General features: G+C 46.3%; 113 protein-coding genes (2 of these 113 cut by a window edge). 75 read left to right on the forward strand and 38 right to left on the reverse strand.

Annotated features, from left to right (window positions below; all coding sequences use genetic code 11):
• From ubiH to gcvP, 5 genes are all read left to right on the forward strand, one after another.
• Positions 1 to 167 carry the 3' end of a 2-octaprenyl-6-methoxyphenyl hydroxylase gene (gene ubiH / locus QL234_RS22115; protein WP_281559940.1) on the forward strand. The gene continues 1,063 nt to the left of window position 1, outside the view, so the window shows 167 of its 1,230 coding nt (coding positions 1,064–1,230); its start codon lies off the left edge, out of view; the stop codon is at positions 165 to 167.
• A gap of 70 nt (positions 168 to 237) precedes the next feature.
• Positions 238 to 1,464: an FAD-dependent monooxygenase gene (locus QL234_RS22120; protein WP_281559941.1), complete on the forward strand. Its 1,227-nt coding sequence runs from the start codon at positions 238 to 240 to the stop codon at positions 1,462 to 1,464.
• A 415-nt stretch (positions 1,465 to 1,879) separates the two neighbouring features.
• A complete protein-coding gene (gene gcvT, locus QL234_RS22125) occupies positions 1,880 to 2,962 on the forward strand; it encodes a glycine cleavage system aminomethyltransferase GcvT (RefSeq protein ID WP_281559942.1) in 1,083 nt (360 codons plus the stop codon).
• 144 nt (positions 2,963 to 3,106) lie between these two features.
• Positions 3,107 to 3,496, forward strand: coding sequence for a glycine cleavage system protein GcvH (gene gcvH / locus QL234_RS22130; protein ID WP_281559943.1), 390 nt, complete (start codon positions 3,107 to 3,109; stop codon positions 3,494 to 3,496).
• Between the two features lie 92 nt (positions 3,497 to 3,588).
• Positions 3,589 to 6,477, forward strand: coding sequence for an aminomethyl-transferring glycine dehydrogenase (gcvP, locus tag QL234_RS22135; protein WP_281559944.1), 2,889 nt, complete (start codon positions 3,589 to 3,591; stop codon positions 6,475 to 6,477).
• A gap of 81 nt (positions 6,478 to 6,558) precedes the next feature.
• Here gcvP and QL234_RS22140 read toward each other — a convergent pair whose 3' ends face one another.
• Positions 6,559 to 7,527 (reverse strand): integron integrase, encoded by a 969-nt coding sequence (locus QL234_RS22140; RefSeq protein ID WP_281559945.1) that lies wholly within the window; start codon positions 7,525 to 7,527, stop codon positions 6,559 to 6,561.
• Between the two features lie 247 nt (positions 7,528 to 7,774).
• Here QL234_RS22140 and QL234_RS22145 point away from each other — a divergent pair, with 247 nt between their 5' ends.
• The 19 genes from QL234_RS22145 (at position 7,775) to QL234_RS22235 (ending at position 20,603) form a co-directional block, all read left to right on the forward strand.
• The gene (locus QL234_RS22145; protein WP_281559946.1) at positions 7,775 to 8,254 is read left to right on the forward strand and encodes a hypothetical protein; all 480 of its coding nucleotides are present in this window, start codon (positions 7,775 to 7,777) and stop codon (positions 8,252 to 8,254) included.
• A 91-nt stretch (positions 8,255 to 8,345) separates the two neighbouring features.
• Complete coding sequence (locus QL234_RS22150) at positions 8,346 to 8,627, forward strand: hypothetical protein (protein ID WP_281559947.1); 282 nt, start codon at positions 8,346 to 8,348, stop codon at positions 8,625 to 8,627.
• A gap of 71 nt (positions 8,628 to 8,698) precedes the next feature.
• Positions 8,699 to 9,067 (forward strand): hypothetical protein, encoded by a 369-nt coding sequence (locus QL234_RS22155; RefSeq protein WP_281559948.1) that lies wholly within the window; start codon positions 8,699 to 8,701, stop codon positions 9,065 to 9,067.
• A 369-nt stretch (positions 9,068 to 9,436) separates the two neighbouring features.
• Positions 9,437 to 9,748, forward strand: coding sequence for a hypothetical protein (locus QL234_RS22160; protein WP_281559949.1), 312 nt, complete (start codon positions 9,437 to 9,439; stop codon positions 9,746 to 9,748).
• A 118-nt stretch (positions 9,749 to 9,866) separates the two neighbouring features.
• Positions 9,867 to 10,868 carry a YncE family protein gene (locus tag QL234_RS22165; protein WP_281559950.1) on the forward strand — a complete coding sequence of 334 codons (1,002 nt, stop codon included), beginning with the start codon at positions 9,867 to 9,869 and terminating at the stop codon, positions 10,866 to 10,868.
• Positions 10,869 to 10,910: 42 nt separating this feature from the next.
• The gene (locus QL234_RS22170) at positions 10,911 to 11,528 is read left to right on the forward strand and encodes a hypothetical protein (RefSeq protein ID WP_281559951.1); all 618 of its coding nucleotides are present in this window, start codon (positions 10,911 to 10,913) and stop codon (positions 11,526 to 11,528) included.
• A 93-nt stretch (positions 11,529 to 11,621) separates the two neighbouring features.
• Entirely contained in the window at positions 11,622 to 11,900 is a 279-nt protein-coding gene (locus QL234_RS22175; protein WP_281559952.1) for a hypothetical protein, read from the forward strand.
• 418 nt (positions 11,901 to 12,318) lie between these two features.
• Complete coding sequence (locus QL234_RS22180; RefSeq protein WP_281559953.1) at positions 12,319 to 12,735, forward strand: hypothetical protein; 417 nt, start codon at positions 12,319 to 12,321, stop codon at positions 12,733 to 12,735.
• Positions 12,736 to 13,150: 415 nt separating this feature from the next.
• A complete protein-coding gene (locus QL234_RS22185; RefSeq protein WP_281559954.1) occupies positions 13,151 to 13,396 on the forward strand; it encodes a Rho-binding antiterminator in 246 nt (81 codons plus the stop codon).
• Between the two features lie 97 nt (positions 13,397 to 13,493).
• Positions 13,494 to 13,949 (forward strand): hypothetical protein, encoded by a 456-nt coding sequence (locus tag QL234_RS22190; protein ID WP_281559955.1) that lies wholly within the window; start codon positions 13,494 to 13,496, stop codon positions 13,947 to 13,949.
• A gap of 111 nt (positions 13,950 to 14,060) precedes the next feature.
• Complete coding sequence (locus tag QL234_RS22195) at positions 14,061 to 14,375, forward strand: hypothetical protein (protein ID WP_281559956.1); 315 nt, start codon at positions 14,061 to 14,063, stop codon at positions 14,373 to 14,375.
• 83 nt (positions 14,376 to 14,458) lie between these two features.
• Complete coding sequence (locus QL234_RS22200; RefSeq protein WP_281559957.1) at positions 14,459 to 14,866, forward strand: hypothetical protein; 408 nt, start codon at positions 14,459 to 14,461, stop codon at positions 14,864 to 14,866.
• A 431-nt stretch (positions 14,867 to 15,297) separates the two neighbouring features.
• Positions 15,298 to 15,585, forward strand: coding sequence for a hypothetical protein (locus QL234_RS22205; protein WP_281559958.1), 288 nt, complete (start codon positions 15,298 to 15,300; stop codon positions 15,583 to 15,585).
• Positions 15,586 to 16,152: 567 nt separating this feature from the next.
• Positions 16,153 to 16,815, forward strand: a complete 663-nt coding sequence (locus tag QL234_RS22210; protein ID WP_281559959.1) for a hypothetical protein — start codon at positions 16,153 to 16,155, stop codon at positions 16,813 to 16,815.
• An 81-nt stretch (positions 16,816 to 16,896) separates the two neighbouring features.
• A complete protein-coding gene (locus tag QL234_RS22215) occupies positions 16,897 to 17,370 on the forward strand; it encodes an N-acetyltransferase (RefSeq protein WP_281559960.1) in 474 nt (157 codons plus the stop codon).
• Positions 17,371 to 17,453: 83 nt separating this feature from the next.
• Positions 17,454 to 17,777, forward strand: coding sequence for a hypothetical protein (locus tag QL234_RS22220; protein WP_281559961.1), 324 nt, complete (start codon positions 17,454 to 17,456; stop codon positions 17,775 to 17,777).
• 778 nt (positions 17,778 to 18,555) lie between these two features.
• Positions 18,556 to 18,921, forward strand: coding sequence for a hypothetical protein (locus tag QL234_RS22225; protein ID WP_281559962.1), 366 nt, complete (start codon positions 18,556 to 18,558; stop codon positions 18,919 to 18,921).
• A gap of 110 nt (positions 18,922 to 19,031) precedes the next feature.
• On the forward strand, positions 19,032 to 19,667 hold the full coding sequence (locus QL234_RS22230) for a GNAT family N-acetyltransferase (protein ID WP_281559963.1): 636 nt from the start codon (positions 19,032 to 19,034) through the stop codon (positions 19,665 to 19,667).
• A gap of 123 nt (positions 19,668 to 19,790) precedes the next feature.
• Entirely contained in the window at positions 19,791 to 20,603 is an 813-nt protein-coding gene (locus QL234_RS22235) for a mechanosensitive ion channel domain-containing protein (RefSeq protein ID WP_281559964.1), read from the forward strand.
• A gap of 370 nt (positions 20,604 to 20,973) precedes the next feature.
• Here the strand turns inward: QL234_RS22235 and QL234_RS22240 are convergent, their stop codons facing one another.
• Positions 20,974 to 21,471: a hypothetical protein gene (locus QL234_RS22240; protein ID WP_281559965.1), complete on the reverse strand. Its 498-nt coding sequence runs from the start codon at positions 21,469 to 21,471 to the stop codon at positions 20,974 to 20,976.
• A 631-nt stretch (positions 21,472 to 22,102) separates the two neighbouring features.
• On the opposite strand from QL234_RS22240, the gene QL234_RS22245 reads away from it, so the two are divergent.
• Positions 22,103 to 22,282, forward strand: coding sequence for a hypothetical protein (locus QL234_RS22245; RefSeq protein WP_281559966.1), 180 nt, complete (start codon positions 22,103 to 22,105; stop codon positions 22,280 to 22,282).
• 129 nt (positions 22,283 to 22,411) lie between these two features.
• A complete protein-coding gene (locus QL234_RS22250) occupies positions 22,412 to 23,776 on the forward strand; it encodes an MBL fold metallo-hydrolase (protein WP_281559967.1) in 1,365 nt (454 codons plus the stop codon).
• 231 nt (positions 23,777 to 24,007) lie between these two features.
• Here QL234_RS22250 and QL234_RS22255 read toward each other — a convergent pair whose 3' ends face one another.
• The 3 genes from QL234_RS22255 to QL234_RS22265 form a co-directional block, all read right to left on the reverse strand.
• Entirely contained in the window at positions 24,008 to 24,193 is a 186-nt protein-coding gene (locus tag QL234_RS22255) for a hypothetical protein (protein ID WP_281559968.1), read from the reverse strand.
• Positions 24,190 to 24,393 carry a hypothetical protein gene (locus QL234_RS22260; protein WP_281559969.1) on the reverse strand — a complete coding sequence of 68 codons (204 nt, stop codon included), beginning with the start codon at positions 24,391 to 24,393 and terminating at the stop codon, positions 24,190 to 24,192. The genes QL234_RS22255 and QL234_RS22260 overlap by 4 nt, the downstream gene beginning before the upstream one ends.
• A 400-nt stretch (positions 24,394 to 24,793) precedes the next feature.
• The gene (locus tag QL234_RS22265) at positions 24,794 to 24,955 is read right to left on the reverse strand and encodes a ribbon-helix-helix protein, CopG family (protein WP_281559970.1); all 162 of its coding nucleotides are present in this window, start codon (positions 24,953 to 24,955) and stop codon (positions 24,794 to 24,796) included.
• Between the two features lie 330 nt (positions 24,956 to 25,285).
• On the opposite strand from QL234_RS22265, the gene QL234_RS22270 reads away from it, so the two are divergent.
• From QL234_RS22270 to QL234_RS22280, 3 genes are all read left to right on the forward strand, one after another.
• The gene (locus QL234_RS22270) at positions 25,286 to 25,660 is read left to right on the forward strand and encodes a helix-turn-helix transcriptional regulator (protein WP_281559971.1); all 375 of its coding nucleotides are present in this window, start codon (positions 25,286 to 25,288) and stop codon (positions 25,658 to 25,660) included.
• The gene (locus QL234_RS22275; protein WP_281559972.1) at positions 25,638 to 25,793 is read left to right on the forward strand and encodes a hypothetical protein; all 156 of its coding nucleotides are present in this window, start codon (positions 25,638 to 25,640) and stop codon (positions 25,791 to 25,793) included. Before QL234_RS22270 ends, QL234_RS22275 begins: the two co-directional genes overlap by 23 nt.
• Positions 25,794 to 25,882: 89 nt before the next feature.
• Positions 25,883 to 26,503, forward strand: coding sequence for a hypothetical protein (locus tag QL234_RS22280; RefSeq protein WP_281559973.1), 621 nt, complete (start codon positions 25,883 to 25,885; stop codon positions 26,501 to 26,503).
• A 167-nt stretch (positions 26,504 to 26,670) separates the two neighbouring features.
• Here QL234_RS22280 and QL234_RS22285 read toward each other — a convergent pair whose 3' ends face one another.
• Positions 26,671 to 27,744: a type 1 glutamine amidotransferase domain-containing protein gene (locus QL234_RS22285; RefSeq protein WP_281559974.1), complete on the reverse strand. Its 1,074-nt coding sequence runs from the start codon at positions 27,742 to 27,744 to the stop codon at positions 26,671 to 26,673.
• Between the two features lie 220 nt (positions 27,745 to 27,964).
• Between QL234_RS22285 and QL234_RS22290 the strand changes: the two genes are divergently transcribed.
• The 7 genes from QL234_RS22290 (at position 27,965) to QL234_RS22320 (ending at position 33,299) form a co-directional block, all read left to right on the forward strand.
• Positions 27,965 to 28,696: a LamG domain-containing protein gene (locus QL234_RS22290; RefSeq protein ID WP_281559975.1), complete on the forward strand. Its 732-nt coding sequence runs from the start codon at positions 27,965 to 27,967 to the stop codon at positions 28,694 to 28,696.
• Between the two features lie 153 nt (positions 28,697 to 28,849).
• Positions 28,850 to 29,587, forward strand: a complete 738-nt coding sequence (locus QL234_RS22295; protein WP_281559976.1) for a hypothetical protein — start codon at positions 28,850 to 28,852, stop codon at positions 29,585 to 29,587.
• A gap of 186 nt (positions 29,588 to 29,773) precedes the next feature.
• Positions 29,774 to 30,214, forward strand: coding sequence for a hypothetical protein (locus QL234_RS22300; protein ID WP_281559977.1), 441 nt, complete (start codon positions 29,774 to 29,776; stop codon positions 30,212 to 30,214).
• A 200-nt stretch (positions 30,215 to 30,414) separates the two neighbouring features.
• Complete coding sequence (locus QL234_RS22305) at positions 30,415 to 30,882, forward strand: helix-turn-helix transcriptional regulator (protein WP_281559978.1); 468 nt, start codon at positions 30,415 to 30,417, stop codon at positions 30,880 to 30,882.
• 427 nt (positions 30,883 to 31,309) lie between these two features.
• The gene (locus QL234_RS22310) at positions 31,310 to 32,101 is read left to right on the forward strand and encodes a hypothetical protein (protein ID WP_281559979.1); all 792 of its coding nucleotides are present in this window, start codon (positions 31,310 to 31,312) and stop codon (positions 32,099 to 32,101) included.
• A 185-nt stretch (positions 32,102 to 32,286) separates the two neighbouring features.
• Positions 32,287 to 32,766, forward strand: coding sequence for a GNAT family N-acetyltransferase (locus tag QL234_RS22315; protein ID WP_281559980.1), 480 nt, complete (start codon positions 32,287 to 32,289; stop codon positions 32,764 to 32,766).
• A gap of 68 nt (positions 32,767 to 32,834) precedes the next feature.
• Positions 32,835 to 33,299, forward strand: coding sequence for an N-acetyltransferase (locus QL234_RS22320; protein ID WP_281559981.1), 465 nt, complete (start codon positions 32,835 to 32,837; stop codon positions 33,297 to 33,299).
• Positions 33,300 to 33,388: 89 nt separating this feature from the next.
• Here QL234_RS22320 and QL234_RS22325 read toward each other — a convergent pair whose 3' ends face one another.
• Both QL234_RS22325 and QL234_RS22330 read right to left on the reverse strand, forming a co-directional pair.
• Positions 33,389 to 34,378 (reverse strand): GGDEF domain-containing protein, encoded by a 990-nt coding sequence (locus QL234_RS22325; protein WP_281559982.1) that lies wholly within the window; start codon positions 34,376 to 34,378, stop codon positions 33,389 to 33,391.
• Positions 34,379 to 34,697: 319 nt separating this feature from the next.
• A complete protein-coding gene (locus tag QL234_RS22330) occupies positions 34,698 to 35,171 on the reverse strand; it encodes a CYTH domain-containing protein (RefSeq protein WP_281559983.1) in 474 nt (157 codons plus the stop codon).
• Between the two features lie 177 nt (positions 35,172 to 35,348).
• Between QL234_RS22330 and QL234_RS22335 the strand changes: the two genes are divergently transcribed.
• From QL234_RS22335 to QL234_RS22385, 11 genes are all read left to right on the forward strand, one after another.
• Entirely contained in the window at positions 35,349 to 39,479 is a 4,131-nt protein-coding gene (locus QL234_RS22335; RefSeq protein ID WP_281559984.1) for a hypothetical protein, read from the forward strand.
• Between the two features lie 255 nt (positions 39,480 to 39,734).
• Positions 39,735 to 41,681: a S41 family peptidase gene (locus QL234_RS22340; protein WP_281559985.1), complete on the forward strand. Its 1,947-nt coding sequence runs from the start codon at positions 39,735 to 39,737 to the stop codon at positions 41,679 to 41,681.
• 38 nt (positions 41,682 to 41,719) lie between these two features.
• Positions 41,720 to 44,419, forward strand: a complete 2,700-nt coding sequence (locus QL234_RS22345; protein WP_281559986.1) for an ATP-binding protein — start codon at positions 41,720 to 41,722, stop codon at positions 44,417 to 44,419.
• 13 nt (positions 44,420 to 44,432) lie between these two features.
• Positions 44,433 to 45,134: a penicillin-insensitive murein endopeptidase gene (locus QL234_RS22350; protein WP_281559987.1), complete on the forward strand. Its 702-nt coding sequence runs from the start codon at positions 44,433 to 44,435 to the stop codon at positions 45,132 to 45,134.
• Between the two features lie 287 nt (positions 45,135 to 45,421).
• Positions 45,422 to 46,630 carry an MFS transporter gene (locus QL234_RS22355; RefSeq protein ID WP_281559988.1) on the forward strand — a complete coding sequence of 403 codons (1,209 nt, stop codon included), beginning with the start codon at positions 45,422 to 45,424 and terminating at the stop codon, positions 46,628 to 46,630.
• A gap of 7 nt (positions 46,631 to 46,637) precedes the next feature.
• Entirely contained in the window at positions 46,638 to 49,652 is a 3,015-nt protein-coding gene (locus QL234_RS22360; RefSeq protein WP_281559989.1) for a DUF3857 domain-containing protein, read from the forward strand.
• Positions 49,652 to 50,794: a saccharopine dehydrogenase NADP-binding domain-containing protein gene (locus QL234_RS22365; protein ID WP_281559990.1), complete on the forward strand. Its 1,143-nt coding sequence runs from the start codon at positions 49,652 to 49,654 to the stop codon at positions 50,792 to 50,794. Before QL234_RS22360 ends, QL234_RS22365 begins: the two co-directional genes overlap by 1 nt.
• A gap of 1 nt (position 50,795) precedes the next feature.
• On the forward strand, positions 50,796 to 51,272 hold the full coding sequence (locus QL234_RS22370; RefSeq protein WP_281560135.1) for a DUF2269 domain-containing protein: 477 nt from the start codon (positions 50,796 to 50,798) through the stop codon (positions 51,270 to 51,272).
• A gap of 22 nt (positions 51,273 to 51,294) precedes the next feature.
• A complete protein-coding gene (locus tag QL234_RS22375) occupies positions 51,295 to 51,681 on the forward strand; it encodes a DoxX-like family protein (protein WP_281559991.1) in 387 nt (128 codons plus the stop codon).
• A gap of 234 nt (positions 51,682 to 51,915) precedes the next feature.
• On the forward strand, positions 51,916 to 53,754 hold the full coding sequence (locus tag QL234_RS22380) for a hypothetical protein (protein ID WP_281559992.1): 1,839 nt from the start codon (positions 51,916 to 51,918) through the stop codon (positions 53,752 to 53,754).
• Positions 53,755 to 53,959: 205 nt separating this feature from the next.
• Positions 53,960 to 54,181, forward strand: coding sequence for a hypothetical protein (locus tag QL234_RS22385; protein WP_281559993.1), 222 nt, complete (start codon positions 53,960 to 53,962; stop codon positions 54,179 to 54,181).
• A gap of 146 nt (positions 54,182 to 54,327) precedes the next feature.
• Here QL234_RS22385 and prfH read toward each other — a convergent pair whose 3' ends face one another.
• Both prfH and QL234_RS22395 read right to left on the reverse strand, forming a co-directional pair.
• On the reverse strand, positions 54,328 to 54,945 hold the full coding sequence (gene prfH / locus QL234_RS22390; protein WP_281559994.1) for a peptide chain release factor H: 618 nt from the start codon (positions 54,943 to 54,945) through the stop codon (positions 54,328 to 54,330).
• Entirely contained in the window at positions 54,945 to 56,093 is a 1,149-nt protein-coding gene (locus QL234_RS22395) for an RNA ligase RtcB family protein (RefSeq protein WP_281559995.1), read from the reverse strand. Before QL234_RS22395 ends, prfH begins: the two co-directional genes overlap by 1 nt.
• A 425-nt stretch (positions 56,094 to 56,518) precedes the next feature.
• Here QL234_RS22395 and QL234_RS22400 point away from each other — a divergent pair, with 425 nt between their 5' ends.
• From QL234_RS22400 to QL234_RS22410, 3 genes are all read left to right on the forward strand, one after another.
• Positions 56,519 to 57,265, forward strand: a complete 747-nt coding sequence (locus QL234_RS22400; RefSeq protein WP_281559996.1) for a transporter substrate-binding domain-containing protein — start codon at positions 56,519 to 56,521, stop codon at positions 57,263 to 57,265.
• 122 nt (positions 57,266 to 57,387) lie between these two features.
• Entirely contained in the window at positions 57,388 to 57,582 is a 195-nt protein-coding gene (locus QL234_RS22405; RefSeq protein WP_281559997.1) for a YwbE family protein, read from the forward strand.
• A 179-nt stretch (positions 57,583 to 57,761) separates the two neighbouring features.
• The gene (locus tag QL234_RS22410) at positions 57,762 to 58,493 is read left to right on the forward strand and encodes a transporter substrate-binding domain-containing protein (RefSeq protein ID WP_281559998.1); all 732 of its coding nucleotides are present in this window, start codon (positions 57,762 to 57,764) and stop codon (positions 58,491 to 58,493) included.
• 80 nt (positions 58,494 to 58,573) lie between these two features.
• Here QL234_RS22410 and QL234_RS22415 read toward each other — a convergent pair whose 3' ends face one another.
• Complete coding sequence (locus QL234_RS22415) at positions 58,574 to 59,092, reverse strand: type VI secretion system tube protein Hcp (RefSeq protein ID WP_281559999.1); 519 nt, start codon at positions 59,090 to 59,092, stop codon at positions 58,574 to 58,576.
• Between the two features lie 248 nt (positions 59,093 to 59,340).
• Positions 59,341 to 62,238 carry an insulinase family protein gene (locus QL234_RS22420; protein ID WP_281560000.1) on the reverse strand — a complete coding sequence of 966 codons (2,898 nt, stop codon included), beginning with the start codon at positions 62,236 to 62,238 and terminating at the stop codon, positions 59,341 to 59,343.
• Between the two features lie 296 nt (positions 62,239 to 62,534).
• On the opposite strand from QL234_RS22420, the gene QL234_RS22425 reads away from it, so the two are divergent.
• Positions 62,535 to 63,824 carry an ectonucleotide pyrophosphatase/phosphodiesterase gene (locus tag QL234_RS22425; protein ID WP_281560001.1) on the forward strand — a complete coding sequence of 430 codons (1,290 nt, stop codon included), beginning with the start codon at positions 62,535 to 62,537 and terminating at the stop codon, positions 63,822 to 63,824.
• 63 nt (positions 63,825 to 63,887) lie between these two features.
• On the opposite strand, the gene QL234_RS22430 is transcribed toward QL234_RS22425, so the two are convergent.
• Entirely contained in the window at positions 63,888 to 64,997 is a 1,110-nt protein-coding gene (locus QL234_RS22430; protein ID WP_281560002.1) for an NADH:flavin oxidoreductase, read from the reverse strand.
• 115 nt (positions 64,998 to 65,112) lie between these two features.
• Between QL234_RS22430 and QL234_RS22435 the strand changes: the two genes are divergently transcribed.
• Entirely contained in the window at positions 65,113 to 66,012 is a 900-nt protein-coding gene (locus QL234_RS22435; protein WP_281560003.1) for a LysR family transcriptional regulator, read from the forward strand.
• On the opposite strand, the gene QL234_RS22440 is transcribed toward QL234_RS22435, so the two are convergent.
• From QL234_RS22440 to QL234_RS22450, 3 genes are all read right to left on the reverse strand, one after another.
• Positions 66,009 to 67,703 carry a methyl-accepting chemotaxis protein gene (locus tag QL234_RS22440; RefSeq protein ID WP_281560004.1) on the reverse strand — a complete coding sequence of 565 codons (1,695 nt, stop codon included), beginning with the start codon at positions 67,701 to 67,703 and terminating at the stop codon, positions 66,009 to 66,011. The genes QL234_RS22435 and QL234_RS22440 overlap by 4 nt on opposite strands.
• Positions 67,704 to 67,853: 150 nt before the next feature.
• The gene (locus tag QL234_RS22445) at positions 67,854 to 68,546 is read right to left on the reverse strand and encodes a DUF6064 family protein (RefSeq protein ID WP_281560005.1); all 693 of its coding nucleotides are present in this window, start codon (positions 68,544 to 68,546) and stop codon (positions 67,854 to 67,856) included.
• Positions 68,546 to 69,499 (reverse strand): aldo/keto reductase, encoded by a 954-nt coding sequence (locus QL234_RS22450; RefSeq protein ID WP_281560006.1) that lies wholly within the window; start codon positions 69,497 to 69,499, stop codon positions 68,546 to 68,548. Before QL234_RS22450 ends, QL234_RS22445 begins: the two co-directional genes overlap by 1 nt.
• Before the next feature lie 310 nt (positions 69,500 to 69,809).
• Between QL234_RS22450 and QL234_RS22455 the strand changes: the two genes are divergently transcribed.
• The gene (locus tag QL234_RS22455) at positions 69,810 to 70,397 is read left to right on the forward strand and encodes a hypothetical protein (RefSeq protein WP_281560007.1); all 588 of its coding nucleotides are present in this window, start codon (positions 69,810 to 69,812) and stop codon (positions 70,395 to 70,397) included.
• A gap of 90 nt (positions 70,398 to 70,487) precedes the next feature.
• Positions 70,488 to 71,114: a hypothetical protein gene (locus tag QL234_RS22460; RefSeq protein WP_281560008.1), complete on the forward strand. Its 627-nt coding sequence runs from the start codon at positions 70,488 to 70,490 to the stop codon at positions 71,112 to 71,114.
• Here QL234_RS22460 and QL234_RS22465 read toward each other — a convergent pair.
• From QL234_RS22465 to QL234_RS22490, 6 genes are all read right to left on the reverse strand, one after another.
• Positions 71,091 to 72,047: a metallophosphoesterase gene (locus QL234_RS22465; protein WP_281560009.1), complete on the reverse strand. Its 957-nt coding sequence runs from the start codon at positions 72,045 to 72,047 to the stop codon at positions 71,091 to 71,093. The two genes, QL234_RS22460 and QL234_RS22465, sit on opposite strands and share 24 nt — an antisense overlap.
• A 59-nt stretch (positions 72,048 to 72,106) precedes the next feature.
• On the reverse strand, positions 72,107 to 72,949 hold the full coding sequence (locus tag QL234_RS22470) for a DUF6279 family lipoprotein (protein WP_281560010.1): 843 nt from the start codon (positions 72,947 to 72,949) through the stop codon (positions 72,107 to 72,109).
• Between the two features lie 163 nt (positions 72,950 to 73,112).
• Entirely contained in the window at positions 73,113 to 73,907 is a 795-nt protein-coding gene (locus QL234_RS22475; protein ID WP_281560011.1) for a sporulation protein, read from the reverse strand.
• A 167-nt stretch (positions 73,908 to 74,074) separates the two neighbouring features.
• Complete coding sequence (locus QL234_RS22480; protein WP_281560012.1) at positions 74,075 to 74,752, reverse strand: hypothetical protein; 678 nt, start codon at positions 74,750 to 74,752, stop codon at positions 74,075 to 74,077.
• Positions 74,753 to 74,911: 159 nt separating this feature from the next.
• Positions 74,912 to 75,490 carry a TetR/AcrR family transcriptional regulator gene (locus QL234_RS22485; protein ID WP_281560013.1) on the reverse strand — a complete coding sequence of 193 codons (579 nt, stop codon included), beginning with the start codon at positions 75,488 to 75,490 and terminating at the stop codon, positions 74,912 to 74,914.
• 107 nt (positions 75,491 to 75,597) lie between these two features.
• On the reverse strand, positions 75,598 to 77,361 hold the full coding sequence (locus tag QL234_RS22490) for a methyl-accepting chemotaxis protein (protein ID WP_281560014.1): 1,764 nt from the start codon (positions 77,359 to 77,361) through the stop codon (positions 75,598 to 75,600).
• A 271-nt stretch (positions 77,362 to 77,632) separates the two neighbouring features.
• On the opposite strand from QL234_RS22490, the gene QL234_RS22495 reads away from it, so the two are divergent.
• The 3 genes from QL234_RS22495 (at position 77,633) to QL234_RS22505 (ending at position 79,372) form a co-directional block, all read left to right on the forward strand.
• Complete coding sequence (locus tag QL234_RS22495) at positions 77,633 to 77,803, forward strand: DUF3545 family protein (RefSeq protein WP_084692641.1); 171 nt, start codon at positions 77,633 to 77,635, stop codon at positions 77,801 to 77,803.
• Positions 77,804 to 78,076: 273 nt separating this feature from the next.
• Complete coding sequence (locus tag QL234_RS22500; RefSeq protein ID WP_281560015.1) at positions 78,077 to 78,706, forward strand: sulfotransferase; 630 nt, start codon at positions 78,077 to 78,079, stop codon at positions 78,704 to 78,706.
• Between the two features lie 93 nt (positions 78,707 to 78,799).
• Positions 78,800 to 79,372, forward strand: coding sequence for a tRNA-(ms[2]io[6]A)-hydroxylase (locus tag QL234_RS22505; RefSeq protein WP_281560016.1), 573 nt, complete (start codon positions 78,800 to 78,802; stop codon positions 79,370 to 79,372).
• A 72-nt stretch (positions 79,373 to 79,444) separates the two neighbouring features.
• Here the strand turns inward: QL234_RS22505 and QL234_RS22510 are convergent, their stop codons facing one another.
• The 3 genes from QL234_RS22510 to QL234_RS22520 form a co-directional block, all read right to left on the reverse strand.
• A complete protein-coding gene (locus tag QL234_RS22510; RefSeq protein WP_281560017.1) occupies positions 79,445 to 79,606 on the reverse strand; it encodes a hypothetical protein in 162 nt (53 codons plus the stop codon).
• 136 nt (positions 79,607 to 79,742) lie between these two features.
• Entirely contained in the window at positions 79,743 to 80,483 is a 741-nt protein-coding gene (locus tag QL234_RS22515) for a hypothetical protein (RefSeq protein ID WP_281560018.1), read from the reverse strand.
• A gap of 206 nt (positions 80,484 to 80,689) precedes the next feature.
• On the reverse strand, positions 80,690 to 83,068 hold the full coding sequence (locus tag QL234_RS22520; protein ID WP_281560019.1) for a TonB-dependent receptor: 2,379 nt from the start codon (positions 83,066 to 83,068) through the stop codon (positions 80,690 to 80,692).
• A gap of 173 nt (positions 83,069 to 83,241) precedes the next feature.
• On the opposite strand from QL234_RS22520, the gene QL234_RS22525 reads away from it, so the two are divergent.
• The 3 genes from QL234_RS22525 to QL234_RS22535 are packed head-to-tail and all read left to right on the forward strand — an operon-like array spanning position 83,242 to position 85,188.
• A complete protein-coding gene (locus QL234_RS22525; protein ID WP_281560020.1) occupies positions 83,242 to 83,568 on the forward strand; it encodes a hypothetical protein in 327 nt (108 codons plus the stop codon).
• Complete coding sequence (locus QL234_RS22530) at positions 83,565 to 84,041, forward strand: transporter substrate-binding domain-containing protein (RefSeq protein ID WP_281560021.1); 477 nt, start codon at positions 83,565 to 83,567, stop codon at positions 84,039 to 84,041. The genes QL234_RS22525 and QL234_RS22530 overlap by 4 nt, the downstream gene beginning before the upstream one ends.
• A 55-nt stretch (positions 84,042 to 84,096) precedes the next feature.
• Positions 84,097 to 85,188, forward strand: a complete 1,092-nt coding sequence (locus tag QL234_RS22535) for a DUF3524 domain-containing protein (RefSeq protein ID WP_281560022.1) — start codon at positions 84,097 to 84,099, stop codon at positions 85,186 to 85,188.
• Here the strand turns inward: QL234_RS22535 and QL234_RS22540 are convergent.
• From QL234_RS22540 to QL234_RS22555, 4 genes are all read right to left on the reverse strand, one after another.
• On the reverse strand, positions 85,185 to 85,601 hold the full coding sequence (locus tag QL234_RS22540; protein WP_281560023.1) for a VOC family protein: 417 nt from the start codon (positions 85,599 to 85,601) through the stop codon (positions 85,185 to 85,187). The two genes, QL234_RS22535 and QL234_RS22540, sit on opposite strands and share 4 nt — an antisense overlap.
• 51 nt (positions 85,602 to 85,652) lie before the next feature.
• Entirely contained in the window at positions 85,653 to 86,309 is a 657-nt protein-coding gene (locus QL234_RS22545; protein ID WP_281560024.1) for an NAD(P)H-dependent oxidoreductase, read from the reverse strand.
• A 206-nt stretch (positions 86,310 to 86,515) separates the two neighbouring features.
• Complete coding sequence (locus QL234_RS22550) at positions 86,516 to 87,058, reverse strand: hypothetical protein (protein ID WP_281560025.1); 543 nt, start codon at positions 87,056 to 87,058, stop codon at positions 86,516 to 86,518.
• A gap of 87 nt (positions 87,059 to 87,145) precedes the next feature.
• Entirely contained in the window at positions 87,146 to 88,225 is a 1,080-nt protein-coding gene (locus tag QL234_RS22555) for a M35 family metallo-endopeptidase (protein ID WP_281560026.1), read from the reverse strand.
• A gap of 218 nt (positions 88,226 to 88,443) precedes the next feature.
• Between QL234_RS22555 and QL234_RS22560 the strand changes: the two genes are divergently transcribed.
• Positions 88,444 to 89,391, forward strand: a complete 948-nt coding sequence (locus QL234_RS22560; protein ID WP_281560027.1) for a DUF808 domain-containing protein — start codon at positions 88,444 to 88,446, stop codon at positions 89,389 to 89,391.
• A gap of 116 nt (positions 89,392 to 89,507) precedes the next feature.
• Here QL234_RS22560 and QL234_RS22565 read toward each other — a convergent pair whose 3' ends face one another.
• Both QL234_RS22565 and QL234_RS22570 read right to left on the reverse strand, forming a co-directional pair.
• A complete protein-coding gene (locus QL234_RS22565) occupies positions 89,508 to 89,801 on the reverse strand; it encodes a hypothetical protein (protein ID WP_044832102.1) in 294 nt (97 codons plus the stop codon).
• Between the two features lie 176 nt (positions 89,802 to 89,977).
• A complete protein-coding gene (locus tag QL234_RS22570) occupies positions 89,978 to 91,465 on the reverse strand; it encodes an alkaline phosphatase D family protein (protein WP_281560028.1) in 1,488 nt (495 codons plus the stop codon).
• A 248-nt stretch (positions 91,466 to 91,713) separates the two neighbouring features.
• Here QL234_RS22570 and QL234_RS22575 point away from each other — a divergent pair, with 248 nt between their 5' ends.
• The 3 genes from QL234_RS22575 (at position 91,714) to QL234_RS22585 (ending at position 96,175) form a co-directional block, all read left to right on the forward strand.
• Positions 91,714 to 92,658 carry a GGDEF domain-containing protein gene (locus QL234_RS22575; RefSeq protein ID WP_281560029.1) on the forward strand — a complete coding sequence of 315 codons (945 nt, stop codon included), beginning with the start codon at positions 91,714 to 91,716 and terminating at the stop codon, positions 92,656 to 92,658.
• A 696-nt stretch (positions 92,659 to 93,354) separates the two neighbouring features.
• A complete protein-coding gene (locus QL234_RS22580) occupies positions 93,355 to 95,745 on the forward strand; it encodes a hypothetical protein (RefSeq protein ID WP_281560030.1) in 2,391 nt (796 codons plus the stop codon).
• A gap of 208 nt (positions 95,746 to 95,953) precedes the next feature.
• On the forward strand, positions 95,954 to 96,175 hold the full coding sequence (locus QL234_RS22585; protein ID WP_281560031.1) for a hypothetical protein: 222 nt from the start codon (positions 95,954 to 95,956) through the stop codon (positions 96,173 to 96,175).
• Between the two features lie 329 nt (positions 96,176 to 96,504).
• Here the strand turns inward: QL234_RS22585 and QL234_RS22590 are convergent, their stop codons facing one another.
• Positions 96,505 to 98,475, reverse strand: a complete 1,971-nt coding sequence (locus QL234_RS22590; protein WP_281560032.1) for a methyl-accepting chemotaxis protein — start codon at positions 98,473 to 98,475, stop codon at positions 96,505 to 96,507.
• Positions 98,476 to 98,896: 421 nt separating this feature from the next.
• The gene (locus QL234_RS22595; RefSeq protein ID WP_281560033.1) at positions 98,897 to 99,451 is read right to left on the reverse strand and encodes an NUDIX hydrolase; all 555 of its coding nucleotides are present in this window, start codon (positions 99,449 to 99,451) and stop codon (positions 98,897 to 98,899) included.
• Between the two features lie 200 nt (positions 99,452 to 99,651).
• Here QL234_RS22595 and QL234_RS22600 point away from each other — a divergent pair, with 200 nt between their 5' ends.
• Positions 99,652 to 100,497 carry an HDOD domain-containing protein gene (locus tag QL234_RS22600; RefSeq protein WP_281560034.1) on the forward strand — a complete coding sequence of 282 codons (846 nt, stop codon included), beginning with the start codon at positions 99,652 to 99,654 and terminating at the stop codon, positions 100,495 to 100,497.
• 8 nt (positions 100,498 to 100,505) lie between these two features.
• Here the strand turns inward: QL234_RS22600 and QL234_RS22605 are convergent, their stop codons facing one another.
• The 3 genes from QL234_RS22605 to QL234_RS22615 all read right to left on the reverse strand — a co-directional run bounded on the left by QL234_RS22605 (position 100,506) and on the right by QL234_RS22615 (position 104,012).
• The gene (locus QL234_RS22605) at positions 100,506 to 101,012 is read right to left on the reverse strand and encodes a YgjP-like metallopeptidase domain-containing protein (protein WP_281560136.1); all 507 of its coding nucleotides are present in this window, start codon (positions 101,010 to 101,012) and stop codon (positions 100,506 to 100,508) included.
• 99 nt (positions 101,013 to 101,111) lie between these two features.
• Positions 101,112 to 102,341 (reverse strand): retropepsin-like aspartic protease, encoded by a 1,230-nt coding sequence (locus QL234_RS22610; protein WP_281560035.1) that lies wholly within the window; start codon positions 102,339 to 102,341, stop codon positions 101,112 to 101,114.
• A gap of 231 nt (positions 102,342 to 102,572) precedes the next feature.
• Complete coding sequence (locus QL234_RS22615) at positions 102,573 to 104,012, reverse strand: hypothetical protein (protein WP_281560036.1); 1,440 nt, start codon at positions 104,010 to 104,012, stop codon at positions 102,573 to 102,575.
• A 391-nt stretch (positions 104,013 to 104,403) separates the two neighbouring features.
• Here QL234_RS22615 and QL234_RS22620 point away from each other — a divergent pair, with 391 nt between their 5' ends.
• The 5 genes from QL234_RS22620 (at position 104,404) to QL234_RS22640 (ending at position 108,784) form a co-directional block, all read left to right on the forward strand.
• Positions 104,404 to 104,535: a hypothetical protein gene (locus QL234_RS22620; protein WP_281560037.1), complete on the forward strand. Its 132-nt coding sequence runs from the start codon at positions 104,404 to 104,406 to the stop codon at positions 104,533 to 104,535.
• An 80-nt stretch (positions 104,536 to 104,615) separates the two neighbouring features.
• The gene (locus QL234_RS22625; protein ID WP_281560038.1) at positions 104,616 to 105,509 is read left to right on the forward strand and encodes a mechanosensitive ion channel family protein; all 894 of its coding nucleotides are present in this window, start codon (positions 104,616 to 104,618) and stop codon (positions 105,507 to 105,509) included.
• A 110-nt stretch (positions 105,510 to 105,619) separates the two neighbouring features.
• Positions 105,620 to 106,912 carry a GGDEF domain-containing protein gene (locus tag QL234_RS22630; RefSeq protein ID WP_281560039.1) on the forward strand — a complete coding sequence of 431 codons (1,293 nt, stop codon included), beginning with the start codon at positions 105,620 to 105,622 and terminating at the stop codon, positions 106,910 to 106,912.
• A 154-nt stretch (positions 106,913 to 107,066) separates the two neighbouring features.
• Positions 107,067 to 107,888: a hypothetical protein gene (locus QL234_RS22635; RefSeq protein WP_281560040.1), complete on the forward strand. Its 822-nt coding sequence runs from the start codon at positions 107,067 to 107,069 to the stop codon at positions 107,886 to 107,888.
• On the forward strand, positions 107,885 to 108,784 hold the full coding sequence (locus QL234_RS22640) for an ABC transporter ATP-binding protein (RefSeq protein ID WP_281560041.1): 900 nt from the start codon (positions 107,885 to 107,887) through the stop codon (positions 108,782 to 108,784). Before QL234_RS22635 ends, QL234_RS22640 begins: the two co-directional genes overlap by 4 nt.
• Positions 108,785 to 108,865: 81 nt before the next feature.
• Here the strand turns inward: QL234_RS22640 and QL234_RS22645 are convergent, their stop codons facing one another.
• Positions 108,866 to 109,114 (reverse strand): hypothetical protein, encoded by a 249-nt coding sequence (locus QL234_RS22645; RefSeq protein ID WP_152646558.1) that lies wholly within the window; start codon positions 109,112 to 109,114, stop codon positions 108,866 to 108,868.
• Positions 109,115 to 109,308: 194 nt separating this feature from the next.
• On the opposite strand from QL234_RS22645, the gene QL234_RS22650 reads away from it, so the two are divergent.
• Positions 109,309 to 109,911: a DJ-1/PfpI family protein gene (locus tag QL234_RS22650; RefSeq protein ID WP_348650729.1), complete on the forward strand. Its 603-nt coding sequence runs from the start codon at positions 109,309 to 109,311 to the stop codon at positions 109,909 to 109,911.
• A 221-nt stretch (positions 109,912 to 110,132) separates the two neighbouring features.
• A complete protein-coding gene (locus QL234_RS22655; protein WP_281560042.1) occupies positions 110,133 to 111,335 on the forward strand; it encodes a multidrug effflux MFS transporter in 1,203 nt (400 codons plus the stop codon).
• On the opposite strand, the gene QL234_RS22660 is transcribed toward QL234_RS22655, so the two are convergent.
• Positions 111,332 to 112,114, reverse strand: a complete 783-nt coding sequence (locus QL234_RS22660) for a helix-turn-helix transcriptional regulator (protein ID WP_281560043.1) — start codon at positions 112,112 to 112,114, stop codon at positions 111,332 to 111,334. The genes QL234_RS22655 and QL234_RS22660 overlap by 4 nt on opposite strands.
• A gap of 98 nt (positions 112,115 to 112,212) precedes the next feature.
• Here QL234_RS22660 and QL234_RS22665 point away from each other — a divergent pair, with 98 nt between their 5' ends.
• The 3 genes from QL234_RS22665 to QL234_RS22675 all read left to right on the forward strand — a co-directional run.
• Positions 112,213 to 113,058, forward strand: a complete 846-nt coding sequence (locus QL234_RS22665; protein WP_281560044.1) for a sulfite exporter TauE/SafE family protein — start codon at positions 112,213 to 112,215, stop codon at positions 113,056 to 113,058.
• Positions 113,059 to 113,406: 348 nt separating this feature from the next.
• Positions 113,407 to 114,852 (forward strand): hypothetical protein, encoded by a 1,446-nt coding sequence (locus QL234_RS22670; protein ID WP_281560045.1) that lies wholly within the window; start codon positions 113,407 to 113,409, stop codon positions 114,850 to 114,852.
• Between the two features lie 173 nt (positions 114,853 to 115,025).
• Positions 115,026 to 115,343: the 5' portion of an ABC transporter substrate-binding protein gene (locus QL234_RS22675; RefSeq protein ID WP_281560046.1), read on the forward strand. 285 nt of this gene lie beyond the right edge of the window; 318 of the gene's 603 nt are visible here — the first part of the coding sequence; the start codon lies at positions 115,026 to 115,028; the stop codon falls past the right edge of the window.

A 115,343-nucleotide genomic window follows, 5' to 3' on the forward strand; every position in this document is an offset into this window, starting at 1 on the left:
AAAGGGCGGCGGATCAGCAGCAAGTGATCACCTTAACCGACTCTTTAGTGACGCTTTTCTCCAACCGCTTGCCGCCGTTAGTGGCGGGGCGCAATATCGGCCTTAAGGTATTAAATTATCTGTCGCCGCTGAAAAATGCCTTTGTGCAAAAGACCATGGGTTATTAATAAAACCCTTTATTGGCTGATAAAGCGCTGACAATAAAGGGCTTACAACAAAAAGTTTAGAGCAATAAGCATGCAAAAATTTGATGTACTTATCGTCGGGGGCGGCATGGTCGGCCTGACACTGGCATTGGCTATTCGCAAGCAAAGTGATTTAACAGTCGCCCTTGCCGATACCCAGGCATTGACAGAGTTAACCGACCAGCCAGAAATCCGGGTGAGCGCCATTAACGCTGCCAGCCAGCAAATTTTTACCCGCTTAAATGTCTGGGATGATATTGTCGGGCAAAGGTCCCAGCCTTATCATCATATGCATATCTGGGATAAGGCCGGTTATGGCAAGCTTGATTTTAACCTTGATGATGTCAGCGGCAGCAGCAAACCGGATCAGCTGGGCTGGATCATCGAAAACAAGGTGATCCGCAATGCCCTGTGGCATAAAGCCCAGATGGATGAAGGCATCAGCTTTTTTACCGATGAAGCCATTGCCAGCATCGGGGTCGGGGAAAGTGAAGTTTTTGCCAGTTTCGGTTCAAGTATGCCGATCACTGCCAGGTTGCTGGTGGGAGCCGATGGCGCTAATTCCTGGGTGCGCAAGCAAATCAATATGCCGATCACCTTTCGTGATTACGACCACCATGCCCTGGTGGCAACGGTGAGCTGTGAGCAGGGGCATCAGGATACCGCCTGGCAGGTTTTTCTGCCCACCGGCCCTTTGGCTTTCCTGCCCCTTTATCAGCAAAATCTATGCTCCATTGTCTGGTCGACTTCCCCCGAGGAAGCACAACGGCTGCGCGGCCTGGATAAAGTAGCCTTTGGCAAAGAAATTACCGCAGCCACCGATGGCAAGTTGGGCCGGGTAAACCTGGAAAGCGAACTGGGCTGTTATCCGCTGATGATGCGCCTGGCACAGGATTTTGTGAAAGATAAAGTGGTATTAATCGGTGATGCCGCCCACACCATACATCCGCTGGCCGGGCAGGGGGTCAACCTGGGATTGCTTGATGCCGCAGCATTAGCGCAAACCCTCACCGGGCAATTGGCAGCGGAGCAGCCAAGTCTGGATAACATCAGTAATGAAATACTGTTAAAGCAGTTTGCCCGCTGGCGTAAATCCGAAGCGGCGGAAATGATCGCGGCGATGGAGGCGATCAAGCAGCTGTTTACCCCGCAACAGGAAGTGAGCAAGCTTATTCGCGGTATCGGCATGTCTTTGCTGGATAACTTTTCCCCGGCGAAAAAGCAGTTGATCCGCCAGGCGCTGGGTTATAAAGGTAAGTTGCCCGAACTGGCTAAATAAGCCGGGTAAAGTAGATGTCAGGACCGGTTTTATTGCTTTAAAAACCGGTTTGTTTTTTCTGAAAGGATCTGGCAGCAGCTTCCCTTAAAAACGAAAACCTGTGTCTGCTTAGACACAGGTTTTTTTGTTGATGCTGATCCCACAAAAACCGTCATTTATGACAGGAAATTTCCCTGTAGAATATTCTCCGGTATCGATAATTCACGCCTGCTGAAATTGAACTATATTTTTAAAATGTACCTCTTTGAAAATATAATTTGGTATTATTCAAATAGTCGGTTTTTTATTTGAAAATTGTGGTTTTGTCTGTTGAATCACCAGTTACTCACCGCTATAATCCATGCCAACTTTGTAATTTTTCAGTTTTAATCCTAGCTTTTATCAGGATCAAAAACTCATCACCAGGTGAAACGCAATGACGAATAAAACCGTATTACATGCAAAACACGTAGCCGCCGGCGCGAAAATGGTTGATTTTCACGGCTGGGACATGCCGATTAACTATGGCTCGCAGATAGAAGAGCACCATGCCGTGCGTCAGGATGCCGGTATGTTTGATGTCTCCCACATGACTATCGTGGATATCAAAGGCAGCGGCGTGAAGGCGTTTTTGCGTTATTTACTGGCCAATGATGTTGAAAAACTCAATGTCAGCGGTAAAGCGTTATACACCGGCATGTTAAACCATGAAGGTGGCGTGATTGATGATTTAATTGTTTATTTCCTGGCAGATGATTTTTACCGCTTAGTGGTAAACTCCGCCACCCGTGAAAAAGATCTGGCCTGGATGAGCGAACAGTCGGCTGACTTTGACGTTACCATCACCGAGCGTCCTGAGTATGGCATGATTGCGGTACAAGGCCCTCAGGCAAAAGCTAAAGTGGCCACCATTCTTGACGCCGAGCAAACCGCTGCCGTTGACGGTATGAAGCCGTTTTTTGGCGTGCAGGCGGGTGAGTTATTTGTTGCCACCACAGGTTATACCGGTGAAAGCGGTTATGAAATTGTTGTTCCTGAAACCATGGCAGAAGATTTATGGCAGCAATTAACCGACGCCGGTGTGCAGCCTTGTGGTTTAGGCGCACGTGATACCCTGCGTTTGGAAGCGGGCATGAATCTTTATGGCCTGGACATGGACGAAAGCGTATCGCCGCTGGCAGCCAACATGGCCTGGACCATCAGCTGGGAGCCAAGCGATCGTGACTTTATCGGCCGTAAAGCCCTTGAAGCGCAAAAAGCCGCCGGTGACCAACACAAACTGGTTGGCCTGGTACTTGAAGAAAAAGGCGTACTGCGCAGCGGTTTAAAAGTGATGGTTAACGGTGAAGAAGGGGTGATCACCTCAGGTACTTTCTCGCCGACCTTAGGTCACAGTATTGCCATGGCCCGGGTACCGCGCTCTATCGGCGAAACCTGCGAAGTAGAAATGCGTAAAAAACTGGTAACGGTACAGGTTATCAAGCCAAGTTTTGTTCGCAATGGCAAAAAAGTTTTCTAAACTCTATTTAAACCAAATTGATAGTGTTTAATAATTAGCCCTGCTGTTTGTAATAGGCATAATATCAAGCCATTGCAGCAGGGATAATCGGGTCCGGTTTCAAACAAAATTAACTAGCAAAGATAATAAATTAGGAACAAAAAGATGAGCAACATTCCTTCAGAACTAAAATATGCAACATCGCACGAATGGGTACGTAACGAAGGTGACGGTACGGTAACTATCGGTATTACCGAGCACGCACAAGAATTGTTAGGTGATATGGTCTTTGTTGAGTTGCCTGAAGTGGGTGAAAGCATCAGCACGGGTGACGATGTTGCCGTGGCTGAGTCGGTAAAAGCTGCTTCTGACATTTACGCGCCGATTTCTGGTGAAGTAGTTGAAGTGAATGAAGATTTAGAAGATTCACCTGAGCTGGTCAACTCAGACGCTTTTGGTGACGGCTGGATGTTTAAGGTTAAGCTTGACGATGAGTCAGAGCTGAACGACTTACTTGACGCCGAAGGTTACGCAAACTCCATCGACGAAGATTAATTCTTTGTTGTTAACTTAATTTCAAGCCCCGCACTGATCTTTGATGTCCGGGGCTTATTTTTTTACTGCTTGAAGTATAGGATTTGTTGTTTATGACTACCCAATCCCTGTCCCAGCTGGAACAAACACAAGATTTTATTCGCCGCCATATCGGACCCGATAGCGAGCAAACCCAAGTAATGCTTAATGAAATGGGCGCCGAGTCGGTTGATGCCCTGATTGATGAAATTGTTCCCCAAAGCATACGTTTATCAGGCTTGCCTGCCATCGAAGAAAGCAAAACCGAAGTACAGGCACTGGCAGACTTAAAAGCCGTGGCAGCATTAAACCAGGTAAATACCAGCTATATAGGTTTAGGTTATTACGGTACTTTGACCCCTAACGTGATTTTACGTAACGTGCTGGAAAACCCGGGCTGGTATACCGCTTATACCCCTTATCAGCCGGAAATTGCCCAGGGCCGATTGGAGTCGTTATTAAACTATCAGCAAATGTGTCTGGACCTGACCGGATTGGATTTAGCAAGTGCTTCCTTACTGGATGAAGCCACCGCCGCCGCCGAAGCCATGGCGCTGGCCAAGCGGGTGTCGAAAAACAAAAAATCTAACCTGTTCTTTATTTCAAGCGATGTTTACCCGCAAACCATAGACGTAGTGAAAACCCGTGCCGATATGTTCGGTTTTGACGTGGTGGTTGCACCTGCGGATGACGTAGTAAATCACGACGTATTTGGTGCTTTATTGCAATACCCGAGTGCCAGCGGTGAAGTAAAAGACATCAGCGATCTGATTGCCAAGGTACATGAGAAAAAAGGTATCGTAGCCGTTGCCGCCGACATCATGAGCTTAGTACTGCTTAAAGCGCCGGGTGAACTGGGCGCAGATGCCGTTATTGGTTCAACCCAGCGTTTTGGTGTGCCTATGGGCTACGGCGGACCACATGCCGCCTTCTTCACTACCTCAGACAAATACAAGCGTTCACTGCCGGGCCGTATTATCGGTGTTTCTAAAGATACCCGCGGCAATGCCGCACTGCGTATGGCAATGCAAACCCGCGAGCAGCACATCCGCCGCGAAAAAGCCAATTCCAACATTTGTACTGCGCAAGTATTACTAGCCAACATGGCGGCTTTCTACGCGGTATATCACGGCCCTAAAGGCTTAAAAGTGATTGCCGAGCGTATTCACCGCTTCGCCGATATCCTGGCAACAGGTGTTAGCAGCAAAGGTTTAACGCCGCTGCACAGCACTTACTTTGATACTGTTACTTTTGATTTAGGCGCAGACAAAGACGCTGTTGTTAAGCGTGCCCTGGAAAACCAGGTTAACCTGCGCACCGATGTTGACGGTCAGGTAAGCATCTCTATTGATGAAACCACCACCCGTGAAGACATCAACACCTTATTCGATATTTTATTGGGTGAAGGCCACGGTTTAGATGTTGCCGCATTAGACAGCGAGATTATCGCCAACGGCAGCCAGTCAATCCCGGCGTCATTAGTACGTGAGTCGGCGATACTGACCCATCCTGTGTTTAACAGCTACCACTCGGAAACCGAGATGTTACGTTACATCAAAAAGCTGGAAAACAAGGATTTGGCCCTGAACCATTCGATGATTTCACTGGGCTCCTGTACCATGAAATTAAATGCCACCGCGCAGATGATCCCGGTTTCCTGGCCTGAATTTGCCAATATGCACCCGTTTGCCCCGAAAGATCAGGCACAGGGCTATAAGCAGATGATCGACGAGCTGGGCGACTGGCTGGTAGAGCTAACCGGTTACGACAATATTTCCATGCAGCCTAACTCGGGCGCGCAAGGGGAATACGCCGGTTTGGTAGCGATTGCCAAATATCACGAAAGCCGCGGCGAAGGACACAGAAACATCTGTTTGATCCCGTCGTCTGCCCACGGCACCAACCCGGCTTCAGCGCAAATGGTTGGCATGAAAGTGGTTGTGGTAGACTGCGACAAGCAAGGTAACGTCGATATGGACGACCTGCGCGCCAAAGCGAGTGAAATGGCGGACAGCCTGTCTTGTATCATGATCACTTACCCGTCTACCCACGGGGTATATGAAACCACGATTGCCGAAATTTGTGATGTGATTCACGAGCACGGCGGCCAGGTATACCTTGACGGCGCCAATATGAATGCCCAGGTAGGTTTAACCTCTCCGGGTTTTATCGGCGCAGATGTATCGCACCTTAACCTGCACAAAACCTTCGCTATTCCTCACGGTGGCGGCGGACCGGGTATGGGACCTATTGGTGTTAAGAAACACCTTGCCCCCTTCTTACCGGATCATGCCCTGGTTAATGTGGATGAAAGCACCCAAGGCAATGGCGCGGTTTCTGCGGCTCCTTACGGTAGTGCCGGTATTTTATGTATCTCTTACCTGTACATTGCTTTATTAGGCAAGCAAGGGGTAACAGACTCGACTAAGTATGCCATTACCAATGCTAACTATCTGGCCCACAAGTTAAGCCAGCATTACCCGATTTTATATACCGGGGCCAATGGGCGGGTGGCGCACGAATGTATCGTAGACCTTCGTCCGATCAAAGAAGCTTCCGGCATTACCGAAATGGATGTTGCCAAGCGTTTGATGGATTACGGTTTTCATGCGCCGACTATGTCGTTCCCGGTTGCCGGTACCTTGATGATAGAGCCGACAGAGTCAGAAGCTAAACCTGAGCTGGACCGTTTTATTGAAGCCATGACCTGCATCCGCGATGAAATTCGCAAGGTAGAAGCCGGTGAGTGGACGCTGGAAGACAACCCGCTGCACAATGCGCCGCATACTTTAGCCGATATCACCGATACCTGGGAGCGTGGTTATTCCGTTGCCCAGGCGGTATTCCCGGTACCGGCTGCTGCGGCAAATAAGTTCTGGCCGACGGTTAACCGCATCGATGACGTGTTTGGTGACCGTAACCTGATTTGTTCTTGTCCTGCGGTTGAGACTTATAAAGATTAATGTAAATTGATTTTTGTTGAGAAAAGCGAGCTTTGGCTCGCTTTTCTGTTTTTGAAAGATAAGTTATCTGTGCTGTTATATTCACAAGTCACTCAATGGACTGCGTACACCATTGGCTCCGGCCTGGATCACATGGGTATAAATTTGCGTGGTACGGATATCGACATGCCCCAATTGTTCCTGTACGGTGCGGATATCACAGCCACGCTGCAATAAATGAGTAGCAAAACTGTGGCGAAGAGTGTGGCAGCTTACACTTTTATGAATACCGGCCCTCTTGGCTGCTCTTTTAACGGCTCTTTGCAATGATCTTTCGTCAATGTGATGACGCCTGGTTACGTTATTGGCATGAGGATCCCGACTCAACCGGGAAGAAGGAAATAGATAATGCCAGCCAAATTCCTTTGCTGCAGTGGGATATTTTTTTGCCAGAGCATGAGGTAACCACACTCCTTGATAGTCTTTATTTTTTATATCCAGCTCATAAAACTGTTTGCACACGGTGAGCTGCTGTTTTAGCGGTTCTACCAACTCCTTGGCTAAAGTGACCCTTCGGTTTTTATTGCTTTTACTTTGCCATACCAGAAGGCACAGATAGTCGAAATCAATATCTTGAATGCGCATTCTTAAGGTTTCCATTAACCTCAGACCGCTGCCGTACATGAGTTTGGTCATCAGTGAATACTGGGCGGTTACAGCATTTAATAAGGCAGTTACTTCCTCCGGGATGAGTACCGTTGGCAGTTTTGCCTGGCGTGATGATTTATTAAAATCAAGATTCAATGATAACGGTGCCTGGATAATTTCTTTATACAGAAACACCAGTGCGTTTAGGGCTATTGCCTGGGTACCAGGAGCAACATTACTGTGTGATGACAGGTAAGTTAAAAAATATTCTACCTCTTGATTCCCTAACTCTGACGGGTGCTTTTTATTGTGAAAAAGGATATATTTTTTTATCCAATAAATATATGTTTCAATGGTTCGTTTGGCATATCTACGCGTAATCATGAATTCGCTGATGTAGGTGAGAAATAGGGATTGTGGCATTTGAATTTACTTAGTATTAGTGCTGTATGTTTATACAGTTTAGGTGCTATTTATAAAAATGCTTTGTTAGACGGAGAAAAGTCGTATTTCACTTATTTCTCTAATATTCGAAATAAGAGTGAAGAAATTGAATTAATGGGGTAACCTGTTTATTTTACATTTTATTAAATTCAGTAAAGACGACAAAGTGTCGTGTTTAATTACGACATTTTGTCGTCTGTTAAGCTGTTAGGTAACTCAATAAAGTATGCAATCACCTTTAGACAAAGTTGGCTCTTTTTATGTTTTTTTAGAGGCAATTCATTATGACGTAAATGAAGAGTCTTTATGGATTGAAGTTTCCTGTGCAAAACTAGCTGATGAAGTTTATCGTGCAAAACCTAAATCAGGTGATGAGACGGAAGATAGAATCGAAAAAGTATTGGATGGGTGCCGGGAGATAATTACTGACGAAAACAGTCCTCGCTATAGGATCAGTTTTGAGCATGTTTTCTACCACCAAGTTTGTGAAGAGTTTGATTATGATATGTCAAAAGAAAAATGCGATGATAATGGAGTTGTTGGAATCATCGAAGATTCATCACTATTGGCACATTTAAAAAATGATACTGAAGTATTTTGGCATTGTGAAAGATCCAAAATGTACGTAGTAGCAACATCAAGCAAATGGTTAAGAGTAGTAAGTTCAGAGCCTCCTGAAATAACGTTGGTGGAAAGCGTTACCTAACAAGCGCAATCACGCGGAGCAATTTTCCGCTGCGCTTCAAATTGCCCGGTGTTGCGGGCGTTAGTTTTCCTATCACATGGAGAGTGTTATTTTGGCTGAATATTTTGATAATAGAGAAGAAGAGTACCTTAACTGGGTAAATACACATCAAGATACTGGTTATGTTGTAAATGTAGATGATCCTCAAAAATTTAAAAACTACCCAATGGTTCATTTGGCGAAACATAAATTAATATGGGGCCCAAGTAGAACTAACTATACGACAGGTAGATATAAGAAATATTGCTCTACGGATCTAAAAGAATTAGAGTCGTGGTCACTCACGATTCATAAAAAAGAGCTAACTTTCTGTAAGGCTTGTTTTAATAAATAATGGAGTCAAAAACTAACAAATTAAGCCAGCGGATTCGTAAACTCACCGCTGCTTCAGGCGTTAACTGTACTATGAAAAATTCTACTTATATTCCAAATTACATCCCAAAGTCAGAGCGAATAATTAATTTTATCTGGGGCATTTGTTTAGTGATATATGCTATCTATGGTTACTTCATGGGGGAGTTATATATGCCTGGACGAAGAGGGACTGAGGGAACCACATTCACTGGCGATAACTTGGTTATGATAATTGTAGCTATGTTTTTGGGGGCTCTGAATCTCTTTATTACTATTGTCGATCATTATGATAAACGAGATAATGAAAAAAATTACAAGTTCATTAGTCGAATTATAATGTTTTTCTCGATATCATTGATTTTAGGTGCTTTTTATGAAGGTTTTTTCCCTAGTATAACTGTCACGGTTATTCAATCATAAAACACAGTTAACAAGCGCAATCAAGCGGAGCAATTTTCCGCTGCGCTCCAAATTGCCCGGTGTTGCGGGCGTTAGTAGGCCACCACTAGTCAAGCTGAATTATTGTAAAAATAGCTGTGTAGAAAGCGGGCTGGTGGTTGGTACTTAGCTCAATATTCACGGTTTGGTGGGTAGTGGTGGTAGGTGCAAATAGCATCTTCCGTATATCCCCCAAACCATTATTTAAACAGTTAGTGTGGTGCAAATAACCAGCAACCACTAACAAGTAAAATCACCCGACAAAATACAGCTGGCCGTTCCGTCCAGCCGCATTTTTCAGGTGTTTTAAGCGTTATGTGTTTCTCTAGCTTTGGTGCTTGCAATTAGTATATGGATAGCATTGTCTTTATTTTAATTAGTGCAGTTGGGCTTTGCTTAGCAACTTTCCCATGCATGGGGCTTTTATATATTCCAAATTTATTCTTCAGCCCTAAATGGTATGTTCCTTTTATCTGGTTAGGAGGATTATCAATGCTATTAGCCATGCTTACAGCTATTGTAATCAATCTGGAACTAGAAGCCGGTGTGTTCTCTGTAGGCATATTTTTGATAGCTGTATCATGTGTATGGGCATTTATTATTCTACCTATTTTCTTTATATATAAATGGGTTACTATAAGGGGGAGGTGTTCAAACACATAACAAATTAAACCAGCGGATTCGCTACGCTCTCCGCTGTTCAAAGCGTTATAAAGAAAATGGAGTGTGCAGTTTCACTCCCTAATTGAAGTAACTTAACTTTCAAGATAGGAGAAATGAAATGTCAAAACTATTATTTTCAACTGACACTGATTCGGGGACTATTACGGTTCTAGATCCGACGGCCTCAATGAAAACCGTTTGTAAAATCGCTGTAGGAAACGGACCACGAGGGCCAGTCAAATTTACAACAACTGGAAGGGGGTTTGTGGCAAACCACGCTGGAAATACCCTTTCAGAAATAGATGCGTATTCGCTTCGAGAATTATCAAGAATAAAAGTCGGAAATGCGCCTATTGGCGTGGCCATAGTTCCTGGTGATAGATATGCTCTTACTTCTTGCTCAGGCGACAATAATATCGCCGTTATCGATCTTGATAGCCGAGAAGTCGTTCATAGTTTAGTTACCGGTAGAGAACCCAGACATATGGATATTACTCCATGTGGAAAATATGCATATGCCGCTGTATCAGGAGGAGACTATATTTCAAAAATAAATGTCGAGGCGCTAAGTCAAAATAATAAAAAAAATATATCCGATACCGTCAGAGAGGAAAAGCGAATTTTTCTAGGTGAAGGTACAATGCCTTATAGTTTCGCAATAAATTCAACTGGCGAATATGGTTTGGCTGCAAACAATCAGACGGAGTATGTGTCCATCGTCGATCTTAAGAACGACAAGGTTTTTAAAGAAGTTAAAGTAGGAAACAAAGGAGCTAGGGGAAGCGTTTTTTCTCCAGATGGAGACAAAGTATTTGTAACGATTGAGGATATAAACGAAATTCTCGCTATAGATGTTTCAACTGGAAATATAGATAATAGGTTCCCAGTGGGGCCAGGGCCTAGAGGGATTATTCTGGATGAGCAAACAAATACATTGTTTGCTTCGGCTTTCGCTAGGAATAAAGCCGTTTCTACATCGGCAATAACGAAGCCTAACAGTGTTTCAATAGTTGAGTTAGGTTCTGTGACTACCCTCAAGGCACTAAGTAGCGCAACACCAAGCTTTAAGGAAGTTAGTGTTGGTGCTGGGCCATGTAGCGTTAATATTTTCACGAGATAAAAAGGGAGGTGCCAGAAGGTGATGCCTTCTGGCCAAATTCCAATGAAATTTGAACAACTTTATGATTGGTCGCTGGTTCCAGAAAAACATAAGTTTGATTCGAACAATGAACTCTTAACCAAAAAGGTATACGAAGAGAATTTTAGATGGTTAAGAAATGACAGAACCCCAGCTCTTTGCCCATCTTATAGAAAGGCTTTTGAGTTAGGCTGGATAGTGAGAAGTCCTGTGGACATAGTATTGTGTCCTATACAAGAAATTCAACTTGCGAATAGTGAAGACAAAGCCGAAATCATGTCTCTATGTAATTTTGATTCAATTTGGACTAGAGATTCGAATGCGTTTGGCATTCGAACAGACATGAACTTTGCAGCTTACGAATTTAATGATGCAGGAAAATGGGAGTCTATGTTTATTGTAAACGGACACTCTTCGCTTGAATGGAGGCTCGGTTTTAAATGTGTACCAGATAAAGAGGAATCTATTTTAGTAATTGAGGAATTTGGAACACAGCCAATTGGCATAATACCAGGGCTTTTAAGTATGAAACATGTAACCTCAAAAACCGGTATGTCTGTTGCGATCAAGCCTCTAGAGCAACGTAAAATATCTAGAGGGGATATCATTGCTCGGCTAATTCCTGTGGCAAATGCTTTATAACAAGGCCATCAAAAATCGCGCACTTCGTGCGCTGGACTCGCAACAAGTTGCTTGCCTTTTATGGCGGCGTTATAAGCCTTCGGTGAGGATATCGTGGAGTTAAACAAAACTTACGAAAATGTGGTTGTAGATGAGTTCAACGTTAAGCGTGAGAATGATACTTTTACAGTGACATTCGAATTTATTTCTGAGAAAAATCCTACCAAAGTTACATTAAAAGGAATCCGAGTAGCTGATAACTTATGTGAATTGTTGGAAGCTGAAAGGCTATGGATTGAAGAATGCGATAATGGGCAACTTGAATTTGGCCGTTTTACGCTAGGTATTTCGCATGAATCGTATACAGAAGTTACGTTTGATGAATTGGGGTAATGTAGCTTATAACAAGGGCCTCAAACATCGCGCACTACGTGCGCTGGACTCGCAACAAGTTGCTCGCCGTTTAGGCCTGCGTTATGTGTTTCACTAGCATGGAGTAATTGTCATTATCCCTCGTAGCTATATTAATTCTAGTGAATGTAAGCGTTGTCGTCTCCAGTTCAACGATAGGGAGCCTCATTGCCCTCATTGTTCAGGCCTTTCTGACTTGGAAGCCATGAAATTGAAAAGTGAATTCCAAAAGAATGTATTACAACTAAATGAAGGTTTAGGTAAAAATTTTTCACTGTTGTTTATACTAATTATCTTTTTGATGTTATTGTTATTTTTTGTATAAAAACACATAACAAATAAAGCCAGCGGAATCGCTACGCTCTCCGCTGCTTCAGGCGTTATGTGGTAAGGAGAGTGCGTGGATTTCAAAATTGATTATACAAGATATTCAAATGAGGAACTTAGGGATGCACTTGCTCATATTGATAAAGATAAATATCCTGAACGAGCCAAAGAGAAACGAAGTACTATTCAAGTAAAAAGAGCGGAGAAAATAAAAAAGGAAAAGTACCATGCTGAAATGGGTAACTTGGTAATTGTGGTATTTTTGATTTTTACAGGTTTGTTTGCCTTGATTACTGGGTACTTTGATTGGTACGACGGAGTATCAACTGGACGAAACGGAACTCTTTTAAGAGCCGATGATTATGAAAAGTTTGATTCTTTAATACGTCTTAGAGTTTTAGTGGGTTTTGCTTGTTTAAGTGGTGCTGCTTATAAAATACTTAATAAAAGTGGGTTACTACATAACAAAAGCAGTAAATGTGACCGCTAAAGCGGCACTTTCTGCAAGCGTTATTCGGCCACCGCTAATTCATATTTAATATTTTGGAAATAGCATTATTCCCTAACTCAGTTTGGTGCGTGATTCCGGTGGGTTTTCGCCGAAACGGTTAGGTGTTCCCGCTAATAGACTTTCCTCTTTCTTTTTCACAAGCGCTAAAGGTGGTAAAGTCATTAGCTTGTTCTGGCCGTGGTGCTAGGCTCAAAATTCACTGCTTGGTGCGTAGCGGTGGTGGGTGTCTTTGGCATCTTCCCTTCACGCCTCAAGCTATTTTTAACGTTGTTGGTTCTGCGGTTACAGCAAGCAACCAATAACAAATGGCATCACCAGAAAAATTAGTCGCTGCGCGCCAAATTTTCTGTCGTGCCAAGCGTTATGTGGCTAAAGCTTCTAGATGGAGAATGTAATGATTTCCTGTGATCAGCATGATTACATAGAAATAGTGTGTACGTTCCAATACCCTATTAAATTGACGATGAAGACTGGTATCGTAGTTGAGTGTATTGCTCTTGATACTAAGTTGAATGAAAATAGAGACGAGTGTATTAAAGTCGATCTTAATGGGGCTGAGAGACTGTTTATTTTAGACAATATCTCAGTATTGGAAGTTTGTGTTGATAACCCACACTTCCATACCGTTTCTTTTAACTAGGTTGCAGCACATAACAAGAAAATTAACTACGCGCCTTTGGCGCCGGACGCTCGTACCTCGCGCCGGTTATTTGGGCGTTATACACCACAGGAAACTCATGCGCACTTTAATATTATTTCTAATCTTTTTTAGTTTTAGCGCCTTAGCATCAGAGCCAGAAAAGAATAATGGACAACCTCTTTATCACGTTCACACGCCAGAAGGCGGAGTAAAAAAGCAGAGTGGTCCTATAAAAGTCGTTAATGTTCAACTTTTAACCCACGAAAGCATTCTAGAAAAAAACATCAAAACCGAAGATCTCGTAGAATTTATGAAAAGCCTCGAGCAAGCAGTTAAAAGCAGTTATTTACAAAATGAAAAAGGTGAATTACTAGTTAAAATACAGCTTGTTAAAGATTCTGAGTTCGGGTTTAGGTTTCAAACCCGTGGAGACTTAACAAATGCATTCTTACAACGCGTATCTGACAATATCGTAAAGTTAAAAAACTTAACTCCTCTAAATGATAGTGTGTCTTTCCAAGTTCATTATACTATTGGTGTAAGTGGTGTATAACAAGGCCATTAAGTCGGATTCGTAACAGTTTGCCCGGTTCCGCTTCGCTACACATTTTGGCAAACTGTCACTCACCGCTTATGGCGTCGTTAGTTTTCAAAAAAGGTTTCGATGCATCATCACTCATTTAACAAAATCGATTGGCCGTTTAGCTGCCCTGAAAACATGGGCTGCATAACTACCAAGCAAGTAATAGAAAAAGGCTTTCCAATTCTAGCGGTGCTTCACGATGAAGAAGGTACTTGGCAAGTGCTTTGTGATACGACAGAAGACCCTGATGATGGGAAAGTTATTTGTTTAGGTTGTTTGTTCGAAAAGTTCCCGATTATAGGTCAATTTGCGAGTTTAGAACCTGGATATGAAGCGTATAGAAAATCAGAAGACGAAGAATGGGTCATTGAAAAAACAGAGTATGATGGTCAATGAAAACTAACAAGTTTCACCAGTTTGCACTTTCGGTGCCGGACGCTCGTACCTCGCGCCGTTGTGAAAAGCGTTAGTTGTACATCATGAACCTAGAACAGTTCAAATTATCAAAGGATGAGCGAGCATTATTGATCGAAATGACTGACTTCGGAGTGCCTCTCTATGAAGTTCTGAGTGTCGTGCGTTTAACATATTCAGATAGTGCTAACAGCGAGCAGCTAGATATTGCAAAAAACTTGGTCCTAGCTGTAGTAAAGAAAGGCTTGGTAAGCCTTTGTAAGCTCACTCTTGAGAATACTAGAGATAATATCTATGAGGTTAGTGACTCTACGTCAATGCCTGTAGAGGATGTTAAAAAGCATATGTCTCAGCTAGTTAATTGGGAGCAAAGCTCTGATTCATTTGATAGTACAATCACCTATGAATTAGCTCCAACTGAGCTAGGTGAAAAGGCTTTGGATGAAATATTCAATATCAAGCAAGACAACTAACAAGCAAAATCACTCGGAGCAATTTTCCGTTGCTTCGCAACTACAAATCGCCCGGTGTTTCGGGCGTTAGTTTACTCATAAAATTTTGTTGCGAGGTCCACTAATGACAATTTTGATTTTGATGATCATTGTCTTTTTGTTGTATGGGTATTACAAATTAAAGTTTAAGAATTTCTCTTCCAACATAGAACTTATTCTCCTAACACCCTTGTATTTCTTGATTTTTCTTGTGTTTGAGACGTATTTATTTAGTGATGAAGGGAATACCTTATTCGGAATTTTAGGTATAGTAGTGTTGTTTACCACACTCTATTTGTCCTTATTGCAAAGAAAATAGAGCGTAAACTAACAAGGTAATGTTATCGGAATTTTATTACTGGGTGTTCCGCCAAAAATGCAATAAAATCAGCAAATTAAGGCGTTAGGCGATTATGGGCACTGAGATATTATCAATCTTTATATTTGCACCAATGGTATTGGGTGTAGTTGATATGATAAAGATAATACGAAACAAAAATAGGCTTAAACACCTAATTTTGCTTATTATCGGATTCAGTACAATAGGATATATGGCGTATTCATCTTATGCCGGAGGCTGGAATCCGATGCAAGGTGTAGTTATCGGTAGCTTTTTTTATATTCCTGGTTATTTAGTTCTTTATTGCGGCTTAACGTATTATTTTAATAAAACGGCAAGCAGTAGAGAAGAAATCACCTAACAAGCGCATATTTCGGAAAAATTTCCGCTGCGCTCCAATTTTCCGCAAATGCGGGCGCTAAGCTGTTAAGCGACCCCTTTGACCTCATGGAGACCTGATGGAGAATTGCCCGCTCTGCGGAAAAAAAGCGTCTATAGAGTTACCCGAATGGAGCGGTGGTAGGTTCTCGATTGAGTGCGCTGATTGCGGTGGATTTTCTACCAACCAGATCGTTATCACAGAACTCGAGCGACTTAGAAAAGAGGGAAGCTCAAGGATAGGTGAGATTCAGTACACAATTGATATCGCAGATCATCGTTGGTACTTAAACTGGTCGCAGAGATTACAGGCTATTTTCTTTGAGCTTGAGACGCCGCGAGTACTGACGAAGCGTGACAAAAAGGGCCTTAGTAAGGATGCTCGTAGAGGTCGGAGCAACCCTACTGGAAAAATATTTCGTATACAGAGTGGCGGCGATGCTGAGGACGCTTAACAAGTTTAGCCAGAGCGACAATTATGTCGTCGCTTGAAAAACAGCAACAAAAAAATTGCGCCTGCTAAAGGCGTTAGATTATCTAAGGAGTAGTGGTGAGGTTAATTTATATTTTTGTTCTACTGACAAGTTCTTTGAGTGTATTTGCTAGCAATGAGAAGGAAGTATATGTTGAGTTTATGAATAAATGCTTCTATCACGGGAAAAGTATTTGCGAAAAAAATATATTAGGTGAGTCTAAATTGAAAAAACAATTTTTAGCCTATTCTGAGTTCATCTTTTTATCAAAGAAGTTAAATAAAATCCTAGAAGAACAATACAGCAGAGATTTTGTAAAAGAATTATCAAGAAACTTAGCTTTTAATCCCTCTAAACCTGATGGAAGTGACCTAAAATTCGAACGTGTTAATCAAAATGAAATAAGGGGGAAATTCAACGGAGTTGATGATGTTTACCTGGTTCGAAAAGGCGATAACTGGTTACTAGATGCAAGTAAATCAAACCTACTAAACTATATTAATTTTGAAGGCGAGGAAACGGATATTTTGTATTTTTTTGTTGGTTTGTATAAATCGATCCTTAATAGAATTGTAAATGAAAAACCAAATAGAAAAAGCATTGTTTTGCAAAGATCTGTAGCTATTGCATCTTACTTTCCTGATAACTTTCCTGATTTAAAACAGGTTAAAGAGATTGCTGGAATGTCTGGGTTTACACTGGAACAAATAAAGAACAATTACATTGAGCATGGGCGATAATCTAACAAGTCACTGCACACAGAAATTTTACTCGCTACGCTCCCAAAATTCTGGTGAGTGAGGCGTTAGAAGTATCCAGAAATGAGCAATATTGAATACTTGACTTTTGAGCAAGTTGATCCAAAAAATTTGATGGACATTGTAAACGAGGATTCTTTGCGGGCACATCTGATTCATCATCCTTACTTCGATATCACGAGTATTCAAACTTGGATCGAAGATAAGATTGAAACTGACGCATTGCGGGGTTGTAGAATTCGTGTCGTTTCTATAGATGGTGCGCTAGCCGGCTGGTGCGGAATTCAGCCGGATGAAAATGGCTTTGAAATAGCTATTGTTATTTCCCAAAAATTTTGGGGGGCTGGCATACCCATTTTTAAAACTCTCCAGTGTTGGGCTGGCGAGCTCGGACATAAAGAAGTGCTGTTTCATCTATTAGACACTAGGCGCGAATATAAGGCGCTGGCTAAGATGGCTACCAAAGTCTGTCGCACTCAACTTTTAGGTCGCAGTTTTACCACTTACTATTTTTCGGTAGGCCAACAAAATGCGTAATATTTCTAACAAGTTAAAGCAGTTCGCAGCTAAAGCTGCCGGGCTCACCACGTTCACCGCTGTTTAAGGCGTTAGTGCTCAATATGAACCTGATACTTAAGTGGAAAATTTGGAGGATTGAATCCGCCCTCAAACACCTTGTAAGAATTGAGGGCTTTAAACCAGTGATTTGGTCTTTTGGTGCGTATTACATTGACCCAAAGCACCTTGTTTTTGTTGTAGGTGTGCCGACCGATGAGGCCGAGGAAAACTTAAAATCTAACAGTTCTTTTATTGCGTCAATGAAAAATCTGCTTGCTAAATTTAATTGGCCAACTCAGGCAAGATCAGCAGTAGTATTTGATATTGAATCTCAAGAAACTGTAGATAGAGAAAATAATAGAAGTTGGTGGTACCACTACAAATAGCATTAACAACTAAAGGCAGCTGATTCTGACTTCCCTTGCTTTAACGGACACTAAAATTTAACTAAAGATGAGGTGTACGTAAAACCAGATGGCCAATTTATGAGTATTCCGCGAGAAACCAGTAACGCAAAACCAATCCCCCGCCAGTATCCGTTTTGGAAAATATGCTGGCTATTCTGCGTACCTATTGCGGTCGTCTACCAGGCAGTTTGGGGGGCGTATTTTAAATATGCCCCTGAGCAAATTTGGCTTGATGGCACGTCACAGCAAATAATTGCAGGCAAGTTGGCCAGTGAGCTGGTACTTTACTCAGCTATGCTCTGGTTTCTACTGGCTTTTACTGCAGCCAAATATCAAGTGAGCAAATTGGTAACTTGCACGGTAATAGCGGGGATTATAGGTTATACGGCAGTGGGCCTATTCAATGGGCTTGCCTTGCTATAAGCATCATACGCATAATAATGTGCACCAATACACGCTTGCTCCAGCCGTTAAGTGACAAGGGGGAATTCAATGACACAAAATTGGAGAAGTCCATATAGAATCAGGACATTGCTTAGGAGTCGTCTTCCCTGGTTTGTTATTGATTTAGGTATTGCAGATAAAGGTACTGATTGTGAGGCCGAAGGAGGTTCGCATGAGTGGTATAATGTCGATAATAAAATCAGCGCATGCTACCACTGTAAAGTGGAAAAGGAAGGTCAATTATGGAAGTAAATCACTTAACAAGTGAGCTTGCGGGTTCGTAAGCTCCCAGTTGCTCCAAATAAGTAAGGTAATGAATGCGTTAAAAGGAGTTATTATTGCAGCAATATCCAGCCTGTTAACAGCAATATTGTTTGCATATCTATTTCGCTTTCCTATCCCCATGGTCGGTCATATTGGTCCTTTAGGGGAAGTTAGTACTTATGGGACTAGTATGATTGATGTCGTTAAGTCCGTTGCCATCGCATGGGGATTTTACGGCATGCTTGGTGGTTTTATCATTCTATTTTTGTGCGGCGCTATCACTGGTGCGCTAATTGGCCGCAAATATTCCCAAACAAACAACAAAAATATCATGATTGTCCTGTGGTCAATCATGATAAGCACAATACCCGTTTTTGTTTTATCAATCCTGGATTACATCATTGGCCCGTGGTAAAGGTATAACATGAGAATTCAGCTAATTGGACAAAGCATGGTGCCACTTTGTTTGTTCAGTCAGCTGATTTACACGTTATTACGAGAGGGGTCATGTTGCCTGGTGACAATATGGCTAAACTCGTCGCCAGTGCGCAGGGAGTTGTTAAAATGGATATTCAATTTCAGAAAGGCTGGGATATAGCACAAGCTCATTCAGTTGCCTTGCTTTATGAAGAGGCATTTGGAGTAAAGTTTAGCAGTGCGATACCCGACAGGTTAAAACGGGTTGAGGTTATCGCTAAAAGTTTTGTCCCTGAGTTTTCTTTTGCTGCGATAAATAAAAACGGAGTTGTCGGTTTAGCCGGGTTTCAAGTATTGTCCGGCTCACTCACCGGAGGTATTGGCGCAACACAGTTAATCAATGACCTTGGCTTTTGGAAAGGAATCTGGGCCTGCATGATTTTCAGCCTGTTTGAACGAAAACCAAGTGCCCGGGAGCTGGTGATGGATGGGATTGCGGTTAATGCAGAGTTCAGAGGACAAGGCATAGGCTCAGAATTACTTGATCACATCATAAATTACGCATCAGAAAATGGCTTTGAGTCGGTAAGGCTGGATGTTATTGATAGTAATCCCAGGGCAAAAAAGCTATATGAGTCAAAAGGGTTTGTGGCAATAAAGAGTGAATACTTCCCTTATTTGAAACGGCTGATTGGTTTTTCGGGCTCAACGACTATGGTGCTGCCGATCAAAAGCTGTGGCTAATAAGTTCATTGATAAATATAAACAACAACTAGTTGTTGTGCGTTTCATCCGCTATTCTTTTTATGATGCAAAGCGCTAACTCACTGAACTTACATTGATTCTCAACTACAGAGGCCACTAACTATGCCAGAACTCATGGATAAATATATGCCGGTTTTAATCGACGGGGCGATAAACGTATTACTTGCTGCCTTGATTTTAATTGTCGGGCTTATGATCGCCAGCAAAGTAAACACCCTTATCTGTAAAACCGGCGAGAAATACGAGAACCTGGATGATACGCTGTTTCGTTTTTTAGGTAGCCTGGGCAAGTATATTATTCTTGCCTTTGTGATCATTGCCGTGCTTAATCGCTTTGGCGTACAAACGGCATCTATTGTGGCTTTGTTGGGTGCTGCCGGGTTAGCGGTGGGGCTGGCGCTTCAGGGCACATTAACCAATTTAGCCGCGGGTGTAATGTTACTGTTATTTCGGCCGTATAAGGTGGGTGACTTTATCGAGGCTGCTGGTCGCTTTGGTAATGTCACGGAAATAGATTTATTCACCACTATTTTGCAAACATTTGACAACCAACAAATTATTATCCCCAACAGTCAAATTTGGGGTAATCAGATCATCAACCATTCCCACCATAACGTGCGTGGTGTCGACATGCACTTTGGCGTGGCGTATAAAGAAAATACTGATGCCGTTCGGGAGGTAATTGACAGTGTTCTGGAAAGTCATCCCCACATTCTGAAAGACCCGGCGCCTTTTGTTGAAGTGGAAACCCTGAATGACAGCTCGGTCGATTTCTTGGTGCGTCCTTTTTGTATGGGGGAAAACTATTTCGATATTCTCTATTCTGTTCCGGAAGCGATAAAAAAGGCGCTTGATGAAAAGGGCATTGAAATTCCCTTTCCCCATAGAAAGTTGATTATTGAAAAAGAAAGTTAATATGGCAGGGCAGCGGGCACAAAAGTTCTAACTTTTTGGTCCGCTGTTATTCGCTTTCATTTCCCCGTCATCTACTTAAGTTAAAACATAGATGGCTTCACCAGTTTCTGAGTCTTGCCCCGCGGTTAGTACTATTATTTCTCCTGAATTTAGCAAGTTCAGCAGTAATTAACTTTTATCTTCTGTAATAAGTCCTTTTTTTCTTCATCAGGCAGAGTATCCAACAACTCAAGTAGGCATGACATTATCCTTAACTCTTGCCTTTCAAAATTAGCCTTTTGGGCGGGACACTTCACCTTTATCAGTTTCAGAACAACACTGTCATGTGCTCCATTTAACCCCATAATAGCTGTAATTGTCGGGCTATATATCATGTGTTGTCCTCTGGCGTGTAATTTAAAAACTCAAAGAAAGATGGGTCACCCGCTCTGTTCCTATTAGCTAATCTCTTCAGGACGGTTTTTGTCCATAACCATCGGGGCGACCATACATATTCCAGCTCCCCGTCAACTTCAAGTTCCCGGCTGATGTATTTGAGTTCATGTAATATGCTCTCTATTTCTATCTCCGGATCACTGAAAAAATAACGCAGCTCTGACCAGCGAAAGACAGGGTAATCGGCAATAAAATATAACAATGCGGTTTTTAGCTCTGCATCGTAACGGTCTAACTTAAACTCATAGAGTACAAGGGCGCGCGCCTCTACCAGGTGATATACGTTAATACCGGATGAACGGGTGATACCCGCCTTGCTGATTATCTGCTCTATGCAAGGAACCGATATAGCGTCACTGTCCGTCACACTGCTTTTTACTACCCTTACCAGTGCACTGGTTAAGTCCTTTTCCTTGAATGCTGCACCTTGCATTACTTTCCTGCCGGTATGTCTGGTTATTAGATGTCGGCATTGTATTGATACAAATTAAATTAATCTTGGCATTAATCAGAAAGTGCTAATGCCAAGGAATATTTCCCGGACAATAGTAGTGACGATCGCATTGTGATGTTTGTCTTTTAGTTTCTGGCGTTGATAACGACTACATCGCCGTAGTTATGCCTGGCAGGTAATATCAACCATTTTTTCTTAGACCTTCCTGGTGTGGTTTCATTTTGTAGAGACATTGGCCTTGTACCTCTAATTACAAAGGTTAGGAGTATAAAGCTATAGGTTTATCGCGAGTGGTGTTGGCTGTAATTTTAGCTAGCTGCTGTGTGTTTGAGCAGCTATTATTTTCTTATTATGAAGTTTGAGGTGTATGAAACAAAGCTTACATAAAGGCATTGAGTATGCGTACGCCGATAAAGTTTTATGTAAAATTGCCAGCTGACCTATTCTGCCCCAGAGTTTACGCTGTCTAGAGATTTGACTGATGGTTAATTTAGAGGACATTACACAATAAGAGCGCTTGCCGACATGCCTGTTATTATGTGGAAGAAAAAGCTCGCTGAATGGGCCGATGTACACGCTATCCATATCAATCAATATAACAAGGTAAAAAATGATGTTTAGTGTAATGGAGCTTAGAGTGATAAGAACATCTGTTAAAAAAACAATGGAAGAGTTGATAAAACGTAAAGGTATTCTAGATCCTGAATTTGATGATGCTGTTGAAATTACTAATGATCTTATGATGTATCAAAATATCATTGAAAAAATAAATGACAGGGAAGAGGTTTAGCTCTAAAAAAAGATGGCACTGGAAGTAAACTCATCACAGCTTTAAGCGCAGGTGCATAGCCTACTCGCTCAGATATTCAGTTGCCGCTGCCCTTACCAGAATTGATGAATTAGAAGAAGGAAGAAATCTATGTCTCAATTTATTTACGGGAATAAACCTGAAACCGTTATTCGAGCTTCTGCACGTTCACGTGCCCGCCGAGTGAACCATGTCCTCCTCGGTTCAATATTGAAGGTTGTTAGCACTGAAGGCGATTGGCTGGAAGTGGATTCCCTGGGCAAAGGGGATTCTGGATGGGTGCATAAAGATGATGTCAGAAGCACTCCTATTCTCAAGACCTTCTTTGTCGATGTGGGACAGGGAGATGGTGCCATCGTCGAATCGCCGGAAGGCATCATGTTGGTTGATGGTGGTCCGAATTCCAACTTATTTAAATTCATGAAGCGCCGTTACCGCCGCATTCTAAGATCGGGCCAGCAACTCGAAATTAAGGCCATGGTGGTCAGCCACCCTGACTATGATCACTACAACGGCCTGACCGCTATATTGAAAGACTCCCGGTTTAAAGTCGGCACGATCTATCATAACGGCATCATTCGTTATGATGACGACAATTTGCCATCGGGCACGAAATTCGACCTTGGTAAACTACGGCGTAAGAATGTCAACGGCATAAGCAGGCCCGTTCTTACGGAAACGTTCGACACTTTGAGTCAGGCAAAAACACTCGTTGATGGCGGTCACTTGGCGCCAGCTTTCCGAAGATTCTGGCAAGCTGCCCTTGACGCAAAGCAAGATGGGCGCCTTGGTAAGGCGAAAAGGATAACTATCAGGGACGAGAATCTTCCTGGATATGCACAAGATGACGATGACAAGCTCTTTGTCTCGGTGCTGGGGCCGTTACCTACCAAGATGTCAGGGAGTGTGGAGTATGTTGCGTTTCCAGATGCCCATGATATCGCCGATGCTGATCCGAGACCGAGCTCTTCACACACTCGAAACGGACATTCGATCGTCCTGAAGCTTAAATACGGCAAACATACTATTCTCCTTGGCGGCGATTTGAATATTCCTGCTCAACAGCATCTGATGGAGCATTATGGCAGCGACAACCCTTTTCGAGTGGACGTTGCCAAGGCCTGTCATCATGGTTCGTCAGATTTTCACGTTGAATTCCTGAAAAAGATATTGCCTCAAGTAAACGTCTTCTCATCAGGAGATAACAAGTCTTTCGATCATCCCATGGCCGATGCAGTCGGCGCTGTCGCTCGTCACACCAGAGGCTCTCATCCACTTCTATTCTCAACAGAACTCGCGCGAGCCACTTCAGCGAGCAAAACCCATTATGGCCTGATTAACCTGCGTAGCAACGGAGACGTTCTGGTAATGGCACAGATGAAAGAGCAGCACAAAAACAAGGCGGATATTTGGGATTCCTTTACGGTTCCCTGGCCGGGAAAGTTTGCGAAAGAAATTAAGGAGTCCGAATCCTGAATTTTTGTCAGAGGCGTGTAAATGATAAAGATGAGGCACTTCTGGATACCCATAGAGTGACGCCCTGTAGCTGGTATGTCTAGGAGCTGTGCACAATTGATGGATGTCCTGAAATAATCTTATTTCCCCAGAGAAAGTTGATTATTGAAAAAGAAAGTGAATAAAACAAAGCAGCGGACATTAAAAACTTAGATTTTGATGCCCGCTTATTTTCATCTTGTGATGAGTCTTTTAGCTTTTTCCTGCCTGGTGCCGGTTGCTTTCCCGGGGAGGTAAAAGTTTACGGGCTGTCAGAGCTTCGGTGATCAGAGTGCGGGCAACCCAGGCAACGCTTCTGTCATCAGCTTGGGCTAAAGCATGGATTGTTTCACCTGTCTCTGTATCTAGCCTCACGGTTATTACCATTATTTTTTTCATGCTGACAGCCTATGTATGCTGTTAGCCAAGCCTGTCGGCTCATCTTTGTGCCCATTGCTATTGCGGTCAAAGTTAATCGGGCCACTGTAGGTGGTTGTTAACGGCTGGTGGCAGGGGAGCTTAAGATGTTCTTTTGTAAAAAGAATTGTTGAAAAAACTTTAGCCGAGTTTAACTCTGGCATATCATTATATTTAGCCATGATGGATAGTCTCTTTATCTATTTTGGTTAGCTATCTCTGGGTGCTTCTACACTCAGGGGTAGCGCTTGTTGTTGCTTCATGAATAAATCTCTGCGTTTTTAAGGCCTCTTTTGGTAAAAATATCCTCATCAATTTATAGTAGAAAAAGCTGGATAAATCCACAGGAAAAAGGCTTTTTTAAGGCTAAAAACCATCTGTTGTTAAGTTTCTTAACCTTATGATATTTATGGTTTAATTTTGGCTTTGTAAAGGCGGTGACTTGCCGTGCCGGTATTGGCTTTTGGGTATAAAAACAGATCAGAGCCGGCAATCTTGAGTGCATAAATGTTGCCGGCAAATCGGTGAGTATATACATCAGATCACCGGGTACTTAAGTCTTTGAGTGACGATAATGACCGGCTATTTCTCCGGGGGCTTTAACAATTTCCGGGCTTGCAGGGCTTCCCTTAAGAGTCTGCGGGCCATCCAGGCAATGCTTCTTTCATCTTCCTCGGCTAATAAGCGGATAGCTTCATATACTTCTGATTCAACCCTGACTGTTAATACGAGTACTTTTTTCATGCTTATTATTGGCTACTTCACTGTAAAAGATATTTAAAAATTTCAGGCATCCGCTGATGTATGCCGGTTGCTGCATACATTGAATATTTTTGTTTTTTCGTTCAATACATACTTTGAAATCATTGATTTCGTGTCTTTATTTTTATTTTCGCCATAAAGTTAGCGCCGAGTTAGGGGGAATGAGCAAGGAGGGTTTATATCCGGACAGCTTGCTTGTTTTACCAGATTGACAGGGATATAGGCAATGAAAATTTCACCCGCTATTCGTGTCGGACGAAGATTGCACCGGATAACAAAAGACGGAATAAGGTAAAAAGATTAGGGATTGAGATGTTTGTAAGATTTATCACCGGAGACGATTTAAGGCGGGCACGTTTATCCGTTAATTTCTCGACCAAAGAGATGGCCCGTAAGCTTGGGGTTAACCGGATAACGCTGGAAAATTGGGAGAATGAAATAAGTCAGCCAAAAATCAACCAGGCCTTGGAATTCCTGACTTATGCACGCTTGAATGTACAGCCGTTGCTACAACAGCTTGAGGCGCTAAAAGAGTTGTTCGACAGCTGCCAGGACGGCGATAGCAATAAGCCGAATCTTTACCGGGCTTCCAAAAAGAAGAACCACCTGCAACAGGCAAAACCATTAACTGACGACACAATAACTAAGGAGCTAAACCATGCTAATGAAAACATTGACTGCAGCTGAACTTGTCCGGGTAACCGGCGCAAGCTCGGGACAAAAAGGGGATGATCCCAAAATACAGAGCACGCCGCTGCAACCGGCCGGGGCTGTACCGGGAAAGGCTTTAAGCCAGAGCAATCAGGAACTTGCCCCTTAAGTAATCACTTTGACAGCCCGAATGCCTTAAGCGGTTAAGCGGGGCAAGGGCTGTCAGGGAACACAGGGAAATTAAAGGAACAGGAATAAATGTTTAAATTTGCAGTTATTATCATCGGTGTTTGTTATGCCATCTTCAGTAAAAATCACCAGCATGTCTATATCATGATGGATGTTTCCTTGCTGCTGATAATGCTGATGAACCGGCATAATATTAACGTGGTACATTTATGCGCGGCACTGTTGGCGGTTTATCTGGGGGAAATGCTGGTATTTGAATACTTTATTGATACCACCAGCGACACCCTGAGCGCCATGTGGGTGAATGCCATTATCTTTTCGGTGCATTTGCTGGTGGACGTGCTGCTGTTCTTTTTGGTGGTATTCAGGGCTCCTGTTACCCGCTGCCTTTTGGCGGCGCGGGATCAGCCTTATGATCATATCTTCATTTATAATGCCGAGTTTGCCCTCAGCAGTTTATTTGTGGTGTTTATGGCGGTAGATTTGCTGGCGCTGGTGGAAAATTTTATTCGTCATCTGGACGAGTTAGGTTTCAGCGGGGAAAGCGCACGGTTTTTTAGCGGCTGGAACTGGCTATATCATCAATATGAAAATATTAAGTTTGTCCTGCTGGGCATGACTTTTTTACTGATATGGATGATGACCTATCCCATCGGGCAGGATGAGTATCAAAAGGCTCCGTTGAATTAAATAATTTAAAGAGCTAACAGAAGGGGGAGTAGTCTCTTCCGCTTAATTCGGCAATGATGAAATAAACGGGGAGCGTCTTAGCAGGCCTTCGCGAAGAAGCCAAAGCACAGGGCAAGCATGTTGCTCCTGTGCTTGTAACATTAGACCAGCCTGAGTTTGTATAAGCGTTAATTCAACAGCTTCAGTTGGTTGGCCAGGCTTAACAGGTCAATGCCTTTACCGATATCGAACTGCATAAATGCCAGTATACTGTGCATCACAATAAGCAGACGTTGATAAACGTGTGGCTGTTGTTTCAGTTCATTCACTGCCGCATCAAAGCCGTTTGCATCATAGGTCATTAACAGTTCAATAGCATGCTCTTCAGGGGTACGTGCTCTGGTTTTAGGCTGGTAGCCCAGTTCAGCGACAACTTTTTCAGCAAGCCCCCATACAGACCAGGGGTTTTGCCCTGTGATCAGTTTGCCGTCTTGGGTGACTTTTTCTAAATAGGTGGTGCCTGCCTGAAATTCAGCGCCTTGTTCAATCAATTTATCTTCAAGCAGGAAGGGAAAAATTTCTTTCGCATCGGGAATTAACAACAATTCTTCATCGTTGGTAAAGCCGCTGACTTTTTTGTTGGCAAGCAGCATTTCACCATTGTCCAATTCAACGTTAACCAGCGCTGCGGGGCCGTGACATACTGCACTGACTACTTTGTTGTTTTGGTACAGGGTTTTGGCAATCTCCTGCACATGGGGGTTGTCCGGGAAATCAAACATAGTGCCTTTTCCGCCGACAAAATATACCGCTTCGTAATCGTTCGGGTTCACGTCTGCCAGGGGGATAGAATTTGCCACTTTTTGTTGGATAGCGTCGTCATTTAAAAAAGCATAATCATACGCGCCCATGTCTTCGCCATCGATAACTACCGGCGGTTTACCGCCTTTTGGACTGGCAATATCGACGTCAAAGCCGTTGGCAATAAACACCCAATAGGCACGGGCCAGTTCGGTATGTTCATAGCCGGTATCTTTGTCTTCCCCCATTTTTTCGGTACTGGTCACTACCGCTAAGATTTTGCCTCTGTTTGCTGGGATATTTTCGGTAACGTAGGGTAAGTCGCTTACTTGTGTGGTTTTTAATGCCACAAAGTGGGCTTTTTCGGGTAATAAACTTTTTACCCAAGACTTGGCGCCAAATGTTAAGCCTGCTCCAAGGGTGACTAAGGCTACTAAGGTAACTGTTATTTTCTTAAACATGAGCATGATTCCTTTTATTTCGTTGAAGCAAGAATAAAAAACCGTCTGTGAAATGAATGTGAAACGCTGCGCCCAGGGAAGAATAAGAAGTAAAAATTGATAGCCGTCAAAGGCGGGGGATATTTCTTTATTGGTCTCGTTTTGATCGTTGAGTTCAGCTAGTAAGGCTGTTTTGCTTTTGATATAAAGGTAAAGCTTTCATAAATAAAAGGAAATTATTATGTATAAAAAGTTGTTGAGCCCTGTTGTTGTCTTGGCGCTGGCTTCGCCTTGCGCTTTTGCCGAAGTTGAATTGCTGGCGCATTTTGAACTAAATGGTAATGCCCTAGACTCAAGCGGTAATGTAGCCGACGGGCAAATTTTCGGTAATGTTACTGCTGTGCCGGACAGGTGCGATAATCCGAACGGTGCCATGTATTTTGACGGCAATAGCAGTTATATCAAAGTGACGGACGGCACCTTCTTAACGCCGCGAAAAGCCGCAACCGTGTGTTTGCGGGCAAATGTATTGGAGCCCTACAGAATTAATAAAGGTCATGTTTTAGTGTCAAAATATAAGTCGGATTCAAGTTATCAAACAGGCTTTACTATTTTGGTCGACAATGCTGACAATTTAAGAATGTGGTCTAAGGGGAAAAACTTAACCGAACTGAGCGATTTTCCTGATATGTTAGACTTTAATGATTACGGCAACTGGAATCACTTTTGTTTAGTCGACGATAATACCAATATCACCACTTATGTGAATGGTTACCCGTATGATGTTAAAACCTCTCCGGATGGTGTTTATGCCGACACATCTATTCCCCTGCTTATCGGCGCTTCCCATAACGGTAACGGCCAGCCGTCAAGTCACTCTTTTGCCACGGCGTATATTGATGATGTCAGAATCTATGCCGACCCGCTTACGAGTAATCAGGTGAAAAACATAGCGTTTGAAGCTTGTCCTTAACCTGAAAATATAAGCGCTGGGGGGATTTGCAACAAGCTGCCTGCCGTTTAGCTCTTATATTAACGCTGGTGAAATAATTGCTTTATTTCACATCGATTTCACATCAATCACACTACCCTTAACCTTCTTTTAAATGAAGTTAAGGGGAGTGCTATGTCTCAAAAATATGGCTGGATTTTAGCTGGCATTGGTTGTTTTATTAATGTCCACGCGGCAGAAAACCAGTTAGCAGCGCCAACAGCAATCGAACAAGAAATTATTCAAGCTATTAACGATATAGCCGAAGCGCCTCGTAAAGAGTGGGCGGTAAAAATATCGCACTTTGAGAATGAAGAGGGCGATATTACCAGTAGCATAGAGCGTTACACCCCTAACGAAGACACAAGTAAGCAATGGACCTTATTACGTATTAACGAACAAATACCGAGCAAAAAACAGCTTAAAAAATTTGCCAAAAAGAAACAGCAAGATGCTGAAGATAAAGCGAAAGGTCAAAGTTACAGCATTAACCTGAAAACGTTAATTAAGCAAGAAAGCCTTCAACTGTTGAATGAGAACAGCAGCCATGCCCGGCTAGGTTTTCAGGTGCATATGGAAAAGCTGGGAGACGACGCTGAAGGAAAGTTGGCAGGCAGCTTGTCGTATAGCAAGCAGCACCAATATATTGAAACAATAACCATAGTCAACAACGCTGAATTTTCGCCTGTGTTCAGTGCCACTATTTCAGAGTTAATGCTTTCGCTTAATTTTATTAAGCTTAATGAGGCGGTATTGCCGCAGCTGATTGAAATGCGTATGAAAGGTAGCTTTGCCTTTTTTACCGAAATAGATGAAGTGTCTACAACAACCTATTCCGATTATCAGCATACTGGCAAGCTACTGAGCGAGTAGGAAAAACCTTAATATTTTGTAGCATATTAAGGTTTAGCTTGGTGCCATCTTGCGGTGTAATGTATTAATCTTTCTGTTAAGTTAGTTGTGTATGAAGTAGATGGAATACCACGCAGTTTACTTCATTATCAGTTAGAGCCACATGGCAAAATATTCAGCATTATAAAAATAAATAAAGGATGTTTAATGAAATTCTTATCAGTATTATTTTTCGGTCTCTTTACTGCGCTTGTTAATGCAAGTGAAGTTTCGGGGTTGTCTTCTGACGATCTGAAAGCGCGTGTTACCTTTATCAATGAGTTACAAAATAAGATATTGATGAAAGGTTCGCTTGTTAAAGATATTGATGCACTTTTTAGCAATTTCACTGATGATTTTACTTATGTACACGAAATATATGGCGGCACCTACTCCAGAGAGCATCTTTACAATAACTACGTAAAGTTTTTAAAAGCTGGAAATTATCAACGTACTGCAGACAGGTACCGCATCGTATCAATGATTGCCGGACATAATGCGATATCGATCGAGAGGGAGCAAACTTATGAAGGGGTTACCTCTAACCATTTAACTGTATTTGAGTTTAAAGGCAAACAAGTATCTAAAATTATTGAGTATTGGAAATAATAAACTAAAGCGCTAACAAGCTATTCGAAAGGGGTCTGCTTACTGCCGCGATCCTTGCTTAGGCAAAAACTGCGCTGGTGCTTGAATGGCCGAATAAAGCTGTAAATCCCTGACTGTCGGGTGAATGTCGTGTTAAATTCGTACCTGACACTAGGTAAATTAAGGAATACTTGTGATTCTTAAGTGCAGAGGAAAGTTTAATGATTCTTAAAGAATTACGTATCAGCCGCCACCTTTCGCAAGAACAGTTAGCGCAAATGTCCGGCTTGAATGTTAGAACCATTCAGCGAATTGAAAGCGGGAAAAATGCCAGTTTAGAGTCTCTCAAATGTCTTGCTTCTGCACTTAATGTTGAGGTATCAACCCTGAGTCAGGAGAAATTTGTGATAAATAAAAATTCAGAGCATTGGAAAAACTTACCCCTTTGGTTGAAAGTCTGGTTTGCTTTCAACTTTCTCCAGTTTCGCTCCAGGAGGGAAACGGCGGTTCGAATTGAAGTCATCTCGCATGTTAGCGGTTTTGTTTTTTGCTGTTTGGGCCTTGTCAGTGAAGCTGCGCTTGTTGGCGGTTTAATGATGCTTACGACCGGCTATTTGTTTCACTTGCTGAAATGGCAGGGGGATAAGTACAGTATTTGGTTTGAAGCTGAGCCGGCCAAGGGTAGCTGATAACTGGCAATTGAGGATTGCCGCTTTGACGCCAAACGGTGACGGCAACCCTCAAAGTGCTCTGGGGCTATGCCAATAGTGCTTTTATTTTAAATTAGATCTCTGTTCAACCCGGTGACACGCCACCGGCGATAAAATACGACTCAATTCTTGCTGATCTTTTATTTTGGCAACCCTTCCATGTCGATTGGATTAACTTGGTTATAACCTGTAAACCCCTGCGTTAAAAATTGCTCTGCCTGTTCTTTGCCGGATGTCCGGTATTTCTTTGCATGAATGCTTCCCGCATAAAAACAGCTAAGTCATGAAAACCTGGTGAGATAAAAGCTGCGCCGGCTGCACCATCATTAATAAACATTGCTATAGGAGACGATAAAAAAAACTGTATGGATGCCCTAATACGCTTCGTACCATCAGGAGAACGACTATGCCAAATCAACCTAAGAAACCAGCTCCTAAGGGGGCTAAACGCAACCCCGCAAAATTTACCAATCCCGCCGCGAATATCGGCATGGATGCCGGGGAATTCGACCTGCAACTTGCACTGGACAAATACTCTACCGCTGCTGTGCAGTTGGAGGCGGTTTCATCACTTATGGACAAGTTTTTCCTCAGTCAGATCATGATTTTGCCGACACCGCATGAAGACCCGGCAGTCACAGAAGAAACCCACCAGTTGTTTAATGACGCCATGGAAAGGTTGATCGGCTGGGGCCGGCAACTGGGGGAATACATCCAGCGCGATGTCGGGAAAAATCCGCTAAACGATGAAGCCAAGGTGGAGGCCCTCAGGGTTAAAAACTTTCTCGATGTTTTTGCCGAAACCGCAGGCGAGCTGGCACGGGATATCCTGGAGCCCGACAACGCTGCCGGTGTCGAACAAGGAGCCATTCGCGCCCCCTTTGTCCATTTTCCACCGGTTGGCCACCACCATGAGCATTCCTTTAGCAATGCGGTGGAGTGTGGCGGATGTGCCGTGGTGATCAAGGAGTTTCGCGGTCTTAAACTTTATCGGGTGAAGAAAATTATCACCCGGGTCATTGAGCCATGGACCAGCCGTCAACGCATTATTAACAAGGAAGTTTGGGTGCTTGAATGGCGGCATGCCCAGTATATCAAGACCATCACCGTTAAGTGTTGCTGTGAGCACCCGGTTACCGAGGTTACTCATACAGAAGTTGTTGATAAAGGGCTGAGTTGCTTCTGGAGAAATTATTAATAGACAGCTCAATGTAATGTTTTATCACATGTAAAAAGATTAAGTCGGTTTACCTGTAGATCGGCTTTTTCTTGGTGCCGAGGACAATTGTTATTTCTTTTCCTTATCTGATTAATTAACATGAATCGCTTTATTGTTATTAGGGTCTCTCGGAGGGGGCATTGGATATATTCAAGACTAGCAGATTGACCATCAGAGAAGTATCAAGCAGCGATCTTGATAAATTATCACCCATACTATCTGACGAAGCCACAATGAAATATACCGCAACCGGGGCACAGACTCATGAACAAATGATAGCGTTTGTTGAAAATTGTGCTCGCCAATACCGAGAGCAGGGGTTTGGTCATTGGGCTATTTTTATTAGCGAAACAAATGAATTGGTTGGGCTCTGTGGTCTGAACCGTCACCAGATTGATGGCGAAGAATATATGCATGTGAATTATCGCCTGGGCAGCCAATATCAGGGAAAAGGCTTGGCGACGGAAACGGTAAAGGGGGTGATGGATTATTGTGCAAACTCATTAAAACTTAACCATTTATCGGCAATCATCGAACCTTCCAATACCAGTTCGATTAAGGTTATCGAGCGTTTGGGTTTTAAATTTAGAAAACAAACCAGGTTTAAAAACTTAAATGTGAATATTTACCAGGTAAGTATGTGATTTGAGCCCTGATAAAAGCATAAAGCGTAATTTTACAGGCTTAATACCTTTTCAAAAGCGGCAATAAGATGCCCGATTTACTCTATATCAATGCCAATATGAACCTGAGATTTGAAGTCGCGACAGTGGCGCATAAAAAATTTTTCTGGGAGCATTATATTACTGCCATGCAGCCGCATATTGAGAAAATATGGGGGTGGGATTTATCCTGGCAGCAAAATGATTTCGACAACAGGTGGTCATCTTGTGTCAATCACTTGCTCGTTTTAGATGACACTGTTGTAGGTTATATTCAAAGCCAAGACTTACCCGATAACCAGTACATTATGATGCTTATTATCGTGCCCGAATACCGCAATAAAGGGATTGGGCAAGAGGTACTGAGCGCATTACGCTCTGATTGTCGAAAACCTTATATTCGTTTAAGGGTATTTGAAAGCAATACCCAGGCATTGAAGTTTTATTGTGCTCATGGCTATGAACTGGTTGAAAGGGAAGCGTCATTTTATCTCTTACAACAAGCCGTTAGTTAAGCAGCTATGACATTCATGTCGTTTTTCGGCGGTTATACTCTCTTGCATGACCACAGGGCTTTCAGGTATAGGTAACTCTTGGCGTCCATTCAAACCGCCGGGTTTGTCCTTACCTGATCCCGGCCGTTTTCTTTGGCTTGATAAAGTGCACTATCTGCCCGGGCAATAATTTCATCAATACAGTTATCGGTTCTGGTAAATACACCTATGCCTATGCTGACGGTAAATTTACATGCACTTTCCTGGGTATCCACGTGCAGTTCGCGGCATTGGCTATTGATGCGCTGCGCCGATGTCCGTGCCTGTTCCAGGCTGCTGTCGGGTAAAAAGAGAATAAACTCTTCGCCGCCGTAACGGCCGACACTGTCAATATTGCGAATGTTGGCGGTCAGGCAGCGGGAAAAGTATTTGATGACTTCATCGCCGGTGGCGTGGCCAAAGTTGTCGTTGATCTTTTTAAAATGATCTATGTCCAGCATCATCACGGCAAAAGTGCCGCCGTTACGTTTAACCCGGTTAAACTCGGTTTCCATAATTTCAAAGATATGACGGCGGTTAGCGATATTGGTAAGGGGATCGGTATGGGCCAGGGCTTCCAGTTGTGTCTTTAAGTTCTCGGCATTGGTGGCAAAATAGAAAAACATGATGAAAATAATGGTGGATGTTACACATAGATTCAGGGTGAAGAATAAGATGCTCAGCCCGTAAGTGTCGATACTGTCCGCCAGGAAAATGTTGGAATCTATGATGCCGCCGGCAATAATCAACGCCAGGTAAAAGATAAACCAGCGCAGGGTGGTAAAGCGGTTTTGAAAGGTAAAACCGACCAGGATCGATAATATCGACCAGATGATCACCGCACCGCTGGGAATAAAACCGCCCAGGGATATTTGAAACAAAAACGGCAGCAATACGCTGATGGCCATCTGAATGATACGTACTATTTCAAACTTTTTTGAAAAATAGAGGTAGGTAAAATTAACGATAGTGATCAGGGTGTAGCCGTAGGGGATCAGCGACTGCCAGGTTAACCCGGAAAAAAATGACAGGGTGCCCCAGATAAAGCCCCCCAATCCCATCAGTGCCCCGGTGTAAATTAAAAATCCATGCCCAACTTTTTCCCTTTCTGTATTTCCGGGAACATTTCCTATGGTTCCCAATTTTTGGAGATAATTGCGTATAGATTTTATCGGCATCAGCACCTCTAATAGCTTACCGGATCACTAACAGGAACTGTGTAGCAACATAAAACCGCAGATTTGCGGGTGAGATTTTTATTTGTTTTTTTTGTGTTTATATCATTACTAATTTGCGGGTTATTATACCCGCAAAAGTCCGTTGTGGGGAAATGGCTTTATTATTTCGGGCCAATAGCATGTAACTTGTTTAAAGCATTCATTATTCCCAGCTGCTGTAGGGGCGGCGCATCAATACCGAGTTATAATATCGGGTCTGGCCGGTGACTTCTTCTGCCAGCCAAAGGGGTTTGTCGAAGCTTTCGTGCTCATGTGTTAATTCAATTTCGGCAACCACCAGCCCCTGGTTTTCCCCGTAAAATTCATCCACCTCAAAGGTATGTTTTCCTTGGGGAACCAGATAGCGGGTTTTGTCGATCACGCCGGGTTCACACAGGGCGAGTAAAGCTTTGGCCTCATCAAGGGGGATTTCTTTTTCCCATTCATAACGGCTGGCACCGGACTCGCTGCTTAAGCCTTTGACGGTTAAATAACCCTGATTGCCTTTGGTGCGCACCCGCACCGTGCGCTCAGGCGCTGAATTTAAATATCCCTGGGTGATACGGACTTTTTCACTGGCATCGCTTTTATATTGCTCATTGTTGACTAAAAACTTTCTTTCGATTTCTATTGCCATTATTGGGCCACCTGGAAAGGATAAAACAGACATTATACGGGGGATTTTACCAATACCAAGCTCAAAGCTGGGCAGGCGAAATGACCTTGATATAAAGTATTTGATTTATAAGAAATATTGAAGGAAAAACAGTAGGAACTAGGTTAAGCTTAGGAAAAAAATAACAGGGGCAGCCAAGTGAACAGAGCTTTTAACTTTCGCGCTATTTCTTCATTGTTTTTCTTATGTTTTATGTTGCTTACCGGCATATCTTCACTGTCGGCCAATGACACCATTCCCGAGTCTTTATCTCCCTGGGGGCCCTGGGTATTAAAAGGCAGTGAAGCCTTAACATGTCCCTTTATTAACCGCTCCGATTTTACCGGTTTAGACAACCATGTTTGCGCCTGGCCGGGCGCCTTAACCCTGGATGCCGGTGAGCAAGAAGCCGGTTTCGAGCAGAGCTGGCAGGTACTGAGCAAAAGCCTGGTGCCTTTACCCGGCGATGATGAAAACTGGCCGTTAAAGGTGACGGTAAACGATAAAAAGCTCCCTGTGATTAAACATAAAGGCAGGCCGGCGATTGAGCTGGAGCCGGGGAATTATTTGATCAAAGGACAGTTTAACTGGCAGCAGCTGCCGGAAAGTCTGGCCGTTCCCGGGTTATATGCCCAGGTAGCGTTAACGGTAAATGCTCAGGATGTGGCTTTTCCCCGGTTGGAAAATAATGAACTATGGCTGAGGCAGCTGGATATCCGCCAGGAAAAACAAGACAGTTTGGATATTAGCGTGGCGCGCCGCATCACCGACGGTGCCTATATCAAGCTGGAAACTTATATCAGTATCCAGGTTTCCGGCAAAATGCGCGAGGTGAAATTAGGTAAAGTACTGCCGGAAGGCTTCGAACTTACCGGCATTCGCAGCAAAGCCGCCGCTTTCTTGGATGCCCAGGGAATACTGCATGCCAAATTACAGCCCGGCAGCTGGGAGATTTTGGTTGACGGTTATGCCCGGCCTGAGTTGTTAACCTGGCAAAAGCCGGAGCAAAATTTTGAATTAAGCCCGGGGCACAGCTATTACTGGCCAAAAGGTGAAATTTGGGTGTTTCAGGGGCAGGAGAACTTGCGGCTGGGCAAACTCACCGGAGCGCAAATGGTCGATACCCGCCAGGGCATTATGCCGCAGTCCTGGTATGAGTTACCCGGTTACCTGATGCAAAACGGCGATGTCCTCAGTTACGAAGTTCAGCACCGGGGTAAACCGCTGCATTTAGAAAACCGGTTGAATTTAACCCGTCAGTTATGGCTGGCTTTTGACAATGCCAGTTATAACTTTAGCGATCAGATCACAGGTTACATGATCACCGACTGGCGTTTGAGCATGCCGGGTCCTTTTCTGCTGGAATCGGCGGAAGATCAGGACGGCCCGGTATTGATCACCACCCGCCAGGCAGGAGAGCGGGGGGTAGAGAACCGTTATCCCCGGGTAGACATTCAGGGGCGGGGCAGCACCCAAGCCAAGGGGCAGTTGGCCGTGACCGGCTGGGACAGTGATTTTGAGCAGGTTGATTTAACCTTGAACCTGCCGCCGTCAAACCTGCTGTTTGCGGTTTTTGGCGCCGATTATGTGTCATCGAGCTGGTGGAGCAACTGGTCTATCTGGGCGAGTTTTATCTTGCTGCTGTCGGCGATTCTTGCTGCCCGGCTGGTTAACATCAGCGCCGGTATTACCACCGCCTTGATGCTGCTGGCCATCTACCAGGAGGCTCATGCGCCGGTGATCGCCATTATCAATTTATTGCTGGCGCTGGCGATAAAAAAATATCAGCCGTTTGAGCGCCTGCAATCCCTGGTGAAAACCTATTGGGCTTTGAGCGTGGCGCTTATTGCCGGCACCTTGTTATTTTTCTGTGCCGTTCAGTTGCGTATTGTGCTGCACCCCCAGCTGGATCCGGGCAATACTGCCGGCAGAATAATGAAGGTAGAGCAAAGCTTGGTACTCGAACACGAGCTGGCGGAGCAAAAACAAGCGGATGACGGAAGAAAATATAAAGCAATGCGACGCCCGCAGGAGCCGATGCAAGCGGAAATGCTGGATATGGCTGATGTGGAGAGAATGTCGGTCACCGCCGGTAAGGTCAAATCAGCGGATTTATTGATGGAAAGATACCAATCGGATGCCCTGATGCAGGCGGGATCCGGCATCCCCAACTGGCAATGGCGTCGCCATCAGATCAACTGGAACAGTCCGGTGGCGAAAGAGCAGGTTTTTGACCTGATAGTGTTATCGAAAAACCAGTACCGCTTGCTGAAAGTTTTTGGCGTCGTGCTGAGTTTGCTGTGGTTATACCTGGTGCTAAAAGATGTTGTCCGTATCAAACCCGGGAGTTTGCAGCCAAAAGCCGCCGCCGCTTTGCTGGCCTTTTTTATGTTGACCCCCGGCTATTCACCCGAGCTGGCAGCACAGGCGTTTCCTGATCAGGCATTGCTGGCTCAGCTAAAAGCCCGCCTCAGTGAAGCACCGTTATGCGCCCCCCATTGTGCCGTGATCAGCCGCTTGCAGGTAGATGCGCAAGCTAAGGCGCTGACACTGCAACTGACAGTTGATGCCGGTGCTAACACGGCATTGGCTTTGCCGCGTTCGGAGTTTTGGCGACCGCAAACCGCTAAGGTGAACGGCAAAACGGTTACGGCCTTGATTAAACGCCAGGGCTGGATTTATCTGCCGGTGCAGCAGGGGATCACCAATATCCGTTTGAGCGGCCAGCTGGCGCCGGTAGAAGTATTCCAGCTGGAGTTTAAAGAGAAGGCACAAAGGGTTGAATTGTTACCTTCATCCGACTGGGAAATTGTCGGTACTCAGGGCAGCCGCTTAAGCGCCAATACTCTGGAGTTTCTTGCCAGGGCGCCGGTAGCATCAGGAGCGGAGCAAACTTCGTCGCGTTACAGCAAGCAGCCGCTGGTGAATGTTATCCGGGAAATCTCCCTGGATAAGGTCTGGCGTGTCAGTACCCGTGTTGAGCGTATTGCCCCGAGCCAGGGGTCAATTACCGTTTGGGTGCCGACCCTGCCGGGAGAACATATCAGCAGCGATGATATTGTGCTTGATAATCAAAGCGGTGAAAGCCGGGTACAGGTGAGCATAGCCTCCGGACAGCAGGACTTTGGCTGGCATTCTATTTTACAGCAGCAGGAAAACATCAGCTTTAATGCCCGCAGCAATAACCGGGTGATAGAGCAGTGGCTGGTGATGGCCAGCCCGTCATGGCATACGGAGTTTTCCGGCTTACCGGTGATTTTACAGGATCAGGATAATGACGATTATTTTCGCTATGCCTTCTACCCTTATGCCGGTGAAACCTTAAGCCTGAGCACGACACGCCCGGAGGCGGTCGCCGGTGATGTGCTGGCCATTGACAGGGTAGAGTACAATATCGACCAGGGCAGCCGCACTGCAACACTGAATTTGACCTTTGATTACCGCAGCACCCGCGGCGGCGAGCATGTGTTAACGTTGCCGGAAAATTACCAGCTAAAAGAAATCAGCAGCGACGGCAAAATCATGAATCTGCAGGGAGAAGGGGGCAAGCTCACCCTGCCGGTTTTCCCCGGTAAGCACAGGGTGAATATACGGATGCGCTCGGCAAGTGAAGAAACTTTCATGATGTCCTCGCCCGCCATTAACCTCAATGCCCCGGTGAGCAATATCTCAACCAAGATGAACCTAACCTCGGAGCGTTGGGTATTGTGGGCAAAAGGTCCGTTGCTCGGGCCTGCGGTGCTTTATTGGGGGGAGCTGGTGGTGTTTTTGCTGCTGGCGCTATTGCTCTCCCGGGTGAAGTTTTCCCCGTTAACCACCATCAGCTGGTTAGTGCTGGGTTTTGGTTTAAGTTTGAATAACTGGGGCGTGCTGATGCTTATTGCTTTCTGGTTTGCTTCCCTGACGGCAAGTACCTACCGGCCTAAGGCTATGGGGCGGTTATTTTTTAATGTCTCACAGTTGGGGTTATATGGCTTGTCTGTAATAGCGCTGCTCTCCCTGGTGGCGGTTGTGCCTATGAGTTTATTGGGCACACCGGATATGGGCATTAGCGGCAACTACTCTTACGGCAATTATTTATCCTGGTTTGCCGATAAAAGTAACGGGGTATTGCCTGAAGTGTCGGTGATGAGTATTTCCACCTTGTTCTACAAGGGCATTATGCTCGGCTGGGTGATCTGGTTGAGTTTCGCCATCGTCGGCTGGGTGAAATGGGCCTGGAAAATGCTGGGCAGCCAGGGGTATTGGCGCAGTAAAATCAGCAAAGAGCTGATAGAGACAAAGAAATAAAGAAGACTTTATTTCTAATAGCAACCGGGCTTAAAGAGCCCGCTTGCTATCTTGTTTTTCCTTTTAGATCTTGGGGCATTATTATTCATCTCCGGTAGATAAATTTGTTAATATGCGTTTTGCTCAAAACCTGTTGGCTATATCAATGATGATCCTCCGCCGGTAATATGGCAGCGCCAGTTTTCAAGAGTATAAAGAAACGGGTGATATTGTTGTTAAAATAAGCATTGTTAAAAGGGATGCCGTTAGCTTATTTTGCTGTTTTTAATAAGTAGTGGAAATTTAAAAGTGAAATTGAATAAAGTTGTTAATCTTGTCTTTCTGACGGTGCTGGGTAGTCAGTTAATGAGTTGCAAAAGTACAGCTGTTAGTGAAAGAGTTAACAGTGAGCCGAAAAATAAGCCAACCCATGTCGTTAAGCAAGTAAATAAAAAGGTGCCAAGGTTACAGTTGAATGAGTTGCCTGAAAGTCCTTTTAATAGCGGGTACTATTATACTTCTATCGGCCGTATTTATACTTTATTCGATCGAATGCTTTATCAGGCAGTCGCTTTTGATGATAGCTATTCCGAACGGGTTTTTGAAAAACTCCTTGATGCTGTTGATCCTGCCAGGGAACATTTTAGCCGGCAGTTTATTGATGGTTTATCTTCCTATAAGCACAGTTTTGATGACATGATCCAGTCCCGGGATTTATCTGGGGCGCATCAGCTAATCGAGGTATTGTTTAATGAAGTTGATACCCGGTTAAAGCAGGAAATTTCTGCGCTAAGTACCACAGCCCTGCCGGAACCGGCCGCTGATACTTATAAAAGAGTAAATTTATCTGAGCGGTTAGCGAGCCGTGAAGTGCTGGATGCGCATTGGAAGAAACGTGTCCGCAGCGATATCAATAACTTGTTGTTATCCGGGCTGGAGAAAGCGCAAGCGATTGAGGTATTAACGCAGAGATATTCGGCGCTTCAACAAGATTATCTGCAATTAACGGTAAATGAAAAGTATACATTATTAATGAATGCTTACGCCCGTGGCATAGATCCTAATGCCGCCTATTATCCTGGTGTTGACGATGAGACACTCGATAAATTACAGGAGGACTCCGAAGATGTATACGGCAGATATTTCTGGGATCAGGTACTCAAGGATGATAATGGCAATGTGGTTGTCAGGCATCTTGTCCCGCAAACACCCGGTGTAAAAAACCAGTTAAATGGTGGGGATGCCTTGGTTGGCATGATAGATGAGCAGCAAAACTACATTGATTTTTTACCCTTAACGGTGAAAGACGTTTCACAATTACTTCAAAGTAAAGCCGGTAAGGGGATTACGTTAAAAGTCTTCAGGCCTGAAGGAGCCGGTATCAGGGTTCTCGATATCACTATTGCCGAACAGCAAACTGCCTATGAGCTGTTAAAGGTTCAATCGGGTATTCAAACTGCTGCAAATAGCCAATCTAAAATTGGCGTTATCAAAATACCATTATTTTATAATGACTTAACTGAAGATGTGCTAACAGAGCTAAAAAAAATCACCGCGCAAGATATCTCAGGGTTAATCATTGATCTGCGTAATAACGGCGGCGGCTCTTTATATGAGCCGGCCAAGCTGGCGGGATTATTTATTAACAAAGGACCTGTTGTCCAGGTTCGAGATGGCAGTAATAAGATTTCCCTGAAAGAAATTAAAAAAGGCAGTGTTCGTTATCTTGGGCCTTTGACTGTATTAGTAAACGGTTATAGCGCCGGTGCCAGTGAAATATTCGCGGCTGCTATTCAGGATTATGGCCGGGGGATCATACTGGGGGAGCAGACACACGGTTATGGAACGGTTCAACAGCACAGATCTATCGGTAGAGTCTATGATTCATATGATCAACCTATGGGGAGTTTGAAGTTCACCATTGCGAAATTTTATCGGATAAACGGGGATAGCACACAACATACAGGGGTTGTTCCGGATATCCCTCTAAAAGGCATTGCTGTTGAATATGACAGGGAGCAGGACAAGGACTTTGCACTGCCTTGGGATGCAATTGCCGGCAGTAACTATCAGTCATTGCATCAGGTTTATCGTCCGAAAGCGAAAATTGAAGATATAAAAGATGATATGCCCGAGCTGGCAACTCATAAAAAACTTGATGCGCAAGCCTTATTTGACATGGCGTTAAAAGTAACGGCTGCATATGCTAAAAATTTGCAATAGCGTAATCCTGGGATATTAAAAGAGGAAAGGGAGTTTAAATGAAGCTAACGAACGAACTTTCCTATTACCGGGACTGCTACAAAGAAGACAGTGCCGATCTAAATCTTTGGAATCTGTCTAAGCTGAAAAAAGAAGATTGCCTGCTACTGAGTGGACAAGATGATCTCGGCTCGGGGTTCCTGCCCAGGCTGCCAGTCCCTGAAGAATTTGCCGCTCAAATGCAAAAGCGGGTTGAGCTCTACCGGCGGGAGCGTGTGTTACTTTATGCCAGCTTTATGCTCGTGGGCAAGCTGGAGGTTAAAGGCCAGTTAATGCCTGTAGTCTCCCCTTTGTTATTTAATGAAGCCGAAATTGAACAGGAAAACGGTAATTATTATTTCTCGGTGAATAATGATGTGCCGGAGGTCAATGAATCCTTAACCCAGCTGTTGATGCCGGAAACGAACGGTAGGCCGGATCTTGATAGCGAAGCTGAGCTGCAATCCCCGTCCTTGTGGACATCATGGTTAAAAGCCAGTCCGTTAGCGTTGAATTTACTGGAGCTGTTGGAATTTCCTCTATTAAGTCACGCTGACGAGATCAAAAAAGCATTAAGACGGAAAACGCCGAGTTTATTGCCTGCTTCAATGCTGGTTTTTGTTGAGCGTGCTAGCGGTAGCCGTGGCGTATTGCATGAAATGGATGAGATAATCGCATCAGAGCAGGTTTCTCCGCCCTTATCTGCTTTATTTGCTTCGGCTGGCAAGGGAGCTGACATCCAGCTTGTTAATAAAAACCTGAAATATGATTATTTGCCGGGGTTGTTGTCGATACCACAAAAACAGGTGATTGACATTGCCGCCAATGCCAGTTTGGGTTGTACCTCAGGCCCGCCAGGTACAGGGAAAAGCTATACCATAGCGGCGATAGCGGCAGAGCATATGGCCAGGGGGGAATCGGTACTGATAGTGGCCAACAATGACGCCGCTCTGGATGTGATTGCCGATAAACTTGATAACAACTTTGCCTTAGGTGATGTGTCGATCCGCGCCGGACAAAAAGCCTTCCTCAAACAGCTTAAAAACTATATTGCCGATTTGCTCGCTGGATATTTTGATGTTGAACAAGCTGTCGACCCTAAGCAAGATGAAGCGCAGTTAAAGCGGCTGAATAACCGGCTAGCGGGCTTGGAAAAGCGTTTTGTTAAATTTTGTCAAAAAGCTATCGTCCGGGGTCAAAGGTTGCATGCTTTGGAGCAAGGCAACCGGCTTTGGCTCAAGCGCCTGTATCTGGGACTGGCAAACGGGGGAATACGCCAGTTGGCAAAACAGTGGCATGCCTTAAATGAAATCAATCGTGAACATGTTAACAGGGAGTCTCTGGCGAGTAGCTATTTAACTTCCCTGAAAAAGAATAACCTGAAGCTTTTGATTGAAACACAACGTAAGTCACTGCAGGCTTTTAATAAGGCGATCAGAAGCCGAACTTCAAAGCGGCAGTTCGAGCTTTTTGATGAAATTGAATATGCAGCACTGCTGTCCGCTTTTCCGGTATGGCTGGTGAGTTTAAACAGTCTTTACCGGGTACTGCCGTTAAAGGCGCAAATGTTCGACCTGGTGATTATAGATGAAGCAACTCAATGCAATATCACCAGCTCTCTGCCGGCCTTATACCGCAGCAAAAGAGCCATGGTGGTAGGCGATAGTAAACAATTAAGGCATTACTCTTTTCTGGCGAAAAACAAAGAAGCAGCCTTATTGAAAAGTCATCAGCTTAATCATAGCGCTCCCGGGGTGGTCAGTTACCGGGAAAATTCAATTTTAGATCTCACCTTAGCGACACTGGAAAGTAACAAGCAGCTGGCTTTTCTTGACGAGCATTTTCGCAGTAAACCTGAGCTGATCCATTTTAGTAATATCAGCTTTTACCAGAATAAATTAAAGATCATGCAGCACAGGCCCTGCACCAGCAGCGGCCACCTGGAGCTTGAACGGACGCAGGGCAGGCGGGATAAATCCGGGGTTAATCATCTTGAAGCTGAAAAGGTCATTGCTGCTATTCGTCGTCAAATCGCCGAAGATGCCGTTGCCGGTATGGCACACAGCGTAGGTGTGGTATCGCCTTTCAGACATCAGGCAGAATATATTGCCAAAGAGATAGTAGGACAATTTAGCGAGTCGGAAATAGACAGACATAAGCTCAGATCGGCTACGCCTTTTGGTTTTCAGGGAGAAGAAAGGGATATAATGCTGATTTCGTTCTCGCTTGATAATGACTCGAAACGGGCAGCGGTTTACCTTAATAAGGCTGATGTCTTTAACGTCACTATTACCCGGGCCCGGCAGCGGCAAGTATTGTTTCTGTCTATGGATGAAAACCAGCTTCCCGAAAGTAACTTGTTAAGACGTTATTTGCATAACATGACTGATTTTGAAGCCAGGCATTCACTTTCCAGTAGAATAGATAAATTCCAGCAAAGTGTGATCCGGGAATTAAATGACCATGACATTCAGACTTGGCCGGGTTACAGCCTGGCGGGAACGGAAGTTGATGTTTTATGCCGTTACCAGGGACAATATCTGGCCCTTGATCTTATTGGTTACCCCGGTCCCTGGGCCGATTATTTTGAGTTAACCAGTTATAAGTTATTTAAACGTGCCGGCATTGAAGTGCTGCCGTTAAGTTATGGCTTATGGGTGCTGGATAAAGCATTATGTATTGAAACTGTCACTAAAAAATTTGGCATTAGTAAGTCTTAAAAAGGACGTTTTTTTGAAAATTTTTTTATGCCTGCTTGCTGTTCTGTCATTGTCGGCTAAAGCACAAACGAGTGTTTGCTATGGCACCACCTCAAATGGCCGCATAGAAAATGCCGTTAAACTACCGGGGGAAGGGGACAACTTTGTCGGTTATAGCACAATTGCCAGTCTTATCGGACGTACTTATGTTCATTCACAGGTAAAGGATATTATTATCCAGGCTTACCGGCAGTTGGAAACAGAACAGGCGGGCAAAGTTTATAAGTATGCGGAAACCGGTTGGGCACAAGGTGGCCGCTTTAAACCCCATAAAACTCATCAAAATGGCTTATCTGTGGACTTTATGACACCGGTTATTGAGGCTGATGGTAAATCTGTCCATTTACCTACCCATCCTTTTAATAAGTTTGGCTACGATATTGAGTTTGATGCTAACGGTAAATATGAAGCGTTAACGATTGATTACCTTGCCCTGGCCGCCCATATTGTCGCCCTGCATAAAGCCGCCAAAGCTCAGGGCGTGGATTTATGGCGGGTAATATTTGATCCTAAATTACAGCCGAATCTTTTTAATACCCGTTATGGCGATTATCTTAAAAAGCATGTGCAGTTCTCCAGGAAAGCTTCCTGGGTCAGGCATGACGAGCACTATCATGTTGATTTCGCCATCCCTTGTGTTCATAGCGAAACTAAGAATAATGGGGTTATTAAGTGAAAACTTCGATCTTTCTCGTTTGGGTTAACCCTGTCAATATACGGTAAACTTTTAAATTGACCGCGTTTAGCGCGCAAAGCAGCACTTTTAGGCAACTAGATACTGCCCGCTAGTTGATGACCGGGAATTATTTTTCAGCGTAAAAGCGGTTATCTGTGATGAGTGCGTACATTCGTTAAGAACTCAAGAATTATTCTGCCAGATGTTGTAGTATGCGCGGTTCTTGAATTAACTTACCTTATGGAAGCTCAGTGAACACTCCCACCGAAACATCAAGATCCGCATTAATGCCAATCTTAGCTGCAAACACCTTGGAAAGAATGGCCTATTATGGTTTCCGCGCGATAATCGTGTTATTTCTTATTGATCAGAGTACGGGGGGATTTGGCTGGTCAACACAAGATACCCTGGCTTTTTACGGCACTTTCACTGCTTATATTTATCTGTCAATTTTCTTGGGTGGCTTCTGTGCTGATTTTGTTCTTGGTGCCTATAAAACAACCTTGCTTGGTGGCCTGTTGTTGATATTGGGATATGCGGGTTTTTATTTCACCAATGAAGCATACCTGAACCTTGCCATAGGTTTTATTATTGTCGGTTGCGGTTTATTTAAACCTAATATACCCGTGATGATCACCCATCAATTCAGGAAAACACCGGAACGTTTTGATAGTGCCTTTACCGGGCAATACCTGGGGCTTAATTTGGGGGCAGCCATGAGCGGCGTAATGATCGGGTATATGGCGGAAACGTTTGGCTGGCGCTGGGCCTTTTTACTGTGTGCTGTTATTGTCTTGATGGCCATTGCGGTAATGGTAAGCCAAAGGTTGCTATTTGCTCCAACGACTATGCGGGCTAATATATTCAGTGAGAATAAAGGCTCGTTACTGGCCGGCCTTGGTGTTGTTTTCTTGGGGTCAGTGTTGGCGACAATCTTCTGGGCCTTATTTGAATTGGGCAGTTCCGAGTTTTATGGGCACTATGCGTCACAAATGAAGAGCATAAACGCTCTTGTTAACCCGGTGACTGTGGTGTTTACCTGTGTAGTGACTATTTTCCTCTGGAGATATGTTCGCATCAGCTCCTGGTATAAGGTTGCCTGTAGTTTTTTCTTGTTTGCTTTAGGCTGGCTGGTGTTTACACAGAAAAGTGAGTTACCTTTGGCCATAGAAGAGGTCTTGCTTGTTGTAATGGTGATACATGCTGTTGCCGAAGTCTTGTTCTCTGCTATTTTCCTGTCTCTGATCGCCCGCTATGGTTATCTCGCTTTTATCAGTAGCAGTTTTGCGATTTTTTATTTTGCGAATTCGATGGCCAATTACTTTAGCGGTCAACTCAGCCAAACCCGGCTTGATCTTCAGCTTTTTGTCTGGCTGTCGCTGTCAATAGGCGCGTTACTTTTGTTTATTCCTTTGTTGGCTTATATACGAAACGCTTTGGCCATGTCGCGGGAAAAGCAAATAACCACATCCTCTGCTGCAGCTGTAAACGAATAGGTAGAATATGTTTAAACAAAAAGAAAAATTTTTGAATAACTGGCGTAAACTCCTTTGTTACTTTTTGAGTTTAGTGGCTTTTTTTCTCTTATTGCCCGGAGTTAAAAGCAGTCATGCTAATGATATTGAAGATATTCATATCGCGCCGGTACCCGGCTGGGTTAAGATTCGCTCTTTTGAGGCGCTGGCGACTATTCCGGTTGATGAGATCACCAATGGCATTTATTACCGTTTGCTTGATAATCAAATTCAGGTCTTGGGCAACGGCCAGCAAGCCCGCTATAACAGGTATGTGGAAACGGTTGTTAATCAAAAGGGGGTTGAAAGCAATTCACAAATTAACCTGAGTTATGATCCCAGCTATCAGAAATTGGTGGTTAATTCGTTATTTATTTTACGAGACGGTAAACGCCTGGACAGGTTGCCCAGTGCAAAAATCTCCATCTTTAACCGCGAGCAGGAGCTGGAACAGCAAATCTATAATGGCTCGATGACCTTGAATATACTCCTTGATGATCTGCGTGAAGGGGATACCCTGGATTACAGCTTTACCCGTTACGGCTCTAACCCGGTTTATCAAAACAGATTTTCGGGTGCTAGAACATTGAACTGGTCTGTGCCTGTTCATGATCAATATTTGAGAATACTATGGGGGAAAGCTCAGCCGCTCTATATTAACACCCGCAATATTAACCCTGAGGTTCAGCAGAGAAAACTTGGTGAATTTACCGAATACCAAGTGCATATGCATAATGAGCAGACCCTTGACTCATCAAGTGAAGCACCTGGCTGGTATGATCCTTATGGGGTTATCTATTTTAGTGAAAGTCGCTCTTGGGAAGATGTAGTTGATTGGGCGCTGCCACTTTATGCATCAAAGGGAATACACCCGACGATTAAAGCACTGGCTGATGAGATAAAGCAGCAAAGCGAAAATAAAGCTGAGCAAATAGCGGCGGCATTAAAGTATACCCAGGGGAAAATTAGGTACGTAGGGTTGGAAATGGGGCTTAATTCACATTTACCTACACCGGCCCATGAAACCCTGGCGCTCAGGTATGGTGACTGTAAAGACAAAGCCGTGTTGTTTATCGCTATTTTACGTGCCCTGGATATTGCGGCACATCCGGCGTTGGTGGATACCGAAGAAACTAAGTTATTAGCCGAAAAACCGCCGGCGGAAAACCGCTTTAATCATGTGATTGTTACCTTAGTATTTGAAGGGCTGCGATTGTGGCTGGATCCAACACTCCGTTATCAGGAAGGGCCTTTAAATAGCCTGTATCAGCCGGATTATGGCTATGCGCTTATTTTAGAAGAGGGGCAGAAAGCACTTACTTCAATGAAGCAGGAGAAACACAACTCTTATAGCCATATCCGGGAAAAATATATTATTCCCGAAGATAGCAACAAAGCCGTGAAATATACCGTAGCTACCGATTACCTTGGCGACATGGCGCAGCAAAAATATAGCCAAATCGAGCGGGACGGTAAAAAGAAACTTTCCCAGGATTATGAAAATTACTATCAGGGTTTTTATCCCAAGTTGACGGCATTATCTGAAGTGGAAATACAAACAGATAAAACCACCGGTATACTCAGCATTGATGAACAATACAGCATAGAAGATTTTTGGAACAAAGGGAAAAAAGGCCTGGAAGTGAACTTTTATCCGCAAGATATCCGTAATGAGGTTTTTAAACCGGAGCAGCTTAAAAGAAATGCGCCATTAAGTTTTGTTTACCCTAATAATATTAATCATCAGCTGGTTTTGGCATTTGAGGAAGATGGCTGGGATTTTACCAATGAAGAGCTGGTTGAAGATAATGCCTTTTTCTTTTTTAAGCGCTCTGTTGATTTTAAAGATAATACCCTGACCGTAAATTTTGAGTTCAGTGCGAAAACGGATCATATCCCGCCGGAACAAGTTGAAAACTATATGGCGGCCCGGAAAGAGCTCAGGCAACGTGCTTATTACGGTATAGTAAAATATGCCAAAGATGAGCAAGCAGATGAAACAAGTGCTGATGAAGAGAATGAACTGTCTTGGTTCTCGATTATTACTTTGGTATATCTTGGCGGTATTGTTTTTATTCTGATCAGCTGGCGTTTAGAGTCTGGAAAACGCCCTATGTTTGCTACGAGTCACTTTTACCCGATTTCATTAACCAAGTTTTTGTTGTTATCTATGATGACGTTCGGTATTTACAGCAGTTACTGGATGTATCGAAACTGGAAATTTATTCAGCGAAAAGATAATGAAGCTATGATGCCGATAGCCAGGGGATTGTTTTCTGCTTTTTGGTTTTACCCGTTATTTAACGCGCTTAAACAAGATAGTGAGTCAAGGTTCAAAGAAAATAAGGTACTGCCGTCGTTTTTAGCCGCTCTCATAGCCATAACCTACTTTGTTATCTCTTTGCTGCTGAGTAATTTGGAGCATATTGCTGTCAGCATTTTGTATTTTATGTTGCCTTTATTGTTTACTCCTTTTGTTCTTTATATCAATAAGGTGAATAGCGAAGATCGCGAGGGTTATGAATACAACTCGAAATGGCACTTCAGGAGTATTGTCAGCATTGCATTATTTTTGCCTTTATGGGTGATCACATTGGCGGAAGAAAGCCATTTAACACCCAGCTCGTCTGTAGTGACCGAAGACGGCATTATGAGCCGGGACATGAACTTTTTGTATCGTCAAAAAATACTGCCCATGAATGAAAAAATTAACTATTTTTATAGCGACGCTTTATTCAGTATCCGTGATGACGGTAATGGTTTTACCGATCAGCGGGTTTTTTCTTATTGGCTGGACGAGAGTGATAAATTGCAAAAGGAGATTGTTACCTTTGATCAAATCAAGGATATTGAAGTGAAATATGCCAAAGATGAGTTATCCAATACCATAATCACCATTACCCGGCTGGATGATTCCAATTTTATGCTATTTGTGGCGGCGGAGGAGAAAGGAGATCGTTTGTTTGTCGATGAATTAAAAGCCCTATGGAAACGTCAGAGCTAATGGCTGAAATATCGAATGTCGTACTGGTATTGGGTGGCTACGGCAATTTCGGTAAAAGGATCGTTGAAAACCTGACAGATATTGAGCATATCACGATATTAGTGGCCGGCAGGAGCCTGGTGAAAGCGCAGTCTTTGGTAGATGAGTTAACACCTGTTGCCAGGGGGAAACTTAAGCCCTGTGTTATTGACATTACAGCTGATGATATGGAGTCCAGGTTAAAGTCAGTGGCCCCTGATATGGTTATCCATACCGGCGGTCCGTTTCAGGGGCAGGACCACAGGGTACCGCAAATGTGTGCCTGGGTCGGTGCCCATTATATCGACCTGGCGGATGACCGGCGTTTTGTCTGTGATATCACCGGGCTTGATGCTTTGGCTAAAGAGCAGCAAGTCTTGCTGGTAAGTGGCGCCAGTTCGGTGCCCGGTTTATCTTCTGCGGTGATTGACCATTACTGCCAGCAGTTTTCTGTGATTAATAACATAGATATCGCCATTGCCCCCGGCAATAAAGCCGAGCGGGGCGAAGCCACGGTTAAGGGGATTTTATCGTATACCGGGCATGCCTTTTCTGTGTATAAAAACGGGCAGTGGCAAGATGCCTTTGGCTGGATGGAGCCGAGAAAAAAAGACTTTGGCGATATTATCGGTAAACGCTGGCTCGCAAATGTTGATGTGCCGGATTTGGAGTTATTTCCATCACGTTACCGGGTAACAGACAGTGTCCGTTTTCAGGCCGGACTGGAGTTGCCTTTTTTGCATTTGTCTATGGTCGCTATGGCGTATCTGGCTAAAAAAGGCTGGGTAAAGAACTGGTCGCCGTTGTCTAAGCCCATCGTTAAAGCGAGCAATGTCTTTATGCCATTTGGCAGCGATAACGGCGTGATGCAGGTGTTGATCAGTGGTTTAGATAGGCAAAAGCAGCGTAAAACCATTAAATGGTCCTTATATGCTCCCGGCGGCATAGGCCCTTATATTCCGACTCTTGCTGCTATTATTCTGGCGCGAAAATTATTGCTGGAACAAACCGCAGCAGACCCTGTGTTCGGTGCAACCCCTTGTACCGGTTTATTTTCCCTGAGCGACTTTACCCCGTATTTTGATAAACTCGGTATCTATCAAAAGGAAGAAGCTTTTGGTTAGTATGTTAGACAGCTATTTATTGTTGAAACTCATTCATATTCTGGCGGCCGTGGTGGTGACGGGGACCGGTGCGGGCATAGCCTTTTTTATGTTTATGGCCAATCGCAGCAATAATGTGCAGGCGATATCGGTTACCACGCAGCATGTGGTGCTGGCCGACTGGTTGTTTACCTTGCCGGCGGTGCTTATCCAGCTTGTCAGCGGTATTTTACTGATGAGCAGGCAAGGGTATTCTTTTTCCTCTCCCTGGTTTTATACGGTGATTACCCTGTTTATGGTTATCGGGTTGTGCTGGTTGCCGGTCTTGCGCATCCAGTACCGGCTTAGGGCCCTGGCCAGGCAGGCGGCAGGGGAGAATAAGCTATCGCCGAAATTTAAAAGCCTGATGAAGGTTTGGACTTTGCTCGGCGTACCTGCTTTTGCCGCCATCTTGGTGATTTTTTATCTTATGGTGTTCAAGCCGCTGTCGCTGGTTTAATTTTGTTAGAGGAAGTGCAGAGATGATCAAGGCAATCAGCCAGGAGCGGTTAATGCTGGCGGCAAAAGTTTCGCTGGCTCTCTTGTGGATATTCACCGGGTTAACCTCTTTGTTTTTCTCGCCGCAAACCGGCTATCAGGTATTGGCGCAAGGGGGCATTACCGGGCTTGGTGCGGATATCGCGGTGTATGCCGGTGCCTTGCTTGATATTGTTATTGGCCTGTGGCTGTTAACCGGTATTAAGTCTTATCTGTGCTGTCTGGTGCAATTGGCGGTGATCCTGGTTTATTCGATATTACTAAGTGTTATCGATGCCAGTTTCTGGTTGCACCCTTTTGGTCCGCTGACGAAAAACCTGCCGGTAATGGTGCTGATCCTTATGGTGATGAACGGCGAAAATAAGCCATAAAATCATTTTCAAGTACTTCTTTCCTTTGAGTCCGGGCAAAACTTGCACTCTAAAAACATTAATGTGAGTATTTATTTTTCAAAATGTTTACAGGATGTTAACTCTTTCTGTTTCAGCTTTAGCACGCCGGGTTTAGGGTTTGGATTTTCATTACCATTACCAAAAAAGCTTATGCTGTCGCTTAAGGCTTATCTGAAACAGGATAAATAACTCAAAGATTCAAGGAAGTAAGTGATGAAAAATAAGTTGATGCAAAAAGCCGGCTTGTCGGCCACTATGGCGTTAGCATGCGTTTTTAGTCAGGCTGGGCAGGCAGGCACCGTGGTTGCTCCGGTAGAGGTAAAAGCACAAAGTGGCGTGATAACCGAGCGCAATGTACCGCGAAATGCTGCGGGGGTAAGGTTATTGGACTTAACCAAGCCGACGCATTTTAATTTGGTGAAATCCCGTTTATCCCGGGGCAATATTGGCGCTGAACAATATCCCTGGTTGCACAAGGCTTTGGATGAGCAAAGTGCTCAACACCCCCTTGAAGCGGGCTTTTTCGGGCAACAAGCTCAAACACCGCAGTTGGATATTGCGGGTCCAAACCATACTATTTGGCCTATGAATGTCGCTGTTGATAAGGCAGACAATCAGGCTTATCTGGTGGTGAAGGCGATAAACCCGGTTGCAGGTAAAGGCGAGCAAATTTATTTCGATTTAATGCTCACCGATGAAAATGGCAAACTGCTTGCTCCGGTTGAGAGCCGTTTGCAGTTTGACCCAAGCGAAAACAATGCCTTGATCGCGAAGGTTTCGCTGGCACAATTAAAGTCTCAGTATCCGCAGCTGGATATGGTTTATGCCAGTTCATGGGCGGCTGTTCAGGCTGGCGACGGCACCGTAACTTCGGCGCTAAAACTCAGTCAATATCCTTTTTCCTGGCAGCATATCGAACAGCAATATGCAGATATTGGCGGCAACAAAAAACAAAGAAAAGAGCCGGAAAAGCTGTTTGAGCAAAATACTACTTCTATCAGCAGTTACAATCTCACTCATCAATATAACAGTCTGGCGCCGGTTGACAGCAATGGCGATGATGTGATCAAGGTGTGTTTAACCAGCGCGGATGCCGATTGTGATTATGCCGCAGATTCGCCTCCCGGTTATGTTGCCGATGTACATATTCCTTTTAAGGGGCAAATGATTGTTCCCCATGAAGTTACCAGGATTTATGCCTCAGATTTAGCTCCCGGGCAAATGCCTTCCGGGATTGACGAGCAAACAGGGATTTACCTGCAGGAAGGCAGTTATAACGGAGCGCTCAAACAAAGCTATAAGACATTGGATAACCAGGACAAAACTTTCTCTGATTATCTTGTTTTTGATGTCGACTATGTTAACAAGCAAACGATTATTAGCTGGGATATTCCAAGAGACGAAGGCCGCTTTGGCAATGCCCTGCAGTTTTCAAATAGTGCCGAAACCAACTGGCATTTTACTTTTGCGGTGCAGGGGTTCCCTTATTTCAACCACGGTCGTGGGGGAAGTGCACGTAACTTTCTGTTTGGTATAGGCTCTGAAACCTGGGGGGCATATTATAATTTTTATGTGCCGACCCTGCCTAAAATGCAGCTGGGTTATCGCTGCGATGCCTTTATGTCTTCACAGGATAGCCAGATAAAGTTGCAGCAGGCACAGCTACAGGCCAGCCAGACACCTGTGTATATCAATGGTGTCCGTTATCAGTTAAGCAAAGCGGATTTTGTCCCTATTTATCGGCAAAGGATCGTCAATGAACAATGTGGTGTGGTTAATGCCCTGAGCGGTTATCAAGTGACACTGCCTGTGCTTGGTGATACCGGGCAGGAGCTGATTTTTGATATCAACGGCCGCTCCGATGGCAAGGTCATGAACTTAACCGCCAGTTGCGGTGATTTTTATGCTACAGATTCAGGGGATAAGTATGTGATCACTAAAACCATGGTGACCAATCGCAGCTGCACCAATATGGTATTATCCTTTGAGTTTGAGGACATTAATCCGCCGGTGATAATGGATATTAATCTGCAGATCTCTGAGATCTTTTAGTCTTAAGGCAAGCAAGCCCCGTTTTTGTGTTTATCAGGTAAAAGCCCTTTATGATAAGGGCTTTTTTATATCCGCAGATTATAGCCGGGCTTGTGATATATTGGCTTTGTTTGACCATAGAGAGGCGGTGATGAGCTCTTTCCTGATGATAGTTATTTTAAGTTTAACTTTAAGTGCATGCAGCATAAGGGAGGATCAAGCCGAAGTGGTGAATCTTAACCATGATATTTGCCCGGACTATGACTGGGGCAAGGTCGAGCAGCTGGTCAGCCCCCATCTGGACAATTTTTTGATGACAGCCCTGGTCATGCAGGGGCAAAGTGCCAATTACCATACTGCCGAGGCGGCATCCCAGGCGATAGCAGATGTTAAGGATGAACAAGTACGGGCAATACTGGCGCGTATTATCGCCAGTGATTGCGACTAGCAAGGTATGAAAAGTAACAGGCGCAGTAAGCCGGCCTCCGCTGCTGGTAGAGCAGGAAGGGCTGATGTTTACTGCGCGGCGATGGCATTACATGATGTGCTCCTGTTAAGTCCTGTAGCTGTCTTTATGATGGTGATGGATAACTTTTACTTTACCGGGACGAATTTCTCGCCTTTAAAGGTTTTTACCGGGTTACCCCTTTGCAAGTCCTGATGCTGTTGCCAGCGTGCCTGCTCCTGCTGCGACATTTGCTGCTGTTTTTGTGACGCCAGTTTTTGCCCGATCAGGGCGATAGCCAGGCGTTTATTGGCATGCTGGCTGCGCTCGCTTTGCACCCGCACCGAAATGCCGCTGGCGCTATGGGTTGCCTGTACCGCAGAGTCAGTGGTGTTGACATGCTGGCCGCCGGCTCCCGATGCCCGGCAGGTTTTAAAGCTTATTTGCTGATCCAGGCTGGTTGTATTGACCTCAAACATTTGCCCGCTGAAAAACCAGTTTTTGCGCTTGTGTTTAACCCGATAGGGGCTTTGACAAACCCAGAGCATCACCCCCTGCCAGTGAGTTGCGATTTGTTTTGCCTGCTGACCGCTAAGCTGCAGCAACACGGATTTAAAGCCGCTTGTTTCCTTATTGGCTTCTTGTGCCAGCACTGACAGCTTGAGCTGGTATTGCCGGCACTCTTTCTCCAGCGCCTTGAGGGCCAAAGCTACGGCGGTGCAGCACTCTTGCGGTCCCTGGCCCGCGGATAGTTGCAGTAAGATCATCAGCTACAGTCTCCGTGGGTTTTAAAGGTTAATACCGGGCGCAACCTGGCGACGACTTCCAGCAAACCGGCATCCGCCATATCGGCAACCACAGATTCACATTTTTTATAGGCCTGGGGGGCCTCATCATAAAGCAGCTCTTTATTGCCACAAATGACCCGGCTGCCTAAAGCGGTTTTCACCAAATCATCCTTTTTATATTTATGGCTTAACCGCCCCTGGCAGTCGCCCCGTTTCCATTTTCGTCCCGCGCCATGGGCCAGGGAGTATAGGCTTTTATCCGAAGGTAGGGGTTTCACCAGGTAAGTGTAATCGCCGCGTGAGCCGGGAATGATCACATAACCCATATCGCTGGGGGTTGCCCCTTTGCGATGCAGGTAACCTGCCTGATTATCCAGGGCTTTAGCTGTGACCAGGTTATGGTTAACATCTAACACCATTTTCCCCTCGCTCCTGGCTGCTTCGAGAAAGCGCCGGGCGATTAATTCCCGGTTGAGTTCGGCCCAGCGCACCGCCTCGTCATGTTGCTGCATATAGTGCTGACAAGCTTCGCTGCCACTTAGCAAACCCTGGTGATTAAACTGCCGGATATGCGCCACTAAAATCGACTGGCCCAGGCCCCTGGAGCCGGAATGCACCAACAGTTGCAGCTGTTTTTTGTCCAGCCCTAAGGTTGCAAGTGCTTCGGCATCATAAACCTGGTCTATCGCCTGAAATTCGGCAAAGTGGTTGCCGCCGCCGATCGTGCCCAGTGACAAATCAAACGCTTTGTTGGTGATGCCTTTCTCACCTTTGCGCCTGTTGATCACTTCACTCCAGCTCTCATCCAACGGCGTTTCTACCCGGTCAAATTTTTTCGCGAATTTATCCAGGTTGATTTTGCTGGCTTTTAGCGAGCTTTGCCAAAGGGACATACCGCAGCCGATATCATTGCCCACCAGCGCCGGATAGATTTTATCCCGGGTGTAGAAGGCTGCTCCTATCGGATAACCCCGGCCGGGATGTAAATCCGGCATACCGGCAACGCGCACCATGCTGCTTAGTTCGGCTGTTTTTTTAAGTTGTTGTATTGCCGCACCTTCGATCCAGGTTGTTTCGGATGCGATCAAAGATACCTGCTGAGTAATTGTTTGGACGTTTGTGCCCATAGACCAATTCCTTCATTGTTTTTATGTTGAAAAAAGTAATGAAAAAGCAGGTCGTCAGCTCTAAAAAGAGACAGTGAAAGCGCCGGAGAAACTGATGGTGATGATTTGGCTCACAGCTTTTGCTAAAGCAAGCCGGGTATAAGTTTCTTAGCGGTTAAGACCTGCAAAGGATAATAATGTAATTGTCATGATTTTTTCTCCTCTACAGCTAATCGGGTGAATAAGGTGAGTGTTTTTTGCACTAGGCAAGAACGGGCGCATGATAATGGCTTTATCTTGATTAAGCAAATGGTTAATGAAAATAATCGTGAAAAAGTATCTTGCGGATGTTTGTTGGCCTCCCTGTTCTATGGTGAAAAGGATTACTATACTGGAGTCACCGGATGTGCAGCACAGCCATATATAAGGGCTTTACAGGGCAACCTATGACTCGGTCTGTCATTTATGCTTTTTTGATGTACTTTCTTACCGGGGCGTTGCTCAGGGCTGAGACCATTACCATGGCCACGGCGGAATGGTCACCTTTTTATGGCGCAGATCTGCCAAAACAAGGGGGGGTCAGCGAAATTACCCGCCAGGCGTTAAAGCGCAGTGGCCATGAAGTGACGATACATTTTATGCCCTGGGCCAGGGCGATGCATGATGTGAAAGAAGGTAAATACCATGGGGTACTTGGCTGTTGGGCCAATAAGCAGGTCAGAAAAGATTACTTGGTATCACAAGAGGTTATGGGCAGTGGCGACGGACATTTTCTGGCTAAAAAAGCGAGTCCGGACACAGAGCTGATCCCGGAAGCGCTCAGGGGAAAAGTTGTCGGTTTTGTCCGTGGCTACCCCGTCAGTGAAACTTTAAATGGCCTGTTTGGCCGCCGCGAGGTCGGGAAAAGTGAAGTCAGTCATATTGGCCAGCTCTATGGCTTGCTGGAGTTAAAGCGTATCGATTTGATCCTGGAAAATTACCAGGTGGCAAAATATCACTTTTTCAAAAACTTTCCCGGGGAAGAGTTCGACCTGAAAATTGTCGGTAAGGATTATGTCGATGGCGGGCTTTATATGTGCTGGAGCAGGAGTAAAGCCGGTATCGAAGCAATTGCCGAAGCATTTGACCGGGCGATACGGCAAATGCGGACAGACGGCAGTCTGGAGAAGATTGAGCAGGCATTCGGGTTTTGATGACGGCCAAGGCAGCGCTGTGCAATATGGAGGGAGTTCAGGCCGGGTATATTCATTTTTCCCGGGGCAGGCAGAAGTGGTACTATGGTGTATTATATTTTTAGCTGTGAGTAAGGAAAATTATGTCCGGCAACAACAGGAGCGAAATAAAAATCGGTGCCAGGGTCTCAATCGTTTTAAAGCAAGATCAGCGCAGCGGCAAACTGACCCAGGGGGTGGTAAAAGATATTTTAACCAAATCCCCGAATCACCCCCATGGCATTAAAGTTCGGCTGGAAAGCGGTGATGTTGGCCGGGTGAAAAACATCGAGGATTAAGTTTTTTATGGCGGCGGATCTGTCGGGGTACTGCTGCCGTTTTCCCCGGTCTTGTCAACCCCTGACCTTGGCGCCGGCTAACGGTATTTGCATTATAAGCGCTGTTCCCGTTTGCTTTAATCATGCTACCATAAGCCTATTCTTTCTCATTTATCCGCCAAACAGACGCGTGAAAGTTGTTGAGATTTTATATGGTGGTCAGGGGCTTTGTCCGGCTTATAGCTTTTAGTTTGGTGTTTTTGGGCGCTAAGCTTGCTGCCGCCCCCTTGGTTTTTGTTCTGCCGCATTTTCCTCCTTTTGCTTACCTTGACCAGGGCATAGTCCGCGGTATTGCCGTCGATAAAGTGGTGCCTGTGCTAGAGGCTTTAGGGCTGGATTATCAACTGACCCTGGTGCCAAATTACGGCCGGGCGCTTGAAGAAGTCAAGCAGGGGCGGGCGGTGGGATTTTTTCTGGCGTCGGAAAACGCACAGCGCAATAAGGTGGCCCGCTTTAGCCAGCCGGTAATGCTCAATAATTGGAGCTGGTTTTACCGGGCAGATCACCAGGAAATAACGGCGCCTGCAGCTGATTTTTCCACGGGATTTGCCATCGGCACTATAGCCCACACCAATACCAGCTATTGGTTGAAAAAGCATAATTATCAATATCAGGTGGATGGTATTGATAATCTGCTTAAGCTGACTTTTGAACAACAATGGCTTGATGCGATTTTTGTTGCCGAAAGGGTCTTTTTAACAGCGGCGAAAAAGCATGGACTGGAAAATACCCGTTATCGGCAAAAGGTTGCCGTTGCTAAACCTTTTGGCATTTATATCAGTAAAGCTTTTTTAGCATCCTCGCCGGATTTTTTACCCCGGCTAAACCGGCAAATTGCCAAACAAACCGGCATACAGGGCCCGTTGCCATAAAAGGGGAGGGCTAGTGCACTCCCCTTGAGCTATGCCGTTTCGTCGCTATCACTTGTGCCTGGCTGAACTGTGCCCGGTGGCTATTTTCGTCTTTGCGGGACATATTCAAACTCTACCGCCTCGAAATTCAGGCTGAAGCTTTCCATTGGCACTGTGTCTCCCGCGTTGTTGCTGCCGGGGGCAACACTGTAACTGGTGACTATCACATTGGTGAGCTTATACCTGAGATAGGGTTCGCGTCCCCGCCGTTTTGATGCGACCACATCGATTATCGCTTCCTCGAAATGGCTGCTGGTACCATCGCAGGAGGCTTGTTGCAGCCTGGCCGAAGACTTATCCAGCTCCCTGACAATGACCACATCCCCTAAGGTGGTATCGCTTCTGCCAGCAAGCGCAAGCCGGCATTGCCCCGCAGAGTCGGTACTTGCCTGTGTCCTGAACAGCGGCGAACTCATGGATTCAATGATAATCCAGTCCTTGTGTTCATTGTCGGTTGCTTCGCCTTTGATATCACCAAGTTTCATAAAAGCGGCACCGTTGGCATTGGTTATCAGGCATAAGCTGATCACAAAGGCAGTAATGAGTTTTTGAATAGACATGATCACACCTCACTGGTTTGAATTAAAATATCAGGTGAGTGCGGGAATTAACTAGCTGTCTCTTAAAGTAATGCTTCAAGAAAACAGCTCCTTTGTATTCATGGCATCTGTTTTAGAGGGCCGGACAATAACGGCAGAGCACCCGTGAAGGCTAACTTTTTTAGTATAGACGCTAACGCAGTACAAGGAGGGGTCTAAGGGGATGGCCCTGATGCCGCAGCATCAGGGGATTATTGCACTAGTGTGGATTAGCCGCTGGTTTTATCCGAGTCGACCCGGGTCCAGCAGGTTTCTTTGCGACAGACAGAGTCGTCCTTGCTGGCGTTTTGAAAGTCCTGATCCCTGTGAGCCTTGCCAAAGTTACGGCTGATCAGGCGCTTTTTCATCGGCGCCATCAGCAGGCTTTCATAGCTCTCTACCAGCTCCTGCTTGCTCATGGCTGTGATGGCCGCGGCTAACTGCTCTCTTTTGTCGAAGCGGTCAAAACCGTCAGCTAACTCGGCCCATAACCTGCGGGTGCGCTCAAGCAGGTTTTTATCCTGGCGTTTGATGTTGGTGATAAGTCCGGTTTTATGCTCGGCAAACTCTGCTTCGCTCATGGCCTTGACCACGGCAAACTGCTCCAGGATAAACTGGTCGATGCGTTTTTGCAGTTCTTTCGGGCCTACCTTGGACGACTGGACGTAGAAATTCAGCGTCGGCATATTTTCAATTTCACCGCCGCCGGCATGCGCAACATAACCGAGTTGCTGCCGGGTGCGGATATCATTGAAAAACGCGGCGGTCAGTACCTGTCCCAGCATACGGGTTTGCTTTAATCCCGTCAGCGAGGTTTGCGCCGGATAGGCGATGGCGATGGCCGAGTCCTGGTGTTTGATGTCCATTTCAATAACGGCTTCTTCACCCGGGGCCAGCTGACGCAGGTTCAACTGGTGCTCCGGTCCGGTTTTGGCCGAGCTTAGGAAGCTGTCGGCAAAGCTCTGGCCTAAGGCGATGGCTTCGGTTTTATCTGTGTTGCCGTGGGTCATGACCTTTAAGCTGACCTGAGACAGCATCGCCTGCATATACCGGGTTAACTGCTCCAGGGTGACAGCAGCCAGTGCCTCACCTTTGACCTTGCTGGAGAAGGGATCTTCACCAAAGGCCCGTTTCATTTTACCTGCTACCTGGCGAATCGGGCGGTCAAGGGCGGAATTTTTCCATTTCCTGAGCAAGGTATCTTTGACCAGGGCAAACTTTTCTTCGCTGATGTCAAACCGGGTGATGGTGTCGTTAATGGTTTTGATCAGCTCTGCCTGTTTGTCGTGGTAACCGTTGACGCTATATCCTAACCCCTTATCCGAGGCGAACAGGCGGTAATCCAGTCCGGCGGTTTTGGCATTAAAGCCATAGGCATTTAACTTGTCTTCGATAAGCTTGCTGGCCAGTGTCAGCATGGCCCGGTTTTCAGTACTGTTGGCGGCAAGCGGCGATTCGATACGCATAAAGACGCTGGCTTTGGGCATGTCAAAGCTGGTGTCCTGGTAGTGCCAAAGTTTGATGCCTTGCTTATCCACCAGCAGTGCGGGGCGGCTGTTGCTGTGCTGCTCTTTTAGCTGGATATCTTCGGCGATAAAGGGGTTTAGCGGCGGTAGTTTCATATCCGCATAGGCCTGGGTATTGTGCCATTGGTTCAGCTTGGCTTGCGGCAGTTTACTGACCGAATAGTTTACATCATATAAAGGTTCGTTTTTATCTGTGCTCACCCCCGGCGCCACCAGGGTTTGCTGCATATTATGCGGGTTAAGCTCGGACAGATATTGCCGGGTTAAGGCTTCGTTTAAGCCGCTGTAGGTATAATGTATATCTAACAAGTGCTTAGCCGGTGTTTTTTGCAATACCGGGGATAAGCGGTAGACGGTGCGCATCGGGCTGACTTTTTCCTGGAAGGTAAAGTCCAGTGCGGCAATATTTTTGATTTCCCGGTAATATGCTTCCTTGACCCCCTGTTTTTTGATCAGGTCGATATAGGCGAAGATCTCCGCGGTGATGTCATCTATCCGGGTTAGACCTTTTTCCGTCAGGTTTAGCGAAATGTGGAAGGCGTCAACGGCATCGTCGTTTTCAACATAGGTGCTCAAAGACTCTACCAGGCCTTGCTGATTTAAGCGTTGGTAAAGGGAGTTTTCGCCTTCATGACCCAACAAGTGGCTGATCAGCCGGGTGGGCTTTTCATTGGTATATTGCTGGGTATCTGTGATTGGGAAGGTTAATTTCAGGGTGCGCATTTCCCGAAGCGGTTCTATCAATACCCGGGTGGCAAGCTGCTCCCGGCTTAAAAAGTTTGTCGGCAGTTTCGGGGCGGCCAGGCCGTTATTTTTAACGGCGCTGAATTTTTCGGTGACCGATTTTTCTATCTGCGGTAAAGGCTGGTTGGATAAGACCACCAGCGCCATGCGGTTTGCCGAATAATGGCGGCGGTAAACCTCCATCAGATCGTCGTATACCTTATCATCGCCGCGATCCGCCAAAGTGTCTAAGTTGCCGACACTGAACATGCTGCGCGGGTGAGCCGGGTTTAAGGCCTGGCGGCCGGCTTCGCGGCTTCTGCGGTCATCTTGCTTTAATTTCAGGGAATATTCCGAGTCCACGGCATTTTTCTCCCGCTCGACAAACTCGGGATCCATGGTGGGGGCGATAAAAAACTGGGCAAAACGGTCTAAGGCCTGGTCAAAGGCGTCATTGCTGACATCAAAAAAGTAGTTGGTATCTTCTGTTGAAGTATAAGCGTTTGAAGCGCCGCCATTTTTCTTGAGAAATTCGTTATACTCCCCGGCATCCGGGTATTTTTCCGTGCCTAAAAATAACATATGCTCTAAAAAGTGCAGCAGGCCGGCACGGTCTTTGGGGGCGTGATAGGCGCCGACGGAAACATCCATGGCGGCCGCCGATTTATCCGCTCTCGGATCTGAAATCAGCAATACTTTTAAGCCGTTCTCCAGGGTTAAATAGCGGTAATCTCTTTGATCTGCAGGGCTTTTAATTATCTGCTGACTGTTGGTGCCCGGTTGACTCCCGGTACTTGCCTGATTGGCACCCTGGTGCTGACAACCCGCCAGTGCAGCGGTTAATGCCAGGGCCAGCATAGCAGGTTTGAAATGTTTCATCGTTATTATTATTCCTTGTAAATTTGTAGTGATATCTTGCCTTTAAAGCAGCTACCGCAGAGCCTGTTTCGGCAAAAGGACTTTTAATAACAAAGGATAAGGGATCAAGGCTTTGATGGTAATCTTTAATTGTAAATCTTTGTGATAATTGCTTTTTAGTTGTTAAGAATTAAGGGCAAAGATGATTTTTTCTACAGGCCTGTGCCTGAATTCCTGCCGGCGGATAAATCAGTGATATGCCTGCCCCGGATATTCGGGTAAGGTATGGGCAGATTCTTTATTTTAGGTAGTTATAAATGTCGTTTATCTTGTCCCGGCTAAAGTGGTTTTTAGCTGTTTCCCTGGTGCTGTTGGCGGGCTGTTCACAGTCAAAAGTGACCCCTGTTCATTCAGCCAATCCCGTGGTGCTGATTTCGCTTGATGGTTTTCGTTATGACTATATTGAAAAATATCAGGCGAAAAATCTCAAAGCCCTGGCTCGGGGCGGGGTGCGGGCGACAAGTATGCAGCCGAGTTATCCGACAAAAACCTTTCCCAACCATTTGACTCTGGTCACCGGCATGTACCCGAGTAACCACGGGCTGGTGCACAATGATTTTTATGATGTCGAGCTTGATGAGGTTTATGATATGGGCAAGGCGAAGGAGCAGCCTTTATGGCTCTGGGGTACACCGCTATGGACCCTGGCCGAGAAAAACAATGTTCGCAGTGCCACTTTCTTCTGGCCGGAATCCGATGCGAGCATTGGCGGTATCCTGCCCAGTTATTATCACGGCTATAATAAATCGATCCCTTACCAGGAGCGCATCGACGGCATTGTCGATTGGTTAAAATTACCACCAGGGCAGCGGCCAGGTTTTATTACCGGCTATTTTTCCCTGGTGGACGATATGGGACATGACTTTGGCCCTGACTCAAAGCAGGTACAAGATGCCGTGACCATGCTTGATGGTTATATCGGCCAGCTCAAACAGCGCATCGATGCATTGCCCTTTAAGGTGAACCTGGTGGTGGTGTCAGATCACGGCATGGTAGCTATTGATAAACAAAGTAAGATCGACTGGCAAGCGCTGGATGATTTTAACGGTTACAAGGTCGTGAACGGCTCAACCCAGTTGATGTTATATGCGGGTAAAGAGATCAGCCAAAGCAAGATTGCCGAAGACGTAAAGCGCTTAACTGCAAAAAGCATGGGCCGCTATCAGGTTTATGCTAAAGAAACCATACCGGCACGTTTACATTATCGCGGCAGCCACCGTATTGCCGATATCCTGCTTGATGTTGCGCCGCCCGCGACCTTTTCCGATAAAAACCGGCTTGATGATACGGTGGGGGGCACCCATGGCTTTAACCCTTACCGGGTGAAGGAAATGGCAGCGATTTTTATTGCCAACGGGCCGGATTTCAAACAGGGACTGGAGATCCCCAGCTTTGAAAATATCCATGTCTTTCCTGTACTGGCCAGCATTTTGGGCTTACCCATTCCCGAGAATATCGACGGCGACCTGGCGGTTCTGGCGCCGATATTGGCCCAGGCCGGCAAAAAAGCGGAGCCTGCCAACCTGGTCACCCGGGCCGAGCAATAACATAGGCGCTGTGGTATCAGTGCTTAACTGCCTGTTTCACTTATGAGCGGGCAGTGTCTCTCCTTAACTTATGCTGTCGATATAACGTCTGGCATTTTCGAGATTGGCTATTGGTTTAAAGAGGTCATAATCAAAAGTACGCAGCGCCTGGCCGTATTTGATTGCTTCGACCCAGTTTGGATTTGCCAGGGCGGCACGGCCGATGGCGACAATGTCAGCTTGCTGGCTTTTCAGAACATCCAACGCCTGCTCGCCTTCCACTATGCCGCCATTGGCAATGACAGGTAATCCCGAGTAATGCTTTGCCAATGCCGCCAGTGAAGGGCTATTGGCAAAAGCCGGTGCAGATACCTGCGGCTCAGTGGTATGGATATAGTCGACCTTGCAGTTTTTGGCTAAGGTGAAGGTTTGCCACGCCGCCTCGATTGCTTCCGGCCAGGTGTATTCACTGTCGTTGACTTTTTTCTGGGAAAAACGCACCCCGACGATAAAGTTTTCACCTACTGCAGCTCTTACCGCCTGTAATATTTCCCGGTAAAGGCGTAAGCGGTTTTCTAAAGGGCCGCCGTATAAATCGCTGCGCCGGTTGCTGTAGGGAGTGAGAAACTGATCTAACAGGTAACCGTTGGCGCCGTGTATTTCAACGCCGTGAAAACCGGCAGATTGGGCATGCAAGGCGGCAGAGACAAAACCCTCGATCACCTCCCGGATATCCTGCACTGTCATTGGCTCCGGCAGCGGATATTGCCCCTGGCCGTAATAAAAAGGCATTTGTTGACCCAAAGGCCTGACAGCAGAAGGGCCGCGGGTATGATCCCGGTATTTATTGTACTGCGACAGGGCGCCGCCGTGCATCAGCTGGGCAATGAGCAAGGTACCACTGGCGTTAAGGGAGGAGATTAACGGCTGCCAGCTCTTTGCCTGGTGGATATCCGACAGGCCAGGCTGGTTGCGGTATGCCTGGCTATAGCCTTTATCTGTATACAGGCCTTCGGTGATGATAAGGCTAAAGCCGTTATCGGCAAAACTTTGGTAATATTGCGCCATTTCCATGGTCATCAAACCGGCCTTATCGGCGCTGACCCGGGTCATGGGGGCGATGGCCAAACGGTTTTTTAGGGTGTAAGCGCCGATTTTTTGCGGGCTAAACAGGGCTGAATGTTCAAGTGTCATGGTAACGACCTGGTTGTTTTAAAGTGGAGCAATTTTGACACTTGATTAAAAGCTTGAGAATATCGCTGTAAATTGAAAGATTGATAACTTTTAGTTAATAATCCTTGGTGTAAATATGGTGAAAATAAACCAGTTAGAAAGCCTGAAGGTGATGAAAGCCGTGGTGGAAGAGGGCAGCTTCACCGGGGCGGCTAAACGACTGGAGATCTCTGCGGCCCGGGTATCTAAGGCGATAGAGCAGCTGGAAGTTACCCTGGATGCAGTTTTGTTCAAACGCAGCACCCGGCATATGCAGGTGACCGACAGCGGTGAGCGCTGTTATCAAAGTGCCCTGTCGCTGCTGGGACAGTGGCAAAACCTGCAGCAGGAATTGGCACAAAAGCAGCAAAAGCCGGCGGGGAAAATTCGTCTCGGGCTGCCGATGACCTGGGGCCTGGAAGTGTTTGCCCCGCTATTAAGCGAATTTATGCAGTTATATCCCGAGATAGAGTTTGATACCCGGCTCAATGATCAGCAGGTGAATGTGCTGGCGGGGGATTATGATCTGGTACTGCGCCTGACCGGGCAACTGGCGGATTCAAGTTTGTTATGCCAGAAAATTACCGGTTACCGTTTTGTGGTATGCGCGACCCCCGAATATCTGGCGCAATATGGCACCCCGGAGCAGCCGGCTGACTTGCTCCGCCATGCCTGCCTGATGTATCACCTGCCGGGGATGGCTAAAAAGTGGCTGTTTTATCAGGGGGATAAAGTCCTTGATATCTACCTTGAACCTAAGCTGGTGGCCAATAACAGCTTGTTGATCAAATCGGCGCTGTTAAGCCACCAGGGGCTGGCCCATATCCCGGAATTTCTCGTGGCGGATGCACTGGCGCGGGGTCAACTTAAAGAGGTTTTAACCGGATATAGAACCCCGGCATTAAATCTCTATGCTTTAAGGGCCAAAGAGCCTGGCTTGCCATACCGGATGCAGGTGTTGATTGCTTTTTTACGTGAGCGCCTTGGCGGCGCTTAATTGTCACTGTGGTTGACCAAAGCGGTTAAATGCTCGGATAAGGCGATAAGTTTATTGCTTTGTTGTACTGTGGCCTCCGTGCCGACCAGGGTTTTCCTGGCATCTTGTTCAACGGCGTCGAGGTGGCACTTGATGTCTGCCAGGGTCATATTTTGCTGCTCGGCTGCTGCGGCAATCTGGTTATTCATATCGCAGATATTGGCCATACTGGTGGTGATGGTGGTTAAGAAGTGCTCGGCTTCGACGGCGTAATCGACTGACTCGTTTACCCGCTTGCTGCTTTGGCTCATCGCCATAGTTGCCTGACCGGAGTCGTTTTGCAGGTCGTTTACCAGCTGGTTGATTTCTTTGGTGGCCGCCTGGGTGCGCTGTGCCAGCGAGCGGACTTCGTCGGCAACCACGGCAAACCCTTTGCCCTGCTCACCGGCGCGGGCGGCCTCTATGGCGGCATTAAGGGCCAATAAATTGGTCTGCTCGGCGATGCCGTCTATGGTGGTGACTATATTGCCTATGGTATCCGTTCTCTGGTGCAGCCGGGTAATGGCAAGGCCGGTTTGGCCGATGTTTTGCTCAAGCGCCTTGATGGCACTGAGGGTATTTTCGACTTTTACCTGCCCCTGCTGCACGGCATCGTTGGCGCTGACCGAGGCCATTGCGGTATCGGAGGCGCCGCCGGCGACCTCTTCACTGCTTTGATGCAATTGCGACAGTGCCGTGACCACGCTGGTGAGGTTGAGCAGCCTTTCATGGATGCTTTGTTTGGTCTGCTCGGCGATGGCTGCGGTTTGTCCGGACGCGGATATTAAGGTTTGCGAGCCTTGTGACAGTTCTAGCATGATATTGGCCAATATCCGCATCAGATCGTTAAAATTAGCCGCCAGAATGCCTATTTCTCCCGCCTGCTTATCATCAAAGCGGGTGGCCAGGTTTGCCTGGTTACGGGCTAAGCCTTCGATGATTTCCCGGGTGCCCAGGTTAAGCTGGTTTAGCGGCTTTGAGACCTTCAGTTTGAGTAAAATAAAGGTAATGGTAAAAGACAGCACCAGCAGCAGGATAAAATAAAAGGTGGATAAATAACCGTTTTTCGATGCCGTAGCCAGATAGTCTTTTAGCGGAATGCTTACCCCCAGGGCGCCGATCAGCAGGCTTTTTTCGGTGGGGATGCCGTGGCAATTGGCACATCCCGGGTGCATATCGCTGGTCAGGGGCACGGCAAAGCGGTAATACTGATCGGATATCTCAACTACGGCATCGCGGGAGCCGCTATAAAATGCCCGCAGGGTTTTCTGTTCAAATGCTCCCCGTGCCCGGGTATTTTCCTGTCCCTGGGGGGCTAGCTTAAGCAGCTTGGCATCGGTAAATAAGCGCACCCGGCTGTGTTTATCGCCAAAGTCATGGGTAACCGCCCGGTCTACCGCGCTGATGGTGCGCTGCCAGTCGCTTTTGATTGTTTGTCTGGCTGTTTCGTCGGCGGCTGCCCGGTATTCGTCATTAAAGCGCACCGTGGAAACGATAAACATTTGTGCGGCTCTGTCGATCAACTCTTTGGCTTTGCCGGAAACTTCCTCTATCGCCATGGCCCTGCTGTTATGGATATTGAGGTAGCCAAGGATCAGGCTGGAGCATAAACCGGCTAAAATTAAGATGGCGATGACCTGGCCGTTAATGGTTTTTGGCTTGATGATACTCATATTTTCTTTCACTGCTGGCTGATTAAATGGCGTTGCGATATAGGGAGCATCAGCTCTCCTGCATGAGGTTTTACAGCCTAAAGCAAGCACAAACAGGATACTCGGTGAAAGCTAGGGTCTTAGCGGACAGTGATCTTTCGCGGTATGAGCTTATCTGCGTTGGGGGGAGTTTTTTGCGCGGTAAACAACAGCGGGAAACGCCTTAAGCAGCGCGAGCACAAAAGGAATGCATACTAGCAACAAGCTTTGTTTGAATGCCATCATCCAGGCCATAGCGGCACTGAGCAGACACCAGAGCAAGGGTAAGATCAGGTAATAGCGGCTGCGGCCGGCTGTCATTAACAAAAGCCCCAGCGTTGCCAGGCAAGTGGCATCGGCACCGACACCGTAATAATCGGCGCTTTCCCAGCCCTGATGTAAATAGGCGGTGAGGGCGGGGTAAAGCAGTAAAGCGAACAGGTAAAGCAACAATCCGCTATAACCGATAGCGGTGAACTGGGCTTGATAGCGAATGTTATGCTTAAAGACGCCAAAAAAAACCAGCAGGGCTGCCTGTACAGTAAAAAGCAGGGCAAAAGCCGGCGCCGCCCAATTGATTGCGCTGAAGTAGTGGCAGTGAAAAACTAAACCCACCCATAACCAGTGACATGCCAGGCTGAGGTTAACCAGGCGATGCCGGTGTCTGTAGCGTGATTTTATCAGCATCAGATTGACGGCGCCGAGCAATAAGGTGAGCAGGGGTAATGGCCAGACGGCCTGGTTGTAGTGAGTGAGCAGGCGCACATAGTTCTCCGGCGTAAACATTAAAAAGTCAGATAAAAACAAAAACAAGGGTTCAAGCATCAGATGCCCTGTATGTCATTGAGCATTTGGGCTCTGAATTTTTCATCCGGAATGGTGCCCTTGAGCGCCGCCATATTTTCCTGCATATGCGCCACCTGGCTGGTGGCGGGGATGGCACAGCTGATATCCGGGTGGGAGATGATAAATTTCAGGAAATACTGCGCCCAGTTATGGCAATCTATTGCTTTGGCGGACGCGGGTAAAGCTTTTCCCTGGACACGGCGGAATAACCCTTTACGCTGGAAAGGGCGGTTGGCGATCACGGCGATGCCTTTCTCCCGCGCCAGCGGCAACAGCCGGGATTCGGCTTCCCGGTCAAGGATATTGTAGGTAAGCTGGATAAAATCCAGCTCCCTGGTTTGCATGATTTTTTCCATTTCCTGGTGGCGGCGGCCGTGGGAGGTGGTGATGCCGATATATCTTATTTGCCCCTCACGCTTTAAGTGTTCTAAGGTCTCCAGGTGCTTTTCCCAGGACAGCAGGTTGTGGACTTGCATCAGGTCTATGTTATCTACCCCCCACAACTGCTGTGAATCATGTATTTGTTTTACCCCGCTGGATTGAAAAGGGGTCCAGACTTTAGTCGCCGAAAAGTGCTTGTTTTGCCGCTTGAGTTGTCCCAGGCAATAACCTATTACCTCCTCGGAAGAGCCGTACATGGGAGAGGAGTCTATCAGGGTGCCGCCGCCGTTAAAAAATGCCGTTAAGATCTGCCGGCAATTTTGCCTTGCCCCCTGATCCTGACCGACATTAAAGGTCATCCAGCTCCCCATGCCTATAGCCGGCAGCTTTTCTCCGGTAGCGGGAATGATTTTGGTGAAAAGCCGGGATTTGCCTGCCGGGACCGGTCTTGCCGATAACAGGGTGAGGGGGCTCAGGCAAAAGCCTGCCGCCAGGGAAGCGGCCGATAATTTGATAAAGTCACGCCGGGTTTGCTTAAGTTTATTTATCATCTTTTAGCCTTTTGTGTTGTCCCTTACCCTTCATTTTACGCTAGCAGGCAGATACCTGGGCTGTTTTGCGTCAAAGTGACGGTATCGGCAGATAAACGGCAAAAGCATAAATTCCGAATAAGGTTTCGCTTTGACTTTATTCGAGAGAAAGCCCGTTTGCCTCCTATATTCGACCAAGTTTTTAACGGGTTATCTCTTTATATTGGCTTAAGTTTATTGCCCGGGAAGACTCCGGGCTTAAAAAAGCGTGTTTTTCTTTGTTAATGAACAAAGAAAAGCAGACCCTGAAACTGATTTTAAGGATATTTTCATGCCAGTACCTGAAAACCCGGATTTTAGAAACAGCAATGCGATCCCTGTCTGGAGCCGGATCAATGATCAAATTACCCGGGAACTCAAAGCGGATAGCCAGTGGATGAATAAAACCTTCAGGGAAAGCAAAAAAACACTCAGGGAAGCGGGGCTGAAAAAAGCGGCGCGCTCGGGCAGTGCTTTTGCGGTTTCCCATATTCCGGTGATCGGGCCGGTGCTCAGTAAAGTCATTGGTTTTATTCCGGCAGAAGCAAAAAATGACGGTAAAGAGCTGCAAATGGCGTCTTATTATGTTGACCGTATCGATAGCCATTTAAAGGATTATTGGGCAAGCAAGTCCCCGGAAGGGGTTAACGGTTATGATGATCAAAAGAAACTGGCGGAATTTAAAAACATCCTGATCAATATCGTCCGGGCCTCGGTTGAACTGGAAGTGGCGCAAAGAACCATAGATGAGGTGAAATCTTCTATCGACAGCGGCTACCAGCAGCTGTTCGCTATTTTAGAGCAGGATGCCAGCGTCGATATCTGTAAGTTGCTGCCGGTAATTGAAATAGAAATGACCGAGTTCAAGCGTAATTTATAACTTGCCCTGTTGTTATTCCGCTTTCTCCCGGGGGCGGTCCCGGCGTTGATAAATCCAGGGGGAGGGCCATACTTAAGCCTAGGTTTTAATTTGGCAGAGACAGAGATGTTGGCGGGGATCTGGAAATATTCTCTTATCGGTTGCCTGGTATGTTTGTCGGTGATGGTCAATGCCCGGGATTTAACGCCGGAAGCCTTTATTGCCGCCGGCCTTGAAAAGCAGGTTTCCCTGGGGCAGGCAACGACTTTTAACGGGGTGTTTATTTCGGCGCGCAAGAGCCTGTTAACCTCTCTGGTGCTCTTGGGACAATGGCGTTTTTTACAGGACAGTATCGCGAGCAATGATTTTGAATTGCAGCAGCAAGAATTACAGCTGGGATACCACTTATACGGCTACGGCGATGTTTTATGGCTATTTTCCCTCGGGGGGCATCGCCAGCAAGTGAAACATGATGCCCGCGGATTTCACAGTACCACCTCAGAATACGGCTTGATGGCGGCCATAGAAGGCAAATATCAATTTAATTTTCAGCACGAGCTGTTATTTGCCCTGGAATACCGGGAGCAGCAGGACCATGAACGTTACGGCTTCAGGTCCGGTTATTATTACCGGCCGGCGCTGCACTGGCAGTTCGGGGTAAACCTGACCTTAGGTTATCACCATAAATTTGACCATGATCTCAATGAATATCGGTTAATTGTCCGTTACCTGTTCTAGCGGCAGGGAGAACATGTGCTTGGGGCCATCCGGGGTAACCGGGATGACGTACATGTTCTTTTGGCTGATAAACAAGCTAAAGCCGCCGTGGTTTTTATCGCCATAAAGATTCTCACCACAGGAAACCCCGTGCAAAGGCGCCCCGCCGCCGCCGCTGATTAAAAACGCCGTACTCTCCCGGCGGGGTAACAGTTGCAGGTTGTGATCATGACCGGATAAATATAAAGGCACCCGGTACTGTTTGAGCAATTGGTAGAAACTGCCCTGTAATTCTTCGGTGCCGTCATACTTGCCGTTGGAAAAAACCGGATGATGGCCAATCACCAGGTTGAGTTGATTTTCCCGGGCGCTAAGCTGGTTTTGCAGCCAGGCCAATTGCCCTGCCGGTACCAGGCCAAGGGTAAAAGGTGTGGTATCGGTTGCCAGCAGGTTGACTTGCCAGTTGAGATCTGGCCTGGACAGGGATTTGAGATAATAGGGCTCGGGAAAATGCAGTGCGTCAAATTCGCCCGCGAAGCTGATCAGGGCCTGGATACTGCCGTCATGATCATGATTGCCGGCCGCCAGGTACCAGGGCAGGGGGGAAAGCCCCTGATAAACAGAGGTAAATTTACTATAAGCCGTGGTATCGTCAGCGCTGCCCAGGCCGTTCGGGTAGAATATATCTCCGGTATGGATAATGCCGTCCAGCGGATAGCTCAGGTGGTAACTCTCTAACAGGGCGGCGGCCGTTTGCTGGTTTACATCTCCCGTGCCCGTGTCGCCGATGACAAAAAGGTGAAAGCCGTTTTGCTGGAAAATCACCGGATCAAAGGCAAGCTGGCCTTGCAGGCATAGATCTTCATTTAGGGTATTTTCTTTGCCGTCGTCGTTGCAGCCGTACAGGTAAAGGACAGGGCAAAGGATAAAGATGAACAGGAGTGGCTTTAGCATCAGCTTATCAACATGACTCAGGGAAAAGTGCCAACCCGATCATTTTAGCTGTTTTTATTTTATTCTTCCTGTAGTTCGATGAGATCTTCTATCAGGTCAGCGAGTTTATGGTTGAGGCGCCTTTTTTGCTTTGCCGTTAAGGTGGCATGCAAGTCTGACATCAGCTGTGCCCTGAGTTGACGGTTGGCGCCCCAAGCCCGGGCAAGCTCCGGGGGCTTGAAGCGCTCAGGCTTCGTTAATAACTGTAAAAATAACGGCTTGAAATCCTGGCTTTCCCGGTCAAGCAGTAACGCTTTGGCCCGGGCCTGCCAGCTGCGGCGATATTGAATAAAAGACTGGAAACTTGATATGTGTTGCCTGCTATAGCTGGCAATGAGCTGTTTTTGCTCTTGGTTGAGTTTGCCGGTCCAGGGTTTGATTTTATCTGTTAATTCTTTTGCCCTGAGTTTGTTCAAGGCTTCCTGATTCTTGCCGGCCCTTTCTTGCAGCCGTTCCTGCATTTCCTGCTCCAGGGCTGTAAAGAATTTCTCGATTTGTTCATTGCTGAGTTCCATCGCCAGTTCAAGCAGATCCGGGCTTAGGGTGTTTCTGAAACGGACCCAGTGCTCTCTTGCCTGTTGGCTATGCTGCAGCCATAGCTGTGGCGTCAGTGCCCCTTCGTTGACGGTATTTTTTAGCTCTGTTAACTGGGCCTGATAACGTGCCAGTTCAAGGTTTCTGTGCCAGTTGAGCCATAGCTGCATTTTGCCGTCAAAGTGTTTTTTCTGGCTTTGGGTTAAGTCGATATAATCGTCCAGGTACCAGTGGATCAGCCAGTCGATATTGTTATAAACAAACTGGGTTGAACAGCCGCCAAGCGCTAAGGGAATGATGAATAACAAGACCAACAGCTGTTTTTTCATGTGTTGTGTTTTCCCCTGTCAGGCGTTGATATTTTTACTTTAGCCAAGGCTTGGCACTTGGGATAGAAACTTTATTTACAAATTATGTCGGGGGGCGCTGTACCGTTAAGGTAGGGGGATATCAGGAGCTGGTTTTCAGCTCCTGATTAAAGGTTACTGCCGATCAGCAGTTGTTATCAATAATATCGTAGATATCATCGGTGAGGGAATCCAGGTCTTGCTCGCTTATCACCATGCGGGCATTGGATTCATCCAGATCCAGTGCTTCTTTGAAAAAGCCCATGAAGCCCCTGGCTTTGCGGTCAATTTCGAAAATAATTTCCAGTTGCTCGCCGCGCGGGAAAAAGACGACTTCCACTTCATCGAGTTTCTTATGGAAATCCCCGGAAATGGTTTTAAATTCCAGCTCTTGTACAAAAGGCAACCGGGAGAAAGAGGCGGATTCGATACCTTCACAGTCGGCTTCATAGAGTTTAAAACCAATGGCTTCCAGGGCATGGATCACTGCCAGCTGTAAATGACTGGGCACCACCTGCAGATAATCCTTATCGGATTTATCCAGGGCCATTTCTATATCCAGGTTAGTGTCTATCCAGGTTTTTGAATGGCCGACCGTCAGCGGGGCATCTTCAGATAAGGCAAAAGCAAAAGGAATTTCTTTCACTTCTCCCGGGGTAATAGTGAAGGTTTCTTCTATCTTAAAGCGATCTAAGGTGTAGTGCCTGACTTCGGTGACGGTTTCACTGTTGCCTTCTGAGTCTTCCCGCTCGATTTCCACCGTGTAGTTACACAGCAGATCCAAGTCGATTTTATTGATATTTTGCTCGGTTTTACCGCCGGTGATTTTCACTATACCGCAAACTTCTCCACCCGGTTCAACCTCAGTGTTTGCCAGCTGGGTATCTACTTTGGCCGCGCCTATGCCAACGGCGCCAAGGACTTTGTTAAAAAATGACATGACAGCTCCTCTCTATGTCTTATTCTGATTCTTTGTTTTGTTGTTCTATTTAAGCTGTAATATGGCTATTGTTTTTAGTTTCAATGCCTTGTTTACCTTTCGTTACAAATGCCGGTAAAGTGGCGTTATTATCACCGTGCGTCAAAGTCCGTTTTCGGCCGGGAGTATCAATCGCCGAAACCCTGGGTTTCGTAATATAAAGGTTTGATGGTGCCGCAATGGAAAAATTTATAATGCAATTCGGACTCTTTTGGCGTGGCCGAGCTGGTATTAAATTTTAACAGGCAACCGGCGACTGCATCTATCACCAGTAAGTGATCAAAACTGGGTGCCTTCTGGATTTTATGAATAAGCAACTTATAATTTTTGCCGAGGTCGACCGCGTCATATTCCTGCATTTTCCCCGAAGGGGCGAGCTCTGTTAAGGTGCGGTGATAGAGCTTCCTGTCGAAATTAAGCTCTTTGCTTTTATAGGTGAGCATGCCGTCGCGCTTATAATGTCCCATATAAATATCTGCCTTGATGCTAACCGACTCTCCCCGCATTAAGCGTTGTAAATTAAAAGGTTCAGGTTCTATGGTAATTAATCCGCCATCCCTGACCAGTTGTACCAGGGCAACATCTTTTACCTTAAGTTTATAGACTAACTGATGATTTTTCGGCGCCTGGTAGGAAGGCAGGTATGAAGCGAGAATGTCTGAGCCGTTGTTGACCAGGACCATGGGATGAATGCCCATGAACTTGGGATCTAAAGGCGGCAATTCTTTGGCCTCTTTTGCGGCAAAAACCTGTGCTGACAGCAGCAGTAATAACCCCGGGATAAAGTGTTTGCAAAGTAAACTCATAGTCGGCCCCAATTGATTTTAGCTAAAAGCCGGTTTCCGGCTGTTATTATATCTTCGAGCTTGCTCAGCTATTATTGACTTGCTTTGCCGGGAGAACAAGTTTAAGGCTGCTTTAAATGGAATTTTCTTGTTTATTTATTGCGTATGTTGAGTGTTCGTTTACCGGAGCGGGTGGCCAATTAATGAGGCGGCCAGGGGCTTAATATCCCGGGCGGCGTTTAATTTTGCCTGTACCTTGGCGGTAGTGATCGCCCCTTCTTTGAGCAGGCAAAGGTTGTCGGTGAGCCGGCTGCTTTTGTCTTCATCGGCTTCAAAGTTATCGACATGGGATTTGATTATCGTGCGGACATGGCTTTTATGTTGCTGGCAGGCGGCATAAATTAATGAGTCCTGCTGGCCGTATTCGGCGCTGGCATTGATAAAAAAACAGCCGTTGAATTCACCCATGGCCTGGCTGCGGTTATTAAACCAGTTGTCCAGGGCGTCAAATATTGCGAGGATCGCCGCTTTTCCTGCGGGGACGGCATCGAGTTGCTGCTTGAACCAGTGAATAAAGAGCTGATCCCGGTAATGCAGGCAGGCGAGAATTAGATCATCTTTTGATGAAAAGTGATGATAAAGGGTTTTTTTGGCGATGCCCGAGACTTTAAGGACTTCATTGATCCCCACGGCATGTATACCCTTGCGGTAAAAAAGCCTCATGGCGGTTTGGATTAATGCCAGCTTTTTACTGTTCATGTCGGTTTTCATTTTTTTCGGCATTGCTATCGGCAGATACAGGCATCTTGTCACAGCAAAACTGCCGTGTCTATCCAAGTCAGGTTAAGGCCTGCCATAAAAAGGGCTCAGTCCTGGTTCTCGTCCAGCTTAAAAAAGGCGATTGACGCTACCAGGCTGTTGACCTGGGCCGACATTTCTTCGGCGGTACTGGCAAGTTCTTCCGAAGCCGAGGCGGTTTGTTGTGAGCTGTTGTTAACCTGATCCATGGCTAAACTGATTTGGTGGGCGCCGCTGGTTTGTTCTTCCGAGGCCGAGGTGATTTCCACCACCAGGTCGGCGGTTTTTTGAATATTGGGTATGCTGTCGCTGATCAACTTGCCGGCATTTTCCGCCACTTCAGCACTGCTGCCGGCCAGCTTTCTAATCTCCTGGGCTGAGCTTTGACTGCGCTCCGCCAGTTTCCGCACTTCTTCCGCCACAACAGCAAATCCCCTGCCATGGCTGCCGGCCCGGGCGGCTTCTATGGCGGCATTTAATGCCAGTAAATTGGTTTTGTAAGCGATGTCTTCGATTAAGGCGATTTTATCGGTAATGCTTTTCATGGCGGATAAGGTTTCCTGCATCGCGGTTTCACCTTTATTTGCCTGCTGGGCAGCTTCTGTTGCCGTGGTGTTGGTAAGCCTGGCATTGCCGGTATTTTGCGTGATGGTGGTATTCATCTGCTCCAGTGATGAGCTGGTTTGTTCGACACTGATAGCCAGGCTTGAAGAGTTCTGGCTTAGGGTCTGGGCGGTGATACTGACTTCCTGGGAAGCATTTTTCATGGCCTGGGCGGTTTCAAGAATTTCGGCTAATACCCCCTGGATTTTCTCAATAAAGCCGTTTATCGAGCGGGCGGTTTTTCCTATCTCATCCCGGCCAAAGTCTGGCAGGCGGTAGGTGAGATCGCCGTCGCCATCACGTAAATCATCAACCGCCGTCAACATTTGCGCCACCGGGCGGGTAATAGAGCGGGCAATAAAAAAGATCATGGTTACTATCGCGGTAAATAACAGCAGAGACAGCAACAGGTTGAGCCTGAACAGGGCATGCTCTTTTGTTAACAGTGCCTGTTCACTGTCCCGGCTCAGGCGTTGCAGCAGGCCTTCGGTTTTATGTACTGTGTCGCGCATTTGACCCAGTATGCCGGAGTTACTGTCGAGCCCTTTGTTTTTACTGGCGATAAATAAGGCGTTAAAGTGTTGCTGATAGCTGTTGATATATTGTGCTAATACTTGTTTGCTTTGCTTTTTATGGCGGCTGTTGGTTATTTGGGCAAGCAAGGTTTGGCTGGCGTTTGTCAGTTTATCGGCATATTTGCCATCGAGCCGTAGCAGAAAGTCTTTTTCATGGCGCCGCAAGGTTAGCATGCCGGCGAGTAAAGCCTGATCTTCTAAGGTATTGATGGCTTTTTCAGCCTGATGCACGGCGTCCCGTAAGTTGCCGTACAAGCCATCTTTGGCGTGTAAACCAATTTTTTGCTGAACCGAGACCAGGGCGTTAAAGTGCTTGTTATACTCTTGAATAAAACGGCTGATCTGCTTGGCTTGATCGGTTTCCATATTATTGGCGCTTAATTCGGAAATCAGGTCTCCCAGCTGGGTATTGAGGGTTTCCAGGCTATCAGTAAAGCGGGTGTGGTATTTCAATGCCTTTCGTGCGAGAAAGTCTTTTTCATGGCGGCGCAGCATTAACATGCTGTTTTCGATGCGCACTACCTGGGTTTTTATTTCGCCGAGCCGGTGAATGCTGGTGGCGGTATGCTGGCTCAGCCAACCGAGAGAGCAGATGGTGATAACAACTAAACCCGATAGCAATTGAAATTTTTGCTTGATGCTCGGTGATAACATGACCAATACCCATGGCTGACATCCGCCGGTAGTAATGGCTAATTGTAGAAGATGTCGTTAAATCCTGCGAATCTGGCTTTCTCAGGCCACTTAACCCTGTGAATTTATGGTTTTTTAACCCGGGTCATAACCTGGTTTTGCCCGTGTTTTTTCACCCTTTTGCGGGCAGGATTAACAGCGGTGTCAGTTCATGTAAATGTCATATTAAGATAACAATACTGTCATATTGGCTATTTACAGTGGCTTTATCTTGCACAGGTGAGGAAAGATAATGAAATTCAATAACTGGGAAGAATTCGACGATATTTACGGTGATGAATCGTTAACCGAGCAGAAAAAAAATAATAAAACCCGTAAAAGGAAATGGCGTGAAATTGAAGCGATAAAAGAAAAACAGCGCTTGCGCAGGGAGTTGGCGGAATTTTATCACGAAGCTTTATAGTTGCCGGAGCAGGGGGGTTACTGAAACTCAGTCAAGCCCCTGCTCAATGTCCCTCGTTTTTTGCCATCAAACCGGTATTCCCCGGATGCAGCAGGTGCTGGTAAATATCTGTCCCCCGGGGTAGAATCTCCCCCGTTTTGAAAATGATTTACGCCCCGTAGTACTGACTACCCCAGGTTGCCAAATTCATTTGTTGCTGTGAAAGCGTGTCCTGACCGCGTGCTTTTATAGCGCCTTACTTATGCCTTTTCCCGTTAGAGATGTTGTGACGTGATGCAAGATAAAATTTTTATTATCGGTTTGCCGAGAACCGCCACCACCAGTGTTTGCCTGGCGATGTTAAACCTGGGGTTTAAAACCGCCCATACCGCCTATACCCGCGAGGCGATGACGCAGGCACAGGTGATTGCCGATACCCCGGTTTTTTGCGATTACCGGCAGCTGGATCTTGATTATCCCGGGGCTAAGTTTATTTATTTAACGCGTGATCCAGAGTTATGGCTGCCTTCCATCCGCCAGTTACTCAAACGTATGTATGTCAATTTACAGCGCAGCGACGGCGGTTTTAATCCGACGCTAAAGCGTTGCTATAACCGGGTGTTTGAGCCGTTAACGCAGGAAAACCTTGACCGGGATGACTTTTTGCTGGGCTGTTATCAGCGCCACCAACAAGATATTGTCGAATATTTCCGGGGCAGGGAGCAGGACTTGCTGACGCTGGATGTTGCCGAAACAGAGAGTTTTTCCCGGTTGTTAGCATTTTTAAATATTGTCCCGGGCGAAGATATCGAGCAGGGCTTTGACCGTATTAATATCGGCGGTAAGGTGACTGCCTGGAACAAAATCCGCCATCCCCTTAAAGTTGAGGCTACCCAGGCTGGGAAAATAGATAAAGTGGCCTAAGCAAGGGGGAAGGGATATTTAAAGAAAAAATTTCCCTTCCTTTATGGGCCTTATCGCGGGTAAAATCGCTTCTTTTGCTGTATTTGTAGTCTTATGTTTGAATTAAAATATCATACCCCTTTTTCCTGGACCGAAGCCGTATTAGCGGATTTTGATGCCTTCTTGCAGGATCACGCCGCCGCCGAGAAAAAAGCTTCGGGTATGGCCATGTCTATGCTTTCCCATTATCCCGACAGAAGAAGCCTGGTGAAGGCGATGACAGATTTGGCATTAGAAGAAATGATCCATTTTAAACAAGTGGTGAAAATCCTGCTGGCAAGAAATGTCGATTTGGCGGATGATAAAAAAGACACTTATGTTAAAGAGATACGTAAGGTTTTCCGTAATGGCCGTGAAGTTTTCCTGATGGATCGTTTGCTGGTGGCCGCGGTGATTGAAGCCCGGGGGCATGAGCGTTTTTCTTTAGTGGCGGAAGCCCTGCCTGAGGGTAAAGAAAAAGATTTTTATGTGACCATTGCCAAGTCAGAAGAGAAACACAAAAACCTGTTCGTTGAGCTTGCCTATGAATATTTTGACAAAGCGGAAGTGGACCTTCGACTGGAAGAAATTTTAGTGGAAGAAGCGAGGATTTGTGAAAAACTGCCTTTTAGGGCGGCATTGCATTAATACTTTTCTGTCGGCTTGCATCAAGGGATTAACGGCTAATCCCTTGATATTCATATTTACCCTAAAGCTGATTTAGCATTCACAGGCATAATAGCGGTTGCCTGTTTCTGAAGGCCAGGGTCTTGGGTAACCCGTGATACCGCCGCCGGCCACTTGAGGGGTCATCTCTTGAGGTAAAGCTTGTTCATCTTTAGACAGGTTTTTGATTTTTTGCTTATTCAGTTTAATTTTCATAATACGTCCTTTTTATTAATGTTGTAAATGCCCTGAATCAGGTGCACATATAACATATAGTTAACATTTTTACTTGTCAATCGTTTAAATAATGAACAGCTGTGTTTAAGGAGTTATTTTCTCTGAGTCTCGTAATTTATTTTGTCAGCAGATCGCCGGGAGGCATTTGCAGATGTATTCTTTGCCGTTGATCCAGTTGTAAAAGGTTATCGATATTACCCCAGTGTTTGTGTATCAAGGTTTTGATCAGTCCTGTTTTTTCTGCCAGCCGTAAGCTGTGCTCCAGTATCGAGTGATACTGTATTGCTGACGGTCCCAGATAAAAATATATATCTCGTTGATAAATAAATAATAACCTTTGTTCAATCTCAAGATCCGGATATAGTTTGGCATCCCCGATAACTTCATTCATGCCCCGTGATAAATAGTCAATATTGCGCCTTTTACTGGCGAGCATGGGGTAAATCTTATTGTTATCCCCCGGGATCTCCACATAAGGCAGTTGGTTGTATTTCCAGATTTCAATATCAAACCACTTTTCACCAAAACCTCCGGTCAGTTTATGTTTGATAAAATCAGCAAGGTTATTGATACGATCAAATTTCCATTGATCCCCTTTGGGGATCAGGAAGATGCGCTGGCCGATCATGCCGTTGGTCAGGCCGACATCCACCCGTTTAAAGGCCAAATCTCTTTCATGGGTTCCCAGCCGCCAGATTAAGTCTATTTTGCCATGTTTGAGGTAATTGACTTGCCGCAAATAACTTAAGTTACCGATAAAGTCTATTTTGGCCTGGTAACCGTTCAGGGCCAGGGCTTGTTGTAATAAATCACTATAAAATGCGACGTTTGCGTCATTGCGACTGGAGATGATCAAGGTGATGCTTTTTTGAGTTGTATTTGCATGTGCCGCAACTGACTGGGTTTCTTTGGCAAATGCAGCTTGAAACAACTGGGGGAGCAGGCATGACAAAGTGAAAATTAACCCTAACCATGGGGGGCTTTTTTTCGATGTGAGGGAATCTTTATTGATAGCGAACATCTTTTCCTGTGATTTACTCTTTTAAAAAATAGCCGTTGTTATCACTCAAAGTTGACTTGTAATGAAAGTCCAAAATAGCGGTCGGCATTACGGGGAATTTTATATCTGAAACCACTACCGCTATAAGTGTTAGTGTAGCTGTTATCGGCTAAGTTTTTGCCAATCAGGGACAGCCGGTATTTATCATCGGCAAAAGAAAATTCAATGGCGGCATTCCAAAGGCCATAAGACGGCAGCAAGGAGGCGGGGGCAAATATGCCTTCATTGTCGGGTAATTCGGCATATTGCTCATCGGTATAACTATAGCTGGTATTGATTTTGATCTGGACCCCTTCGGTGGCAAGATAATAATTGGCGGCAATTGAGTATTTGCGATCGGGAGAAAAGGGCACTTCTAAGCCGGATCTGGCACTACATGCTTGCCCCAAAGGGCAGTTAAATTTATCGATTCGGGCTTGTACCAGGGAAACTCCGCCATAGAACTCCAGATTATCGCCGGCTTGCCAGAAAAAATCCGCTTCAATTCCCCGGGTGGAGACATCTCCGGCATTGGTGAGCCGGGTGATGCAAACCCCGGTGCTGCAGTCAAAATTATTGGCCTGGAAGCCGGTAAACCGGCTATAGAATAATGCCGATGTTAACAGCAAATGGTTGTTGTTGTACTTAAAGCCGAGTTCAAAAGCATCCGACTGTTCGGCATCGATAACACCGGTTTCCGTTGGTTTCATGTTGTAATAAACATTAAAGCCGGGTCCTTTGTAGCCCTGGCTCCAGTGACCATAAATTTGGCTGGAGCCGGATAAGCGATAACGGGCGCCGAGTTTTATTGACAGCTTGTTATCACGGGTTTCGCCGCTAAGCCGGGTATCACTGCTGCGTCCCTGGACACCAACCCCGGCCCTGCCCCAGGGATCGTTATTGACCCGTTTGTGGTGATAGGAAATCTTGTCATGGCCAAAACGCAGGCCATACAATAAAGGCAGGTTCTCGCGCAGCAAATATTCTCCGCCGCCATAGAGAGCATAGTTGATGAATTTACTGTCCATGTCGGCTCTGGCATCGACTATTTCTGTGGCCAGGCAGGTGAGATTGGGGTTTTGCTGTAAAATGTCCTGATTTTGCCCCTTATCGTTCTGGCAGCTGGCGAAACGGGTAAAGTTGCGATCTACATCCTGATACCAGAAAAATGCCCCGAGCTGGTAGCTATTGCCGTTATTGTCCGGGTCGTGATTGACTGAGCTTAGCCTGAATTCCTGTGAGAATTGCTGCCACTGTTGCGGGCCAATATCGTGCATTTGATAAAACACCGAGGAGAAGTCCACCGGCTGCGCCGTTTTCCCCCCGGTTGAGGAAAAATCTCCTTCGCGAATTTCGGTGTTTTCCCAGCGCCGATAGGCGGAAATGGCATGAAAGTGATGCTTTGCGTAATCTTGCTGAAAATGAAATGACAGCGCCGAGGTTTTATCCAAAGTTTTAGTGGTAAAGTCATGATCTATTTTACGCTGTCCAAGGTCGATGTCGGCAACACCATCAACAATGCCCCGGCTGTCGGGAGCTGCCTCGGAGCCAGTATTGAAACCGCTTGGCAAGCCTTCGATGTCGGTACAGCAAGTATCGTCGGCGTCAAAGTACTCAAAGATAAATTTCAGCTCCCGGCGATGTTTGTCATCCTGATATCGCAAAACAGCGCGGGCGCCCAGGTGGTTATAGCCGTCGGCCCGCTCCCGGGTATAAACATTATTCAGGTGACCGTCAAACCCTGCACGCAGCAGGCTTAAACTGCCGGAAAGACTGTCGCTTAACGGGCCGGACAAGCGGGCATTGACCCGGTATTCGTCCTGCTGAAAATAGCTGGTGGTTATCGAAGCCGTAAATTCATCATCGGGTTCCCGGGTAAGGATATTGACCACGCCGGCGGAAGCATTTTTCCCGAACAAGGTCCCTTGCGGCCCTCTCAATACTTCGATGCGCTCGATGTCATATAAACCGGAAAAAGCCTGGCCCGAGCGGCCGAGCACGACACCATCAACGACCGTAGATACGCTGGGCTCGGCGGCAATACTGAAAGAAATGGTGCCTATGCCCCTTAAGGTTAAAGCGGAATTGCGGGTGGTATTGCCTTTTCTGAAGCTCAGGCTGGGCACCAGGGATTGCAGCTGTTCGACATTGGCGGCATAAGCGGTATCGATTTGCTCCCGGTTAAGCAAGGTAATGGCAAGCGGTACCTCCAACAGGTTTTGCTCCTGCTTTTGCGCCGTGACGGTAATGGTTTCTAAAGCGGAGGCCTCATTTTTCTGATGATGTATACTGGCCTCTGGCGCTTGGCTTTCGGCGAAGGACAGGGAAGAGGAGTTGCCATAAGGGGCATATAAGCAAGAGAAAAGAATAAAGCTAATCATCAAATAAAGATAAGTTAACATAAATAGCTTTATCATTTTGGCCTGACTCAGTTTTGCGTAAATCACAGCTAATATCAGTTTAGTGGTATTTGGATTAATACTCGAACTAAGCCGGAAGGTCTTTGTGCGTGGAGTTGCCTGATGCAGGAATAGCGCTATGCTGATAATTATTATTCGGTGATTTTTTGTCCGCTATGACATTGAATTTTTCTGTTAATAGTTATGCCTTTCTTTTTTATTTTTTTAGCCTGATTGCCGGCGCCAAAGAAGTGGTGGTGGCTTTCCCTGAGCATATCCCTCCCTGGGTGAACCAGGGGGATGACAGCGGCATCAGCCCGGAGATTGTTGCCCATGCCCTGGCTTTTCGAGGCCATAAACTGGTCGTTAAATATATTCCTTTTGCCCGTATGTCTGTGGTGCTTAAAGATGCCGGAGTTGATGCCGTGGCTATGGTCGAGGGGCAAAAGGTGGTTGGCGATTATTTTATTCGCAAATCACCACACGTTTTAGCACCTCATTGATTTCTTTAAAGCAGCAGGACTTTACCATTGAGGCGATGGCGGACTTAAAAGACAAGCGGGTGCTGGCTTTTCAGGATGCCAGTAAAATCTTTCCGGACCTAGGCTGGCTGCATAAAGCCAACCCCTTATATCAGGAGATGGCCAACCAGGAAAGCCAGGTAGCGCTGCTTTTTAAACAGCGGGTTGACTTGATAGTGCTTGATCGCAGTATTTTTTATTATTGGCGAAATAGCATTAATTATGTCAACACCGGCGCAGGGGTGACCTTTCACGAGTTGTCGTCAATCAGTGCCATGGAAGTTGACAGCCCGACGCAAACGGTCTTTAAAGATAAAACCCTGCGGGATGATTTTAATTTTGGCTTGCAGCGCCTGAGGGATACCGGGCTGTACCAGAAAATCGTCAGCCGCTATTTACGCGGCTGTGCGCAGATGGGCAGGCATATGGACTACCGGCTAAGTGAGTTTCGCTAATAGAGTTTGAGGCTTAATTGCATTACCATAAGCGCTTTATTCTTTGTTGGAAGGCATGATGCGCATCCTGTTATTATCAGCCTATGATGCGGTAAGTCATCAATATTGGCGTAAAGGCCTGGTAGCTCAGTTTCCCGAATATGACTGGACGGTACTCACCTTGCCGGGGCGTTTTTTTTCCTGGCGGGTCAGGGGCAACAGCCTGAGCTGGGCTTTTAGTGAGCGAGAATGCCTTGAGCAGCCCTATGATTTATTGCTTGCCACTTCCATGACGGATTTGTCCGCCCTCAAAGGCCTGGTGCCTGCCCTTGCCGGGGTGCCGTCGATTGTTTATTTCCATGAAAACCAGTTTGCCTACCCGCTTTCCGGCAAAGAGTTTTCTTCGGTTGAACCTAAGGTATTAAGCCTGTACAGCGCATTGGCCGCGGACTTTGTGGTTTTTAATACCCGCTACAATAAAGAGACCTTCTTTAACGGCGCCGACGCCTTATTGAAAAAGTTGCCGGACCGGGTGCCGCCGGGGTTAATTGAGCTGCTGGCGAGCAAAACCAGGGTTTTGCCTGTGCCTGTTTTAGATACCGCGCTAACAAAAGGTGAAAGCCGAAGCGGCCCTTTGCAAGTTATCTGGAATCACCGCTGGGAGTACGATAAGGGGCCCGAGTTGTTACACCGGGTGATGTTGGCCCTTAAGCAGCAAAACGTTCAGGTGCAGTTTCACCTGGTTGGCCAGCAATTTCGTTATATCCCGCCGGTATTTGAGCAACTGAAAAAGGACTGTTGGGAGCTGATAGCCACCTGGGGTTATGTGGACAGCCGCCAGGCATATAATAGCTTATTGCAAAACTCGGATGTGGTTTTGTCCACGGCGCTGCATGATTTTCAGGGCATTGCCGTACTTGAAGGCGTCGCTGCCGGTTGTGTGCCTGTGGTGCCGGACCGGCTGGCTTATCCGGAGCTTTTTTCAGGGGAATTTTGCTACTCTGAGCAAGGCAATGAGGTGGCTAACCTGGCAGAGCGCCTGGCCGCCCTGGCAGGTCTTAAAGCACAGCAAGCGTTGCCGCGAGCGCCATCGGTCGGGCAATTTTGCTGGTCTGAGCAACAAGGGGCTTATCGTCAGCTGCTAACCTTGGCTGCCGGGCGCGGTTAATAGCGGTTTCTTTGCCCGGGCAGGTCGCTGAGATATTCGACAAATTCAACTTCAAAGCCGTCGGGGTCTTTGAAATAGACATTTTTGCGATAGCTATCTTCTGCGCCGGGTTTATCTATTTCAAATCCGGCCTGCTGTAACCGTCTGATCACAGCATCAAGGTTTTGGCTGACAAAAGCAAAATGCGCCAGGCCAACCTGATGTCCGCTCAGATCGCGGTTTTCCCCTGTGCCGTCGTCATTAAAGCAGATATATTGGTAGTCATCGCCAAAGTGCAGCCAGTTTCTGGGCTTGCCGGACCAGCTGCCTTCACCGCCGCCGCGCACTCGCCAATGGGGAAAAGCGGCCTGATAAAAGCTCAGGGCTTTAGGGATATCGGTAACCACTAAATTTATATGTTCAAGATGTAACATGGTGAGTCCTCCGGGTCTTGTTTTAGTGCGGTATAAGGTGTCGGCAGTACTTTACATGCCGTATCGGTATTCCTGTTGTTTTGGATAGGGGCTGTGCAGGTGCTGGCGCCGTATGGAGGATAATGCCTGGCTGTACTGATATAACATAAACAAGCTGTAGTTGATGCGCTCTTTAAGGGCCAAGTCCCGCCTTGCTGTTTGTTCGGCCTCAAAGGAGGTGGCTGTTACCTTAAGTTTGCTCTGCTGCGATTGCTTGTCATTAAGCACTTGTTCGACATTGCGAATGATCAAATGATCGGGCACTGCCACCAGTTTATTATTTTTTAAGGCATTCATTCTTAATTCGGTTATCGGGTAAGCACCGCTGATGCCGTTGACCACAGAAACCAGCAGCACAGGTTTATGGGCAACTTCCTGCATATCACACATCAATAAGAAGTTTTTCAATATCGGTGTCGCCATACCTCCCCATTCCGGGGTGATCAGGATCAGTGCATCGGCTTCCCTGATCCTGGCGCTGAGCAGGGGCCAGCTGCTGTTTTCATCGTTTTTACTTTCCTGTTCGCCATCCCAGAAAGGCAAGTGGTAGCGACATAATTCGATATGTTGTGTTTCGCTGAACTGTGTGGCTACCTGATTCAGGTAATCGGCGACTTTTGCACTTTGAGAGGGAGTTATCTGGCTGCCGCTGACGATAAGTAATTTCATTTTTACAAACCTTTTGTTTACCAATATATATAAAGTAAAGTGTTTGCATATAAAAGTAAAGGTAAATAAACTTAAAGGTTTACTTAATGGCTGGGAATACGGGGATTGATAAGATGGGATACTGAGGTAGCAGGCAACTAAAGGCCGTGTTTACATGCCTTTAGCTGCACTTAGTGTGGGGGAGCCAGGGCTATGGTCTGCCTGGTTTAACGGATGTTAAATGTTAACTCCTGTGCCGAGCAGTTAAAGGGAAGTAAGTCAGCATCGTTAACCCGGGCTTTATATTCCAGTCGTCTTGGCTTTAAGCTGATGGAATAACTGCCTGTTGACAAGGGATATACCAAGGTTAAATCAAGCTCGGTATCGAGTTCGCTATGGGCTGATATGGAAATAAAGTCCGATGGCTGGGGAGTCAGGCGTTTTACCTTAGGTCCCTGGTAATTTAAGGTTTTTCCTTCGGCATCTTTAATCACAAACAGCTCGCCCATAAAACCTTCAAACGGGGTATACCAGGATAAGAGTTCTAAATCCTGATCGCTGGTATTGCTGATGGTAAAGTTTATCCACACGCCTGCTTCAAGCACTTGCTTGTCGGCAAGGGAGAGCCGGCACTGAAAAGGTACTTTTTTGTTCGTGGTCATGGTTTCTGCAATCACCCGGTTAACCGGTATCTGCCCGGTAGAAAAAAGATAGGCAAGTACCAGGAATATCCCGAAGATCAGCAGCCAGGTTAATTTTGTTGTTGTCATAAGGTAAGTTAAACCTAAGGTCAAAAAGCTTACCGGCAGCGCATCTCGTGCTTTGCCGGTAAGCCTTATATTATAGTGAATTAACGACTAATTCTGGTACGGGGTATTCTCCGCAAAATATTCATGGCTGTCGGCATTGTTTAATGCCTGGTTCGGGTTGGAAATCGCCAGGCTTTTCGCACCGGATTGGCCGTAAACCACATCATCTGTGCCGGCGACAACATTAAAATGACTCAGCTCATGGATGATGGTGCCCGCACGTGAATCTGTACCTGTTTCACGGGCGCTCCAAAATGCCCGGCACAGGTAAACTTTGTAGGGCTGGTTAGGATAGACATAGGCAAAGTAAGACTGGTTGCAGCTGCAGTCAAAAGTGATGGACTCGTTGTCTATGGCGTCATTAATGGCGTCAAAGTTACTTGCCGCGGTATTGTAGCGGCTGTTGGTGGCTTCACCGAACCAGGTTTCATACCGGGCCGAAGTATTACTGGCGGAATGAGAGTTCAGGTAGGCAACGGCGTCGTTAGCCATTTGATCGGCGGCGTCAAGTGCGCTGAAAATACTGTTTTTTTCACTGTTGCTGCAGCGACCGCTAAAACAGGTGCCGTCGATGCATTCGGTGCCGCCGCCTGGCTTTTTACTGACCTTAGCCAAGCCTTTGGATTGCACGCCGTCCAACCACAGGTATGAGGCATCGGAAGCGAGGCGCTCAATGTTGGCACTTTGCACCTTGTTGATGCCGTTATCCTGGGTTGTCGGCTGATCGTTGCTAAACAGATGCAGCGAGCTGACATCGTAACTGATTTCATAGTTACCCGCTTCGCTCATGTCATACAGGGAGGTCAGTTCAAAACTGCGGCTAAGGGACTGGCCGGATTTTAACTTGATAAAGTCCTTTTCTGTCGGGGCATGACGTTTATAGTGGGGCCCCATAAATTCAACTTCTACCCCGTCTCTGAGCACATGGAAGATCTTTTCTTCTTCTAAATCAGTATACCAGCTGAGGATTTTTTCTGTCGCCTGGCCGTTATTGGTGATGGTTAAGGTGGCGCTGACATTGCCGGCGGCACTGCTTTGAATATCCACGACGGCATCGAGCTGGGCGGCATTTACCTGCAAAGCAAACAGTGAAAGGCCCGATAGGGCGAGGGTTGAAAGATATTTCATAGGTTTGTCCTTATTGTTATGGTAACAACTTATGGTTATTTTAATAATTCCTTTATTTATCAGTCTCCTGACCGACTGTTTAAGTCTGGTTGCAAATGGCGGTTTTTCTCGTAGTCTTGCGACAGATTTTCAACAAAAAGCGACAAAAAGAGCAAAATTTAGGTATTATTGAGCTAAATTTACAGACCCGTAAGGGCAAAAAATATAAGGAAAACAACTTGGCAGGTTCGAGTTTACTGGCATTAATCGATGATATTGCCGCGGTATTAGATGACATTGCGGCGCTTTCGAAAGTGGCGGCGAAAAAAACAGCGGGTGTTTTAGGGGATGATCTGGCATTAAATGCCGAGCAGGCGTCGGGAGTAAAAGCCGATCGTGAATTGCCGGTTGTCTGGGCGGTGGCTAAAGGCTCATTTCTCAATAAACTGATTTTGGTGCCGGCGGCCTTGCTGATCAGCGCCTTTTATCCGCCGCTGATCACGGTTTTACTGGTACTTGGCGGTTTATTTCTGTGCTTTGAGGGCTTCGAAAAAGTTTTTGAAAAGCTGTTTCATAAGGAAAGTGCGGCCGAGGCCCTGGCCCATCAGGAAAAATTGCAGTCGCTGGCAGATGATGACACAGATCTGGTGGCGATGGAGCGGGAGAAAATCCGCGGCGCTATCAGGACAGACTTTGTGCTATCGGCGGAAATTGTTGTTATTGTTTTGGGTACGCTGCAGGAGCAAACTTTTGAGATGCAGCTGATGGTGTTGTCGGCACTGGCCATCGCGATCACCGTCGGGGTTTATGGCCTGGTGGCGCTGATCGTCAAAATAGATGATTTGGGCTTGTATTTGCTGAGAAAGTCGGTCTCCGGTTCCTTTAACTCCCTGCAACGTATAGCGGGCCGCAGTTTATTGATCTTTGCCCCTAATATGATGAAGATGTTAACCATAGTCGGTACCATTGCCATGTTTTTAGTGGGGGGAGGCATATTAGTGCATAGCTTCCATGCCCTGAGTGAGCAGATCACTGCTTTGGTAGAGCAGCTGGCCGTGACCCTGGGGAGTTTTTCAAGCGCGGTATTGCCAATTCTTTTTGAAGGAATAGTCGGCCTTATTGCCGGTGGTCTGGTATTGCTGATGATATCAATAGCCAGTAAGGGCTGGAATAAGGTTAAAAATTAGCGAAGTTGGCCCTGTAGCCAGCTATGCAGCCGATGCCTCTATCAGAAAATAACACGCTTGCTTACCTTCTGATAGGGGCATTGCTGTGAACCGCTAAGACCACTGCCAATCGTTAGTTAGGCTGCGCAGGCCATAGGTTCATTAAAAGCCACCAGGGATATTCCCTGAGTTTCAGCTTTGGCATAGGCCTGCTGAAGAATGCTGTGTTCAATGGTCGAGTTATCGGCGACCCATTCTGTTTGTTCAATTAGGATTTCATCCCAACCTAAATTCACGAGAAAATTCTCAATGTTATCCAGGTTGTCTTCAAGTTCACCGTTTTGCAAAAACAAAGTGATGATGTGTCTGTCACCTTTAGTAAACTTTTCATTCTCTGCCATGTATTCGGCTGAACCGCTGATAATAAGCATAATAGCACCTCGATTTATCTTGTCGTCATAGTGTTAAGTGAGTCCGGTGTTATTTCAGCTCTGTCAATTTATTGCTGCACCAGAAAACATCTATAACCAAGCATTTTTCATTCCAACTATTTTTATCGGGCTTAAAAAATTAAGCCCTAGCGCTTTAACGGTGAGTTGATAGCGTTTTATTCTTTGATCGTGCGCTTAATATCACTTTTTTCGGTTTTCCAGGATAACAAGCTGGTGTTTTCTTGTATTTGCAACTGCAGGTAATTGCGTTCCCTTAACAATTTGTCTTTATTACCAAGGCGGAACAACCGGCAGAACCAGCCCCCCTGGCCTTTTTTATGCTCCCTGCCGCTGTCCATAAAAAAGCGTAAAATCGGCCAGGCCCAGCTTTTTGGCGGATAGTTGACTATGCCGGAGCTGATCACCTGATACCAGTTCAGTGGATCTTTTCCGGCTTTTTTCTGCTTTTTATTACGGCAAAGCTGACCGAAGCCGCCGACATGGACATCTCCCGAGAGAATAAACCTTTGCTTAAAGCTCTGCATCGGCTCAGACAATAACCAGCGGATCATTTGTGCCCTTTCTTTTCTGTGGCCGCTGGCACGCCAATGATCGCGAATATCATCCTGCCATTGCCTAGCATAAGGGATAAAACCGATGAATTGCTCTATCCGTTCAAAGTCGGGATAAACCACAGGCACGGCGCTGAGCAACAAAATATTGTCGGCGTCTGATCTCAGTTGTTCGACTTTGTCATGGATAAGCTGCCAGTGATCTTTATTCATAATGCGTTTTATTTGCCGTTCACTGCGGTTGTCCATGGCGACAATAAGCTGACGGCGAAAGAGGACACAATAGCTGGCATGATGCTTGTCGTTTAGCAGCAGCTCTTGCATGCCCCGTAACTGGAATAAGCGAAAATAAATATTTGCCCAGTGAAAAATCGCCTGAAAAACCGGGCATTGCTGCTTTTGTTCAGGGTATGAGCCCCAGCCGTCGATGATATCATGATCATCCCACATCATAATGCTAGGTATTGATGCCAGCATGGCGGCAATATCCGTTTGTCCCCAGGTATTAAAGTACTGGCGCTCAAACAGCTGCTCCAGCTCCTGATGGATTTGCGGGCTGTCAAAGGTTTGTATTTTTTGTTTTTTTGATGATTTAAACCAGAGGTTTAAATGGGGCGCCGAAGGGGACATAGGTAATTCATCGGCATAAATTTGATCCCCGCCCATGATCAGCAAATGATAGGGCTGCTGCTTTTGTTCAAGGTGCATTTTATGCCATAAGGCATAATCGAGTTTTTCTTTGTCTTTATCCCTGGGGTGGTGAAAGCCGTTGCAGCTGGCATACGCGATATTCACAGCTTCACTGCTGCCGGGGACGGTAAAAGCCCAGCTGGAAACAGCATACTGTGTGGATAAGGCCGGTCCGTCAGCATTGTGCCAGCTATAACTCAGCTGCTGGCTAGTGTCCGTGACCGCAATGTCGACCTCGGCCCGCCAGAAAAAACCCGAAGGGGTCTGGGCCAGGCATTTTGCCGGATATAACTTGTCTGCAATTTTAAGCTGTAGTGGTGAACCGCTTCGGGTTAAGACACAAAAGCTGTATAGCTGGTCGTTTTCCAGGCCAAGCAAGGGACCAAATATTATTTCAGACAAAATCTTCCTTAAATTATTATTTGTTATTTATTGCCGCAGGCTATCTTGTTTTTGTTTTATAAACAAGGCTGTTGTCGCTATATAAGCGCCTGTGCCCGGGAGTCTTTGTAAATAATCTGCTGCAAAGGCTTTTGAGCTTGTTTGCTTTTTGTTCACCTATGTTATTTACTTTTTATTGCATAGTGTAATTTGTTAACGGATTACTTAGCCAGATAGTAGCTCTTGGAAAGAGCTGTGCAGAGGATTCCATGAAAAAAGCAAAGCAGTTAACACATCCTGCCCGTTCGCTCATTTTATCTCTTAGTTTTATATGCTCCTTATTGGCTTTCGGGCAAGTATATGCCTTTGAGCAACAGCAGCTCCCTGCTGCCAACTCCTTTGCCGGGAAAACTTTGCCGCTAAACACTGTTAATGCCGAGCAAATGCAATATCAAGCCGGGAGCTTTGACAGCGATAACAATGCCGATGAAAAAGTGCTTAGCCGGCTGCCGGGGGAGGCTGCAATCTTAACCCTGGTGTTTATTATCGCTTTATTGTTGGCTTTATGGTCTCGCTGGCGTATTAAGCACTTGTATAACCATGCCCAATTATTGGCTCGTTTAGTACAGGAGCGCACACAAGCCCTTAAACAGGCAAACCTGAAACTGGAAAAACTCGCCTGTGTCGATGTTTTGACCAACACCTGTAATCGCCGTCAGTTTATCGTGCAGGCGGAAAAGGAATTTGAACGTTTCTATCGCAGTCAGCATCATTTTTCCGTGCTCAGGGCTGAAATCGATAACTTTCACGGTATTAATGAAGATTATGGCTTTGCCTGCGGTGATTATGTGCTGGCGGAAGTTGCCCGCGTATTAAAGCAGCGCCTGCGCAGCGGAGATATATTAGCCCGCTGGGCAGGCAAAGAATTCATTATTTTATTGCCCGAGACCGGGTTGGAGGGAGGTGAAATCGTCGGGCAAAAAATTTGCCAGGCGATGCTAGCCGCCGGCTTTTGCTACCAGAGCAAGCCAATTGCGATAACCTTGAGTTTAGGAGCTGTGCAAATAGAGCTCGGGGAGTCCTTAGATACCTGTGTACAAAGAGCCGACAAGGCTCTTGGCCAAGCCTGTGAACATGGCGGCGGACAAGTTATTGCGCTATCTGCCGTGGCTCAGGTACAAAGTCGTAAGAAAATTTGCCACCATTATGGTTAAACCTTAACGCTTAATATAAGGGCCTGTATCCATTATTGCCCTTGGTGCAATAACACAAATCATACTTTATCGGTTAGATGCTTAATTTACCGGTTTAGTTTTTCTTCTCGCCTGCCGCTTATTCTTTTTATATCACCCTGATATGTTTTTAGGGATGATATTCTTTATTGCTTAGTTATGGTGTGATCAGTGGATTACCCCTTATTGTTGTGCGAAATCTCTTACTCTGGCTCGGGTTTTTGGTGTTTTTTTATACCGGAAAAGATTTTTGAATTTTTACCGCCGTTGCTAACTTATTCTTTTTATTTTGTAAAAGTTGTCCTGGCGTATTTGTTTGCAATATGCAACTAAAATCGGGTTGGTTATTTTTTGTACAGGTGTGGTTTTGTGTTTTTGCTTTCATTAGAATGGCAACCCACTGATAACCGGCACGACAGAATAGAGAGGTGCGATGGTAAAGATTTATCCAGGCAGTAAATAAAAGGATGTAGGTTAACCTGTACTTTTTACATTGAGGTGCTTAGTGCTTAGGTTGACATAAAAAACATTAATGTTTGTTGAGAGGTCATTATGTTTAGGAAAATTTCTTCAGCGTTGTCGCTATGTATTATGTTGTTTCTTAGTTTCAATGTTGCTGCTGTAGAAATAGTTACATATCAGCAGGGAGCTAACGGTTTTAACGGGGCTACATCTACGATGTTCAGTGGTTCCAGAGCACAGAACTCTACCAGAGAATCTCATTATTTCAGGTATGACGGCGCTAACCGCTATTATAACCTGGAGCATTTCGACTTAGGCGATATCAGCCAGAAAAGTGATATTTCTTCTGCCAAATTAATTTTTACCCGTGTCGGAGGAGGTGTTTATGTGGCCTCCGAGATATATGTCAGACAAATCCTGGATCCCGATAATTTAGGTCAGGCTTATGCCACCGGCTGGAAAGTTGGTTATGGCTTTCGCGCCGGCGCCAATAGTGAGTCCCGGGATGATTCTGCCGGCACCGATGTCAAGTGGCGCTTGTCAGACCCGGATTCTCCGGAAGATCTCAATGCCGATTATTTTCAGGGGGTGTTGAAAGACCTGGATCAATCTCCTTTTTTTACGCCTCAAGTAACCGATCTTGTCGGCACCCGCTATGAAGTTGATGTGACTGCAGATTTGCAATGCATACAGCAAGGTACTTGTGTTAACCAGGGCTGGGCGCTATTTCATAGTAACCCTAATGGCAATATTCAAAATATTACCGCCAACTCTAATTATGAAATGGCTGAGTATCGTCCCATGTTAGTAGTGACCTATGGTATTGCAGATTTAAGTGCTCCCAGAAGCAGACAGGCGATTCAGCAAACGACTTTATTAGAAGATGACAGTCGTGTGATTACCTTGACCATAGAAACCGATGAAGCGGCGAACTGTAAAGCCGATATTGACAGTGGCGATGTATTTGCCGCGATGGATATTAGCATGCAGGCATCCGGCGGCGACCTTATGCATACTTATGCGTTGAATGCTGATGAGCAGCCGAGCCAATTGTATATCAAATGCAGCGATAGCTCCGATAATATCAGCGATAATCTGCATACCTTTATTTTCTCGGTACAAGATACCGGCGGCTCAGATGGCGGTACCGGCGGCGGCACAGGTGGCGGTACTGACGGCGGCACAGATGGTGGTACTGACGGCGGCACAGATGGCGGTACCGGCGGTGGCACAGATGGTGGCACTGACGGTAGCTTTGTCCTGGGCAAAGAAGTGATCACCCCAGACTTTGGCACTGAAGCGCCGGCTATCGGCGAGTCTATTGTCGACCCAACCACGGGCGCCAGGATCACCCGTTTAGCCGGTGATGGTGTTGAAGATGCCTTAATCGTCTATTCCCGTTATTCTCCGGAAAACTCTGCCGGTGACTTGCTGTTGGTGTTCGGCAGCAATTCAACCTCAAGTAAAGTGATTAACCGCACCACCAGTGAAGTGGTTGCCAACCTTAACCATCAGGACGGCACTACCATAGGTGAAAACCACGAAATACGCTGGGATACCTCAGGCAACCACCCTTACCGTATCTATTACATCAAGGGCATGCAGTTCTGGAAAATTGACGATGTCCGGGATCAGGAAAATACCCGGGTGATGATCAGAGACTTTAGCGAGTTATTCCCTAATTCCCTTAAGATTTACAATGATGTTGAAGGTGACAGCTCTAATGACAGTGATCACTGGGCCTGGATGGCGGTACATTACGGTCAGAACGAGTTTGGTTCATATACCTACTTAGTGGATGCCTTTGTACACTATCAAGTGTCAACCGATACTGTGCATACCTTAACACCCGCTGATTTGGCGGGTACCAACTTAGATATCGAAGCCACTAAGGCCGAGGGCGCTGAGACCCCGATTTTTACATACCGTCCGAATATGGTGGAAATGTCTCCTTTAGGCACAGGCATTGTTATCCACACCGGTTATAAGTGGGATGATGCCGCCTATGGCGGAAGCGCTGTCAATTATATCGGTACCTGGTTTGACGGCGCCCATCTGTGGCCGGTAGATTTTGACTTTAATCGCCAGGCGCCGGTTAAAATCTCAATCAGTGAAACCCATTCCGGCTGGTCTTTTGACGAAAATGGTCGGGAGATGTTTATCAGCCAGAATAACCGTACCGACCGTCTTGATGCCATCTATGTTGAAGGTGAAAATGCCGGCTATGATAACCGTATCGAAATAGCCAGCCATGCCGATTTTGGCTGGGCCATGAGTTTCCATTACGGCAAGATGCCACAAAGCAAGCCCGGTTGGTTGTTTATGAACACTTATTCTAAAGACGACAGTCTGTGGGCGGCTAACCAGTTTATGATGATTCAAACCAAACCCGAAGAAGAGAACCCGGTGATCTGGCGTATCTCCCCCGCATATAACGCTTATGACGGCGAATACCGGGATGAAGCCCCGGCGGCGATTAACCAGGAAGGTAACCGCATCTACTGGTCTTCAAACTGGGGGAATGCGGGCGACAAGCGTTCGGTTTATATGATTGAACTGCCGGACGACTGGGATACTAAAGTCCTGGAGCAAGCGAACCTGCCATAACCTCTCAACAAGCAGTGGTAGGTTAGGCCAAAAAGGCACCTTCGGGTGCCTTTTTTTTATGGTCGGTATTCTACTTTCAGGCGCACGATATGGCTTGTTTTCCGATGAAAAAAGTGAGTGAAAAGCATATCAGAAGTAAGCAGTTACCCACACTTCATGTATGGTCTTTATTGGGGGAAGGGTTTTCCTGTTCGGGGTTGAAAGTAAAATGGCTAATATCTGTATTAAATATATTCATTTGATCATGATCAAAAACCTGAGTAAATTACTCGGGTATTATTTAATGACTGAGTCAGTAAACATATTTTTATTTAATCCTTATAAGAGGGGGAGTCGTATGGGTTGTTGCGGCGGTTGTGGTGGGGAAGGCCACCAACCGGAAAATAAACAAGAAACTGAAGAAAAAACGGAAGCTTCAGAGGAAGAATAAGGAAATCATTAAGTAAATAGTGATAATGATCCCCGCCGTAACATCCCGCAGGTGTTACGGCTTTTTTTATGCTCAGGACGAGCGGTATGCCATGATCATATGGACATGAGTGAATGGCGATCAGGGCGAGCGGTATGCCATGATCATATGGACATGAGTGAATGGCGATCAGGACGAGCGGTATGCCATGATCATATGGACATGAATGAATGGCGATCAGGACGAGCGGTATGTCATGATCATATGGACATGAAAGCATGGCGATCAGGGTAAACTAGATGCCATGCCCGCATAGATATGAAGGCATGGTGATGTCATAGATGCCAGGATTAATTTGTTTTGAAGTTTGACACCAGGGCTGAAAGATTCTCTCCTAACTCCGCCTGCTCTCTGGCATTACTTTCTACTTCACTTGATAGCGCCGACATATCGGAGGCGGCATCATTGATGGCCACGACATTAACGTTAATGTCTTCGGTGACCTGGTGCTGCTCTTCGGCGGCGCTGGCGATCTGGGTGGTCATATCCCGGATTTCCTGGACTGAGTTTTCGATACTATCAAATACGGTGCGCACTTCTTCCGATATGGCAATGGCTTCGTGAGACTGATTCAAACTGGTTTCCATATTGGTAGAGACCGTTTTGGTACGTTCGGTCAATTGCCCTAAGATATTATTGATCTCGCCGGTGGAGTCCTGGGTGCGTTTGGCCAGGTTCCTGACTTCATCGGCAACTACGGCAAAACCCCGGCCCTGCTCGCCGGCACGGGCCGCCTCGATGGCGGCATTTAAGGCCAGCAAGTTGGTTTGCTCGGCTATGCCCTGAATCGTGACCAGGATGTTATTGATATTCTCGGTTTCCTGCTCCAGCTCCTGGATCACCTGGTTTGAGGTGCGGATACTTTCACCGAGCTGTTTGACGCTGTTTATACTGGTATTCATGACTTGCTTGCCGTTCTGGGAAGCTTCCAGGCCTTGCTGGGAAACGTCTGCGGTGTCGGCGCAGTTCTTGGCCACTTCGTTAGCCGTTGATGCCATTTCTGTGACTGCGGTGACCACCTGTTCAATGGCTATCATCTGTTGATTGGAGGAATCTGCCACTTTAACCGCGCTTTCGCTGGCACTGCCGGAGATATTATTGATTTTCTCGGCGTCGTGCTTAATTTCACGGATCATGGCCTGGGTGGTGGAGATAAATTGATTAAACCAAGTCGCCAGTTGGCTGGTTTCATCTTTACCTTTGATATTCAAGCGGGTGGTGAGATCGCCTTCCCCTTCCGCCAGGGTCTTTAATTCACCTTTTACTGCATTGATGGGGTCGACAATATGTTTGGCAAACCAAATACCGATCACGATAAACAGGGCGATCAACAAACTGCTGACAATCACAGTCACCCAGATCAGTTGCGAGGCAGAGGAGAAGATTTCATCCGTTTGTTTAAAGCCGATAAACTTCCACCCCAGGGTGTCTGATTTGACGATATTGGCCATATAGGTCACGCCGTCTATATCGACTTCCACGGCGCCGGAGTCGGTAGCGGCTATGGTTTTAAGGTAAGGGTCGTCAAGCTCGCTCAGGGCCTTGAAGGTATTTTCCGGCTTGCTGGCATCGACTAAGATATTGCCGCGTCCTTCGACTATCATGATAAAACCGGTATCGCCAAATTTTATTTTTTGCACCATCTCTGTCAGGGCTTTGACAGAAACATCTATCGCCACTACCCCTTCAAATTGCTCCTGTTCATTTTTAAAAGCTTTTAATACCGAGACATAGACGGCATCATCCGGCTCCCAGTAATAACCGTCAATACGCTGGACTTGGAAATTTCCAGCTTTGCCAAGATCAAACCAGGGTTCGGTGCGGGGGTCCCAGTTTTCATAATCAGCGGTACCGGGCCATTCCAGGTATTGACCGTCCTTAGCCCCCATATAGACATAACCTAAGGTCGGGTTGTTATTGCCGACGGCGCTGAATAATTCGAAAATTGCCTGCTCCCGTCCGCCATTGGCCATGGCTACCTGTGAAGGCTTACGTGCTTGATCAAAATAAGTGCTGATTTCCCCTTTTTCAGTGGCGCGGACAATTGTGCTGTCGGCCAAAAAAGAGACGTTATAACTGACAATATCAAAAAAGTTGGTGAACGACTGATCGACAATGGCAATATCTGCGCTGCTGGTTTGGATAAAATCGGATTCGGCCTGGCCGATAACATTATGTGAGGTGATGGTAGCCACTATTAACACTGGCAATAGCGCTATGATTAAAAAGGCGGATATTAATTTGTTGCGAATCGTTAGCATTAAGCTCTCCTGCGATTACTACGAAATAACACTTCCTCATCATAGAAGCTTAATTTCGTTAATTCTACCCATAATAATCAATAATTTGCGCGAAAATGCATAATCTTGTTTCTTTTGTTTAACTTAATTGAAATACTTTGTTGAACCAATAACAAAGTTTTTATCATTATTTTTTATCTGAAAGTTAACTTTTAAGGAGGCTGTCGAAAAGGGCTGTGAGGCGCAATTTTAATCATCTTGAGCGCTTTATGACGCCGGGCAGGATAAAGAGATAGCAGAGGGAGTGAACCTTTACTGTTTAGAGAGGGGAGTCGCTAGAAAATATTTAACTCCTTCTCTTTAGAGTAAATTTATCTGGAGTATTATGGACAGGGACCATTTAGCTGCCCCTGACTCTGTTTATAGGTGTATATGCCGGTGATTATCCCTGGCTGACAGCTTTGGTTTCTGTTTCGAGCAATTCACGGGCGATCAGCTTTAATAAATAGGTTTCCCGTTCCACCGACATTGCCTTTTTATTGCCCTTGGCCAGGATTTTTTCATTATGGGCAATGGCCTGGTAAATATTTACCCACACTGCGCTCATACCGTTATTTTGTTCGTAATCTTCCAGCCGGGCTTCCCCAAGCTCTTTATCTATATCGCACAGGTAACAATAAGACTCCATATGCAAGGCATCATATTCGTCTTTATACCAGGGGCGGTACTCCCGGTATAAGCCAAAGTCCCTGATATTACGGATATTGGTGGCGCCGGTTTCTTCCTGCAGTTCGCGGATCAGGCCCTGATGCAGGCTTTCGCCTTCGTCTATGCCGCCGCCGGGTAAGGTATAATCCTGATATTTTTCGGTGTAAAGCAATAAGATATTGTCATTATCCAAGATGATACCGCGTGCGGCCCGGCGAAAGAAAATGCGTCCGTTGCTGGTTTGCTCCGGGCTTAAATCAGGATGTATGGTGGTTCTTAACGGGCGCATAAAATCGGCTTCCGGTCTGTTATTAAAAGGTGGCGCATAAAAAAAGCCGGCCATTATACCCGGGATAGGGGCAGGGATTAACCGGGGCCGGGGAAATTTTTTACACTGTTATACTTGCCGGGCCCTGGAAGTTCAGGGACATAGTTGAATTTATTCCTTTTTATGCAACACTTTTTAGAAGCTTGAAGGAGAAAAAGAATATGTCGATGTCTGCACTGGAGTATGCACAAAAAGCCGAGGCCTTATGCGTTTTGCCCGATGTTTATTTACGGCTTAAAGAAATCATCGAGGATGAGCAATCTTCCTTGTCGGCCATTGCCGATGTCCTGGCTTTAGATCCTGCCCTGAGTGCCACCTTGCTGAAAATTGCCAACAGTGCCTTATTTAACTTCCCCCGGGAAGTGGACAGCATCTCTAAAGCCATCAGTATATTGGGCACGGAAGAAGTCCATAACCTGGTAAATACCTATGGGGCAACGGCGGCTTTTTCCTGTGTCGACTCCAGCGTCATCGATTTGGACAGGTTTTGGGAGATCAGTGTTGATTGTGCGCTGATTTGCAAATACCTGGCAGAGAAAAAACGTATTAAAGGGGGGAAGGGTTTATTTGTTTCCGGTTTGCTGCATAACATAGGCGAACTGGCCATTTTGCAAAGCGATGTCGAAAAGGTCAAATATTGCCAGCAATATGATAAAAACGAAACCCCCTGGCAGCGTCAGCAAGATGCTTTTGGCTTTAGCTATGCCGACTGCAGTGTTGAGCTCCTGAGCTTATGGCAGTTGCCGGAATCCCTGATTGCACCGATCCGGGATTTTCACCTGGCCTATGGCGAAGAAAGATCCCCCGCGGCTTCCTTGTTATATGTGGCCTCGCGTCTGGCTTTGCTTAACTCCCATCCCGGGATGTACTCAAAAAAACACTTTGTCGGCGTACATATCTTACAAGATCTGGATATCAGTATGGCGGAGCTTGATGAGGCGGTAAACTTTTGTAATCTTGAAGGTTTAAGTATCCTGGCGGCATTAAAGTTAAAAAAAACTGAGTAAGGACCCGGTTAATATACTTCACCGTTTATTTCCAGCTCCGTCAGGTACAAACGCATATCCAGCTCCAGCTGGTGGTAATTGCTGAGCATATGCTGGCATAACTGGTAAAAGGCCTTGTTATGGGCTTTTTCTTTCAGGTGGGCAAGTTCATGTACCACTATCATCTTTAAAAAAGCTTCCGGCGACTTTTTAAAAACCGAGCTGATGCGGATTTCATTTTTACTTTTTAACTTTCCTCCCTGGACCCGGGAGACATAGGTGTGCAGTCCCAGGGCATTATTAATCACGTGTATTTTATTGTCGTAAATCACTTTACTCAGCGATGCTGATTTTTTCATATGCCGTGCTTTTAGGGTTTGCACATAATCCCGTAATTCATGATCCCGGGTAAAGGGATGGCAATCGGGGTATTTAGTGCGAAGAAAATCTGCCAGGGTATTTTGGTCAAGCATTTGCTGGACCTGATCTTTTAATTCCGGTGCGTAGGCTGCAAGATATGTTAACGGTTTGGTCATAAAGCTAAATAAGGTTGGCAGTGAAGAAACAAAAGTCGCTATTGTACCTGCCTGAGGCTGTTTTGTCATAACCTGGCTAAGGGCTTCGCTTAACCCCGGTTAAGGACTTTTTTGTTCCAGCTTGAGGGACTTATCCCCCTGGTCGATATAAAAATTAAAACGGCCCAGGTAATTCATGCCTAACAAACCGTCGTGCTGTGATGAAAAATAGGGGCTGACGGCAAAGTGCATATCGTTGAGGACATAGCCGCTGATTTCAAAGCTGGAGACCTGGTAAAGGCTGGAGTTGACCACACCGCCGGCGGTATTGAGGCGGATAGTTTCGATAAAGCGGGCCTGTGCTTCAAGCCCCAGCTGTTCAAAAGTGTCTTGTGAAAGCAGGGAGATACTGGCACCTGTATCCAGCATCAGGGACACAGGGTGGTCCTGGTTGATCAGCCCCCGGACGATATAATGCTGCCCTTCCTGTACTAACGGGATGCGGCTGGGCTCGATATAAGCAGCGTCGATTTTATCCAGCAGGGATTGTGCCCGGGATGCCAGTTGCGGCAAGTCGAGCAGGGGGCGGGCATTGCTTTCTGCGGCCACCAGAAAGTCCTGCTCGTATTCGGCCCGTGCCAGCAGCAGCTGGATATCGTAAAATTCAGGATCTAAAGCCAATACCTGCTGGCACAGCTGCGCCAGTGCCTGCCAGGCCTGGCGTTGCAGCAATATTTTACTCTCTTGCTTAACCCGCTCGCGGGCGGCATTTAAATAATCAAGTTTTTGCTGGTAATCCAGGATATGGTAAAGCAGATCATAGGCGTGTTCGATGGCCTGCTCCGTTTGCCGCTTTGCCTGGAAAAAGTCCACCCGCAGGGATAAAAATGCAATATCATCGGGATAAGCATGTAAATAAGCCTGCAGGAATAATTCTGCGGCGCCGAAACGTTTTGCCGTGAGCAGGTTGTCGATATAGGTTAACCAGCCTTCCCTGACCGGCAAAGCCTGAGCCGGATATTCCTGGTTGAGGTCGACGAACAGGGCCAGGGCATCATAATAGGCCTCACTTTGCACCAGGGCCTTTATTTGTGCCAGCAGTGCGGTGATGGCCTCGCCGTCAATAATTGCCCCGTTATCTGAAGCGCTTTTCCTCAGGCGTTCTGTTTCGATCGGGCCAGGGGATGTTTTTGTGACTTGATTGCTTCCTGCAAGCGGTTGTTTTTCATGAGAAATTTTAGCTAAAGAGAAAAAGCTGCTGTCACCGGATGTCAGTGCTTGCAGTTTCAGATAAAAATAGCCGTTAAGGGCAAGCGACATGCTCAGCAGTAATAGTAAAAAGTATCGCATTACCTTGATAAAAAACCGGGATTTATTAATTCAGATCTCCTGTTATACACCTTAGGGTGATTAAATAAAAGTCTGGCAACGGCAATGTTATTGCTTTATTTCAGCCCTGTCGGCCACGCGCTTGAGCGGCCCTCCTGTTTTATGGAGGGCTTAAGTCCTTATCAATGCTTGTTGCCTGAGTGCCCTGGTTAAAGGCGGCAGCCTGGAACAGCTGCCGTTATGCTCTTTCGGCTAGGGAGTTGTTAACTGCCCAAGTAACAATTGAATAAACTCAGAGCCGTTTGCTGTTATGATCAGATCTGTGCCGTTCAGATCTGAGGCATGGGTTTGCGGCCAGTAGAGATGGCCTGCATGGAAAGCCGCATCGCCAACAAAATTGAAGTTAGCCTCTTGTGCCGCAGATGCGCCAACCAGGCCAACCAGAGAGCTGGTGATCAAGTGGGGCACATCGTCTAGGGGGAAAGTCAGCCGGCCTTGTGCAAGTAGGTCCGGGTCCATACTCATAAAGGCATAGGTTTGTGTCAGTCCCTGGTCAAAAATGGTACCCGATATAATGTCGGGCTGATGTGTGCCTGAGTTGTTCCAGGTTAAATCCAAGCTGTTAAGGTTAATATCATCAAAAACCAGCTGATTAATGATAAATTCATTTTGCAGCGTATCGCCGGCAAACTCCCGCTGATATTTCGCCATGCCAACACTGCTGTCGGTGACGTCACTGGTAAAATGGTAGCTGTCCAAGCCAAGCTCGCTAAATTTAGGGCTCGTACCCGATTGATGGCTATTGCCGCCCTCGGGGCTGATATAAAGCGGTACTTGTACCCGCCATTTATTGTTCATACCCCCAAGCCGGTATTCATTATCAATTGGCAGATCGGCAGACCAGGGGATCATTTCAGCCTGGTGCTCCAGTGTGATTTCGAGTAAATCATTATCCTGAAGTTGCCGGTAGTAATTAAAGCCGTAGCTAATATCGTTTTGGGCGTTTTCATAAACAACCAGGGCCAGGTAATGACCGCCATCATCTACCGGACAGAGGCTTAGCGTCTCTGTATAGGCCTTATTACCGGAAAAAACGGCATCGCTTATTATCCGGCCATTGATCAGCAACCTGGCCTGTTCGCTGGCGCTTTTTACCAGATCTGTGATGCGTACTGAGACATTGCGGCAAAATGTCTGGTAGTTATCTTTTGCTTCGTTATCGGCATTGGTGCTGTCGAAAGTCATATAATGTCCCGGGGGGACGCCATAAAAATTATGTACCCTGACCTTGCCGTTGGCTTTGGTATTGGTGACCCTGAAATAGGCCAGGCCGTTATCTTGCGGGGGGATCTGATAACTGTTATCGGTATTTTTTTCGATTTCAGAATAAAAGCCTAACAGGTTAAGCTGTTCGACCTTAGCGTTATTGCTATCGATATAATCGCCTTTTGGATGGATATTACCGAAAACCGTGTTGCGATGAACATGCCTTAATACGGCGCTTTCAACCTGGGCAATATCGGCTTGTTGGGAAATAAATTCCGGTATGACTGCAGAGACGGCGACGGTATCCGGGATCGGATCAGCAGGGGGAGGATTAATGACGTCCTTATCGCCGCCACTTCCGCCACTGCATGCTGTTATCAGCAGGAGCAGTGATAAAGGTATCGCGAGTAGATTGTTCTTGGGCATTATGCTTTCTCTCTTGCTTATAGAGTTTAGTGAACAGCCAGATAGTTATCTATGCCATGTGGCTGCATCTGCTTGTTGGCCTTTATTCGTGCGTAAGCGTAATGAGTGTATAAGCTTATGTTGTTGATGTTAACTGTTTGTTTACATTTAACTTGTGAAAATTTAATCAAAACCGTTCTTGCGGGAAAAACCGGCAGGTCAAGGCAGGCCTCTGGCTCAAGGCGGTGATAGTGAATTTTAAACGTAAAATAGCCGGCAGTGTTCTTCGTCTGTGATGACCAAGGAAAAGTGCTCGCACATGCTGACCTATGCCGGTCTTGATGAACAAGGCAAGTACGAATGGCACCGACAATAAAAATAACAGGCGCCTGAGTCCTACCGGGAATTACTGGTGTCTTCTGGTTTTAGCGAGCAGGAAATTGCCGACATTCGCCGCTGGTCCCGGGAGGAGTCATATTTGCTGTTTGTCTCCCTAATCCAGCCCGGGAGATGCCGCTATCCCTGTCGCCGGGTTCATCTTTAGGGTTTGTTTCTCGCTCGAATTCTATCTATAGTTAGGCAATAATACCGAAAGATCAGTTGCTTAACCCTTTAGGAGACACAGTGTTCGATAACAAGCCCCTTATTGCCAGCGCCCAGGAGGCAGATAATACCCTGACCCCAACCAACTTACTCAAAGATGAAATCGAACAGGTGAATAAATATTATGAGCTGATCATTGACTTCTTTGCCAATTACAGTTTCCAGCTGGTCGGCGCCCTGATCATTTTTGTCATTGGTTACCTGGTGGCGGGCAAAATTGCCGCCTGGGTGCTGAAGTTATGTGAGAGACATAAGCTGGACGTCACCCTAAGCCGCTTCCTGGCCAATACCGCTAAAATGCTGATTGTGGTGATGATCACTATCATTGCCCTGGGCAAGCTAGGGATCAGCGTAACCCCTTTTATTGCCGCAATAGGGGCGGTTTCCCTGGGCGCCGGTCTGGCATTGCAGGGCTTGCTGGCAAACTATGCCGCAGGTTTTAATATTATTCTTATCCGGCCTTTTGTTGTCGGGGATACCATAGAGGTGCAGGGGGTGAAAGGCCTGGTGGAGGAAGTCTTGCTTGCCTATACCATCTTAAGGGATGAAGACGATGTGCAAATCATGATCCCCAATAAGCATATTGTCGGTGAAGTGTTACATAATTCCAGCCATGATTCCCTGGTGGAATTATCTGTGGGCATAGATTATCGCCATAACCCGGTGGAAGTGATCGCCTTGCTGGAAAAGACCCTGGCCTCTCTTGACGGTGCCAGCAACCACAGGGCGCCTTTGATCGGCATTGACGAATTTGCCGACAGCGCCATCACCATCGCCATCAGATTATGGGCGCCGACCGTCAACCTCTATGCGACTAAATATAAGGCCAATGAAATGATTTATGCGGCACTGGAGCAGGCGCAGATTAAGATCCCTTATCCGCAAAGAGATGTACACCTGATAAAAAGTGCTTGATATGTTACCGTTTAGATCTTGTTTTATAAAATATCAATTGCAGCCGGGTTGTTTACGACTCTGTGCTGACAAGCTGTATGTAGCGAATGCGTTTTGCCGGAGTGAGTGATATGAGTCTTGATCTTGAAAAACAAATAGCAAGCTTATCCGGGGATATTGCCGCGCTTCACCTGACGCTGGATAATATTGGCGCCTATGTGTATATCAAAGATTTGCAAGGCTGTTATACCTATGTCAACAAAATGGTCAGGGATTTATTTGCCTGTCCGCTAGAAGAGATCATCGGCCAGAACGACAGTAAGTTTTTTTCCATCGCTCATTCGGATGAGCTTATGGTCAACGACCGTCTGGTGATGGAGCACTGCCAGACGGTGGAGGCGGAAGAGAAAAACATTATCCACAGCACCGGCGAGATACGCTATTACTGGACGGTGAAAAAGCCCTTGTTTGATGAGCAGGGGCAGGTGAGCGGCATGTACGGCATTTCCACCGATATTACCGAGCGTAAGCTGCTCGATATCAAGCTCAAGGAAAATGAGAAATTGCTTGATACCGTACTCAATAATGTCGACGCCTATATCTATATGAAAGACAGGGAGTGCCGCTTCAGGTATATCAATGCCAGCACCGCCAAGTTATTTGGCGTACAGCCGGAGGATATCATAGGGAAAAAAGGCGAAGACTTCCTGCCGCCGGAAACCGCCGCCGACTTCGCCATTCTTGATAATAAACTGCTGGCTACGGGGGAGAAAGTTTCGGGGGAAGAATCATTTTCCGATGGCAAGGGCAATACCCAGTATTACTGGTCTACCAAGGTGCCGATTAAAGACGAGCAGGATGAGATCTCAAGCTTTATCGGTTTCTCCAATGATATTACCGAGTTAATTGCCCTGAAAAAAAATCTGGAAGTCAAAGCCAATACCGATGAACTGACCCAGCTGGCAAACCGGCGCAACTTTATCGATCAGGCGGAAAAAGAATTTATCCGGGCCAAACGTTATCATTTATCCTTGAGTCTGCTGGCCATTGATATCGACTGCTTTAAGGAAATTAATGATACCTACGGCCACCATGTCGGCGATCAGGTTTTAAGAGAAGTGGCCAGGATATGTGCCGCCAATCTCAGGGGCGCAGACTGTATCGGCCGTATGGGCGGGGAAGAGTTTTCGGTGTTGCTGCCGGAAACGTCAGGTGAGGCCGCCAAGATAATGGCCGAGCGTTTATGTCAGCGGATACGGGATCATCAGCTGGCAGGTCCCTGGAAAGATAAAATCAAATCCACCGTCAGTATCGGCATCAGTGAAATGCAAGCTGAAGATGATGATATCGATGATCTGCTGATCCGCGCCGATAAAGCCTTATATAAAGCGAAGCAGACCGGGCGTGACCGGGTGTGCAGCTAAAGTTGCGGCAAGTCTTGATGTTCCTGTCTTAGCCGTTTTCTTAACGCAAATCATGCCGTGATCACAAGTAAAAAATAAAGATTAACAAAATAATCATAGCTATTTCATCGTCTTACCATTAGGGTGGGGGAAATGGTTTTCTCAGGAAGTAGGCATGTACTGGCAGTTTAGTTTTCAGCGGGCCTGGTCTTTGGCCAGTTTTGAATTGATACGACTTTTTTTTACCAAGCGGGGGGCATTGGCACTGGCGGCCTTTGTTACCGTCTGGTGTCTTATTTTATATTATCCGGTCAGCTCCGCTGCCGCCATGGTTTCTTCCGAGACCTTTAAAGACATGGCAATGCAGTTATTCGGCACCCTTGGCCTGTCGGAGCTGCTAACCTGGCCGGCGCCTGAGCTGGCGATCTACTGGTTGGTGGCCGCTTACTCTTTTCCTGTGTTTTCCCTGTATGCCGCCAGCGACCAAACCTGCGCCGACCGTACCCGGGGCACGTTACGTTTTATCTCGTTAAGGGCCAGCCGCACGGAAATCTTACTCGGGCGTTTTTTCGGTCAGGTGATGATTTTATTCCTGCTGATGTTATTTACCTTGCTTGCCGTGGTGGTGATGGCGGTTTACCGGGACAGCGGGGTTTTTGTCGATACCGGCATTAAAGGGTTAGGTTTGCTAAAAGAGCTGGTGATTGCGGTTTTGCCTTTTATTGCTCTGATGTCGTTTTTTAATAGTTTTATCCGTTCGTCGCGCCTGGCGCTCATTGCCTGTTTGTTGTTTTTTGGTCTGGCCCCCGTTTTTATTGCCGTGATCGAATCCCAGCTGAGCATTTTTTCCGTGCTCAACTATGCCCTTCCCGGCATTCAGCTCAGTGATGTCATTAACCGGCAAGGCTCAGGTGTTGCTAATTACCTGATCCCGCTGGGGCAAACGTGTTGTTATTTACTGGCAGGGGATTTAATCATGAGAAGGAGCAGTTTATGAGCTGTTTAATTAAAGCTTCTGCCCTGAATAAAAGCTTCGGGGAAAAACAGGCACTAGCCGATGTGAATTTTGAGATCCATGCCGGGGCACCGGTCGCCCTGGTAGGACCAAACGGCGCCGGAAAAACCACCTTGTTCAGTATCTTATGCGGTTATATCAAACCCAGCTCAGGGCAGGTTTCTGTTCTTGGCGTGACCCCGGGCAAAAGTGAAACCTTTGGCCGGTTGGCGGCGCTGCCTCAGGATGCCCAGCTGGATCCGCGCTTCTCCGTTTTGCACCAGCTGAAATTTTATGCCCGGCTCCAGGGCTTTGGCAGAAAAGAGAGCCAGTATGAAGCCGAGCGCACCATAGATCTGGTGGGCATGTCGGCTTCTCTACATCAAAAGCCCGACGGTTTGTCCCACGGGATGCGCAAACGGGTGACCATAGCCCAGGCGCTTATCGGCTCACCGGAAATCGTGATGCTTGATGAAGCCACTGCCGGCCTGGATCCTTTACATGCCCGAGAAGTCAGGGAGCTGGTGGCCAGCCTTTCGGGGGAAACCACCTTTATTTTAAGCTCCCATGATTTATCTGAGCTTGAGCGCTTATGTGGCCAGGTACTTTATCTGGATCAGGGAAGCTTAAAGGAGCATCATACCAACGCGCTCCAGGAGCAGTTCAGGTACTTTACCTTAAGAATGGAGCAGCAGGAGCCTGAGCTGATTGAGGTGTTAACCTCCCGGGACTATGTGGTTGAAGTGCTTAACAGCCAGGATAAGGAGTACCAGATCAAGGTGGCCGGCGAAAGCGCAGACCTGGCTCCTGATATTGAAATATTGACTTTGTGCCATCAGAAAAATTGGCGCTATCGCCAGCTGGTTAATGGTAAAACGCTGGAAAATCAGTTGTTCTAGCAGAGGTCTTTTGAGTGTTTTCTTCTCAATGAAAAGCAGGCAAGCTGACGGGGACAGGGGCAGGTTATCTTGTTTTTGTGCTCAGTCTTCTTTATTTTCTTTTTTAAGTTTAATGATCAGGTCAATATGGGGCACCAGGGCTTCAATTTCATGAATTTGACTGCGCAGCGAGTGCCACTGGAATAACTTTAATTGACTCGGATCTAAAATGGCCTGCTTGAGCTCTTTGATAAAGGGATTCTTATTTGACTGCTCCATGACCTCGTCCAGGTGCAATAATTTATCAAGGTCGGATTGATGAATTACTTTTTCCTCAGTTCTTTTAGTCACAATATCTTCCAATCAATAGTTCCTAAAACGACTTACTTAGGTATGCTTTAACGAGCAGGGGAATCTATATAATAGTCCGGTTATCATGTTTTTTCATGGCCGGGAAATTTTCTATAGCAGTAAAAACGCCTGTTTCCTCTTACCAGGCAAGAGGAATTTTTTGACTAAAACCAAATAAAATATGGATTAATCAGGTGACGATAAAAACCATCAATGTCGGTATTTATATTTACGAGCAGGCGGAAGTACTGGATTTTTCAGGGCCGTTTGAAGTGTTTTCCACCGCGGCCCGGGTTTATCAGTATCCGGGGTTATTTAATGTTTTCCTGGTGGCAGAAACGACTGACCCGGTGAAGGCCAGGGCGGGATATACCGTGTTGCCGGCGTATGGCTTTGATGAGCATCCCAACATAGATGTTTTGCTGGTTGCCGGTGGCGTGCATTATGGGGAAATGGCAAAAACCTCCGTGATGCAATGGCTTAAACGCCAGGCACAAAGGGCTGAGCTGATCACTTCGGTTTGTACCGGGGTGTTTTTGCTGGCGCAAGCCGGTATTGTCACGGATCAGCAAGTAACCACTCACCACCAGGATGTCCCGGAATTAAAAGCCCTGTTTCCTGCGTTGGATGTGCTGGAAAATGTCCGCTGGGTACAAAGCGGTAATATTATCAGCTCAGGCGGGATTTCTGCGGGTATAGATATGAGTCTGCAGCTGGTGAGTGAGTTAGCCGGGGTTGAGCTGGCGGAAAAAACCGCCGGTCAAATGGAGTTTCACTGGCGAAAGCAAAATAACTAACCTTGTACCCGGCACTGAGCTTGTTTTTCTTTTTTATCGGTAATTTTTTGTTAGCAAAGGGTTAAAAGCTTATCGCCCCTGTTTATCGGGGCGCAGGCAGAGAAAATAATGGCAAATTAGTAGCGACAATGGTTTTATTAGCGCCATTAATTCCGTAAAATCCCCCCTTCGTTTCACTAACCTGAATGATTACTCTACATCCGGGTTAAACAGGAAAATTTATGACCCCTCAGACCACAAACAGCAATCAGCTGGTATTTTTGTTGGTATTACTGGTTTTGTTCAGTCCGCTGGCCATTGATATTTATTTACCGGCACTGCCGGTGATCGCCGGGCAGTTTGCTGTGGATATTACCTCAGTGCAAGATACCGTGACCTGGTTTATGGTCACCTTGGGACTGGGACAGTTACTGGCGGGTCCCCTGGCGGACAGGTTTGGCCGCCGGCCCGTGGCCCTTGGCGGGGTGATGATTTACGGCCTGTGCTCATTGCTGGCTTACGTATCGCAGAGCATAGATATGTTGCTGGCAGCACGTTTATTGCAGGGCTTTGGCGCCTGTGCCACTTCGGTGGCGGCCTTTGCTTCGGTGCGGGATTGCTTCGGGGCAGCGCGCAGCGGCCGGATGATCAGTTATTTAAATGGCGCTATTTGTTTTATTCCGGCGATGGCGCCGATACTGGGCAGCTGGTTGACCGCCGAATTTGGCTGGCGCAGCAACTTTAGTTTTATGGCGGGTTTTGCTGTCATCGGTTGGGGCATAGTGATGTTGCTTTATAAAGAAACCCGGCCGGAACATACCAATGTTGACGGACGCATGTTAAGCCTGAGCCGTTATTGGTCGGTGTTGGCGGAGCCGAAGTTTCTCTATCATGCCATCTTATGTATGCTGTCCATGGCGGTGATCCTCGCTTATGTCACTTCTGCCCCCGCCTGGTTAATGACGGGCCTGGGACTGGATATGTCACAATTTACTTTCTGGTTTGGCATTAATGCGGTGTTAAATATTATTGCCTGCTTCCTGGCCCCGAAAATGATGGATAAATTGGGTACGCGCAAGACCTTAACCACAGGTTTGCTGGTGATCATCGGCTCAGGTTTGTTGATGCTGGCGTTACGTCCCTTTGCCAGTCCCTGGGCCTATATGTTGCCGGTCTTTTGCTCTTCTATCGGTTATGCCTGCGTACTTGGCTCTGCCGCCGGGCGGGCGCTGGCGCCTTTTGGCGATCGGGCGGGTACGGCTGCGGCATTACTCGGCTTATTCCAGATGTCGGGAGCCGGAGTTATGGTGAGCTTAACGCAAAGAGTCGGCCTGAGCGCCCCTATGTTGCTGGCGATGCAAATGTTGCTGCTGCTCCCGGGACTGATGATCCTCTGGTCGAAATATGGCCGCCGCTGGCATCAGGCCGATATCATCGCCGATTAAGCCCCGAGATATTTTTTCGGGCTGATGCCAAAGTGTTTTTTAAACATATGGATAAAGGCAGAAGGGGAGTCGTAGCCAAGGTTTAAGGCGATATTGGTGATGCTCTCCCCCCCGGCCAGCGCTGTGATTGCCAGCTGTAAATTCAATTTTTGCCGCCATTGGCTGTAGGTCATGCCGGTTTCTTTTTTAAATAACCTGCTCAGGGTGCGCGCCGAAGCGCCGACCAGGTTTCCCCATTGCTCCAGGCTATTGCCATTGCCGGGATTTTGCTGCAGTTCCCGGGTTATTGCCATCAGGCGTAAATCCCTGGGGTAGGGCAGGTTAAGGGTTACCTGTTCGGCAATGGCCAGCTGATCGACGATAAGGCGTAATAACCGCCCATCGGGGCTGCGCCAGGCATAATCCGGGGGGATATTGCTCGCCTCACAAATCAGGGCTTTTAAAAAGCTTGATACCGCCAGCAGAGATGAACTTGGCGGCAAGCAGGCCAGTAATTCAAGATCGACATAAAAGCTGGTCAGGGTGACCCGGGTCAGGGCGATCACCTGATGTTCTATTTGTGGCGGCACCCAAACCCCTTGCTCCGGCGGTACTATATAGCGCTCGTTGCCGATATTGACCGCCAGCACGCCTTTACTGGCATAAATAAATTGCCCCCACAGGTGCTGATGCCGCTCGATAGCACAATTGACGGCAATTTGCCGGTTGACCACAGTCACCGGCTTTTCCAGCGCTTGCCGTGACTGTGATGATGGTGCTATCTGGCGTAATTTTGTCATATTGTCGATATAAGTTTGCAAATAATCGATATTATGCCATTGGCGCTTTCGGATATCATGGTCAAATGCATTTTTAAGGAATAAGTAAGGAGTTGGTTGTGAACCCGGAGTTTATCTTGCAGTTGGTGTTATTGGGTTGTGTGGTTGGTTTTATGGCGGGTTTGCTCGGTATCGGTGGCGGCGGCATCATGGTGCCGGTACTCACGGGGTTATTCCTGGCTCAGGGAGTGATGATCGAGCAGGTGGTACACCTGGCGCTGGGCACGTCGATGGCCTCGATCATTATGACTTCATTATCGAGCTCGTTGGCACATCATAAGCACAGAAATATTAACTGGTTTGTGGTCAAAGGATTCTCTCCCGGGGTGGTGTTGGGGGCCTTTATCATGACTTTTATTGCCGCCAAGCTTAGTGCCATTTATCTGGTGACAATATTTTCTCTCTTTATGGCGTATGTTGCGGTGCAAATGTTTCTGAATAAAAAGCCCAGGCCCTCGCGCACTATGCCGTCAAATAAAGGGCTCTTTTTCGCGGGGTCAGGTATTGGCGGGGTTTCTTCCCTGGTGTCTATCGGTGGCGGCTCCCTGACGGTACCTTATCTGCTGTGGCATAATATCGATATTAAAAGGGCGATAGCGACTTCGGCAGCCATAGGTTTGCCTATTTCTATCGCCGGCAGCTTAGGTTACCTGGCCAATGGTTATCTTTTGCAGGTAGAAATGGCGCAATCGGCGATACCGCATGCCGGTCTTGAATATCGTTTAGGTTTTATTTATATGCCCGCCGTGCTGCTGATCTCCGTCTGCAGCTTTTTTACCGCGCCATTGGGGGCTAAATTAGTGCACCGTTTGCCGGTTGCCTTATTAAAGAAAATTTTTGCCCTGTTGCTGTTTTTTTTAAGTGTTAAAATGTTCTACACCTTGTGGAGCGGTTTATCATTTTAATCGCTTTGCCACCGGGAAATGTGAATGCCGTGAGAAAAAGCAGGCGATGTAAACCTGTTTTTTCTTTAGCTGAGCATTTATTTAATCGTAAAAAATACAAAAGATTAGCGCATTGTTACTGCCAATAATCTATAAATTGAACTAAACTTTAACAACAAGGCGTTGAAACTTTCGCTGCTGCCTCTTCTGCAATTAAGATACTGTTGCCATTGTCATTTATTTACCGGCAACCTATGTCGCAACGACATCAATAAACTCGATTTTTTATTCAGATCAGCTGTTCTGTTTACGGCAGTTGCAGAGGTTTCAACATTCCCCCTTTTCCGCCATAAGGAGCATAAATAACGAGTGAATAAAGTCCAGCTTAGCCAAGATGAAAACTTGTCATTTAAAATCAGCCACCAACTTCTGCCACAGGATAATCAGCGACTTGATCTCTATTTTTCCATTCCGGTAGAGATGGGGATCAGCCCCAGTACGTTAGAAGAAGAGAGCTACTTTCACAGCAGCATCAAAAGCCATTGCGCCTACTATTCCCATCAGCTCCACCTGCCGCTGGTGCGCAGCCGTTTTATCAGTCAAACCAAAGGGGAGCAAAGGGATTACCGCCTGAACCTGAATTTGTTTTCTTATCAGATCCGTATCGCCCTGGATGCCGATATCAAGCAGACCTTGAAAATTAAGGAGCCGGAACTCTTTTACCGGCAGGCGCTGGAGCTGGCGGAGCAGTCGGCTTCGCTGCTGAAAAAATTACGCCGTTATACGCCGCCGGATAAAAAGCTCAGCTCCTACTTTGAAAATGCCGATAATTACCTGAGCTGGCATGTGGAGCAGTCTTTTTTGAAATTGCTGGCCAAAGGCCCGAGCAGCAGCGGGCAGACGGAAGCAAGAGAGCAATTGCTGGCCTTATGCCGCAGTGAAAGCAGCTACCGCAATAAAAACCAGTACAATTCGCAAATTACCTTAGATGACCCTAACCGTATCACCAACAAAATGCGCCTGCTGCAAAGGTTGATCGAATACGGGGTGGTATTTAAAAAAGATACCCGCTCTTTGGATACCAACTTAAAGCGCCTGGTACGCGGCTCGGTGACCGCTGTGGTGATGGCGTTTGTGATGATGCTGGTATTAAATGCCCGCTCAAGTTTTGCCGAAGTCACGCTGGCCCTGGTGGCCCTGCTCGGGGTGATCTACGGTTTGCGGGAAATTTTTAAAGATGATTTAACCCAGCTGATCTGGCGTAAAATTCAGCGGGGACGACCCAAGTGGCAGCATGTCTTCACCAATAGTGTCAGTCAAAACCGTATTGCCAACGAGACCATGTGGCTTGAATACATCAATAACCGGGATTTGCCCGCGGAAGTGGACAAGTTGTTCCAGAAAAGGCGTCAGCAAAATAAGCAGGCGGCGAGATTATTGCACTTTCGCAGCGACTTTAAGGTGGTGGCCAAGGAGTTTTTACCCGGCTATGATGAAATCAAGCAGGAGATCTTTTTTAACCTGACACCTTTTGTCCGTTTCCTGAAAAAAGGCGCCGGGCGCTTGTATTCCCTCGACGGTATTAAGGTAACCAACCAGAGTGTGGAACGCCGTTATCAGATTAACATGGTTTTGATGCAGGGAGACAAGTCCGAGTTGCACCTGCAGCGTTATAAGATCACCTTAAACCGTTCAGCGATCATCAATATTGAAGCCCTGGGGGGGACCGAGAGCCCTGCCAAGGCTGAGACAGTGGAAAAACAGCAAACCACACAAGCGCTTGCCCCGGAAGAAAAAGAGGAAAAATCCGCCTGAGCTGCGTTTGGGCCGGGCGGCTTACACTTTATAACAAATGCATACAGTTCTAAACAAAGAAACACCTTATAAAACAGCTTTAAGGGATGAAAGTCACTAAGATAAAATGATTGAAGTCAGGCGTTGGCACGGACTTCATTTTTTGGCTTATATCATCAGGGAAATAATGGCTTATGTTCAGGTTTATCAAGGTTTTTTTGTTTATCAGTTGTTTAACTGGCGCCAGCAGTGTGCTGGCCGGTGAAAACTCCCCTTATCAAGTGATTGCCAATGCGGGTAACAATCTCTTTGCCCGCATCGCCAGCGAACAACAAGCCCTGAAAAGCCGGCCTGAGCTGATGGTCAATATCGTTGATCAGGAGTTGATGCCTTATGTTGATCATCGCTATGCCGCTTTTAAGATTTTGGGGAAAAACTTAAGAACCATGACGAAAGCCCAAAGAGAAGCTTTTGTTTTAGCTATGAAAAACCACTTGAGCCAGAGTTATGTT

This window comes from Thalassomonas sp. RHCl1, assembly GCF_947387555.1.
Classification (GTDB): domain Bacteria; phylum Pseudomonadota; class Gammaproteobacteria; order Enterobacterales; family Alteromonadaceae; genus Thalassomonas.

What these genes read in the sequence shown, in the direction of transcription:
- QL234_RS22635 (WP_281560040.1), top strand. Translation starts at nt 107,067, where the DNA reads ATGTACTGGCAGTTTAGTTTTCAGCGGGCCTGGTCTTTGGCCAGTTTT.
- QL234_RS22445 (WP_281560005.1), bottom strand. Translation starts at nt 68,546, where the DNA reads ATGCTTGAACCCTTGTTTTTGTTTTTATCTGACTTTTTAATGTTTACG.
- QL234_RS22465 (WP_281560009.1), bottom strand. Translation starts at nt 72,047, where the DNA reads ATGCTAAAGCCACTCCTGTTCATCTTTATCCTTTGCCCTGTCCTTTAC.
- QL234_RS22490 (WP_281560014.1), bottom strand. Translation starts at nt 77,361, where the DNA reads ATGTTATCACCGAGCATCAAGCAAAAATTTCAATTGCTATCGGGTTTA.
- QL234_RS22585 (WP_281560031.1), top strand. Translation starts at nt 95,954, where the DNA reads ATGGCTAATATCTGTATTAAATATATTCATTTGATCATGATCAAAAAC.
- QL234_RS22425 (WP_281560001.1), top strand. Translation starts at nt 62,535, where the DNA reads ATGTCGTTTATCTTGTCCCGGCTAAAGTGGTTTTTAGCTGTTTCCCTG.
- prfH (WP_281559994.1), bottom strand. Translation starts at nt 54,945, where the DNA reads ATGATCTTACTGCAACTATCCGCGGGCCAGGGACCGCAAGAGTGCTGC.
- QL234_RS22310 (WP_281559979.1), top strand. Translation starts at nt 31,310, where the DNA reads ATGCCAAATCAACCTAAGAAACCAGCTCCTAAGGGGGCTAAACGCAAC.
- QL234_RS22575 (WP_281560029.1), top strand. Translation starts at nt 91,714, where the DNA reads ATGAAAAAAGCAAAGCAGTTAACACATCCTGCCCGTTCGCTCATTTTA.
- QL234_RS22120 (WP_281559941.1), top strand. Translation starts at nt 238, where the DNA reads ATGCAAAAATTTGATGTACTTATCGTCGGGGGCGGCATGGTCGGCCTG.
- QL234_RS22255 (WP_281559968.1), bottom strand. Translation starts at nt 24,193, where the DNA reads ATGAAAAAAATAATGGTAATAACCGTGAGGCTAGATACAGAGACAGGT.
- QL234_RS22550 (WP_281560025.1), bottom strand. Translation starts at nt 87,058, where the DNA reads ATGACAACAACAAAATTAACCTGGCTGCTGATCTTCGGGATATTCCTG.
- QL234_RS22610 (WP_281560035.1), bottom strand. Translation starts at nt 102,341, where the DNA reads ATGCGATACTTTTTACTATTACTGCTGAGCATGTCGCTTGCCCTTAAC.
- QL234_RS22370 (WP_281560135.1), top strand. Translation starts at nt 50,796, where the DNA reads ATGTTAGACAGCTATTTATTGTTGAAACTCATTCATATTCTGGCGGCC.
- QL234_RS22535 (WP_281560022.1), top strand. Translation starts at nt 84,097, where the DNA reads ATGATGCGCATCCTGTTATTATCAGCCTATGATGCGGTAAGTCATCAA.
- QL234_RS22655 (WP_281560042.1), top strand. Translation starts at nt 110,133, where the DNA reads ATGACCCCTCAGACCACAAACAGCAATCAGCTGGTATTTTTGTTGGTA.
- QL234_RS22440 (WP_281560004.1), bottom strand. Translation starts at nt 67,703, where the DNA reads ATGAGTATCATCAAGCCAAAAACCATTAACGGCCAGGTCATCGCCATC.
- QL234_RS22300 (WP_281559977.1), top strand. Translation starts at nt 29,774, where the DNA reads ATGAAATTCTTATCAGTATTATTTTTCGGTCTCTTTACTGCGCTTGTT.
- QL234_RS22215 (WP_281559960.1), top strand. Translation starts at nt 16,897, where the DNA reads ATGAGCAATATTGAATACTTGACTTTTGAGCAAGTTGATCCAAAAAAT.
- QL234_RS22145 (WP_281559946.1), top strand. Translation starts at nt 7,775, where the DNA reads ATGCAATCACCTTTAGACAAAGTTGGCTCTTTTTATGTTTTTTTAGAG.
- QL234_RS22450 (WP_281560006.1), bottom strand. Translation starts at nt 69,499, where the DNA reads ATGATAAATAAACTTAAGCAAACCCGGCGTGACTTTATCAAATTATCG.
- QL234_RS22520 (WP_281560019.1), bottom strand. Translation starts at nt 83,068, where the DNA reads ATGTTAACTTATCTTTATTTGATGATTAGCTTTATTCTTTTCTCTTGC.
- QL234_RS22505 (WP_281560016.1), top strand. Translation starts at nt 78,800, where the DNA reads ATGTTTGAATTAAAATATCATACCCCTTTTTCCTGGACCGAAGCCGTA.
- QL234_RS22220 (WP_281559961.1), top strand. Translation starts at nt 17,454, where the DNA reads ATGAACCTGATACTTAAGTGGAAAATTTGGAGGATTGAATCCGCCCTC.
- QL234_RS22480 (WP_281560012.1), bottom strand. Translation starts at nt 74,752, where the DNA reads ATGAGTTTACTTTGCAAACACTTTATCCCGGGGTTATTACTGCTGCTG.
- QL234_RS22495 (WP_084692641.1), top strand. Translation starts at nt 77,633, where the DNA reads ATGAAATTCAATAACTGGGAAGAATTCGACGATATTTACGGTGATGAA.
- QL234_RS22595 (WP_281560033.1), bottom strand. Translation starts at nt 99,451, where the DNA reads ATGCGCCCGTTAAGAACCACCATACATCCTGATTTAAGCCCGGAGCAA.
- QL234_RS22525 (WP_281560020.1), top strand. Translation starts at nt 83,242, where the DNA reads ATGACATTGAATTTTTCTGTTAATAGTTATGCCTTTCTTTTTTATTTT.
- QL234_RS22540 (WP_281560023.1), bottom strand. Translation starts at nt 85,601, where the DNA reads ATGTTACATCTTGAACATATAAATTTAGTGGTTACCGATATCCCTAAA.
- QL234_RS22405 (WP_281559997.1), top strand. Translation starts at nt 57,388, where the DNA reads ATGTCCGGCAACAACAGGAGCGAAATAAAAATCGGTGCCAGGGTCTCA.
- QL234_RS22565 (WP_044832102.1), bottom strand. Translation starts at nt 89,801, where the DNA reads ATGCTTATTATCAGCGGTTCAGCCGAATACATGGCAGAGAATGAAAAG.
- gcvH (WP_281559943.1), top strand. Translation starts at nt 3,107, where the DNA reads ATGAGCAACATTCCTTCAGAACTAAAATATGCAACATCGCACGAATGG.
- QL234_RS22640 (WP_281560041.1), top strand. Translation starts at nt 107,885, where the DNA reads ATGAGCTGTTTAATTAAAGCTTCTGCCCTGAATAAAAGCTTCGGGGAA.
- QL234_RS22325 (WP_281559982.1), bottom strand. Translation starts at nt 34,378, where the DNA reads ATGGGATTGGGGGGCTTTATCTGGGGCACCCTGTCATTTTTTTCCGGG.
- QL234_RS22290 (WP_281559975.1), top strand. Translation starts at nt 27,965, where the DNA reads ATGTATAAAAAGTTGTTGAGCCCTGTTGTTGTCTTGGCGCTGGCTTCG.
- QL234_RS22600 (WP_281560034.1), top strand. Translation starts at nt 99,652, where the DNA reads ATGTCGATGTCTGCACTGGAGTATGCACAAAAAGCCGAGGCCTTATGC.
- QL234_RS22660 (WP_281560043.1), bottom strand. Translation starts at nt 112,114, where the DNA reads ATGACAAAATTACGCCAGATAGCACCATCATCACAGTCACGGCAAGCG.
- QL234_RS22235 (WP_281559964.1), top strand. Translation starts at nt 19,791, where the DNA reads ATGCCAGAACTCATGGATAAATATATGCCGGTTTTAATCGACGGGGCG.
- QL234_RS22615 (WP_281560036.1), bottom strand. Translation starts at nt 104,012, where the DNA reads ATGCCCAAGAACAATCTACTCGCGATACCTTTATCACTGCTCCTGCTG.
- QL234_RS22280 (WP_281559973.1), top strand. Translation starts at nt 25,883, where the DNA reads ATGTTTAAATTTGCAGTTATTATCATCGGTGTTTGTTATGCCATCTTC.
- QL234_RS22205 (WP_281559958.1), top strand. Translation starts at nt 15,298, where the DNA reads ATGGGCACTGAGATATTATCAATCTTTATATTTGCACCAATGGTATTG.
- QL234_RS22630 (WP_281560039.1), top strand. Translation starts at nt 105,620, where the DNA reads ATGAGTCTTGATCTTGAAAAACAAATAGCAAGCTTATCCGGGGATATT.
- QL234_RS22360 (WP_281559989.1), top strand. Translation starts at nt 46,638, where the DNA reads ATGTTTAAACAAAAAGAAAAATTTTTGAATAACTGGCGTAAACTCCTT.
- QL234_RS22170 (WP_281559951.1), top strand. Translation starts at nt 10,911, where the DNA reads ATGAAATTTGAACAACTTTATGATTGGTCGCTGGTTCCAGAAAAACAT.
- gcvT (WP_281559942.1), top strand. Translation starts at nt 1,880, where the DNA reads ATGACGAATAAAACCGTATTACATGCAAAACACGTAGCCGCCGGCGCG.
- QL234_RS22380 (WP_281559992.1), top strand. Translation starts at nt 51,916, where the DNA reads ATGAAAAATAAGTTGATGCAAAAAGCCGGCTTGTCGGCCACTATGGCG.
- QL234_RS22265 (WP_281559970.1), bottom strand. Translation starts at nt 24,955, where the DNA reads ATGAAAAAAGTACTCGTATTAACAGTCAGGGTTGAATCAGAAGTATAT.
- QL234_RS22155 (WP_281559948.1), top strand. Translation starts at nt 8,699, where the DNA reads ATGAAAAATTCTACTTATATTCCAAATTACATCCCAAAGTCAGAGCGA.
- QL234_RS22475 (WP_281560011.1), bottom strand. Translation starts at nt 73,907, where the DNA reads ATGTCATTTTTTAACAAAGTCCTTGGCGCCGTTGGCATAGGCGCGGCC.
- QL234_RS22355 (WP_281559988.1), top strand. Translation starts at nt 45,422, where the DNA reads ATGCCAATCTTAGCTGCAAACACCTTGGAAAGAATGGCCTATTATGGT.
- QL234_RS22500 (WP_281560015.1), top strand. Translation starts at nt 78,077, where the DNA reads ATGCAAGATAAAATTTTTATTATCGGTTTGCCGAGAACCGCCACCACC.
- QL234_RS22395 (WP_281559995.1), bottom strand. Translation starts at nt 56,093, where the DNA reads ATGGGCACAAACGTCCAAACAATTACTCAGCAGGTATCTTTGATCGCA.
- QL234_RS22605 (WP_281560136.1), bottom strand. Translation starts at nt 101,012, where the DNA reads ATGACCAAACCGTTAACATATCTTGCAGCCTACGCACCGGAATTAAAA.
- QL234_RS22345 (WP_281559986.1), top strand. Translation starts at nt 41,720, where the DNA reads ATGAAGCTAACGAACGAACTTTCCTATTACCGGGACTGCTACAAAGAA.
- QL234_RS22455 (WP_281560007.1), top strand. Translation starts at nt 69,810, where the DNA reads ATGCCAGTACCTGAAAACCCGGATTTTAGAAACAGCAATGCGATCCCT.
- QL234_RS22470 (WP_281560010.1), bottom strand. Translation starts at nt 72,949, where the DNA reads ATGAAAAAACAGCTGTTGGTCTTGTTATTCATCATTCCCTTAGCGCTT.
- QL234_RS22420 (WP_281560000.1), bottom strand. Translation starts at nt 62,238, where the DNA reads ATGAAACATTTCAAACCTGCTATGCTGGCCCTGGCATTAACCGCTGCA.
- QL234_RS22230 (WP_281559963.1), top strand. Translation starts at nt 19,032, where the DNA reads ATGGCTAAACTCGTCGCCAGTGCGCAGGGAGTTGTTAAAATGGATATT.
- QL234_RS22435 (WP_281560003.1), top strand. Translation starts at nt 65,113, where the DNA reads ATGGTGAAAATAAACCAGTTAGAAAGCCTGAAGGTGATGAAAGCCGTG.
- QL234_RS22305 (WP_281559978.1), top strand. Translation starts at nt 30,415, where the DNA reads ATGATTCTTAAAGAATTACGTATCAGCCGCCACCTTTCGCAAGAACAG.
- QL234_RS22245 (WP_281559966.1), top strand. Translation starts at nt 22,103, where the DNA reads ATGATGTTTAGTGTAATGGAGCTTAGAGTGATAAGAACATCTGTTAAA.
- QL234_RS22580 (WP_281560030.1), top strand. Translation starts at nt 93,355, where the DNA reads ATGTTCAGTGGTTCCAGAGCACAGAACTCTACCAGAGAATCTCATTAT.
- QL234_RS22365 (WP_281559990.1), top strand. Translation starts at nt 49,652, where the DNA reads ATGGCTGAAATATCGAATGTCGTACTGGTATTGGGTGGCTACGGCAAT.
- QL234_RS22375 (WP_281559991.1), top strand. Translation starts at nt 51,295, where the DNA reads ATGATCAAGGCAATCAGCCAGGAGCGGTTAATGCTGGCGGCAAAAGTT.
- QL234_RS22485 (WP_281560013.1), bottom strand. Translation starts at nt 75,490, where the DNA reads ATGAACAGTAAAAAGCTGGCATTAATCCAAACCGCCATGAGGCTTTTT.
- QL234_RS22510 (WP_281560017.1), bottom strand. Translation starts at nt 79,606, where the DNA reads ATGAAAATTAAACTGAATAAGCAAAAAATCAAAAACCTGTCTAAAGAT.
- QL234_RS22190 (WP_281559955.1), top strand. Translation starts at nt 13,494, where the DNA reads ATGCGCACTTTAATATTATTTCTAATCTTTTTTAGTTTTAGCGCCTTA.
- QL234_RS22330 (WP_281559983.1), bottom strand. Translation starts at nt 35,171, where the DNA reads ATGGCAATAGAAATCGAAAGAAAGTTTTTAGTCAACAATGAGCAATAT.
- QL234_RS22140 (WP_281559945.1), bottom strand. Translation starts at nt 7,527, where the DNA reads ATGCCACAATCCCTATTTCTCACCTACATCAGCGAATTCATGATTACG.
- QL234_RS22415 (WP_281559999.1), bottom strand. Translation starts at nt 59,092, where the DNA reads ATGTCTATTCAAAAACTCATTACTGCCTTTGTGATCAGCTTATGCCTG.
- QL234_RS22270 (WP_281559971.1), top strand. Translation starts at nt 25,286, where the DNA reads ATGTTTGTAAGATTTATCACCGGAGACGATTTAAGGCGGGCACGTTTA.
- QL234_RS22285 (WP_281559974.1), bottom strand. Translation starts at nt 27,744, where the DNA reads ATGTTTAAGAAAATAACAGTTACCTTAGTAGCCTTAGTCACCCTTGGA.
- QL234_RS22160 (WP_281559949.1), top strand. Translation starts at nt 9,437, where the DNA reads ATGGATAGCATTGTCTTTATTTTAATTAGTGCAGTTGGGCTTTGCTTA.
- QL234_RS22200 (WP_281559957.1), top strand. Translation starts at nt 14,459, where the DNA reads ATGAACCTAGAACAGTTCAAATTATCAAAGGATGAGCGAGCATTATTG.
- QL234_RS22185 (WP_281559954.1), top strand. Translation starts at nt 13,151, where the DNA reads ATGATTTCCTGTGATCAGCATGATTACATAGAAATAGTGTGTACGTTC.
- QL234_RS22320 (WP_281559981.1), top strand. Translation starts at nt 32,835, where the DNA reads ATGCCCGATTTACTCTATATCAATGCCAATATGAACCTGAGATTTGAA.
- QL234_RS22260 (WP_281559969.1), bottom strand. Translation starts at nt 24,393, where the DNA reads ATGGCTAAATATAATGATATGCCAGAGTTAAACTCGGCTAAAGTTTTT.
- gcvP (WP_281559944.1), top strand. Translation starts at nt 3,589, where the DNA reads ATGACTACCCAATCCCTGTCCCAGCTGGAACAAACACAAGATTTTATT.
- QL234_RS22555 (WP_281560026.1), bottom strand. Translation starts at nt 88,225, where the DNA reads ATGAAATATCTTTCAACCCTCGCCCTATCGGGCCTTTCACTGTTTGCT.
- QL234_RS22250 (WP_281559967.1), top strand. Translation starts at nt 22,412, where the DNA reads ATGTCTCAATTTATTTACGGGAATAAACCTGAAACCGTTATTCGAGCT.
- QL234_RS22430 (WP_281560002.1), bottom strand. Translation starts at nt 64,997, where the DNA reads ATGACACTTGAACATTCAGCCCTGTTTAGCCCGCAAAAAATCGGCGCT.
- QL234_RS22165 (WP_281559950.1), top strand. Translation starts at nt 9,867, where the DNA reads ATGTCAAAACTATTATTTTCAACTGACACTGATTCGGGGACTATTACG.
- QL234_RS22295 (WP_281559976.1), top strand. Translation starts at nt 28,850, where the DNA reads ATGTCTCAAAAATATGGCTGGATTTTAGCTGGCATTGGTTGTTTTATT.
- QL234_RS22545 (WP_281560024.1), bottom strand. Translation starts at nt 86,309, where the DNA reads ATGAAATTACTTATCGTCAGCGGCAGCCAGATAACTCCCTCTCAAAGT.
- QL234_RS22400 (WP_281559996.1), top strand. Translation starts at nt 56,519, where the DNA reads ATGACTCGGTCTGTCATTTATGCTTTTTTGATGTACTTTCTTACCGGG.
- QL234_RS22275 (WP_281559972.1), top strand. Translation starts at nt 25,638, where the DNA reads ATGAAAACATTGACTGCAGCTGAACTTGTCCGGGTAACCGGCGCAAGC.
- QL234_RS22225 (WP_281559962.1), top strand. Translation starts at nt 18,556, where the DNA reads ATGAATGCGTTAAAAGGAGTTATTATTGCAGCAATATCCAGCCTGTTA.
- QL234_RS22240 (WP_281559965.1), bottom strand. Translation starts at nt 21,471, where the DNA reads ATGCAAGGTGCAGCATTCAAGGAAAAGGACTTAACCAGTGCACTGGTA.
- QL234_RS22590 (WP_281560032.1), bottom strand. Translation starts at nt 98,475, where the DNA reads ATGCTAACGATTCGCAACAAATTAATATCCGCCTTTTTAATCATAGCG.
- QL234_RS22195 (WP_281559956.1), top strand. Translation starts at nt 14,061, where the DNA reads ATGCATCATCACTCATTTAACAAAATCGATTGGCCGTTTAGCTGCCCT.